General features: G+C 64.7%; 126 protein-coding genes, 1 tRNA gene and 1 pseudogene (2 of these 128 cut by a window edge). 61 read left to right on the top strand and 67 right to left on the bottom strand.

Annotated features, from left to right (window positions below; translation table 11 throughout):
- Together rnhB and MU558_RS09805 are read left to right on the top strand one after the other, a co-directional pair.
- A protein-coding gene (gene rnhB, locus MU558_RS09810; protein ID WP_246966013.1) for a ribonuclease HII crosses the window boundary here: on the top strand, positions 1-520 show its 3' portion. Its footprint begins 134 nt before the window's first position; only the last 520 of its 654 coding nucleotides appear in the window; its start codon lies beyond the left edge, outside the window; the stop codon is at positions 518-520.
- Between the two features lie 53 nt (positions 521-573).
- Complete coding sequence (locus tag MU558_RS09805) at positions 574-1,578, top strand: sodium:calcium antiporter (RefSeq protein ID WP_246966011.1); 1,005 nt, start codon at positions 574-576, stop codon at positions 1,576-1,578.
- A gap of 55 nt (positions 1,579-1,633) precedes the next feature.
- On the opposite strand, the gene MU558_RS09800 is transcribed toward MU558_RS09805, so the two are convergent.
- Complete coding sequence (locus MU558_RS09800; RefSeq protein ID WP_322987015.1) at positions 1,634-3,262, bottom strand: preprotein translocase subunit SecD; 1,629 nt, start codon at positions 3,260-3,262, stop codon at positions 1,634-1,636.
- Complete coding sequence (gene secF, locus MU558_RS09795) at positions 3,259-4,140, bottom strand: protein translocase subunit SecF (protein ID WP_246966009.1); 882 nt, start codon at positions 4,138-4,140, stop codon at positions 3,259-3,261. Before secF ends, MU558_RS09800 begins: the two co-directional genes overlap by 4 nt.
- 120 nt (positions 4,141-4,260) lie before the next feature.
- On the opposite strand from secF, the gene MU558_RS09790 reads away from it, so the two are divergent.
- Complete coding sequence (locus MU558_RS09790; RefSeq protein WP_246966007.1) at positions 4,261-4,602, top strand: DUF7968 family protein; 342 nt, start codon at positions 4,261-4,263, stop codon at positions 4,600-4,602.
- 116 nt (positions 4,603-4,718) lie between these two features.
- Here the strand turns inward: MU558_RS09790 and MU558_RS09785 are convergent, their stop codons facing one another.
- Together MU558_RS09785 and MU558_RS09780 are read right to left on the bottom strand one after the other, a co-directional pair.
- Positions 4,719-5,192, bottom strand: coding sequence for a DUF5812 family protein (locus MU558_RS09785; RefSeq protein WP_246966005.1), 474 nt, complete (start codon positions 5,190-5,192; stop codon positions 4,719-4,721).
- A gap of 50 nt (positions 5,193-5,242) precedes the next feature.
- A complete protein-coding gene (locus MU558_RS09780) occupies positions 5,243-5,764 on the bottom strand; it encodes a DUF8056 family protein (protein WP_246966003.1) in 522 nt (173 codons plus the stop codon).
- A 102-nt stretch (positions 5,765-5,866) separates the two neighbouring features.
- On the opposite strand from MU558_RS09780, the gene MU558_RS09775 reads away from it, so the two are divergent.
- Both MU558_RS09775 and MU558_RS09770 read left to right on the top strand, forming a co-directional pair.
- A complete protein-coding gene (locus tag MU558_RS09775) occupies positions 5,867-7,162 on the top strand; it encodes a glucose-6-phosphate isomerase (RefSeq protein ID WP_246966001.1) in 1,296 nt (431 codons plus the stop codon).
- A 58-nt stretch (positions 7,163-7,220) separates the two neighbouring features.
- Positions 7,221-8,342 carry a CPBP family intramembrane glutamic endopeptidase gene (locus MU558_RS09770; RefSeq protein ID WP_246965999.1) on the top strand — a complete coding sequence of 374 codons (1,122 nt, stop codon included), beginning with the start codon at positions 7,221-7,223 and terminating at the stop codon, positions 8,340-8,342.
- 60 nt (positions 8,343-8,402) lie between these two features.
- Here the strand turns inward: MU558_RS09770 and MU558_RS09765 are convergent, their stop codons facing one another.
- Both MU558_RS09765 and MU558_RS09760 read right to left on the bottom strand, forming a co-directional pair.
- The gene (locus MU558_RS09765) at positions 8,403-8,861 is read right to left on the bottom strand and encodes an NOB1 family endonuclease (RefSeq protein ID WP_246965997.1); all 459 of its coding nucleotides are present in this window, start codon (positions 8,859-8,861) and stop codon (positions 8,403-8,405) included.
- Positions 8,862-8,865: 4 nt separating this feature from the next.
- Positions 8,866-9,111 carry a PRC-barrel domain-containing protein gene (locus MU558_RS09760; RefSeq protein WP_246965995.1) on the bottom strand — a complete coding sequence of 82 codons (246 nt, stop codon included), beginning with the start codon at positions 9,109-9,111 and terminating at the stop codon, positions 8,866-8,868.
- 176 nt (positions 9,112-9,287) lie between these two features.
- On the opposite strand from MU558_RS09760, the gene infB reads away from it, so the two are divergent.
- Positions 9,288-11,087 carry a translation initiation factor IF-2 gene (gene infB, locus MU558_RS09755; protein ID WP_246965993.1) on the top strand — a complete coding sequence of 600 codons (1,800 nt, stop codon included), beginning with the start codon at positions 9,288-9,290 and terminating at the stop codon, positions 11,085-11,087.
- A gap of 162 nt (positions 11,088-11,249) precedes the next feature.
- Here the strand turns inward: infB and MU558_RS09750 are convergent, their stop codons facing one another.
- From MU558_RS09750 to MU558_RS09740, 3 genes are all read right to left on the bottom strand, one after another.
- The gene (locus MU558_RS09750) at positions 11,250-11,648 is read right to left on the bottom strand and encodes a DUF5811 family protein (RefSeq protein ID WP_246965991.1); all 399 of its coding nucleotides are present in this window, start codon (positions 11,646-11,648) and stop codon (positions 11,250-11,252) included.
- Positions 11,649-11,717: 69 nt separating this feature from the next.
- Positions 11,718-12,197, bottom strand: coding sequence for a pyruvoyl-dependent arginine decarboxylase (locus tag MU558_RS09745; protein WP_246965990.1), 480 nt, complete (start codon positions 12,195-12,197; stop codon positions 11,718-11,720).
- A gap of 198 nt (positions 12,198-12,395) precedes the next feature.
- Positions 12,396-13,133: a SagB/ThcOx family dehydrogenase gene (locus MU558_RS09740; protein ID WP_246965988.1), complete on the bottom strand. Its 738-nt coding sequence runs from the start codon at positions 13,131-13,133 to the stop codon at positions 12,396-12,398.
- Positions 13,134-13,636: 503 nt separating this feature from the next.
- Here MU558_RS09740 and MU558_RS09735 point away from each other — a divergent pair.
- A complete protein-coding gene (locus MU558_RS09735) occupies positions 13,637-13,798 on the top strand; it encodes a hypothetical protein (protein WP_246965986.1) in 162 nt (53 codons plus the stop codon).
- 353 nt (positions 13,799-14,151) lie between these two features.
- Complete coding sequence (locus MU558_RS09730) at positions 14,152-14,328, top strand: hypothetical protein (protein WP_246965984.1); 177 nt, start codon at positions 14,152-14,154, stop codon at positions 14,326-14,328.
- A gap of 276 nt (positions 14,329-14,604) precedes the next feature.
- Here MU558_RS09730 and MU558_RS23530 read toward each other — a convergent pair whose 3' ends face one another.
- The 3 genes from MU558_RS23530 to pan2 form a co-directional block, all read right to left on the bottom strand.
- Complete coding sequence (locus MU558_RS23530; RefSeq protein WP_486641998.1) at positions 14,605-14,805, bottom strand: DUF6199 family natural product biosynthesis protein; 201 nt, start codon at positions 14,803-14,805, stop codon at positions 14,605-14,607.
- A 47-nt stretch (positions 14,806-14,852) separates the two neighbouring features.
- Positions 14,853-15,233, bottom strand: a complete 381-nt coding sequence (locus tag MU558_RS09725; protein WP_246965982.1) for a hypothetical protein — start codon at positions 15,231-15,233, stop codon at positions 14,853-14,855.
- Positions 15,234-15,341: 108 nt separating this feature from the next.
- A complete protein-coding gene (pan2, locus tag MU558_RS09720) occupies positions 15,342-16,571 on the bottom strand; it encodes a proteasome-activating nucleotidase Pan2 (protein WP_246965981.1) in 1,230 nt (409 codons plus the stop codon).
- 215 nt (positions 16,572-16,786) lie between these two features.
- Between pan2 and MU558_RS09715 the strand changes: the two genes are divergently transcribed.
- The gene (locus MU558_RS09715; RefSeq protein WP_246965979.1) at positions 16,787-18,151 is read left to right on the top strand and encodes a hypothetical protein; all 1,365 of its coding nucleotides are present in this window, start codon (positions 16,787-16,789) and stop codon (positions 18,149-18,151) included.
- Between the two features lie 160 nt (positions 18,152-18,311).
- Here MU558_RS09715 and pepF read toward each other — a convergent pair whose 3' ends face one another.
- Positions 18,312-20,102, bottom strand: coding sequence for an oligoendopeptidase F (gene pepF, locus MU558_RS09710; protein ID WP_246965978.1), 1,791 nt, complete (start codon positions 20,100-20,102; stop codon positions 18,312-18,314).
- Between the two features lie 89 nt (positions 20,103-20,191).
- Between pepF and MU558_RS09705 the strand changes: the two genes are divergently transcribed.
- Positions 20,192-21,568, top strand: coding sequence for a M28 family metallopeptidase (locus tag MU558_RS09705; RefSeq protein WP_246965973.1), 1,377 nt, complete (start codon positions 20,192-20,194; stop codon positions 21,566-21,568).
- Between the two features lie 11 nt (positions 21,569-21,579).
- Here the strand turns inward: MU558_RS09705 and MU558_RS09700 are convergent, their stop codons facing one another.
- From MU558_RS09700 to MU558_RS09690, 3 genes are all read right to left on the bottom strand, one after another.
- The gene (locus MU558_RS09700) at positions 21,580-21,816 is read right to left on the bottom strand and encodes a hypothetical protein (protein ID WP_246965972.1); all 237 of its coding nucleotides are present in this window, start codon (positions 21,814-21,816) and stop codon (positions 21,580-21,582) included.
- 34 nt (positions 21,817-21,850) lie between these two features.
- Positions 21,851-22,687 (bottom strand): tRNA pseudouridine(38-40) synthase TruA, encoded by an 837-nt coding sequence (gene truA, locus MU558_RS09695; RefSeq protein WP_246965970.1) that lies wholly within the window; start codon positions 22,685-22,687, stop codon positions 21,851-21,853.
- A 78-nt stretch (positions 22,688-22,765) separates the two neighbouring features.
- Complete coding sequence (locus MU558_RS09690) at positions 22,766-23,173, bottom strand: hypothetical protein (protein WP_246965969.1); 408 nt, start codon at positions 23,171-23,173, stop codon at positions 22,766-22,768.
- 197 nt (positions 23,174-23,370) lie between these two features.
- Here MU558_RS09690 and MU558_RS09685 point away from each other — a divergent pair, with 197 nt between their 5' ends.
- Positions 23,371-24,909 carry a sulfatase gene (locus tag MU558_RS09685; RefSeq protein ID WP_246965967.1) on the top strand — a complete coding sequence of 513 codons (1,539 nt, stop codon included), beginning with the start codon at positions 23,371-23,373 and terminating at the stop codon, positions 24,907-24,909.
- 29 nt (positions 24,910-24,938) lie between these two features.
- On the opposite strand, the gene MU558_RS09680 is transcribed toward MU558_RS09685, so the two are convergent.
- From MU558_RS09680 to MU558_RS09650, 7 genes are all read right to left on the bottom strand, one after another.
- Positions 24,939-26,423: a sulfatase family protein gene (locus tag MU558_RS09680; protein WP_246965965.1), complete on the bottom strand. Its 1,485-nt coding sequence runs from the start codon at positions 26,421-26,423 to the stop codon at positions 24,939-24,941.
- A gap of 52 nt (positions 26,424-26,475) precedes the next feature.
- Complete coding sequence (locus tag MU558_RS09675; RefSeq protein ID WP_246965963.1) at positions 26,476-26,802, bottom strand: HalOD1 output domain-containing protein; 327 nt, start codon at positions 26,800-26,802, stop codon at positions 26,476-26,478.
- Positions 26,803-26,943: 141 nt separating this feature from the next.
- The gene (locus MU558_RS09670; RefSeq protein ID WP_246965962.1) at positions 26,944-27,603 is read right to left on the bottom strand and encodes a helix-turn-helix domain-containing protein; all 660 of its coding nucleotides are present in this window, start codon (positions 27,601-27,603) and stop codon (positions 26,944-26,946) included.
- An 89-nt stretch (positions 27,604-27,692) separates the two neighbouring features.
- Positions 27,693-28,994, bottom strand: a complete 1,302-nt coding sequence (hisS, locus tag MU558_RS09665; RefSeq protein WP_246965960.1) for a histidine--tRNA ligase — start codon at positions 28,992-28,994, stop codon at positions 27,693-27,695.
- Positions 28,995-29,060: 66 nt separating this feature from the next.
- Positions 29,061-29,651, bottom strand: coding sequence for a DUF7411 family protein (locus MU558_RS09660; protein WP_246965959.1), 591 nt, complete (start codon positions 29,649-29,651; stop codon positions 29,061-29,063).
- Entirely contained in the window at positions 29,651-30,001 is a 351-nt protein-coding gene (locus MU558_RS09655; RefSeq protein WP_246965957.1) for a DNA-binding protein, read from the bottom strand. Before MU558_RS09655 ends, MU558_RS09660 begins: the two co-directional genes overlap by 1 nt.
- 176 nt (positions 30,002-30,177) lie before the next feature.
- A complete protein-coding gene (locus MU558_RS09650; protein WP_246965956.1) occupies positions 30,178-30,633 on the bottom strand; it encodes a 30S ribosomal protein S19e in 456 nt (151 codons plus the stop codon).
- A gap of 154 nt (positions 30,634-30,787) precedes the next feature.
- Here MU558_RS09650 and thiL point away from each other — a divergent pair, with 154 nt between their 5' ends.
- On the top strand, positions 30,788-31,660 hold the full coding sequence (gene thiL / locus MU558_RS09645; RefSeq protein ID WP_246965955.1) for a thiamine-phosphate kinase: 873 nt from the start codon (positions 30,788-30,790) through the stop codon (positions 31,658-31,660).
- A gap of 41 nt (positions 31,661-31,701) precedes the next feature.
- Here the strand turns inward: thiL and MU558_RS09640 are convergent, their stop codons facing one another.
- The 3 genes from MU558_RS09640 to MU558_RS09630 form a co-directional block, all read right to left on the bottom strand.
- Complete coding sequence (locus tag MU558_RS09640) at positions 31,702-32,826, bottom strand: site-2 protease family protein (RefSeq protein WP_246965953.1); 1,125 nt, start codon at positions 32,824-32,826, stop codon at positions 31,702-31,704.
- 127 nt (positions 32,827-32,953) lie between these two features.
- Positions 32,954-33,193 (bottom strand): DUF7123 family protein, encoded by a 240-nt coding sequence (locus tag MU558_RS09635; RefSeq protein WP_246965951.1) that lies wholly within the window; start codon positions 33,191-33,193, stop codon positions 32,954-32,956.
- Between the two features lie 249 nt (positions 33,194-33,442).
- Complete coding sequence (locus MU558_RS09630; protein ID WP_246965950.1) at positions 33,443-34,276, bottom strand: molybdopterin synthase; 834 nt, start codon at positions 34,274-34,276, stop codon at positions 33,443-33,445.
- A gap of 87 nt (positions 34,277-34,363) precedes the next feature.
- On the opposite strand from MU558_RS09630, the gene pyrH reads away from it, so the two are divergent.
- The 3 genes from pyrH to MU558_RS09615 all read left to right on the top strand — a co-directional run bounded on the left by pyrH (position 34,364) and on the right by MU558_RS09615 (position 38,686).
- Complete coding sequence (gene pyrH, locus MU558_RS09625; protein ID WP_246965949.1) at positions 34,364-35,086, top strand: UMP kinase; 723 nt, start codon at positions 34,364-34,366, stop codon at positions 35,084-35,086.
- A complete protein-coding gene (gene lysS / locus MU558_RS09620) occupies positions 35,079-36,761 on the top strand; it encodes a lysine--tRNA ligase (RefSeq protein WP_246965947.1) in 1,683 nt (560 codons plus the stop codon). Before pyrH ends, lysS begins: the two co-directional genes overlap by 8 nt.
- A gap of 83 nt (positions 36,762-36,844) precedes the next feature.
- Positions 36,845-38,686, top strand: a complete 1,842-nt coding sequence (locus MU558_RS09615; RefSeq protein ID WP_246965946.1) for a site-2 protease family protein — start codon at positions 36,845-36,847, stop codon at positions 38,684-38,686.
- 37 nt (positions 38,687-38,723) lie between these two features.
- Here the strand turns inward: MU558_RS09615 and MU558_RS09610 are convergent, their stop codons facing one another.
- Positions 38,724-39,248, bottom strand: a complete 525-nt coding sequence (locus tag MU558_RS09610; RefSeq protein ID WP_246965945.1) for a PadR family transcriptional regulator — start codon at positions 39,246-39,248, stop codon at positions 38,724-38,726.
- Positions 39,249-39,398: 150 nt separating this feature from the next.
- Here MU558_RS09610 and MU558_RS09605 point away from each other — a divergent pair, with 150 nt between their 5' ends.
- Positions 39,399-40,859, top strand: coding sequence for a heme-binding protein (locus MU558_RS09605; protein ID WP_246965944.1), 1,461 nt, complete (start codon positions 39,399-39,401; stop codon positions 40,857-40,859).
- Positions 40,860-41,174: 315 nt separating this feature from the next.
- On the opposite strand, the gene MU558_RS09600 is transcribed toward MU558_RS09605, so the two are convergent.
- Positions 41,175-41,342: a hypothetical protein gene (locus tag MU558_RS09600; RefSeq protein WP_246965942.1), complete on the bottom strand. Its 168-nt coding sequence runs from the start codon at positions 41,340-41,342 to the stop codon at positions 41,175-41,177.
- Between the two features lie 278 nt (positions 41,343-41,620).
- Between MU558_RS09600 and MU558_RS09595 the strand changes: the two genes are divergently transcribed.
- Both MU558_RS09595 and MU558_RS09590 read left to right on the top strand, forming a co-directional pair.
- On the top strand, positions 41,621-42,160 hold the full coding sequence (locus MU558_RS09595; protein ID WP_246965941.1) for an NUDIX hydrolase: 540 nt from the start codon (positions 41,621-41,623) through the stop codon (positions 42,158-42,160).
- Between the two features lie 91 nt (positions 42,161-42,251).
- Positions 42,252-42,728: a hypothetical protein gene (locus tag MU558_RS09590; RefSeq protein ID WP_246965939.1), complete on the top strand. Its 477-nt coding sequence runs from the start codon at positions 42,252-42,254 to the stop codon at positions 42,726-42,728.
- A 334-nt stretch (positions 42,729-43,062) separates the two neighbouring features.
- Here the strand turns inward: MU558_RS09590 and MU558_RS09585 are convergent, their stop codons facing one another.
- Both MU558_RS09585 and MU558_RS09580 read right to left on the bottom strand, forming a co-directional pair.
- A complete protein-coding gene (locus MU558_RS09585) occupies positions 43,063-43,446 on the bottom strand; it encodes a DUF5611 family protein (protein ID WP_246965938.1) in 384 nt (127 codons plus the stop codon).
- Between the two features lie 144 nt (positions 43,447-43,590).
- Positions 43,591-44,415, bottom strand: coding sequence for a DUF7093 family protein (locus MU558_RS09580; protein ID WP_246965937.1), 825 nt, complete (start codon positions 44,413-44,415; stop codon positions 43,591-43,593).
- 105 nt (positions 44,416-44,520) lie between these two features.
- On the opposite strand from MU558_RS09580, the gene MU558_RS09575 reads away from it, so the two are divergent.
- The 3 genes from MU558_RS09575 to MU558_RS09565 all read left to right on the top strand — a co-directional run bounded on the left by MU558_RS09575 (position 44,521) and on the right by MU558_RS09565 (position 46,611).
- The gene (locus MU558_RS09575) at positions 44,521-44,814 is read left to right on the top strand and encodes a DUF6432 family protein (protein WP_246965935.1); all 294 of its coding nucleotides are present in this window, start codon (positions 44,521-44,523) and stop codon (positions 44,812-44,814) included.
- A 78-nt stretch (positions 44,815-44,892) separates the two neighbouring features.
- Positions 44,893-45,981 (top strand): CAF17-like 4Fe-4S cluster assembly/insertion protein YgfZ, encoded by a 1,089-nt coding sequence (gene ygfZ, locus MU558_RS09570; RefSeq protein ID WP_246965933.1) that lies wholly within the window; start codon positions 44,893-44,895, stop codon positions 45,979-45,981.
- Positions 45,982-46,044: 63 nt separating this feature from the next.
- Complete coding sequence (locus MU558_RS09565) at positions 46,045-46,611, top strand: DUF8173 domain-containing protein (RefSeq protein WP_246965931.1); 567 nt, start codon at positions 46,045-46,047, stop codon at positions 46,609-46,611.
- 33 nt (positions 46,612-46,644) lie between these two features.
- Here MU558_RS09565 and MU558_RS09560 read toward each other — a convergent pair whose 3' ends face one another.
- From MU558_RS09560 to MU558_RS09530, 7 genes are read right to left on the bottom strand one after another with little or no spacing between them, the layout of a single operon-like run.
- The gene (locus tag MU558_RS09560; RefSeq protein WP_246965930.1) at positions 46,645-47,733 is read right to left on the bottom strand and encodes a geranylgeranyl reductase family protein; all 1,089 of its coding nucleotides are present in this window, start codon (positions 47,731-47,733) and stop codon (positions 46,645-46,647) included.
- Positions 47,734-47,785: 52 nt separating this feature from the next.
- Positions 47,786-48,226 carry a DUF2391 family protein gene (locus tag MU558_RS09555; protein ID WP_246965928.1) on the bottom strand — a complete coding sequence of 147 codons (441 nt, stop codon included), beginning with the start codon at positions 48,224-48,226 and terminating at the stop codon, positions 47,786-47,788.
- Between the two features lie 6 nt (positions 48,227-48,232).
- Entirely contained in the window at positions 48,233-48,805 is a 573-nt protein-coding gene (locus MU558_RS09550) for a GTP-dependent dephospho-CoA kinase family protein (protein ID WP_246965927.1), read from the bottom strand.
- A gap of 1 nt (position 48,806) precedes the next feature.
- The gene (gene spt4 / locus MU558_RS09545; RefSeq protein ID WP_246965926.1) at positions 48,807-49,004 is read right to left on the bottom strand and encodes a transcription elongation factor subunit Spt4; all 198 of its coding nucleotides are present in this window, start codon (positions 49,002-49,004) and stop codon (positions 48,807-48,809) included.
- A gap of 2 nt (positions 49,005-49,006) precedes the next feature.
- Complete coding sequence (locus MU558_RS09540) at positions 49,007-49,576, bottom strand: DNA-directed RNA polymerase (RefSeq protein ID WP_246965925.1); 570 nt, start codon at positions 49,574-49,576, stop codon at positions 49,007-49,009.
- Positions 49,577-49,963: a type II toxin-antitoxin system VapC family toxin gene (locus tag MU558_RS09535; protein WP_246965923.1), complete on the bottom strand. Its 387-nt coding sequence runs from the start codon at positions 49,961-49,963 to the stop codon at positions 49,577-49,579.
- Positions 49,964-49,969: 6 nt separating this feature from the next.
- Positions 49,970-51,202 carry a translation initiation factor IF-2 subunit gamma gene (locus MU558_RS09530; RefSeq protein WP_246965921.1) on the bottom strand — a complete coding sequence of 411 codons (1,233 nt, stop codon included), beginning with the start codon at positions 51,200-51,202 and terminating at the stop codon, positions 49,970-49,972.
- Positions 51,203-51,479: 277 nt separating this feature from the next.
- Between MU558_RS09530 and MU558_RS09525 the strand changes: the two genes are divergently transcribed.
- The 3 genes from MU558_RS09525 to MU558_RS09515 all read left to right on the top strand — a co-directional run bounded on the left by MU558_RS09525 (position 51,480) and on the right by MU558_RS09515 (position 54,052).
- A complete protein-coding gene (locus MU558_RS09525) occupies positions 51,480-52,385 on the top strand; it encodes a winged helix-turn-helix domain-containing protein (RefSeq protein WP_246965920.1) in 906 nt (301 codons plus the stop codon).
- A 165-nt stretch (positions 52,386-52,550) separates the two neighbouring features.
- The gene (locus MU558_RS09520) at positions 52,551-52,886 is read left to right on the top strand and encodes a hypothetical protein (protein WP_246965919.1); all 336 of its coding nucleotides are present in this window, start codon (positions 52,551-52,553) and stop codon (positions 52,884-52,886) included.
- A 182-nt stretch (positions 52,887-53,068) separates the two neighbouring features.
- Positions 53,069-54,052 carry a DUF5787 family protein gene (locus MU558_RS09515; RefSeq protein WP_246965918.1) on the top strand — a complete coding sequence of 328 codons (984 nt, stop codon included), beginning with the start codon at positions 53,069-53,071 and terminating at the stop codon, positions 54,050-54,052.
- Here MU558_RS09515 and MU558_RS09510 read toward each other — a convergent pair.
- Both MU558_RS09510 and MU558_RS09505 read right to left on the bottom strand, forming a co-directional pair.
- On the bottom strand, positions 54,049-54,873 hold the full coding sequence (locus MU558_RS09510; RefSeq protein WP_246974923.1) for an MBL fold metallo-hydrolase: 825 nt from the start codon (positions 54,871-54,873) through the stop codon (positions 54,049-54,051). The two genes, MU558_RS09515 and MU558_RS09510, sit on opposite strands and share 4 nt — an antisense overlap.
- 192 nt (positions 54,874-55,065) lie before the next feature.
- A complete protein-coding gene (locus MU558_RS09505; protein ID WP_246965917.1) occupies positions 55,066-56,505 on the bottom strand; it encodes an ATP-binding protein in 1,440 nt (479 codons plus the stop codon).
- A 173-nt stretch (positions 56,506-56,678) separates the two neighbouring features.
- Here MU558_RS09505 and MU558_RS09500 point away from each other — a divergent pair, with 173 nt between their 5' ends.
- Together MU558_RS09500 and MU558_RS09495 are read left to right on the top strand one after the other, a co-directional pair.
- The gene (locus MU558_RS09500; RefSeq protein WP_246965915.1) at positions 56,679-57,047 is read left to right on the top strand and encodes a universal stress protein; all 369 of its coding nucleotides are present in this window, start codon (positions 56,679-56,681) and stop codon (positions 57,045-57,047) included.
- A 2-nt stretch (positions 57,048-57,049) separates the two neighbouring features.
- Positions 57,050-57,619 (top strand): GNAT family N-acetyltransferase, encoded by a 570-nt coding sequence (locus tag MU558_RS09495; protein WP_246974920.1) that lies wholly within the window; start codon positions 57,050-57,052, stop codon positions 57,617-57,619.
- Positions 57,620-57,633: 14 nt separating this feature from the next.
- Here the strand turns inward: MU558_RS09495 and MU558_RS09490 are convergent, their stop codons facing one another.
- Positions 57,634-58,092, bottom strand: coding sequence for a universal stress protein (locus MU558_RS09490; protein WP_246965913.1), 459 nt, complete (start codon positions 58,090-58,092; stop codon positions 57,634-57,636).
- Between the two features lie 97 nt (positions 58,093-58,189).
- Here MU558_RS09490 and MU558_RS09485 point away from each other — a divergent pair, with 97 nt between their 5' ends.
- Positions 58,190-58,642, top strand: coding sequence for a universal stress protein (locus tag MU558_RS09485; RefSeq protein ID WP_246965911.1), 453 nt, complete (start codon positions 58,190-58,192; stop codon positions 58,640-58,642).
- A gap of 44 nt (positions 58,643-58,686) precedes the next feature.
- Complete coding sequence (locus tag MU558_RS09480) at positions 58,687-59,889, top strand: DHH family phosphoesterase (RefSeq protein ID WP_246965910.1); 1,203 nt, start codon at positions 58,687-58,689, stop codon at positions 59,887-59,889.
- Between the two features lie 112 nt (positions 59,890-60,001).
- Here MU558_RS09480 and MU558_RS09475 read toward each other — a convergent pair whose 3' ends face one another.
- From MU558_RS09475 to MU558_RS09460, 4 genes are all read right to left on the bottom strand, one after another.
- Positions 60,002-60,160, bottom strand: coding sequence for a hypothetical protein (locus MU558_RS09475; RefSeq protein ID WP_246965909.1), 159 nt, complete (start codon positions 60,158-60,160; stop codon positions 60,002-60,004).
- Between the two features lie 135 nt (positions 60,161-60,295).
- A complete protein-coding gene (locus MU558_RS09470; protein WP_246965908.1) occupies positions 60,296-60,481 on the bottom strand; it encodes a hypothetical protein in 186 nt (61 codons plus the stop codon).
- Complete coding sequence (locus MU558_RS09465) at positions 60,471-60,830, bottom strand: HalOD1 output domain-containing protein (RefSeq protein ID WP_246965907.1); 360 nt, start codon at positions 60,828-60,830, stop codon at positions 60,471-60,473. The genes MU558_RS09470 and MU558_RS09465 overlap by 11 nt, the downstream gene beginning before the upstream one ends.
- A gap of 84 nt (positions 60,831-60,914) precedes the next feature.
- Positions 60,915-61,559, bottom strand: coding sequence for a helix-turn-helix domain-containing protein (locus MU558_RS09460; RefSeq protein ID WP_246965906.1), 645 nt, complete (start codon positions 61,557-61,559; stop codon positions 60,915-60,917).
- A gap of 194 nt (positions 61,560-61,753) precedes the next feature.
- On the opposite strand from MU558_RS09460, the gene MU558_RS09455 reads away from it, so the two are divergent.
- On the top strand, positions 61,754-62,410 hold the full coding sequence (locus MU558_RS09455; protein ID WP_246974917.1) for a helix-turn-helix domain-containing protein: 657 nt from the start codon (positions 61,754-61,756) through the stop codon (positions 62,408-62,410).
- 68 nt (positions 62,411-62,478) lie between these two features.
- A complete protein-coding gene (locus MU558_RS09450) occupies positions 62,479-62,886 on the top strand; it encodes a DUF7344 domain-containing protein (protein WP_246965904.1) in 408 nt (135 codons plus the stop codon).
- Positions 62,887-63,315: 429 nt separating this feature from the next.
- Here the strand turns inward: MU558_RS09450 and MU558_RS09445 are convergent, their stop codons facing one another.
- The 5 genes from MU558_RS09445 to MU558_RS09425 form a co-directional block, all read right to left on the bottom strand.
- Complete coding sequence (locus MU558_RS09445; RefSeq protein WP_246965903.1) at positions 63,316-63,645, bottom strand: DUF3784 domain-containing protein; 330 nt, start codon at positions 63,643-63,645, stop codon at positions 63,316-63,318.
- Between the two features lie 80 nt (positions 63,646-63,725).
- On the bottom strand, positions 63,726-64,418 hold the full coding sequence (locus MU558_RS09440; RefSeq protein WP_246965902.1) for a hypothetical protein: 693 nt from the start codon (positions 64,416-64,418) through the stop codon (positions 63,726-63,728).
- Positions 64,419-64,514: 96 nt separating this feature from the next.
- Positions 64,515-64,964 carry a DUF5807 family protein gene (locus tag MU558_RS09435; RefSeq protein ID WP_246965901.1) on the bottom strand — a complete coding sequence of 150 codons (450 nt, stop codon included), beginning with the start codon at positions 64,962-64,964 and terminating at the stop codon, positions 64,515-64,517.
- 65 nt (positions 64,965-65,029) lie between these two features.
- A complete protein-coding gene (locus MU558_RS09430) occupies positions 65,030-65,467 on the bottom strand; it encodes a DUF7112 family protein (RefSeq protein ID WP_246965900.1) in 438 nt (145 codons plus the stop codon).
- 13 nt (positions 65,468-65,480) lie between these two features.
- Positions 65,481-65,876, bottom strand: a complete 396-nt coding sequence (locus tag MU558_RS09425) for a 30S ribosomal protein S6e (protein WP_246965899.1) — start codon at positions 65,874-65,876, stop codon at positions 65,481-65,483.
- 159 nt (positions 65,877-66,035) lie between these two features.
- On the opposite strand from MU558_RS09425, the gene MU558_RS09420 reads away from it, so the two are divergent.
- The 4 genes from MU558_RS09420 to MU558_RS09405 all read left to right on the top strand — a co-directional run bounded on the left by MU558_RS09420 (position 66,036) and on the right by MU558_RS09405 (position 71,855).
- A complete protein-coding gene (locus MU558_RS09420; protein WP_246965898.1) occupies positions 66,036-66,314 on the top strand; it encodes a WNWW family protein in 279 nt (92 codons plus the stop codon).
- A 107-nt stretch (positions 66,315-66,421) separates the two neighbouring features.
- Positions 66,422-67,660, top strand: a complete 1,239-nt coding sequence (locus MU558_RS09415) for an MBL fold metallo-hydrolase (protein WP_246965897.1) — start codon at positions 66,422-66,424, stop codon at positions 67,658-67,660.
- 150 nt (positions 67,661-67,810) lie between these two features.
- The gene (locus MU558_RS09410) at positions 67,811-69,226 is read left to right on the top strand and encodes an SRPBCC family protein (RefSeq protein ID WP_246965896.1); all 1,416 of its coding nucleotides are present in this window, start codon (positions 67,811-67,813) and stop codon (positions 69,224-69,226) included.
- Between the two features lie 220 nt (positions 69,227-69,446).
- Positions 69,447-71,855, top strand: coding sequence for a cation:proton antiporter domain-containing protein (locus MU558_RS09405; protein WP_246965895.1), 2,409 nt, complete (start codon positions 69,447-69,449; stop codon positions 71,853-71,855).
- Positions 71,856-71,927: 72 nt separating this feature from the next.
- Here the strand turns inward: MU558_RS09405 and MU558_RS09400 are convergent, their stop codons facing one another.
- The 6 genes from MU558_RS09400 to MU558_RS09380 form a co-directional block, all read right to left on the bottom strand.
- Positions 71,928-73,307, bottom strand: a complete 1,380-nt coding sequence (locus tag MU558_RS09400) for a DUF5305 domain-containing protein (RefSeq protein WP_246965894.1) — start codon at positions 73,305-73,307, stop codon at positions 71,928-71,930.
- Between the two features lie 7 nt (positions 73,308-73,314).
- A complete protein-coding gene (locus tag MU558_RS09395) occupies positions 73,315-74,475 on the bottom strand; it encodes a signal peptidase I (RefSeq protein ID WP_246965893.1) in 1,161 nt (386 codons plus the stop codon).
- Between the two features lie 234 nt (positions 74,476-74,709).
- Positions 74,710-75,132, bottom strand: a complete 423-nt coding sequence (locus tag MU558_RS09390; RefSeq protein WP_246965892.1) for a DUF5658 family protein — start codon at positions 75,130-75,132, stop codon at positions 74,710-74,712.
- 431 nt (positions 75,133-75,563) lie between these two features.
- Positions 75,564-75,689: a hypothetical protein gene (locus MU558_RS23175; RefSeq protein ID WP_265781212.1), complete on the bottom strand. Its 126-nt coding sequence runs from the start codon at positions 75,687-75,689 to the stop codon at positions 75,564-75,566.
- Between the two features lies 1 nt (position 75,690).
- Positions 75,691-76,290 (bottom strand): hypothetical protein, encoded by a 600-nt coding sequence (locus tag MU558_RS09385; RefSeq protein ID WP_246965891.1) that lies wholly within the window; start codon positions 76,288-76,290, stop codon positions 75,691-75,693.
- A 15-nt stretch (positions 76,291-76,305) separates the two neighbouring features.
- Complete coding sequence (locus MU558_RS09380; protein ID WP_246965890.1) at positions 76,306-76,854, bottom strand: DUF1102 domain-containing protein; 549 nt, start codon at positions 76,852-76,854, stop codon at positions 76,306-76,308.
- Positions 76,855-77,357: 503 nt separating this feature from the next.
- On the opposite strand from MU558_RS09380, the gene MU558_RS09375 reads away from it, so the two are divergent.
- Positions 77,358-78,014: a DUF7344 domain-containing protein gene (locus tag MU558_RS09375; protein WP_246974775.1), complete on the top strand. Its 657-nt coding sequence runs from the start codon at positions 77,358-77,360 to the stop codon at positions 78,012-78,014.
- A 64-nt stretch (positions 78,015-78,078) separates the two neighbouring features.
- Positions 78,079-79,005, top strand: a complete 927-nt coding sequence (locus MU558_RS09370) for a hypothetical protein (RefSeq protein WP_246974772.1) — start codon at positions 78,079-78,081, stop codon at positions 79,003-79,005.
- Positions 79,006-79,129: 124 nt separating this feature from the next.
- Here the strand turns inward: MU558_RS09370 and MU558_RS09365 are convergent, their stop codons facing one another.
- Positions 79,130-81,103 carry an aconitate hydratase gene (locus MU558_RS09365; RefSeq protein ID WP_246974769.1) on the bottom strand — a complete coding sequence of 658 codons (1,974 nt, stop codon included), beginning with the start codon at positions 81,101-81,103 and terminating at the stop codon, positions 79,130-79,132.
- Between the two features lie 252 nt (positions 81,104-81,355).
- Here MU558_RS09365 and MU558_RS09360 point away from each other — a divergent pair, with 252 nt between their 5' ends.
- From MU558_RS09360 to MU558_RS09305, 13 genes are all read left to right on the top strand, one after another.
- Complete coding sequence (locus tag MU558_RS09360) at positions 81,356-81,835, top strand: deoxyuridine 5'-triphosphate nucleotidohydrolase (RefSeq protein ID WP_246974766.1); 480 nt, start codon at positions 81,356-81,358, stop codon at positions 81,833-81,835.
- A gap of 51 nt (positions 81,836-81,886) precedes the next feature.
- Complete coding sequence (locus MU558_RS09355) at positions 81,887-82,441, top strand: metal-dependent hydrolase (protein ID WP_246974763.1); 555 nt, start codon at positions 81,887-81,889, stop codon at positions 82,439-82,441.
- 131 nt (positions 82,442-82,572) lie between these two features.
- Complete coding sequence (locus MU558_RS09350; RefSeq protein ID WP_246974760.1) at positions 82,573-83,052, top strand: copper resistance protein CopD; 480 nt, start codon at positions 82,573-82,575, stop codon at positions 83,050-83,052.
- Between the two features lie 66 nt (positions 83,053-83,118).
- A complete protein-coding gene (locus tag MU558_RS09345; RefSeq protein WP_246974757.1) occupies positions 83,119-83,556 on the top strand; it encodes a hypothetical protein in 438 nt (145 codons plus the stop codon).
- A gap of 144 nt (positions 83,557-83,700) precedes the next feature.
- Positions 83,701-84,600: a phosphogluconate dehydrogenase (NAD(+)-dependent, decarboxylating) gene (gene gnd / locus MU558_RS09340; RefSeq protein ID WP_246974755.1), complete on the top strand. Its 900-nt coding sequence runs from the start codon at positions 83,701-83,703 to the stop codon at positions 84,598-84,600.
- A 115-nt stretch (positions 84,601-84,715) separates the two neighbouring features.
- The gene (locus tag MU558_RS09335; RefSeq protein WP_246974752.1) at positions 84,716-85,300 is read left to right on the top strand and encodes a 2Fe-2S iron-sulfur cluster-binding protein; all 585 of its coding nucleotides are present in this window, start codon (positions 84,716-84,718) and stop codon (positions 85,298-85,300) included.
- A 195-nt stretch (positions 85,301-85,495) separates the two neighbouring features.
- Positions 85,496-87,115, top strand: coding sequence for an MATE family efflux transporter (locus MU558_RS09330; RefSeq protein ID WP_345781511.1), 1,620 nt, complete (start codon positions 85,496-85,498; stop codon positions 87,113-87,115).
- A 41-nt stretch (positions 87,116-87,156) separates the two neighbouring features.
- Positions 87,157-87,229, top strand: a tRNA-Arg gene (locus MU558_RS09325).
- A 165-nt stretch (positions 87,230-87,394) separates the two neighbouring features.
- Positions 87,395-87,634: a DUF7563 family protein gene (locus MU558_RS09320; RefSeq protein ID WP_246974749.1), complete on the top strand. Its 240-nt coding sequence runs from the start codon at positions 87,395-87,397 to the stop codon at positions 87,632-87,634.
- Entirely contained in the window at positions 87,627-87,758 is a 132-nt protein-coding gene (locus tag MU558_RS23170) for a hypothetical protein (protein ID WP_265781581.1), read from the top strand. Before MU558_RS09320 ends, MU558_RS23170 begins: the two co-directional genes overlap by 8 nt.
- Positions 87,755-88,123 (top strand): hypothetical protein, encoded by a 369-nt coding sequence (locus MU558_RS09315; RefSeq protein ID WP_246974746.1) that lies wholly within the window; start codon positions 87,755-87,757, stop codon positions 88,121-88,123. The genes MU558_RS23170 and MU558_RS09315 overlap by 4 nt, the downstream gene beginning before the upstream one ends.
- Positions 88,113-88,313, top strand: a complete 201-nt coding sequence (locus MU558_RS09310; RefSeq protein WP_246974743.1) for a sigma factor-like helix-turn-helix DNA-binding protein — start codon at positions 88,113-88,115, stop codon at positions 88,311-88,313. The genes MU558_RS09315 and MU558_RS09310 overlap by 11 nt, the downstream gene beginning before the upstream one ends.
- 112 nt (positions 88,314-88,425) lie before the next feature.
- Complete coding sequence (locus MU558_RS09305) at positions 88,426-90,090, top strand: winged helix-turn-helix domain-containing protein (RefSeq protein ID WP_246974740.1); 1,665 nt, start codon at positions 88,426-88,428, stop codon at positions 90,088-90,090.
- Between the two features lie 1,471 nt (positions 90,091-91,561).
- Here the strand turns inward: MU558_RS09305 and MU558_RS09300 are convergent.
- The 7 genes from MU558_RS09300 to MU558_RS09270 all read right to left on the bottom strand — a co-directional run bounded on the left by MU558_RS09300 (position 91,562) and on the right by MU558_RS09270 (position 98,756).
- Positions 91,562-91,957, bottom strand: a complete 396-nt coding sequence (locus MU558_RS09300; RefSeq protein WP_486641997.1) for a PD-(D/E)XK family putative nuclease — start codon at positions 91,955-91,957, stop codon at positions 91,562-91,564.
- A 163-nt stretch (positions 91,958-92,120) separates the two neighbouring features.
- Positions 92,121-93,293 (bottom strand): P-loop NTPase family protein, encoded by a 1,173-nt coding sequence (locus MU558_RS09295; RefSeq protein ID WP_246974737.1) that lies wholly within the window; start codon positions 93,291-93,293, stop codon positions 92,121-92,123.
- Positions 93,290-94,096 (bottom strand): hypothetical protein, encoded by an 807-nt coding sequence (locus tag MU558_RS09290; RefSeq protein WP_246974736.1) that lies wholly within the window; start codon positions 94,094-94,096, stop codon positions 93,290-93,292. The genes MU558_RS09295 and MU558_RS09290 overlap by 4 nt, the downstream gene beginning before the upstream one ends.
- The gene (locus MU558_RS09285; RefSeq protein ID WP_246974734.1) at positions 94,093-94,707 is read right to left on the bottom strand and encodes a DUF8063 family protein; all 615 of its coding nucleotides are present in this window, start codon (positions 94,705-94,707) and stop codon (positions 94,093-94,095) included. Before MU558_RS09285 ends, MU558_RS09290 begins: the two co-directional genes overlap by 4 nt.
- A 1-nt stretch (position 94,708) precedes the next feature.
- The gene (locus MU558_RS09280) at positions 94,709-97,492 is read right to left on the bottom strand and encodes a PQQ-binding-like beta-propeller repeat protein (RefSeq protein ID WP_246974731.1); all 2,784 of its coding nucleotides are present in this window, start codon (positions 97,490-97,492) and stop codon (positions 94,709-94,711) included.
- 92 nt (positions 97,493-97,584) lie between these two features.
- The gene (locus MU558_RS09275) at positions 97,585-98,322 is read right to left on the bottom strand and encodes a hypothetical protein (protein ID WP_246974728.1); all 738 of its coding nucleotides are present in this window, start codon (positions 98,320-98,322) and stop codon (positions 97,585-97,587) included.
- Positions 98,323-98,333: 11 nt separating this feature from the next.
- Positions 98,334-98,756: a DUF8023 family protein gene (locus MU558_RS09270; protein ID WP_246974725.1), complete on the bottom strand. Its 423-nt coding sequence runs from the start codon at positions 98,754-98,756 to the stop codon at positions 98,334-98,336.
- A 96-nt stretch (positions 98,757-98,852) separates the two neighbouring features.
- On the opposite strand from MU558_RS09270, the gene MU558_RS09265 reads away from it, so the two are divergent.
- From MU558_RS09265 to MU558_RS09245, 6 genes are all read left to right on the top strand, one after another.
- The gene (locus MU558_RS09265; RefSeq protein WP_246974721.1) at positions 98,853-99,038 is read left to right on the top strand and encodes a DUF8053 family protein; all 186 of its coding nucleotides are present in this window, start codon (positions 98,853-98,855) and stop codon (positions 99,036-99,038) included.
- On the top strand, positions 99,035-99,253 hold the full coding sequence (locus MU558_RS09260; protein WP_246974718.1) for a hypothetical protein: 219 nt from the start codon (positions 99,035-99,037) through the stop codon (positions 99,251-99,253). The genes MU558_RS09265 and MU558_RS09260 overlap by 4 nt, the downstream gene beginning before the upstream one ends.
- On the top strand, positions 99,250-99,423 hold the full coding sequence (locus MU558_RS09255; RefSeq protein WP_246974715.1) for a hypothetical protein: 174 nt from the start codon (positions 99,250-99,252) through the stop codon (positions 99,421-99,423). The genes MU558_RS09260 and MU558_RS09255 overlap by 4 nt, the downstream gene beginning before the upstream one ends.
- A gap of 3 nt (positions 99,424-99,426) precedes the next feature.
- Positions 99,427-99,558 carry a hypothetical protein gene (locus MU558_RS23165; protein WP_265781580.1) on the top strand — a complete coding sequence of 44 codons (132 nt, stop codon included), beginning with the start codon at positions 99,427-99,429 and terminating at the stop codon, positions 99,556-99,558.
- Positions 99,555-99,833 (top strand): hypothetical protein, encoded by a 279-nt coding sequence (locus tag MU558_RS09250; RefSeq protein WP_246974711.1) that lies wholly within the window; start codon positions 99,555-99,557, stop codon positions 99,831-99,833. The genes MU558_RS23165 and MU558_RS09250 overlap by 4 nt, the downstream gene beginning before the upstream one ends.
- Positions 99,834-100,077: 244 nt before the next feature.
- The gene (locus MU558_RS09245) at positions 100,078-100,338 is read left to right on the top strand and encodes a DUF7386 family protein (RefSeq protein ID WP_246974709.1); all 261 of its coding nucleotides are present in this window, start codon (positions 100,078-100,080) and stop codon (positions 100,336-100,338) included.
- Between the two features lie 25 nt (positions 100,339-100,363).
- On the opposite strand, the gene MU558_RS09240 is transcribed toward MU558_RS09245, so the two are convergent.
- A complete protein-coding gene (locus tag MU558_RS09240) occupies positions 100,364-100,615 on the bottom strand; it encodes a hypothetical protein (protein WP_246974706.1) in 252 nt (83 codons plus the stop codon).
- Positions 100,616-100,989: 374 nt separating this feature from the next.
- Here MU558_RS09240 and MU558_RS23320 point away from each other — a divergent pair.
- Positions 100,990-101,241: pseudogene (locus MU558_RS23320) on the top strand (DUF7386 family protein).
- Positions 101,242-101,327: 86 nt separating this feature from the next.
- On the opposite strand, the gene MU558_RS09235 reads toward MU558_RS23320, so the two are convergent.
- The gene (locus MU558_RS09235; protein WP_246974703.1) at positions 101,328-101,897 is read right to left on the bottom strand and encodes a type IV pilin domain-containing protein; all 570 of its coding nucleotides are present in this window, start codon (positions 101,895-101,897) and stop codon (positions 101,328-101,330) included.
- Positions 101,898-102,217: 320 nt separating this feature from the next.
- On the opposite strand from MU558_RS09235, the gene MU558_RS09230 reads away from it, so the two are divergent.
- Positions 102,218-103,051, top strand: coding sequence for a hypothetical protein (locus MU558_RS09230; protein ID WP_246974700.1), 834 nt, complete (start codon positions 102,218-102,220; stop codon positions 103,049-103,051).
- A gap of 15 nt (positions 103,052-103,066) precedes the next feature.
- On the opposite strand, the gene MU558_RS09225 is transcribed toward MU558_RS09230, so the two are convergent.
- A complete protein-coding gene (locus MU558_RS09225) occupies positions 103,067-103,480 on the bottom strand; it encodes a hypothetical protein (RefSeq protein WP_246974699.1) in 414 nt (137 codons plus the stop codon).
- A 102-nt stretch (positions 103,481-103,582) separates the two neighbouring features.
- Positions 103,583-103,822: a helix-turn-helix domain-containing protein gene (locus MU558_RS09220; RefSeq protein ID WP_246974696.1), complete on the bottom strand. Its 240-nt coding sequence runs from the start codon at positions 103,820-103,822 to the stop codon at positions 103,583-103,585.
- Between the two features lie 491 nt (positions 103,823-104,313).
- Here MU558_RS09220 and MU558_RS09215 point away from each other — a divergent pair, with 491 nt between their 5' ends.
- From MU558_RS09215 to MU558_RS09200, 4 genes are all read left to right on the top strand, one after another.
- Positions 104,314-104,568: a hypothetical protein gene (locus MU558_RS09215; RefSeq protein ID WP_246974694.1), complete on the top strand. Its 255-nt coding sequence runs from the start codon at positions 104,314-104,316 to the stop codon at positions 104,566-104,568.
- Positions 104,565-104,855, top strand: a complete 291-nt coding sequence (locus MU558_RS09210; protein WP_246974691.1) for a hypothetical protein — start codon at positions 104,565-104,567, stop codon at positions 104,853-104,855. Before MU558_RS09215 ends, MU558_RS09210 begins: the two co-directional genes overlap by 4 nt.
- Positions 104,852-105,892, top strand: a complete 1,041-nt coding sequence (locus tag MU558_RS09205; RefSeq protein ID WP_246974688.1) for a tyrosine-type recombinase/integrase — start codon at positions 104,852-104,854, stop codon at positions 105,890-105,892. Before MU558_RS09210 ends, MU558_RS09205 begins: the two co-directional genes overlap by 4 nt.
- A 427-nt stretch (positions 105,893-106,319) precedes the next feature.
- Positions 106,320-107,602: the 5' portion of a heavy metal translocating P-type ATPase gene (locus tag MU558_RS09200; protein ID WP_246974685.1), read on the top strand. The gene runs 1,231 nt beyond the window's last position; 1,283 of the gene's 2,514 nt are visible here — the first part of the coding sequence; the start codon lies at positions 106,320-106,322; its stop codon lies beyond the right edge, outside the window.

Raw genomic sequence — 107,602 nt, 5'->3', positions numbered from 1 at the left:
CCGCGAGGAACTCGCCGCGACGATCCGTGCGGACGATCGCATCCGGATCGGCGTCGCCGAGGTCCCGACGGCCCGGATCGACGACCCGGCGACGGACATGAACGCGCTGACGGTCGACGCACACGCACGGGCGATCGACGACGCCGTCGACGGCTGCGCGGAGACGATCCGTGGACTCTGTGACGCCTGCGACACCGACGCCGATCGGTTCGCCCGACGGGTCGCCGACGCCTGCCGGACGGACGTCGACATCGAGGCGCGCCACGGTGCCGACGACGACTCGAAACTCGTCGGGGCGGCGAGCATCGTCGCCAAGGTCGAACGCGACGCCCACGTCGCCGCCATCGCTGCGGAGTACGGCGACGTCGGTAGCGGCTACCCCGGCGACCGGACCACCCGCGAGTTCCTCGAGCAGTACGTCGCCGATCACGGCGAGTTACCACCCTTCGCCCGCCGGTCGTGGTCGACCTGCGACGACGTCCTCGCGACGGCCGAGCAGACCGGCCTCGATCAGTTCTAGAATCGCCGGCGTACGGCGACTCTTTTATGTCCCGTCCGAAACGACGGGACGTCATGATCGAGGTCCTCGCGCTCCTCGGGTTGGCAGTCGTCGGAACCGGCGTCGTCTGGAAGGGCAGCGTCTGGCTCGAGGATGCCGCCGACCGCATCGCGACGGGTTACGGCGTCCCGGGCGTCGTCCAGGGGGCGATCATCGCCGCCGTCGGCTCGAGTATGCCCGAACTGGTGAGCGTCCTGCTCGCCACGTTGCTCCACGGCGAGTTCGAACTCGGCATCGGGGCCATCGTCGGCTCTGCGGTGTTCAACCTCCTCGTCATCCCGGGTGTCGTGGTACTGGTCGGCGGCCAGATGGAGACGAGCCGGAGCCTGGTGTACAAGGAGGCGCTGTTCTACATGCTCGCGGTCGCCGTCCTCTTGCTTACGTTCTCGCTCGCGGTCATCTACAACCCCACCGAGAACGGTCTCCTCCAGGGAACGATGACGCGCCCGCTGGCGCTATTCCCGCTCGCGCTGTACGGCCTCTACGTGTTCACGCAGTACCTGGACACCACGGAAGACGAGGATCGGTCGATCGACGGCGTCGGCGTTCGGACCTGGCTGTGGTTCGGGGTCGGTCTCGTCGTCATCGTCGTCGGCGTCGAAGCGCTCGTGCGCTCTGCGATCGGCCTCGGCGAGGCGTTCGACACGCCGACGTTCCTGTGGGGGATGGTCGTCGTCGCCGCCGGCTCGAGCGTCCCGGACGCGTTCGTCAGCATCGCGGCGGCCAGAGCCGACCGGCCCGGCGTCAGCCTCGCGAACGTCCTCGGAAGCAACGTCTTCGACCTGCTCGTGGCCGTTCCACTCGGCGTCATCGCGGCTGGCGCGCTGCCGATCACGTTCGAACACGTCGTCCCGATGATGGGGTTTCTGGTCCTCTCGACGGTCGTCTTCTTCACCGCCATGCGCACGGAGATGCTACTCTCGCGACCCGAAGCACTGCTATTGCTGGTGCTGTACGGCCTGTTCGTGGTGTGGATCTTCGCGGAGAGCATCGGCGCGACGACCGTCATTCCGACGTGAGCGTCGGCTCGCCACTCGAGCGAGGTGAAAACCAGGAGATGAAATCGGCCGGCAGCTACTTCTCGCCGGTCAGCAGGTACCGCAGGATGTCACCGTAGGCGGGGCGGGTGACGAGCACGCCGACCAGCACGCCGAGGATGGTGATGATCGCGAATCCGCGAAGGTCGCCCAGGCTCAACACGGCCAGCGGCGAGAGGGCGATGATGGTCGTCGCCGCGGCCGCACCGATGACCCAGAACGCCTTCCGGAACCGCGACTGGAAGACCCGTCTCGAGTTGACGTCGCCTTCGGACATCACCTCGTCGGCGATGATGATGAGGTCGTCGACCCCCGTCCCGATGACGGCGACGAACCCGGCGATGTGCGAGAGGTCGAGTGGCATCCGGATGGCGGCGGCGAAGCCGAGCAGGATGACGACCTCCGACAGCGCGGTGACGATCATCGGCGAGGCGACGCGGACGTCCGTGTATCGCAGGTAGACGACGCCGCTGACGGTGAGCACTGCGAGCACGCCGATGAAAAGCGAGTAGAGCTTGAAGTCGTCGGCGAGCGCGGGCTGGATCGAGTACGTCTGGGAGCTCTCGAAGTCGAGCGGCGCGCGGAGGCTGCCGGCCTGCAGGTTGACCGAGAGCGACTGTGCCTCCTGCTGGGTGGGCGTGATCATCTGGAACTGCGGGCTGTTCTCCCACTCCCCGCGGTCCATGCTCTGGCCGAGGTCGCGACTCATGCTGTGTGCATCGACGACCTCGTCGTCGACGACCGTCGTGAGACAGTAGTTGGGCTGTGCCTGCTCGAAGTCGATCTCGCCGGTTTCGGGATCCTTGATGCCACAGTTTTGCATCCCCTCTGCGCTCGTGAACCCGAACTCTTTCATCTGCTGTTGGTACTCCGGTGCTTTCTGGTCCGACACCGTGACGGGCACGTAGTGGTAGCCCTCGCGCTGGTTGTACGACGCCGCGCCGATCGTATCGAAGTCGTCGCGAACGAGAACGGTCTCGTTGACCTGCGTCCCGTTTTCGGGATAGTGTGCGACGACCTCGACGACGCCACGCTCGGAGAGCAGCGTCCGAAGCTCCTGGGACGTCATGTCGGGTACCTGGACGACGATGAAGTATTCGCCACCGAGCGTCTCTTCGGTCGTCACCCGACCGCCGGAGAGACCGGCCTCGTTTACCTTCGTCTCGATCGTCCGGACGATCTCCTCTCGAGTCGTCTTCGTGACGCCGTCTCGGACGTCGTCTTCGGTCGCGTCGACGTCTGCTTCCTGAAGGGCGGCGGCGAACTCCGCGTGCGTGACGTTGTCGGAGTCGACGAACACCTCGGCAGTGTAGCTTCCACTCTCCTCGTCGTAGCGGACGATGGCGTCTTCCGGATCGACGCCGAGTTCGTCGTACAGCGTCCGTTCGACGGTCGCCGTCTGGCCGGAGTCGATCTCGAGGTCCTCCGCGGTCATGCCGACGACGGGCGCGCTGAGACGCGTCCCGCCGTCGAGGCCGAGACCGTACTGGAGGTTGGTCAGTCCGGCCGCGTCGGTCTCGTTCGTTGTAGTGTCGTTCGCGGCGGCAGCGATGCTGTCGTCGGCGAAGATGCCGCCCGGGATGAACAGCGCGACGAGCGCAGCGCCGACGAAGACGACGAGCAAGAGCACGCGCCAGTAGTTCTTGACGAACGCGATCGGGTTCATCGGTTCACCCCCTCGAACTTGTACCAGCGAAGCAGGCTAAGGTTCAACATGTACGTGTTCATCAGGTCGGCAGCGAGACCGACGAAGAGGATGACGCCGATCGACGCGAGCAGGTCGATACCGAACGCGTACGCCGAGATTGCCATGACCAGCATCGCGGCCATCGACGTCAGCGTCATCGTGACGCCAGTCTGCATCGCACGGTAGGTGCTCTCGTAGAAGTCACCGCCCCGTCGCAGGACGTGGTTGTTCAACAGGATGTCCGAGTCGACCGAGTATCCGATCAGCATCAACAGCGCGGCGACAGTGCCAAGCGAGAGCGGGATGCCCGCGACGTTCATGAACGCGAGCGGAATGACGAGGTCCGAGAACGCCGAGATGACGATGGCGATCGACGGGACGAACGTCCGAAAGAGCAAGAACGCGATGAGGCTCATCCCGACGAACGCGACCGCGATCCCGAGCAGCGCCGTCTGGCGGGCCTGCGAGCCGAAACTCGCCGAGGTTGAGGAGACCGACTGGACGACCCCGTCGCTTCCCGCCGCTGGCTCGAGTTTCGACTCGGCCTGGTCGCGCAGCGTTTCCTGGTCGGTCGAGGTGAACTGGACGATGTACTGGTCGTCCGCCGCCTGGACCGCCTGGATGGACGCTGGCTCCTCGTCGAACGCGGCCGCAATGTCCGCTCTATCCGTCGACGTCTCGATCGTCAACTCGGTACCGCCAGTGAAGTCGATCCCGGCGTCGACTGGCGTCCCAAACGCCACGAACCAGCCGGCCAGGATGAGCAACGCGACGGCGAGAACCGCGAGCGGGACCGCCGCGAGCTGGCGATTTGTGTACCGGGTGTAGTCGATCTCCGGTACGTCGAAGTACCCCATATACGCGAGCACTTGCGGGCGGATCAAGTAAGCCTTCTCAATTCGTGGCGTTTCAGGACGAACGCAACGAACGAACCGAGCCGCACTATCCCTTTAGTTCTCGAGTGCGTACCCCCGCGTATGGAATCCGCACCCGAACGAACGGCTGGCGACGTCGCGACGCGCGTCGTCCTCTCCTACCCCGAAGACCTCTCGAGGTGGGGCCGGTTCCAGGTCGAGAAACCGTCGTTTCAGGCGTTCTTGCGAAAGACACGAGACGAGGCCCGCGAGGGTGACGTCTGGGAGGAATTCGTCGGCGTCGGCTGCTGTGGGAACACGTTAGACGTGCCGCTGCGCGTCGAGCGCGTCGAGGGCGGGCCGCGAGTCGGCGGGGAGACGGCGATCGAGTACGACGTCCGTGAAGCCTGCGACCTGCAGGGGAGCTGGCGCGTCCAGAGCGAGGGCGGGCCGAGCCGCGCCTGATCAGATCGTACTACCGGACAACAGTCGGTACATACTCGATCGCGTCTCGACGGCTGTCGCCGCTGGCGAGAGCGTCTCGAGTGCGATCGACGGCTGAACCGTATTGTCCGGCAGTATCAGTCCGGCAGGTAGCGGACGCTCAACACGCCATCCCCACATGAGCGGCGCACCTCCACGCGAACGACGTCGAGCCTGGCCGCCCGCGCGACCGTCTCGAGGTCCTCGAGGACGTCCGCTGCGGCGTCGTCGACTTCCTCGGATGGCACCGACAGGACGTGGATCTCGCCGGTGCCGGCCCGCTCGGTGCGGACGAGGTCGCCGACCTCGGCGTCGGCTGCGGCGTCTTTCGACGCGACCGTCGGCTCCAGGTCGCTGTCGACCACCTCGACCTGCCGCCGCGAGGCCACCTCGATCACCTGCCAGGTGACCTCGAGCGGCGGGTCGGGCGCGACAGTCGCCTCGAGGACGTCGCGGACCTCGAGACCGGGGTTCGACGAGAGCGTGTGGATCTGTGCGGTGTCGACGTCGCGGACGACAGCGGAGTCGTCCTCCGCGTGCGTGACGACGAACGTGCCCGTCTTCTCGGTCATACACGAACGAAGGCCGTCGACGGCTTTCGGGGTTTCGTCTCGAGTCGGCGTCACCGGGAGAGACGATGGACGGCGTAGATCGACAGCGCGGCGAGGACGGGTGGAACGAGGCCGACGAGCGACGGCAGCCCGTACAGGGCCTCGACGACTGGTGTGAGCGGGCCCGTGACCTCGACTTGCTGTGCTGGCGGTGTCGAAACGATGAGTCCGACGTAGATCGAACAGATGAACGCGAAGCCAGCGAGCGCGAGGCGGCGGTCGTACCGGGTGTCGTGGCCGACGTCTCGCCGGTGTCGGCGTGCGACGAACAGGATCGGGGCGAGAATCGGCATGACGGTCAACAGTCCGACGACGACGACGAACGACCGCGAGAGCGACAGCGTCGCCGACGTGTCGACGGTCTGTCCGATGAAGACGACGAGCGAGAGCAGAAAGACGAGCGAGAGCAAGAGCGCGAGCACCGCGCCGACGACGGCGTACAGCTTGAACAGCCGCGAGTCGCTTCGCCGAAACGCGTACGGGACCGCACCGAAGACTCCCCTGTAGGCGTCGGTGTCGACTGCCTCGCTCATTGCCCGACGTTGGCAGTCGGCCCGAATAAGCGATGCGATACCGTCCGCCGTCGACGAGTGCGTGACGGAACGTCTTTACTCCCAGCAGTCGGCCACTGGCACATGGACGTCGACATCGGAAACGCACTCTCGCCGGTCGCGACGCCGGGCGTCTCGCGCGAGTCGCTCGAGCGACTTGACGAACGGGTCGCGTCGGCACACGAACGTATCGAGTCAGGCCGTGCCGACGGCGAACACGGCTACGCCGCGTTGAACCTCCCAGAACGGACCGACCCGGACGAAATCCGGGCGGCCGTCGACCCCGTCGGTGACGCCGACGCGCTGATCACCGTCGGCATCGGCGGCAGCGCCCTCGGCGCGGCGACGATCACCGACGCCCTGGGGTCGGACACCGAGACCGTCTTCCTCGACAACGTCGACCCCGAGTGGGTCTCGACGCGTCTCGAGGCGCTCCCGCTCGAGTCGACGGCGGTAAACGTCGTCTCCCGGTCGGGGACGACCGCCGAGACGCTCGCGAACTTCCTCGTCGTCCGCGAGGCGTTCGAAGACGCGGGCGTCGACTGGACCGAGCGGGCGATCGTCACGACCGGCGAGTCCGGTCCGCTGGCGGACCTCTCCGAGCGCCACGACCTGCCCCGGCTCGCGGTCCCCGACGGCGTCCCCGGCCGGTTCTCGGCACTCTCGGCGGTCGGCATGGTCGCCGCCGCTGTCTGCGGGGCCGACCTCGAGGCGCTGCTCGACGGTGCACGCGCAGAATCGGAGACGCTCGCGGGATCGCTGTTCGAGTGTCCAGCCTACGCCTACGGCGCGACGACGTACGCGCTCGACCAGCGCGGCGCGTCCGCGAACGCGATGATGCCCTACGCGGAGTCGCTCGAGACCTACGCCGAGTGGTTCGCCCAGCTGTGGGCCGAGAGTCTCGGCAAGGACGACCTCGGGCAGACGCCGATCCGGGCGCTCGGCGCGACCGACCAGCACTCCCAGCTCCAGCTCTACCGGGCCGGTCCGCGGGACAAACTCGTCACCTTCGTCACGCCCCGCGAGCGCGAGGATCGCGCGATTCCCCACACCGACGTCGACGAACTCGCCTACCTCGGCGACTCGACGCTCGGCGAACTGCTCGAGGCGGAGTTCGAGGCGACCGAGGCGAGCCTCGCCGCCACCGGCCTGCCGAACGTCCGGGTCGAACTCGAGCGCGTCGACGAGTACGAACTCGGCGGCCTGCTGTACGGCATGGAGGCGGCCTGCGTGCTGGCGGGCGAACTCTACGGCGTGAACGCCTTCGACCAGCCCGCCGTCGAGTGGGCGAAGAAGGCCACGCGGGGGCTGCTCGGCGGCGGCGAGTTCGAGGAGGCCGACGCCGTCTCGGAAAAGCGGATGCTTCGCGTCGAGCGCTGACGACGACGACGCGTTCCGCATGCGATGACGCTTTGGGGCTACAGTCGAAAGGTCACGTATGGGTGAGACAGCACAGGTCGACGACGGCAGCCAACTCGAGTTCGACGCCGTCTCCGCGGTCGGGACCGCCCTCTCCGGGATCGCGATGGCCGGACTCCTCGTCCCGGTTCGACAGGGCATCGACGATCCCGTCGTGTTGGCCGCGCTCGCGCTCGCCGTCGTCGCTCTCGGCGTCTTCCTCGGCCGTCGACACGGCAGCCTCGAGCGGTCGACCGGCGCGCCGATCGCCGCCGTCGCCAGCCTCACCGTCCTCCTCCTCTCGGGGTACGCGCTGAACCAGGGCGTGACCGGGAGCGTCGGGCTGCCGGCCGTCTCGGGCTCGTTCCCGCTGGTTCTCGCGGCGTTTCTCGCGGCCGGCGGTGCCGTCGGAATGGCGGTCGCCGACTACACCGGCATCTCGAGTGGCGGGCTGAAACGGCGGACGGCCGCGACGGCCAGTCTGGCACTTCTCGGCGTCGTGGGGTTGCTCTCGACGTACCTGGTCATGTTCGCGGTGGCGGCTCCCGTCTACCTGTTCGTCGACGAACTCTCACAGGTACTGCTCACTGCGTTGAGTCAGATCAGCATGGCGATCAGCACGGCGATCGTCGCCGTTGGCTACCTCCGCCTGTCGGGGAAAGACCTCTCGTTTATCGACCTGCGGATGCCGACAAAACGGGACGTCGGCTGGGTCGTCGGTGGCATCGTCGTCCTGTTTGGAACGCTGTACGGGATCAGTTTGTTCCTGCAACTCGTCGGCGTCGAGAACGCAGACCACGGCACGACCGAACAGGCCGCACAGAATCCCGAAATTCTACTCGTGCTCGTGCCGGCGGCGATCCTGATCATCGGTCCGTTCGAGGAACTGCTCTACCGGAACGTGATCCAGAAGTCGCTGTACGACGTCTTCTCGCGCGGTGGCGCGATCGTCGTCGGGAGCGTCATCTTCGCGTCCGTCCACACCCTCGCCTACGGCACCGCCGGCATCGGTGCCGTCGTCGCCAGCCTCGGCGTCATCTTCGGGCTCTCGCTCGTGCTCGCGACCATCTACGAGCGGACCGAGAACCTCCTCGTGCCGGCGGCCGTCCACGGCGTCTACAACGCGCTGTTGTTCGCGAACCTCTACGTCACGTCCGTCTGATCAGTGGTCGCTCGAGAGAAGACGACCCGGCTTGGCCGGGCCGATTACGTCACTGCACCGTCACTGCGGATTCTTGCGCGCGAGGTCGGAACCGCAGATTGGACACCGATCTTTTTCCTCGTCGAACTCCCGGCCACAGCCCTGACACTGGAACCGCCAGTCGCGCTGTTCGGTGATCCCCTCGCGGGCGATGAACTCGACGTCGACGTCGAGTTTCTCCGCGACGTTTTGCATCGCGTAGTCGTCCGTGACGAGGACGCCGTCGAGTTCGAACGCCGTGGCGATCAGGCGAACGTCGGTGTCCGAGAGCACCTCGAGGTCGCCGGACTCCCGTGCCGCCCGGCGGACCTTCTCGGTGGCGTCGTCGTTCGGGATGTGGATGTGCATGCCCGATCCCTCCATCGCGTCGTAGCGATAGGCGCTCTCGTCTTCGAGTTCTTCGCGGACGAGTGGAATCGTCGCAGTCTGTTCTGTCGTGTGATAGTCGTGGATAAAAGCCGACGAGTCGAGAACGTACATACCGTTACCGTTGAACGACGATGTAATCTTTCACCGCCTGCACGTGTCTGACAGGAACGAGAAAGCGGCCGGTCTCGTCGCGGTCGAAGTCGACCGATCGAGCCGGTAGTTCCTCGTCCGGTTCGACGACGAGGTCGTGGAGTTTGCCGGATTTGAGATCCATCGTGATGTTGTAGAGCAGTCCGAGCTCGGTGCCGTCGGACCCCATGACGGCCTTACCCGAGAGGTTCTCGGCGAGTATGTCACTCATGCGTTTTCGTACTTACTAATCAGTATTAAACGCCACGGGCTGTCTGACGCGGGACCGACGCTGTCGTGGGCGGCCCGTAGTGTAGACTCGATCGGGGACGGAGTACAGGGGCGTGACGATGGGTTTAACTGCTGGCCAACAGACAGTCCAACAAAGACCTTCTCGGGTGGTTCATCATGTCGGACACGGACACGCGCGACCCCACATCTCTCAGAACGCCGATCGTCGCCGTCCTCGGACACGTCGATCACGGTAAGACGAGTCTCCTCGACAAGATCCGCGGCTCCGCGGTCATCGAGGGCGAAGCAGGCGCCATCACCCAGCACATTGGCGCTACCGCAGTCCCACTCGAGGTGATCTCGGGGATCGCGGGCGAACTGGTCGATCCCGACGACTTCGACCTGCCCGGCCTGCTCTTTATCGACACGCCAGGGCACCACTCCTTTACGACGCTTCGCTCTCGAGGTGGCGCACTCGCCGACATCGCCATCCTGGTCGTCGACGTCAACGACGGCTTCCAGCCACAGACGATCGAGGCGCTGGACATCCTCCGGCGCACCCAGACGCCGTTTATCGTCGCGGCGAACAAGATCGACACGGTCCCCGGCTGGAATCCGAACGAGGATACCCCGATCAAACCGACCTACGAGTCACAGTCCGACCGCGTCCGGTCCGACGTCGACACGAACCTCTACGAGATTATCGGCAACTTGAGCGACGAGGGCTTCTCCGCCGACCTCTACTGGCGCGTCCAGAACTTCCAGCGCAACGTCGGCGTCGTCCCGGTGTCGGCGATGACCGGCGAGGGCGTCCCGGACCTGCTTGCCGTCATGATGGGACTGTCCCAGCGGTACATGAAAGAGGAGATGGAGATCGACGTGTCGGGTCCCGGCGTCGGGACCGTCCTCGAGGTCAAAGAGGAGAAAGGCTTCGGGACGACGATCGACACGGTGCTGTACGACGGCACGATCCGCGCCGACGACACGATCGTCGTCGGTGGCATGAACGAACCGATCGTCACCGACGTCCGCGCACTGCTCCAGCCCCGCCCGCTCGCCGAGATCCGCACCGAGAGTCGCTTCGAGAAAGTCGACGAGGTCTCCGCCGCCGCAGGGATCAAGGTCGCCGCCCCGGATCTGGCGGACGCGATGGCCGGCGCACCCGTCCGCGTCGTCCGCGACCGCGACCTCGAGGACGTCATCATGGAGGTCGAGGCAGAACTCGCAGACATTGCCGTCGATACCGACGAGGAAGGCGTCGTCGTCAAAGCCGACACGCTGGGCAGCCTCGAGGCGATGGCCGACGCCCTGGAGGAGGCAGAGGTGCCGATCGTCCGCGCCGAGGTCGGCGACGTCGCCCCGCGTGACGTCTCCGTGGCCTCGACCGCCGACGACCACAAACAGCGCGCCATCCTGGGGTTCAACGTCGACGTTCTCGCCGACGCGAAACAGCGAGCCGAAATCGACGACGTCCGCCTCTTTACCGACGACGTCATCTACCAGCTCATCGAGGAGTACGAGGAGTTCGTCGAGGAAATCGAGCGCGCACAGCAGGACACCATCCTCGAGAACATCACCCGGCCCGCACGCTTCCGGATCCTGCCGGATCACGTCTTCCGCCAGAACGACCCCGCCGTCGTCGGCGTCGAGGTCAACTCCGGGACGCTCCAGAACAACACGTTCGTCGTCAAGTGGGAGGGCAACGAACCCGAACGCGTCGGCCAGGTCAAGGGCATCCAGGAACAGGGCGAAGACGTCGACGAGGCCCGCGCGGGCGAGCGCGTCTCCGTCGCCATCGACGGCCCCACCGTCGGCCGCCAGATCGAGGAAGGGGAAGAACTCTGGACCGAGATTCCCGAAAAACACGCGAAGATCCTAGAGCAGGAACTGACCGAGGAGATCCCCGGCGACGAACTCGAGGCGCTGAACATGTACCTCGAGAAACAGCGCAAGCGCGACCCCTTCTGGGGGAAGTGAGACCTCGCCTCGATAGTTACGACGTTCTCGCCGTCTCGTCTCGCGTTCGCCTCGAGTCGTGACGCCATCGGTCGGACCGCAGTGTGACGATCACGGTCGAACGCGTCACAACTCGCGGTGCTGTCTCCCGGTCGAGAGAGGTCGCTGAAAATCGTCGTTTCGTTACCGTGCCGTCGGCGTCACGCCCTGGTTGATCGCCTGTTTGACCTGCAACGCCGCGCTGGCAGCTAGCCCACGGGCGACCTCGTCGCGCTCGTCGGCCGTGATGATCTCCTCGGGAGTCTCGCCGACCTCGAGTTCGGGCGAGAAGCCGGCACTGACCGGGTGGCCGATCGGCGGCTGGACGGCGACCGTCACCTGCGGTCCAGAGACGCCCTGCGAGATTTCGGAGTCGACGACGTACTCGCTGGGCAGGAACTCTCGCGTGCGGGCGGCGATACGCGAGACGTCACGATGGAGCGTTCGTTTCTGGTCGCGAGAGAGGTCCGGAATATCCGCCGCGGTCCGGTGACCAGCCTGCGTCACACCCGGCAGCCCTGCGTACGGCGTGTTCCCGTTCATGAGAATTCGTTATCCTGGATAGTGGATGCGCTCGTAAAAAGGGTTCGGCTCGTGGTACTCGGTAGACAATCACATAATCGGCTCGCTCTCGCCGTAGACCGCCAGGACGACGGCCGTCGTGTACGTACCGGGTTCGGCCTCGGCGGTCTCGACGCGCACTCGAGGCTCGCCAAGCGGCCAGTCCCGGAGGTCGCCGCCGGCGGCGAGTCCCTCGCGAACGCGCGTCTCGACGTCCGCGGCGTCGATCTCGCCGGCAGCCTCGTAGAACAGTCCCGGCCCGCCGTCGGTCGACTGCACCCAGCCGAGGGCCGCGCTCACGCTGCTCGGGCCGGCGGCCGTCGCTCGAGCCTCGACGACCGTCAGCCGTTCCCCGGCGGGGCCGAGGTCGGGCGCGGTGCCGACGGCCTCGACGTCGGTCTCGGCGGGAACGACGGACGAGACGGCGACGAGATTGTAGTTCTCGACGCCCGCGTCGGCGAGTGCGGCGTCGTAGGAGGCCATCTTCGTCGGCGCGGACGCCGACCCCCAGACGACTCGAATCGTGCTCATGTCCGTCCGTCGGGGACCGCCGGCGTAAGGCCTTGCGATTCGCTCTCTCGTTCGTTTCCTCGCTGCTGGCGACAGTCGCCGAGACGCGATCGAGTCGTCCAGACTATCGTCCGATAGTATCGTACGAACCGCCGTACGGCCGTCCCGCAGCGACCGCCCGAACGTGGTCGCTGCGGACAAGCGGGACAGCAGACCGTATCAGGCCCTCGCTCCGACCGGATAGATGTAAAGCGGTCGGCAGTCGGGCGAAGCGTCGACGAGGGTCCGCACCCGACGGTCGCGGAACGAACCGATCGCGACCGTCGAGAGGTCCAGTGCCTCCGCCTGCAGGTACAGGTTCTCCCCAACGTGTCCGGCCTCCATCGGGACGTATCGAAGCCGGCCACGTTCACCGTACTCGCGAGTGGTGCGCTCGTCGACGGCGCAGATCACGACATCGATGGCCGCTCGTCCGACCGGCTCCTGACCGACTGCAGCCGCTCGCAACTCGGCTTGCACGTTCCCTCGAGCGGACAGCGCGAGGTCGTGTGGCTCGGGTCGATACCGATACACACCGGCGTCGAGACCGTCGACGCCGGGGTCCCCCACGACGACGTACACCTCGAGCGGATACCGGGCTCCCGCACTCGGCGCTGCCCGATACCCGCTCTCGGGATCGGTGATACCCTGCACCGCCCAGAGCAACTGTGAGAGTTCTCGTCGCGTGATCGGGGTGGCAGCGTACTCGCGTCTCGAGCGGCGGTTCGCGATCGCCCGTTCGACAGCGACGTCGCCGTCGGTCTCGGGCGGGGGCAAAGACACGGTTTCGATACCCTCCCGGACTTGGAGTGGACTGTCGTCGCGGGCGCTGGCGTTCCCCCGGCCGAGCAGCAGTGACACGATACCGGCCGCGAGCCCGGACACCGTGGTCCGCCTCAACAGTCGTCTGAGAGTCATACGATAGCATACGGCAAATCAACTGAAAGCCTTTGGCCGACGGCACTTCGGCTGCGTTCCGGCGGACGACCGACGGCCCGGTCTTCGTCTCGTGTTTCGATCGTGTCGAGAAATCGTGTCGTCACTCGAGAGGTCGAACGGCGACACTCGAGGCGGCGACGATAGCGCCAGCAGCAACGACGTCTGGGTCGGGCGGTGACCGTGATCGATCCGCGATGGTACCGACGGTGACGACCGCCGAGCGGTGAAATCGACCGCCGAGCAGTATCTTCTCTCGCAACTGGACAGTAGATTTATCTCCCTACAGGTCAACGATCAGAACGGAAATCGCGCTCCGGGAGGCACGCGAACCGACGCGTGCCGGACGGGTGTACGTCCGAGATGCGGCAGTCGCTGAAGCCGCGTCCGGAGTCGTCTCGACGAGAAGAACCGTCTCGAACGACCGACGATCACTACCGAACCACGATGTCAAACGCGAGCACGTTCAGCGCTGGAGGGCCTCGATGAACGAGTCGACCGACTCGGAGTCGGTTTCGTCGTCCCTGCCAGAGTGTCCACGCTGTGGCACACCCGTCGCAAACGTGACGATCACGGGACCGATGGACCAGTACGCCAGTCCCTGTGGCTGTCGAATCCATCTGGGCGAACTCGAGTCGGACGACTGACCGCCTCGAGCGGGACTCGTACGGAGACTGCTACTCGAGCAGGCGCGAATCGATCACCTCGACTCGAGCCCCCGGGCCCACCGTCGAACGTACCGCACAGCAATAGCTTCCCGCGCCGGGACAGTAGATTTATCTCCCTACAGGTCAACGACTAGAACGGAAGCCACGCGCTACAGGACACGAAACGAAGTGTCCCGGGTGCTGTGACACCCGAGACGTGGCTTCCAAACCCATGCAGGGGTTTCGAAAGCCATGCTCGGATTCGTCCTGACGGGACATAAACGTCTCGCACGGCCGACGTATCGCAGTCACGCACCGACACTGACGGGTCGATCTCGAGTTGGAGGGCGTCGATGAGCGGGTCGATCGATTCCGAGTCGGTCGACTCGGAGTCGAGCCCGGAATCGTTCCCGCCGTGTCCACGCTGTGACACGCCGGTCGCGGACGTGACGACCGTCGGTCCGACAGCGCAGTACGCCCGTTCCTGTGGCTGTCGAATCCCCGTGGGTGCGCTCGAATCGAGCGACTGACCACTCGAGGGCGGTCACGACCACCACCATCCACCATTCGAGGCCTCGCTCCTCGAGTTTTCGTTCTAGACGAGGGCATCATAGAAGGCTTCCCACGGCGTTGGGTACACTCACTTCCATGGTGAAATAGCCGATATGTACGTATGCGTATTGACCGCCAGCGGTTCTGGCAATTCTGAGAGATGTTCTAAGCGCCGTGCAAGATGTACAGCGCATATCTTGCTACGGAACTTCACGGTCGAGAGTAAATCTGCTGGAGTCGTATTGGTGATTAAGTCAATAAAACGGTGACGTGATGATAAACAGAATACCAACAGCCATAAGAAAGATTCCACGGATTCGATATGGGGTCTTTCCGGCTTCAGTCAGTCCATTGTCACCCGACGTAAACGGAAAATTGTGTATTTGGAATCCAGATTGCGGATCTTGATAAAAAACCCACCCGAAAAACGTGAGTACAATCCCGATGAATAACATCACAAAATTGATCATACCTGATTAGATACTTTGAGGACTAATCAGAGCTACGGTTGGTTATTTAGTCTACTGCAGACATCCTCTACACCTTGCACTACACTTCTGATGGGATTCAGAGAGGTTAGTAGCTGTCCCGCCATGTGATTGACCTGTATTGATCGAATTAGGGTCCGACAGCGTCGGTGCGAGAGCCGTTCGATGGCAGCTTCTCTAGACGGAACGCGAGTGAACAGCGGGTACTCGCCGACGGCCTCCTCGACGATTTCGATCTCCTCGTCGATCAGACAGTCCAGTTCGGAGATGATCTCGTCGATAAGCGCGTCGGTTGCCTCGATCTCTTCTTCGAGTTCGTCGGCCCGTGCCATGGTCTCGAGGCCGTCCCGGACGTCCTCGACGGCGGGTGGGGTGAGGTTTCGGAGTCGGTCCACGAGCGGGCTGATCTTGGCGGGATTGTGTCGTCCGGCAGGTAGCGGTCAGCCGAGCGTCAGAAACCACGCACCCTCGAGAAAACGGAGTCGAAGTCCAGAGGAGAGAGGTTACTGGTAGAAGTACCCCGCCGAGGAGATCACGTCGCTGCCGTCGTCGTCCTCGATCTTCTCGAGTGCGTTCTCGAAGTCCTCCGTGCGGACGTCGGTGCGGCCGTCGCGGATCGCGAACATGCCGGCTTCGGTGGCGACGCTCTCGATCTCGGCCCCGCTGTAGCCGTCGGTCTCCTCGGCGAGTGCGCCGAAGTCGACGGTCTCGTCGACGTTCATGCCCCGGGTGTGGATCCCGAAGATCTGCTCGCGGCCCTCCCTGTTGGGTTCGGGCACTTCGATGAGGCGATCGAATCGACCCGGACGCAGGATGGCGCGGTCGAGCATGTCGAAGCGGTTGGTCGCGGCGATGATGCGGACCTCGCCGCGGGCCTCGAAGCCGTCCATCTCGGAGAGCAGTTGCATCATCGTCCGCTGGACCTCGGCGTCGCCGGAGGTTTTCGAGTCGGTCCGACGGGAGGCGATGGCGTCGATCTCGTCGATGAAGATGATGGCGGGCTCGCGTTCGCGGGCCAACTCGAAGAGGTCGCGGACGAGTCGCGACCCTTCGCCGATGAACTTGCGGACGAGTTCCGAGCCGGCCATCTTGATGAACGTGGCGTCGGTCTGGTTGGCGACGGCCTTCGCGAGCATCGTCTTCCCGGTGCCCGGCGGGCCGTAGAGCAAGACGCCACTCGGCGGTTCGATACCGACCTCCTCGAACAGTTCGGGCTGGGAAAGTGGCTGTTCGACGGCCTCGCGCACCTCGCGGATCTGCTGGTCGATCCCGCCGATGTCCTCGTAGCCGACCGACGGGCTCTCGTCGATCTCCATCGACTGCGCGCGGGCGTCGGTCTCGGCGCTGAGGATCGTCTGAATGCCAAAGGAGTCGTTGACCGCGACGCGGTCGCCGGCCTCGAGTCGGTCGCGCATCCGCGGAGCGACCTCGGTCAGCACCTCCTGGTTGTTGCCGTGTTGTTTGACGACGACCTCGTCGTCGACGACGTCTTCGACCGTCGCGATGTACAGCGAGGAGCTCTTCAGCGCCTCGTTCTCGCGTTCGATTCGGTCGACCTTCTCGTGGAGGGAGCGGCGTCGCTGTTCGGCGGCTTCGAGCTGTTCGGACAGCTGATCGTGGACGTCCACGATGTCGTAAAAGTGAGCGCGAAGCGCCTCGAGCCGCTCGTCGTCCGGCATGTCCGGATCGATCTCGCGGCTGGGACGGTCGGGGAGAGACGGACTTCGAGACATCCTGATATAGGCGCTAAGTCGCGGATCATAAATGTGCCTTTGGGTCCCGGACGGATTGTAGGTCACGAAGGCGATACGTCGGCCGAGAGATCGGTCAGACGAACGTACGAGGCGGACGCCACGCCGATCGCAACGGGGAACGCCGCCACCGCCAGTGACACGCCCCCACCGTCAGTGTAGAAAAAGTACATGTTGGTGCGTCGTGACGACGGTGTATGGTCACGCGTCGCCGCTGCGTCGTCCTCGCCTGTCTCGTCGTCGTCGCCCTGTTCGGTGCGGTCGCACCGGGCGACGCCATGCCACCGCCGCGGCCGCTCTGTGACGCGTGTGGCGAGACCTTCGAGGCGACCGCCCAGGCCTACGGCGTCGACCTCGCCGTCGAGCGAAGCACCGCGACGGTGTCCATCCAGGAGAACGGGAGCGCGACCTGGGTCGTCCGCAACCACCTCGAGGACGCACGCGGCGTCGAGGTCGAGCGGCTTCGCTCGAACGCCACCCTCCGGATGCGGATCGCCGACAGGGCGATGTGGGATACAGACGCCGTCGACGCGACGGTCTCCCCGGCGGGGGTCCTGACGATGCGCTATCGCGAGGTCGACTTCGCCGAGCCGTCGATCGGCGGGACGCTCAGATCGGGCGAGTTCACCAGGGAGTACGGCTATCGAAATCTCGACGGGCTCGGTGCGGACCGACTCGTTGTCGTCGCACCGAACGGGAGTCGCGTCGGACGAACCGTCCCCGGTGCGACGGTGTCGGACGATGGCCGACGGATGACGCTCACGCGACTCGAGACGGGCAGGTTCGTCACGTTCGTCCCGCGTGACGCCACACTTGGCCCCCTGTGGAGCGCACTCGCCGTCGGGTCGGTCGTCGCCCCGGTGGTCGCGCTGAACGCGCTCGTCTCGATCGTCCTCCCGACGGCGGTGGTCACGCTCCTGGTCGCCGTCGGTAGCGGCGTGCTCTCGCGACTCGAGCGGGACTGGATCGCCGAACTCGAACCCGGACGCGTTCGGGACGCGCTGGGAGCGAGACCGGAACCGAAAGTCGCTCTGGCCGGCGTGGGTGCGCTCGCGCTGCTCGCGGGTGTTGGACTGTTACTGTTCGGTGGGTACGCTGCGCCGCTGTTCGGCATCGGCGTCGCCGTCGCGGTGCTCGGGGCGGCGCTTGGCCGGCCGTCCGTTCGCGAGCGCGTGACATATCGAGCGCTCGTCGCCGGGGCGGCGTTCGGGGCGGCCCTCGCCGTCGGCGTGACGATCGCCATCGCCGTCGGGATCACCCAGAAACGGCTCCACTACGCGCTGCTCTCGAGTCTGCCGGCGCTCGTTCCCATCTTCGTGCTGCTCCCCGCGGGCTACGCGGCCGGCCGGGGGAACCGCCTGCTCACTGCGGGGACGGTCGCCGTCGGATTCGTGCTCGCGGTCGCACCGCTCGCGTCGTTTACGTCGCCGATGGTCGGGGGTGGGTTCGTCTCCGCCCCCGTTCTCGTCCTCGGCGCTGCGATCTACGCGATCGGAATCGTCGTCGTCGGCACGCCGCTTCTCGTCGCGGGGGCGTCGCTCGCACCCGCGGACGCCCACTGATACGGACCCCCGTTCGTCCGTGCTGCAGCGACCGCGTCCCGTCGGGCGGGCGCTGCGGAAAAGCGGGACAGCAGACCGTACGAGAGACGGGTCCGTTACGGCCGAACGGGCGGTTCGGGTCTCCGCTTTCCGGCGGTCGACGGCCGACGAAAACGCCGGATCAAACCAGCGACGCCAGCTGCTCGAGGCGCTGCCCGTAGGTGTCGAGCGCGCGCTCGATCGGGTCGGACGTGCTCATGTCGACGCCGGCGATCCGGAGGAGGTCGAGCGGGTACTCCCGCGAACCGCGCTGGAGGAACTCGCGGTAATCCGCGGCGGCCTCCTCGCCCTCCTCGAGAACGTCGTCGACGATAGCGAGCGCGGCAGAGATGCCCGTCGAGTACTGGTAGACGTAGAACGCCCGGTAGAAGTGGGGGATGCGCATCCACTCGCGGGCGATGCGGTCGTCGACGTCAGCGGGCTCGTAGTAGCGTTCCTTGAGGCCCTGGTAGAGGTCGTCGAGTCGGTCGGCGGTGAGCGGTTCGCCCGCCTCTTCGAGTTCGTGTGCCTCGTGTTCGAACTCCGCGAAGAGCGTCTGCCGGTAGAGCGTCGAGCGCACGCGCTCGAGGAACTCGTTCAGGACGTGACGGCGGAACTGCTCGTCGTCGACGGTCTCGAGCAGGTGGTCGGTCAGCAGCGCCTCGTTGACGGTGCTCGCGACCTCGGCGACGAAGATCTCGTAACTCGAGTAGACGAAAGGCTGTTCGTCTTTCGTCAACTCGGAGTGCATCGAGTGGCCGAGTTCGTGGGCCAGCGTGTACATCGAGGAGATGTCGTCCTGGTAGTTCATCAGGATAAAGGGCTGGGTGTCGTAGGTGCCACCGGAGTAGGCACCGGACTGCTTGCCGTCGTTCTCGTAGACGTCGACCCACCGGGATTCGAGGCCGTCGGCGACGCGAGACTGGTACTCCTCGCCGAGGGGGGCGAGCGCGTCGACGATGTGCTGGCGGGCGTCGTCGTAGGGGACGTCCGGCCCTTCGTCGCCGGTCAGCGGCATGTAGAGGTCCCACATCCGGAGTTCGTCGACGTCCAGTGCCTCGCGTTTGAGTTCGGCGTGGCGGTGAAGTTTGTCCAGGTTGTCGTCGACGGTCTCGACGAGCGTGTCGTAGACCTCGACGGGAACGTTGGGGCCGTCGAGTGCGGCCTCGCGGGCGGTGTCGTAGTTTCGCGCGCGGGCGAGTTTCACGTCGGCTTTGACGCTGTTCTTGTAGGAGGCGGCGACGGTGTTGCGGACCGACTCCCACTCGTCGAAGTAGGCCTCGTAGACGTGCTGGCGGAAGTCGCGGTCGGGGCGTTTGAGCAGGTTGACGAAGTTGCTCTGGGAGATCTCGACTGCCTCGCCGTCGGGGTCCTCGACCGTCGGGAACTCCATGTCGGCGTTCGAGAGCATGTTGTACACCTCGCCCGTCGCACCCGTGACCTCGCTCAAGTCAGCGAGCAGTGACTCGACTTCCGTCGACCGGGTGTGGGGTTTCATCCGCAACACGTCGTCGACGTAGTGGTCGTAGGTCTCGAGGTCCGATTCCGCCTCGAGCATCTCCTCGAACTCCTCGCGGGTCAGCGACTGGATCTCCGGTTCGACGAAGGAGGCGGCCGACTGGGCCTCGGCGGCCAGCGACTGGGCGCGGGCGGACATCGCCTGGTATTCCTGGTTCGTCGTGTCCTCGTCGCTTCGCATGCGGGCGTAGGAGGCGACCGTCGAGACCTCGCGCATGAGGTCGTCGCGAAGCTCGAGCACCTCGAGTAACGTCTCGGCGTCGTCGGTCGCCTGCCCCTCGTAGGCGGCGAGGTCCTCGATGCGCTCGGCGACCTCTTCGTAGGCCGCTTCCCAGTCCTCGTCGGTCGCGTAGATGCTCTCGAGATCCCACTTGTACTCCGCGTCGATCTCGGAACGGTCCGGTACGGAACTCATACTCGTGTTTCGAAACGCAACTGCTAAAGATTGCCGAACCCGGAATCGGGGAGACGGAGATTTTTGTCGGTTCCCGTCCGATACCGGCCATGAACCGCGACGACGACAGACCCGCCACGCTCGAGCGCGCGCTGGGGCGGGCGTGGTCGGACGACCGGGCGTGGAGGGTGCTAACGAGATTGACCGAACTCGAGAATCGGATGGGTGGCTCACCCGGCGAACGGCACGCGGCGGAGATCGTCGGCGACGCACTCGAGGCCGCTGGCGTCACCGACGTGCGAACGGACGAGTTCGCGATGCGCTACTGGGAGCGGGCGACGACCGAGTTCGCCGTCGTCGACCACGAGACCGAGGGCGGTGGTCGCGAGAGCGTCGAACGGTCGTTCGAGGCCATCGCGTTGCCGTACTCCGCGGCGGGTGACGTCGAGGGACCACTGGTCGACGTCGGCTACGGCACGCCCGAGGAGATCGAGGCAGCCGACGTGCGGGGGGCGATCGCGGTCGCGAGCACGACGACGCCGCCGGGGCAGCGGTTCGTCCACCGGATGGAGAAGTTCGGCCACGCCGCGGCGGCCGGCGCGGAGGCGTTCGTCTTCGGCAACCACGTCCCCGGCCAGCTTCCCCCGACCGGCGCGGTGCGCTTCGGTGACGAGGCCGCGATGCCCGGCGTCGGCGTGAGCGCGGAGACCCACGACTGGCTCTGTGAGTACGCCGACCGGGGCAGTCGCGCCCGCCTTCGGGTCGACGCGACGACGGCAGACGGCTCGAGCCAGAACGTCCACGGGACGGTCGGGCCAGACACGACCGACGAGATCCTCCTGCTCGCCCACTACGACGCCCACGACGTCGCCGAGGGCGCACTCGACAACGGCTGTGGCGTCGCCACGGTCGTCGCCGCCGCGTCGATCCTCGCCGCCCTCGAGGACGACCTCGCGTGTCGCGTCCGGATCGCCGGCGTCGGCTGCGAGGAGATCGGGCTGCTCGGTGCCGAGGCGCTGGCGGCGGCGGTCGACGAAGCGGACGTTCGCGCCGTCGTCAACGTCGACGGCGCGGGCCGGTTCCGGAATCTGCAGGCGTACAGCCACACCTCGGAGCCGCTCGCGGAGGCGGCCGAACGCGTGGGACGCGAGTACGGCCAGCCGGTCGTCCACGAGCCGGATCCACACCCGTTCAGCGACCACTGGCCGTTCCTCCGTACCGGCGTCCCGTCGCTGCAACTCCACAGCGAACCACCAGCAGGCGGCGAACGCGGCCGCGGCTGGGGACACACGGCGGCCGACACGCGGGACAAGGTCGATCCGCGAAATCTCCGCGAGCACGCGATGCTGACGGCGCTGCTGGTGTGGGAACTGGGTCGACTCGAGGTCCCCCGGATCGACGAGGACACGCTGCGAGCGGCGCTGCAAGAACAGGAGTACGAACCGGGAATGCGGGCGGCGGGGATCTGGCCCGAGTCGTGGGACTAGGCCGAGCGTCGCTACGTCTCGACGGCGACGGCCGTCCTGACGACTCGAGCGACCCCGAGGACGGCGACGAACGTGCCCGCGAGGACGAACCCCACGAAGAGGACGACGCCGAGGACGGTCGCACCGAACGCCGAGTGGGAGAGCAGCGGGTCGACGAATCGACTGCCGACGAAGACGACGAGCACCCCGGCGGCGATGCGGATCGCACCGCGCCAGTAGGCACCGTACTCCTCGGGTGACAGGTCCATGTCCCGACGTGTGTCGCGCGTCGGCAAAACGGTTTCACTCGGCGATGCCCTCGCGGATCTCTCGCGAGACGCGCGCGCCGGTCGCCCGGTCGATCCGTCGCCGTTCGAATATCTCGCGGGCGCTCGCGGCCGCCTCCGGGTCGGTGTCGAACTCGAGGTCGGGATACGCGACGCGTGTCAACACGAGCGGTTCGGCCGGGGCCGGCGGAATCCCCTCGTGACCGGGAAGTTGCGTCGGCGAGAGCGCGCGATCGATCTTCTCGAATGGGGCGTCGCCGGTCCCGACGGCGTGAGCGAGCGAGACCAGTCGACGAACGAGTTCGCGGGCGAACCCGTCCGCACGGACCGTCACGACGAGGTAGTCGCCGTCGCGGCTCGCCTCGAGGTCGGGCGATCGCTCGGTGTTCGCGTCGTCCGGCGTGAGGTTGTGAAAGTCGTGGGAGCCGGAGAGGGCCTCGAGTGCGGCGTCGAAGCGGTCGTCGTCGACCGTCGCGGCGAGTGTGCGGTCGGCGTCGGTGGCGGGAGCGTAGAGGTGGTAGACGTACTCGCGTCGGGCGGCATGGTGGGTCGCGTGAAAGTCGGCGGGCGCGTCGGCCGACGCCCACGCGCGGATCTTCGCCGGGAGTTCGGCGTTGAACGCCCGCGGCATGAGCCAGTCGGGGGCCTCGAAGGCGACCGTCTGGGCGACGGCGGAGACGCCCGCGTCGGTTCGCCCGGCGGCGGCGTACCCTGCCGGCTTGTCGCCGGTGAAGACCTCGAGATCACGGAGCGCGTCGAAGAGTGTGTCCTCGACGGTCGGAACGTCCGGCTGGCGTTGAAATCCGTAGTACGGCGTGCCGTCGTAGGCGATTCGGAATGCCCGCATCGACATCGATTCGACCCAGGGCGTCGGGGCGGTTATACTCTCGGACGTCGCTATCGACGATCGACAGAAGTGGGACGTCGCTCGTCAGTCCGCGGAACTGCTCTGGCTCCGGCGTTCTCGCTCGAGTCGCCGGCAGCCGGAGACTAGCTGGTCGGGGAGGGAAGTCGCGTTCTCGTGTAACGCCTCGAAGATCACCGCGACTTCGTCGAACCGCGGGCCGCGAGACGCGACCAGCGGGTCGGTGTCCCACTCGACGAACCCCGCGTCTGCGAGCATCGGAAGGTGGGTGTGGCGCAGTTCGCGTCGAAGCGTCTCGAGATCGCGCGGATCGTTCGGGTTCATCGCGCTCCCCGGTAGCAGGACGGTATCGTCGGCTGGAGCGTCCAGGAGGGCGACGATCAACTGGCGGCGTGGTTCGGTCGAGACTGCACTGAACGCGCGATTCCATCTGCGAATGACGCGCTTACCATCTCGGAACGGAGCCGTCGTCATCGAACTCGTCTTGCGTCCCGTCCTCGTTAAGCTGTTGGCCTAACGATAGGATGGTTGATTAGTATCGTTCGGTTGTATCTCCCGCCATCACCGAGCGACGGGGAGAGCAAACCCCATGCCGTGACGGGGTGATATCGTCAATCACCTGCATACTCCGGGAAGGTGGCCTTCCCTGCAGGGGCTGGAGTAGGTGTACTATGGGCGAGTCCAATGGACGTGAGAGTGAGTCACACGAGAACGTCCACAACGTCGTTCTCGTCGTCCTCGATACGGCGCGAGCGACGAGCGTCGACGAGGTGAACGCGCCGGGCGAGCGAAACGCGACGGGGTGTGGAACCGCGGAGAGTCGAACGATGCCGACACTCGCCTCGCTCGCGGCCGAGGGGACCTCCTTCGAGCGCGCGTTCGCGACCGCGCCGTGGACGGTCCCCTCACACGCCTCGCTGTTCACCGGAACGTACCCCTCGGAACACGGTACACACGGTGGCCACACCTATCTCGGCCCAGATCACCGGACGCTCGCGGAGTCGTTTTCCGACGCCGGCTACGAGACCGTCGGCGTCTCGAACAACACCTGGATCACCGAGGAGTTCGGCTTCGACCGCGGGTTCGAGACGCTGCGCCGTGGCTGGCAGTACGTCCAGTCCGACGTGGACATGGGAACCGTCGTCCGGGCCGAACACCTCGAGGCGAAACTCGAGGCCGCCCGCGATCGGCTCTTCGAGGGCAACCCCGTGGTCAACGCGGCGAACCTGCTCTACAGCGAGGTGATAAAGCCCCAGGGCGACGACGGTGCCGACCGGACGACGACCTGGATCGCAGACTGGCTACAGAACCGCGAGCGCGACCGACCGTTCTTTCTGTTCTGTAACTACATCGAACCCCACGTCGAGTACGATCCGCCGCAGGCACACGCCGAACGGTTCCTCCCGCCGGACGCGAGTTACGAGGAGGCGACTGCGATCAGACAGGATCCCCGCGCCTACGATGTCGGCGACTACGAGCTCGGCGAGCGCGAGTTTCGACTGCTCCGTGCGCTCTACAGGGGCGAACTCGCCTACGTCGACGAACAACTCGGCCGCCTCCGGGACGCACTCGAGTCCGCGGGCGAGTGGGAGGACACCCTGCTTGTCGTCTGTGGCGACCACGGCGAGAACGTCGGTGAACACGGTTTCTTCGGCCATCAGTACAACCTCTACGAGACGCTGTTGCACGTCCCGCTCGTCGTCCGTGGCGGCCCGTTCACCGACGGCGGACGCCGGAGCGAACTCGTGTCGCTGCTCGACCTCCCGGACACGCTCCTCGATACGGCGGCCGTCGACGATCGAGCGTTTCGCGAACAAAGCTGGGGACGGTCGTTGCACCCGGACGCGAGGAACGATCCTCGAGACGCGGTCTTCGCCGAGTACGTCGCGCCCCAGCCGTCGATCGACCGCCTCGAGGCTCGCTTCGGCGATCTGCCCGAGCGCATCTACGAGTTCGACAGGCAACTCCGGGCGATCCGCACGGCCGAGTACAAGTACGTCGTCGGCGACGGCGAGTTCGAACGACTCCACCGGATGACGACCGATCCACTCGAGACGACCGACGTCGCCGACGACGAACCGACGGTGCGGGCCGACCTCCGGGAGCGACTCGAGCGTCGCTTCGACGGCCTCGAGAGCGCGGCGACTGAGGGAAGCGTCTCGATGAGCGAGTCGACGGAAGACCGACTCGCGGACCTCGGCTACCTCTAAAAGCCACGGGTCACCCGACCCGTGGTCGTTTACTCGGTCGACGCGTCGTCGAACGTCGTCGGAACCCACTTCCGGATCGAATCGTCGGTTTCGTCCATCCACGCGACGAGTCGTTCCTCCAGATCTCGTTGCACCTCGGCGTAGCCAGGGTGGTCGATCAGGTTCTGGAGTTCCGCCGGATCGGCCTCGAGGTCGTACAGTTCGTTTCGATCGGGGCCGTTGTAGACGTACTTGTACTCGTCCGTGCGGACCATCCGCTGGCTGTAGAGGCCGAACTCGTCGCCGTGGTACTCCGCGTAGATGGAATCGCGCCAGTCGTCCGGTCGCTCGCCCTCGAGCAGCGGGACGAAACTTCGGGCGTCGATATCGTCGAGAGGCTCCGCCTCGCCGATCTCGAGGAACGTCGGCGCGAGGTCCTGGAGGAGAACCGGTGCGTCGCAGGTCGTACCTTCCTCCGTGATGCCGGGCCAGCGCACCTGCAAGGGAACGTGATACGTCTCGTCGTACATCAGTGGGCCCTTGTTGAACTGGCGGTGGTTGCCGACGAAGTTGCCGTGATCCGAAGCGTGGACGACGACGGTGTCCTCGGCGAGTCCGTGTTCCTCGAGGGCCTCGAGGATTCGACGTACCTGGTCGTCGATCATCGTCACGAAGCCCCAGTACTTCGCGATTTTCTCAGCCCACGTCTCCCAGTCGAAGTCCTCGACGCCGCGGTAGCGAACGTACTGTTCGTGGACGGCCGGCTTCCCCTCGAACGTCTCGGCGTAGGTGTCCCAGGGCTCGATCTCGTCGGGGTCGTACATCGAGGCGTACGGCTCCGGGACGACGTACGGATGGTGTGGCCCGTAGAAGTCCGTCCGATGGAAGAACGGGCCGTCGTCCTCGGCGTGGCGTTCGATCGCCTCGATCGTTAGCTCGGCGAGAAAGTACGCTCGAGTTGCTTCTACCGAAGCAGACGTTTCCGCCGCGACTAACATGCCAGTGCTGGTGTAATTCTCGTCCGTGAGGTCCTCGTCGGCGATCGGCTCGCCGATCTCTTTGCGATACTCGCCGAACCTGGTGTCGATGTCGTCGTGGTGGACGTCGCTGCCACCGAGATACTTGAAGCCGAAGTCTTCCGGAGGTGGACCATCGTCGTCGTTCCCGGACTGGCCCTCGCCGTCTTCGTTCGGAGTCTTGCCGACGTGCCACTTGCCGACGTACGTGAGATCGTAGCCGGCGTCGTCGAGGCGCTCGGAGAACGTCGGCAAGTCCGCCGGGAGGTGATCCCGGATCGCGTCCGCCTCGTGGCTGTTGTTCAACATCCCGTGATTGTGGGGATACAGCCCGGTCAACAGCGACGCACGGGCGCTGGTGCAAATGCTGATCGGCGTGAACGTCCGTTCGAAACGCATCCCCTCCGCCGAGAGTCGATCGAACGTCGGGGTATCGACCGGCGGTCCGTCGGGTGTGGTGCACTCGTACCGTTCCTGGTCGGTGAGCAGAAGCAATACGTTTGGGCGGCTGTCGACCATCAGGCGTCGTACATCATCCCAACGGATAATGCTACTCCCGACTATCGTCGCGCTACGGCGCCTCGACGCTGATCGACTCGCCGTCGACGATCGTCACCGTGTGCTCGTACACGGTAAACGACACCGTCCCGCGTCGACGTTCACCCGTCGACCGGCGTGCGAAAAGCGCCTCGAGGGCGTCCAGGTCGACCCAGGTGTAAAGCGGTTCGACCTCGAGCGGTTCGTATCCCGTCATCGTCGCGATCGCGTCGGCGAGGACTGTGACGAGTGAATCGTCGGTCGCCGGGTCGTAGGACGTACGATAGACGCTCGCGTTGCTGTCCGCGTCGAGCGCGTCGACGGTCGCCGGTTCGGCCTCCTCGCTCACGTCGTCCGTCACGCGTTTTCCCACCTCGGATCCGGGAGTGCAAACGGCGTCTGAGTTCGTCCCATCGTAGACGACGATACCAAAGCTACCGGCGAAAGTTACGTTAGTGCGTCTAGGTAGAACCCGTTTATCAGCGAAGGTGTGTCGGCGGTGTCACGACGGGCCGTCCTCGAGTGCGACCGTGTTTCCGACCAGCCGCGAGAGTGCACGCCTGAGACGCCGGGAGACCGCTCGCTGGCTCACGTCGAACTCGTCGGCCAGTTCCGACTGCGTGACCCCCCTCGGCTCCTCGAAGTATCCCCGTTCGTACGCGGTGTGGAGCGTCTCGCGCTGGTCGTCTGTCAGCCCGTACCGCTCGCCGCTTCGGGCGTCGCGAACGGTGTAGACGCGCTGGAGTGTGATCGGAACGTCGTTTTGCTCGCAGTATCGCTGGAACCGTCGGATCCCGGCGCGGTCCGTAAACCGGAGTTCGAACCGCCAGCCGTCGGCGGTCCCGCGTCCATCGAGGATTGTCGCCCCGCTCGCGGCGATCCCGTGAACGAACCCCTCGACCGACGGGTTCCACCGCGCCCTGTACAGTCGCATCGAATCGACTCGAGACAGTTTCTCGAGCGAGCGAACGGCCTGCGTCTCGAGGAGCGTTCGTTCGAACGCGTCGAAGTCGTTCGCGTCCCAGACGCAGAAAAACGGGACGATCCCCTCATCCGCAGGGATGATTCGCTCGAATTCGATTCGGATGGCCGGGTCGGCCTCGATCGTCGCCCCGAGCGGGAAGCCGTCGGCCGGAAGCCAAAACTCCGCAATCGTCGCCATACCGCAACTAGATCGACGGCAGAAAAGTATTCAGGGGTGTCCGATGGTGTCGACCAGCGTCGAGCACCACGATCAGTGCGTTGTCGCGATCACGCCGCGAAGTCGTCGAACGTCGGCCGATCGCGATCGCCGGGGAACTCGTCGACGGGAACCTGGACCTGGTCGCCCGCGTCCATGTCCTTGACCGTCACCTCGTCGTTCTCGAGGTCGCGCTCGCCGACGATCACCGTCGTCTCGGCGTTGATCGAGTCGGCGTAGTCGAGTTGCGCGCCGAACGAGCGACCCGCGACGTCGGTCTCGACGACGTGGCCGCGGTCGCGCAGTTCTCGAGTGATTCGAGCCGCCGTTTCCCGCGTGTCACCGACCTGGAGGACGTAGTAGTCGGTGGCGATCTCCTCGTCGGGCCAGACGCCCGCGCGCTGGCACAGAAGCGACAGTGTGGCGTGTCCCGGCGCGACGCCGACCGCCGGCGTCGGCTGGCCGCCGAACTGCTCGATCAGGTCGTCGTAGCGCCCGCCGCCGAAGACCGAACGGGAGACGTCGCCCGCGGAGTCGAAACACTCGAAGACGACGCCCGTGTAGTAATCGAGTCCGCGGGCCGTCTCGAGCGAGATCGTACAGTACTCGCGAGCGCCGAAGTCCTCCGCGGCGGCGAGGACGTTCCGGAGGTTCTCGACCGCGTCGGTCACGCGTTCGCTGTCCGCGAACTCGACGACTGCGTCGAGATCACCCGTGGCGATGAGGTCGTCGAACTGGGCTGCCTGGTCGACCGAGAGGCCGGCGTCGACGAGCAGATCGTGGTACTCAACTCGCTCGATCTTGGCGGACTTGTCGACGGCGCGGATCGCCGCCTCGGTGTCGACGTCGGCGTCGAACGTCTCGAGGACGCCGCCGAGGATGTCCCGGTGGGAGACGCGGAACTCGAAGTCCTCGCCGGTCAGCCCGAGTCCCGTGAGGGCGTCGGCCGCCCAGGCGAGGACCTCGGCGTCGGCTTCGGGTTCTGCAGAGCCGAAGATGTCGACGTTCGTCTGGTAGAACTCGCGCTGACGGCCCTGCTGGACCTGTTCGTACCGCCAGAACGGCCGGGTCGAGAACCACTTGATCGGCTTCGAGAGCTCCTGTTGCTTGGCGACGACCATCCGGGCGACGGTCGGCGTCAGCTCCGGCGTCATCGTCACGTGACGGCCGCCCTGGTCCTCGAAGTCGTACAGTTCGTCGACGATCTCGTCCCCGCTCTTGTCGGTCCACATCTCGGCGCGCTCGAGTGCGGGCGTGGCGATCTCGCGGAAGCCGTATCGGCGGGCCGTCTCCTCCAAGACGTCGGTCGTGGCCCGCCGAGCGACCATCTCGTCGGGATAGAAGTCACGGAACCCCTTGATGCGGTCGTACATGGCCGTCCGTTCGAGCACGGCACACTTCTATGTGTCCGTTCGGTCGGACGACGACGCTCGCGTTCGCTACCGGACGCCGGTCACGTACGTCTGCTCGTGGTCGGGGAACAACTCGGTGATTGCGTCCCGGCCGTCCTTCTCGGCGATGATCGCGCGCAGTTCGGCCTCGTAGTCCGCCCGCGTGATCTCCTCGCTCGGACCGACGGTCACGTCGAGCGTCGCGTCGACGAGTCGGTCGACGGCGCTGCGACCGAAGCCCGACAGCGGCGCGATGTAGTCGACGTCGTGTCGATCCTCGAGGCTCTGGGCCTGCGCCCGCGAGACGGTCGGGACGCGGTCGTCGCGACGGGTGCCGTCGGCGACCGCGTCGAAGCCCGCCTGGGCGACGCGCTCCAGGGCGTGCTGGTGGACGAGCTGGATGCCGTTTCGCGGGAAGCCGTCCTCACGAATTCGATCGGCGGCCTCCGCAGCGACGTCCGGATCGAGCTCGAGAAGTTCGAAGTCGAAGCCGGTCGCAGCCGCCGTTTCGCGGGCGTGTTTCCAGTCGTCGGTGACGCCGAAGTGGGCCGTCGTCAGGGTGACGTCGTAGAACTCGTCTAACAGTAACGCCGCGAGCGTCGAGTCTTTCCCGCCGCTGTATAACAGCCCGAGTCGCATCAGCGCCGCCGGATGTCGAAGCTCTTCTTCTCGGGCTTCAACTCGTTGAGCAACTGTTTCATCTTCTCGTCGTCGATCTTGCCCTGGAGGCGACCGCTCTGGGCCAGCGCGACCACCTGGCGCTCGACCTGCTCGCCGAACTGTGGCTTGCTCATCTTGACGGTGTTGAGCCGTTTCCGGGCGTCGTCGGTGAGGTACTGGCGCAACAGCGCCTGCTTCTGGGCTTCGGCCTGTTGCTGTGCCGCCTCCTGGGCCTCGCCGCTCTCTTGTTGCTGGGCCTGCTCCTGGAGCTGTTCCATCTTCTTTCGACGGAGTTCCTCGAGATCGTCGTCGTCGGGACGTCCACTCATGGTTCCGTGTTGTCTATCGCAGGGGAAAATGATTACGGACGACCGATCGAACGCACCGCTGATACCGTCGGTCGTCGCTGGTTCTCGGCGTACCCGCGAGATGGTCGTGGATGCGCCGGGAACGGATCACAACCGTCGTCGTGACGCTACCCTCGCGTCGAGACGAGAAAAATCCGCTACGCGTAGCGTTCGAGTTCCGGGCGGTCGAGCTCCTCGAGGACGTCGCCAGCGGTGTCGTCGAGCAGGCTCTGTCCCTCGGCGGTGACGCGACGACCCTCACCCTCTGCAGTCTCGACGAGGTCTTCTTCCTCGAGCTGCTGGAGGATGGTTCGGATGACGTTTCGCGAACCGTCGGCGCGACGGTCGGGGGCGACGCGGTACCGGTTCGAACCGCCTTTCGAACCGCCGTACTCGGTGGCGAGACGCTCGACACCGACGGGGCTGTTGTCTGCGACCTTGCGCAGGAGGCTGGCGGCACGAACGGCCCAGAAGTCGTCCTGTTCGGGAGGGAGTTCACGGTCGGCACCAGTCGTCGCGAACTGGGCCCACTCCGGTTCGTCGAGTCGATCCTCGAGTTCCTCGGCGAGCGCCTCGATGAGCGCATCCGCCGGAACGTCGTACATCGTAGCCATTGGCGTTTCGTTCCCTTCCGCGGCATTTAAGAGCATCGTTGTCCGCTCGAGCGGCCCGCTCGCGCCCGTCACTCGTCCACACGCGTCGCCGCTCGCTGACGTCGCGTCGACGGCGTTCCGGTTCGTTTTTCGCACTGGCTCCGGAACGTCGGGTATGGACGAACGCGCCGCGCTGGCGCTCCTCGAGCGCGAACTCGACCCGGTCGGTGACGACGCCGCCGTCGTCGACGGGCAGGTGATGACGACGGACATGCTCCACGAGCGGACGGACTTCCCGGCGGGAACGACGCGATACACGGCCGGGTGGCGAGCCGTCGGTGCGTCGCTGTCGGACGTGGCGGCGATGGGTGCCGAAGCGACGGCTGCGGTCGCCGTCTACGGTGCCCCGACGTTCGACGACGAGGAGTTACTCGCGTTCGTTCGCGGCGCACACGACGTCTGCGAGCACGTCTCGGCATCGTACGTCGGCGGCGACCTGGACGACCACGACGAGTTCACCGTCGCGACGACGGCACTCGGCGACGCGACCGACCCCGTCCTCAGAAGCGGCGCACGGGTGGGGGACACCGTCTGCGTCACCGGCACCCTCGGTCGAAGCGCCGCCGCCGTCGACCTGTTCGACCGCGGCGAGGTGGAGCGGGCGAACGACCTCTTCCGGTTCGAACCCCGCGTCGACACCGGGCTGGCGATCGCCCCCCACGCGACGGCGATGATGGACTCGAGCGACGGACTCGCCCGGTCGCTCCACCAGCTCGCCGAGGCCTCCGGCTGTGGGTTCGCCGTCGACGCCGACCGGGTGCCGATCGACGAGACCGTCCACGAGATCGCGACCGACGACGCCGAGGCGTTCGACCGTGCGACGACGTTCGGCGAGGACTTCGAACTCGTGTTCACGGTTCCGGAGACGGACCTCGAGAAGATTCGCGCGGGCGCGGACGTCCCGATCACGGTCCTCGGTTCGGCCGTCGAAGAGGGCGTGACGATCGACGGCGAACCGCTGGCCGATCGCGGGTACACGCACGGGTGAGACTCGCCGTCGCCGTTCGGATCGGCAGCCGGTGAGAGTTGTCAGCCGACGATCTCGATCGGCACCGGCATGAAACAGAGGACGCCGAACGCGAACGTGACGACTCCGAGGACGATTCGACCCGTGTCGAGGTGGTCGTCTTCGACCGGTCTCGCCGGTCCCGCCGCGGCGATGAGCGCGGCGAACAGTCCCCAGAACACCCAGACGAACACCGAGTTGCCGCTGTAGTCAGCGACGTAGTAGAGGTAGCCGGCGAGTCCGAGCAGGACGCCGGGGACGAGTGCGGCGACCGTCTCCTGGAGGTCGCCGACCATCGCCCGCAAGATGTGGCCGCCGTCGAGCTGTCCCACCGGGATCAGGTTGAGGAACGTAACGAACATGCCGACCCAGCCGCCGATGACGACCGGGTTGACCGCCTTCGCCGGATCGTCACGGTACAGCGACTGGTCGAACGCCGACGCGAGCAACTCGAGCAGGGGCGGATACCCCAGTCGGATCTGGATGGAGTTCGGGTCGTTGACGACCGACTGTGGGGCAGTCACCGGATCGAGGTGCAGTCCGACGACCGTGACGAGGACGGTCGCGACCAGCCCGGCGATCGGACCGGCGACGCCGATGTCGAAAAGCGCCTTCCGGTCGGGCATCCGGCCTTTCATCTTGATGACCGCACCCATCGTCCCGATGAGCGTCGGCACCGGGAGGAAGTACGGCAGCGAGGCGTCGACCCGGTGGTACCGGCTCATCACGTAGTGGCCCATCTCGTGGACGCCGAGGACGCCCAGGATCGCGACGGTGAAAGGCCAGGCCTCGAGCGCCGCTCCGACCGGGTCCTCGAGCGGATTGACGTAGTACCACTGCGCACCGGCGAACAGCGTCGAGAACACCGTCGCGACGAACAATACGACGTTCGTCCACGGGATACCGTCGATGCCGACGTCGGTGGGTTCGGCGACGAGGACGAACTCGCCGTGGCGTCTCGTGAGCTGGACCTCGTAGCCCGCATCGCGAAACGTTGGCCAGAGCTCCTCCATCGCCGACTCGGGGGCCAACAGCGGATCGCCGTAGTAGAGAAGCTGCTCGCCGTCGGTTCTGGTCTCGTAGACGGCGAACACCGACTCGATCGTCTCGAGTGGAGGGCCGGAGTCGGGCGCGTCGGCGTCGTCCATCGTCAGTGATTACTCGTCGCGAGGTATAAATCGACTGCCGTAGCGAGTGTCGCGGTACCAGCTGTCAGTCCGATCGGCACGAAAAGAACGAGGAGAACGAGGACGAGGGTGGACGAAACGACAGTTCTCAGGCGGGTTCGACGCGCCACGTGGTCGCACTCGTGTACGACCACTTCTCGATCTCGAGGTCGGTCGCGGAGTCCGACAGCTTCACCATGAGCGCACCGATCTCCTTCGGGGACAGGCCGACGTCGTCGGCGATGAACTTGCCCTTGAAGTAGAGCTCTCCGTCTTCGACGCGTTCGCGAAGGTAGCGTTTCAGGCGGCGTTCCTTGCTTTCCGTGGAGGGGGAGGCTGTCGTGCTCATCGACGGTATCACCTCGTCGCCACGATCTGTTATAAAGGAAGGATGGTTAGTCACGTTTCGATTGCATTCAGGAAAACGGAGGGAAACAAACCGTTCGACACCTCCCGAACGACGACGTTTTAATACCGCCCCAGATAGCTCGAGACGTTTTAGAACCGATGCTAATCGATTATCTCTGTCTGTCGATGCGAGCCGGAATCGACTCGAGTTTGTCGCCGACTGACTGAAGACCGTTCCGAACCTCGCCGATCAGGCTCGTTCGTGAACCCAGAACTCGTCGTCGACCGTGACCTCCTTTTTGAACAGCGGCACCTCGTCTTTCAGGCGATTGATACCGTCCTCGACGGTTCGAAACGCCTCGCCCCGGTGTCCGGCGAGGACGACGACGAAGACGATGTCCTCGCCGTCGCGAACGACGCCGGTCCGGTGGAACAGTTCAACTGCGTACACCCCGTCGCGGTCCTCGAGGTCCGTCCGCAACGACTCGAGTCGTTCGTCGGCGACCCCCTCGTACTTTTCGAACTCGAGATACTCGGTTCGGGCGTCGTCGGCCGAGTCCTTCGCGCGGACGCGACCGGTAAACGTCGCGATCGCGCCCGCACGGTCGGCGTCGGGCGAGCGCTTGATCCGGGCGACGAGCGACTCGAGCGTCTCGTGTGGTTCGGCGTCCTCGAGCGCCTCGACGATCGTCTCGAGGTCGAGGTCGGCGGGCGTCGGGACGGTCGCGACGGTCGACTGCGGAACGTCGTCGCCCTCGCCGACGAGGACCGTCGGGTACCGCAACGACTCGACGCCCACGACGACGGCGTACGCGCAGTCGCCTGCGAGCGTGTCGAGCGCGTCGGATACCGACAGGTCGGTGCCGGTGGCGGTCCAGTCGCCGTCGGCACCGAGGTCGTAGGTGACGTCGCCGCCGGGGGTGATCGACGGATCCCGTAGCTCCGGCGTCCCGTCGGCGATGGTGGCGTCGTACCAGATCACGCCGACGCGACCCTCCCGGGAGAGGTGGTCGACGATTCGGTCGGCGGTCCGCTCGAGTGCGTCGTCGGCCACGTTGCGGCCACAGATGCCGAGTACCTTCATGTGCGAAACGTGAACGGCTCACGGCTTGTAGCTGTCGCCGCCGAGTTGGCAACCCTTAAGATTGCAACCCGGTTAGACCGCGGTAGTATGAAAGTGGTCGTCTCCATCGGCGGGAGCGTACTCGTGCCAGAACCCGGTGCAGGCCGGGTCGCCGAACACGCTGCCGTCGTCGAAGACCTCGTCGCGGATGGCTGTCGGGTCGGTGCCGTCGTCGGGGGCGGCGGCGTCGCCCGCGAGTACATCGGTGCCGCCCGCGACCTCGGTGCGAACGAGATCGAACTCGACCAGCTCGGGATCGACGTGACCAGACTCAACGCCCGCCTGCTCATCGCCGCACTCGGCGAGGAGTCGGTGACGGCCCCGGCGCTGGACTACGAGGAGGCCGGCGAGGCGCTCCGACGGGGGAACGTCTGCGTCATGGGGGGCGTCGCTCCCGCCCAGACGACCGACGCGGTCGGTGCCGCACTCGCGGAGTACGTCGACGCCGACCTCCTCGTCTACGCCACGAGCGTTCCCGGCGTCTACAGCGACGATCCCAACGAGACCGACGACGCAACGAAGTACGAGCAACTCTCCGCCAGCGACCTCGTCGACGTCATCGCCGGCCTCGAGATGAACGCCGGCTCCTCGGCCCCGGTCGACCTGCTGGCGGCGAAGATCATCCAGCGGTCGGGCATGCGGACGATCGTCTTGGACGGCACTGACCCCGAGCGGATCGCCCGCGCGGTCCGGTACGGCGAACACGACGGCACCGACGTCATCCCCGAAGGCGTCGGCGAGGAACCGACCTACTGGGCAGACGATGAGTAACGACGCGAACGGCGACGATCGGTCCGACACCGGGAGTCCGTACACGCTCCAGCGCGAGGGCAGCGACGCCCACCACGCCTTCTGGGCCGACGACGTCGCCGACCGGGTCGAGAAGCGGGCGACAGACGACGAACCGATCGTCATCAAAGGCGGCATCTCGCCGTCCGGCGTTCCACACCTCGGCAACGTCAACGAGATCATGCGCGGCTACTTCGTCGCCGAAGTGCTGCGCGACCGGGGATACGAGGTCCGGCAGGTGTTCACCGCCGACGACCGCGATCCGCTCCGAAAGCTCCCGCGGACGCTCTGTGACCTCGAGGGGAACCTCGTCGACCTCGGCGACGTGGACGCGGGCGCGCTCGGCCGGAACCTTGGTGCACCCTACACCGACATTCCGGACCCGTTCGGCTGCTGTGACTCTTACGGCGACCACTTCTCGACGATCATCCAGCAAAGCGCCGACGCACTCGAGGTCCCGATCGACCTCGTCTCGAACACCGACCTCTACGAGTCTGGCGACTTCGAGGATCTCACCCGCTTTATCCTCGAGCATCGCGAGCGCGCACGCGAGGTTCTCGCCGCCTACCAGGACAAGGTCGACGAGGACTACGTCCCGTTCAACCCGATCTGTGCGGAGTGTGGAAAGGTCACCGAGACGGTGACGGACGTCGACCTCGAGGCGGGGACCGTCGACTACCGCTGTACGGACATGGAGGCCGGCGACCGGACGATCGAGGGCTGTGGCCACGAGGGCACCGCCACGTTGCGCGAGGGCAAGCTGCCCTGGCGGTTCGAGTGGCCCGCCCAGTGGCAGGTGCTGGGCGTGGACTTCGAGCCGTTCGGCAAAGATCACGCCGAGGGCTCCTGGCCAAGCGGCGAGGACGTCGCACGAAACGTCCTCGAGATCGAACCGCCGGTGCCGATGGTCTACGAGTGGTTCACCCTCGACGGCGAGCCGTTTTCCTCCTCTGCGGGCAACGTGATCCTCGTCTCGGACGTCCTCGACCTCGTCGAACCCGAGGTCCTTCGGTACTTCTTCGCGAAAGACCCCGCGAAGGCCAGGGACTTCAGCGTCGAACGCCTCGACCAGCTCGTCGACGAGTTCGACCGCTTCGAGGCGATCTACTTCGGCGAAGTCGAGGCGAGCGACGACGAGGAGGCGTTCGCAGAGCGCGTCTACCCGTTCGTGGTCGAAGAGCCCAGAGAAGAACGGATCCGCCTGTCGTACACCTTCGCCGCGGTACTGGGAATGACCGACGACCCCGACCTGCGCGAGGAGATCGCCCGACGCGAGGGCCACATTCCCGACGACGCGCCGGAGTGGGCCGTCGAGGCAGCCCTGGCGCGAGTCGAACGCGCACGCAACTGGGCGCGACGCACCGAAAACGAGTTCGACTACGAACTCAAGCGCAGCGAGATACCCGACCACGACTTCGACGCGACGACGGAGGACGCACTCGAGGAACTCGCCGCGTTCATCGAGGAAGGACACGACCCCGACGAGATCCAGGGCGAGATCTACGAGACGGCGAAACGTCACGACGTCCCCGTCGGCGAGTTCTTCGCGGCGGGATACCGGCTCTTTTTCGACGAAGAGCAGGGACCGAAACTCGGACCGTTTCTCGCGAAAGTCGACCGGGAGTTCGTCGTCGACAGGTTGCGCAGAGAGCGCTAGTGTTTCGTCGAGCCTGATCGACGGTTGACGGGATAGTAACGGCAACAAAAGCCCTTTGAGAACTCCCCCCGGATGTAGGAGTAATGGACTACGGTTCCTCCCCGTTTGCCTTCTTTGCGTTCGTCGACGCGGTCACGTCGGGTCCGCTCGCGTGGGTTCTCGTCGGGATCGGTATCTACTGGCTCGCGATCCTCGTTCTGAAACAGCGAGACCTCCTCCCGAGCTACGTCGGGACGCAGGGCCCGATCCTGACGATCCACACGAAACGCGGTCGCGCGTTCCTCGACTGGCTCGCCCGCCCGAAGCGGTTCTGGCGTGCGTGGGCGAACGTCGGCGTCGGCATCGCACTGGTCGTGATGGTCGGCATGTTCGTCTTCCTGCTGACTGCGGCGATCTCGTCGCTTCAGACGACCGAGCCGACGAGCGTCCAGCAGCCGCGAAACATCCTCGTGATTCCCGGCGTCAACGACTTCCTGCCGCTGTCGGCCACGCCCGGGATCGTCTTCGGCCTGCTCGTCGGCCTCGTCGTCCACGAAGGCGGCCACGGCCTGCTCTGTCGCGTCGAGGACATCAACATCAAGTCGATGGGCGTCGCGATGCTCGCGATCCTCCCCGTCGGCGCGTTCGTCGAACCCGACGAGAAAGAACAGTACGAGGCGAGTCGCGGCGGCCAGACGCGAATGTTCGCCGCGGGCGTCACCAACAACTTCGCAGTCACGATCGTCGCGTTCGCGTTGCTCTTTGGCCCCGTCGTCGGCTCCATCGGCGTCGCGCCGGGCGCGGCCGTCGGCGGCGTTGCTCCGGGTTCACCCGCGGAAGACGCCGGAATCACTCCGAACGACCGCATCACCGCGATCGACGGCACGCAGGTCGAAGACAACGACGACCTCGAGACTGCCCTCGAGGCGACAGAGGGCGACGAGGTGACGGTCGAACTCGACGGCGAGAAGACGGTCCCCGTCGAGCGGTCGGTGCTCGTGACCGCGGCGGTCGACGACGGGCCGACCGGCATCCAGACGGGTGATCGAATCGTCGCCGTCGACGACGAACCCGTCGCGACCGAGTCGGGCTTCTTCGACGCCGTCGGCGACAGCGAGCGCGTCACGCTGACGATCGAACGCTCCGACGGCGAGCGCGTCGAGCGCGAGGTCCCGATCGGTGCCGCCACGCAGGTCGCCGCGGACGGCCCGCTCGAGCGCGCCGGCGCGCCAGCCGAGGAGACGCTGGTGATCACGACGTTCGACGGCCAGCGGGTGACCACGTACGACGACCTGAGCCGGCTGCTCTCGGAGACGAGCCCGAACGACGAGGTGGTCGTCGCGGGATACCTCGACGGGGAACGCGTCGAGTACACCGTCACGCTCGACGAGCATCCCCAGTCGGGCAGTGGCTTCCTCGGGATCGTGGGAGCCCAGGGGGTCTCCGGCTTCTCGGTGAACGACGTGGGGATCCAGCTCTATCCCGCCCAGGAGTACCTGGTCGTCCTCGGTGGCGAAGGAGAGAGCAACGGCACTACGGTCACGAACTCCTTCCTCGGTAAGATCGTGCTCGTGTTGATGTTGCCGATCGCCGGCATCCTTCCTGGCTTCCTCCCGTTTAACTTTGCCGGGTTCACTGGCGGTATCGAGAACTTCTACGAAGTGCAGGGACTCCTCTCGCCGCTCGGAGACGGGACGGTCTTTGCGATCGCGAACATGCTCTTCTGGACCGGCTGGATCAACATCCAGCTCGGCTTCTTCAACTGCATCCCCGCGTTCCCGCTGGACGGCGGCCACATCCTGCGGACCAGCACCGAGGCGGTCCTCTCGCGGCTCCCGATCAACGCGACCCGCGGGATGGTCCGGACCGTGACCACGACCGTCGGACTGACGATGCTCGTCAGCTTCCTTTTGATGGTGTTCGGCCCGACCCTGTTTGCCGGCTAAGAGCCGCAGGCGTCCGAACGAAAGGAGACGGCCGACCTCACTCTTCGTCGTCGATTCCGTGGCGCTCGTAGAACTCCTCTGGCGTGTCGGGAACGCGCTCGAAGTCGGTGTCGAAGTAGTGTTCGTGGTGGCGGACGACCTGTTCGACGATCCAGGCGCTGAACTCCTCGTCGAAGCGCCACGCTCCCTCGAGTGGGGGAATATCGAACCGTTCGTCGGTCGAAAACGCAGCGTAGACGTGAAAGAACCCGAGGATGACGTCGGCGAAGTCCTTCGCGTTCTCGCCGCTCGTCTCGCGGCGGTGCTCGAGTTCCTCGTGGCCCGCGTCGGTGAGTTCGAAGTACTTCCGGTCGGGTTCGTCCTCGCGTTCGATTCGCTCGGCCCAGCCTTTCTCCTCGAACTTGTAGAGAATCGGGTAGACAGAGCCGTACGACGGCTCCCAGTGACCGCCGCTTATCTCACGGATTTCTTTGAGTATCTCGTAGCCGTAGCGTGGCTTCTCCTCGAGCAACTCGAGGACGAGATAGGCGATCAACCCCTTTGGCGGCCCACTTTTCCGCATGTGCCCGACGCTTTAAACGGGGATACGTAAAGGGTTTCGGTCGTCCGCAAATCCCACCCGCCGTGGCGGGCGGTAACCGGGACGAGTGGGCCGAACGTCGTCGAATCCACAAAAGCAATCCCTTTACTTCCTGGCTCCTAACCCGCGGTTATGGAGCGACGTAGACGCGAACCGCCGCAGACCGAAGAAGGATGGTACATCCTACACGAGTTCCTGACGGTCGACTGGGACGCCTGGCGGGCGGCCCCCGGCCGCAGTCGGCGACAGGCCATCGAGGAAGGCGTCGACTTTCTCGCCGCCTGCGAACGCGTCGAGGACGCCGACGAAGGGAGTTCGGCGACGTTCTCGATGGTGGGCCACGAGGCCGACCTCATGCTCGTGCACATCCGGCCGTCGATGGCGGACCTCGACGTGCTCGAGCGCCGCTTCGAGCAGACCGCGCTGGCCGACTTCACCGAGCGGTCCGACTCGTACGTCTCCGTGACCGAAGTCTCGGGGTACGTCTCGAGCGAGTACTTCGAGGAAGACGGCGAGGTCGAGGATACGGGCATCGCCCGCTACATCCAGATGCGCCTCCACCCGGAGATTCCCGACGCCGAGTACGTCAACTTCTACCCGATGGACAAGCGTCGCGATCCGGAGTACAACTGGTACGACCTGCCGTTCGACGAGCGCGCAGAGCACATGGAGGCACACGGCGAGATCGGCAAGAAGTACGCCGGCAAGGTCACGCAGGTCATCTCGAGCAGTGTCGGCTTCGACGACTACGAGTGGGGCGTGACGCTGTTTGCCAACGATCCGACGGACATCAAGAGCCTGCTCTACGAGATGCGATTCGACCCCTCGACGTCGCGCTACGCCGAGTTCGGCCCGTTCTTCGTCGGCCGCCGGTTCGCCCCCGAGAACCTCGAGGCCTACCTCGCCGGCGAACCCGTCTCGCAGGAGGTCGCCGAGAGCCACGACGGCGAGGGCGTCCATCCCCACGGCGACGCCGACGCGGGTGGGCACCCACACGGCAGCGAGGGTGAGGAAGTCCGGAGCGAACTCGAGGAGGTGGGCGTCTACGCCGGGCAGCCACACGGCGAGGACGTCCACGCGGTCGTCCTCTACTCCGAGGCAGACGCCGACGAGCTGTTCGAAGAGGTCGACGGCCTGCGTACGAACTTCGACCACTACGACACGCACGTCAAGACCGCAGTCTACGAGTCGGACGCCGACGAGAGCGCCGTCGTCAGCCTCTGGGAGACCGAGAGTGCCGCGGACACGGCCGCGGGATTTCTCGCCGACCTCCCCGGCATCGTGCGCCAGGCGGGCGACGACGAGGAAGACTCGTGGGGAACGATGGGCATGTTCTACACGGTCAAGCCCGACTACCGCGAGGAGTTCGTCGAGACGTTCGAGGAGGTTGGCGGCCTGCTCGCGGATATGGACGGCCACCGCAAGTCCAACCTGCTGGCCAACCGCGAGGACGAAAACGACATGTTCATCGCCAGCCGCTGGGACTCCCGCGAGGACGCGATGGCGTTCTTCCGCAGCGACGCCTTCTCCGAGACCGTCGAGTACGGACGAGACGTTCTCGAAGACCGACCGCGACACGTCTTCCTCGCCTAGGAACGACTGCTGGCCGTCGGTTCCGGAGAACCGCCAGCCGTCGGCGGGCACTCGTATACAGGACAGCAGACAGTATCGGGACACACCAGAGCAGAGCGCGCTCGAGACGGCGACAGCGACTCGAGTTCGAGTGCGGCCGAGGGCTGCACCGCGTCGTCCGGCAGCGTAGGGCCACTCGAGTTCGAGTGCGGCCGAGGGCTGCACCGCGTCGTCCGGCAGCGTAGGGCCACTCGAGTTCGAGTGCGGCCGAGGGCTGCACCGCGTCGTCCGGCAGCGTAGGGCCACTCGAGCGTCGTCGACCGGCGTGGAGAGATGCTACCGGTTTCCGAGGACGTAGCCGGCGACGCCGAACAGCCCGAACGCCAGCGTCAGGTAGGGCCAGTTGCCGGCGTCGCGGTCGGTCACACGGGCGTGAGCGGCCACGCCGACGGCGAGGATCAGGTGTGCGACGAGCGTCGTCAGCCAGAACGTCGTGCGTTTCATCGGCCGACTGGTTCGACCTGACGGACATATCGGTTTCGAACTCGTTTTCGGGACAGTACCGGCTGCTCTTGCAATCAGCTATCGGCAATAACGACGGACGTATTGTCGATGTTTCACGAAGAACTTTTGTCAATTACCGAGAGAACTAGCTACGGCGTTCGTACCGCCGTCGATCAGCGCAAGTGCCCACGATTTTCGTACACGACGTCAACCGACGGGGACACAGCACGGAAACGACCAGCGGACCAGTGCCGAAACCGAGTTCGACCAGCCAATCGATGACGAGTCACCATCCCGGGGACGAATCCCCATCGACCATCACCGAACCGATCGTCGACTACGAATCGCTGCGCACCCGCGACGACGTCGCGTTTCACGAGCAGACGGACGTAGTCGACGAGGAAATCGTCGACGAGGTAGCAGCGCTCGCCGATCTCGCCGGAGTGGGTATCACGAACCACGACGGCGACCTGCTGTTCCGACGGCTCACCGACACCTGCTCGTGGAAAATTCCCGTCGCACCGGTCGATCCCGAGGCTGACTTCGCCACGGCAATCGCGGAACACGTTCGGGAGACCATCGGGTTCGCCGTCGAACTCGACGGGATCGAAGGCGTCTGGGACGTCCGCGTCCAGACGGCGGACGGGGAGAAGACGGCATCCCGAGGATTCGTCACCTTCAGCGCCTCGACAGTTTCCGGCAGTTACGACCTGACGGCGGCGACCCCCCAGGGCGATCCTGTCGAGGATGCTGCCTGGTTCGACGAACTCCCCGCCGGGGCGGACGAGATCCCTGGCACAGAGCTGTTCGTCGACTGAACGGATATCCGGTACCCAGCACGCCTCGTCGTGGCGGATTTCGATAGAGTCAGGGAAAAGTACTCTTGAGTCGGTTACCAACCGTCCGGCAGTGAATCGACGTGCCGTCCTCGCCGCCGTCTCGAGTGTGGCACTCGCCGGCTGTACCACTAGATTCGGATACACTAACCGCGTCGAGGTCGTCCAGAAGTTCGTCCGGGTCACCGACCACCGCGAGGACGGCCGCTATATTTTCGACGTCGCCGACAGACAGTACTGGAGTGCGGTGGACGGTCCGTGGTACAGCGGCGAGGTCCACGACCTCCTCGCGGACGAGGTCGGCGACGGGAAACCGCTCGTCGTCACCGACGCGACGGCTCGAGCACTCGAGCGGCGGTTCGCCGAGGTTCGGTACGGCGTCCGTACCTGTACGGTGGTCAGAACGGACGAGAGTCGGCACTGTCGAGCGGCGTGGATCGCCCGCGACGACTTCAACGAAATCGAAGTCGGAGACGTCGTCACCGTCCAGTTCGACGACGAGCGCGCACGCGTCACGTCCGTCGTCCAGCGACGACGCTATCGGGACTGATAACGATAGCTGTGATAACGATGGCTGTGAGTCTGTACCGCCGCAACCGCGAACCATCGTGCGGTTGCGTCGGCACCCAGTCACAGCCATCATTATGATACATCGGCGAGTCACGCGATCGAATCGCCGATCGTCATCCGACATGACGGCGGGTCGTCGATCAGTATCCGCCACGTCGACGTCGGAACACAGACTCGAGGAGACGAACCCGTCGCCGAGCGGGTTATACTACCGGACAACAGTCAGTGACGACTCGATCGCGTCTCGACGGCTGTCGTCAGCGACGACAGCGTCTCGAGTGCGATCGATGGCTGAACCGTGTTGTCCGGCAGTATTAGAAGTCGTGATCCGGGTCGTCCTCGACGGAGCGTTTCATCGAGTCGCGGCGAGCCTTCGCGTCCCGGCCCGTCGCCTCGAGCAGGAAGTCGTTTTTGGCGTCGACGGCGTCGGCTGCGGCCTCGAGTTCGTCGGGGCCGAGTTCGGTCGGGTCACGTTCGTGGAACTCGACGGCGAGTTTGTCTTTCTTTCCGGAGTACTCGACGGTACCGACGACGATGCGTTCGAAGACGGGGTTGTCCGGCTCTGCGACGACGAAGAGTTCGCTGCCCTTGAACTCCTCGGTGTCGGTGATGGGACCGAAGTAATCCTCGACTGTGGCTTCCATGTCGGGAATCCGCTCCTCGAGATACTCACCGCGACGCATCTTGTACTCCTTCATGGATTGGAGATACACGGGGGAGCGTTTACCTCTTTTCATAGCACACGTGCGTGTCTCGCCGTCTCGAGTGAGGCGACGCCACACCTCGGCAACGAGACATCTCGGTCGTAGCGAGAGTCGGTGTGTGGAGAACGTGGCCGCCGTCTACCGTTCGCGTTCGCCGAGGTAGCCCTTCCGACACTCGGGGCAGATGTCGCCCGCGCGCAGCGAACCGCGATCGCCGGGGGCGACGAACGAACACTGCGGACAGAAGAACTCGGTCGCGACGCCCTCGGGAGGGGTTCCTTCGCCGGGCGTGGGCGCTTCCTGGGCGCTGGCGATTCCAGTTCCAGTTCCGGCACCGGTTTCGGTGCCGGCAGGTCCGTGGTCGGCAACCGCCGTGTCGGCGGCCGATGGGTCGCTCTCGACGTCGGCGTCGACGAAGACGGCGTCGTCGTCTGTCTCGGGCCAGGACGTCGGTTCGTTCTCCGCGCCGACGGGCGAGTCGACGTCGTCGGAGTCGAGGACGGTCGTGGAATCGTCGACGGCGTCTGCGTCGTCGTCCGTCTCGGGCCAGGCCGCCGGTTCGTTCTCCGCGCCGACGGGCGGACCGACGTCGTCGGAGTCGGGCCACTCGCCGCGTTCGCGTTCGCGGTCGGGTTCGATTGCCTCGTCGTCGAGGATTTCGGCGTCGTCGGTGATCGGCTCGCCGTGTTCGTCGGTCGGCACGTCGAGCTCGTCGTCCGGTTCGGCGTCGTCGACGCTCTCGTCGACGCCGGTCTCGTCTTCGTCGCGGCTCGAGTCGTCTGTCGTCTCGGCGGCGAGACTCGTCACTTCGGTGTTCTCGCTGATGACGCGTCGTTCGCCACAGCGGGTACACTCCTCGTACTCCCGGACGATCACGACGACCTCGCTGCCACGCTCTTCGCGCTCGCGCTCGACGTCGGCGTCGCCGTACTCGTGCCCGAGCAGCGAACATCGCAGGACCATTGTTCATTCATACCGATTCAGGACATAAAAAACGTACTGCAAGACGGAATCTCACCTTCCGGGAACGGCAAACGTCAAATCCCGGGTCGTCGAATGTGTGTACAGATGAAAGCAAAGCGGGAGTATCGGGACCGGGAGTCGACGGAGGTGGCGGTCCTCGACGCGCTCGTCAACCGCGTCGACGACGGGATGACCGTCTTCGAACTCCGGGCGGCGGTCTCCGTGGAGATCGACGACCTCGAAACCGCTCTCGCGACGCTGAAAGAAGACGACCTCATCGTCGTCGAGTCCCGGGAGGGACGGACGGTAATCAAACCCGACGAGAAGGTCGTTCCCGACGAACCGGCCGACGACGAGGGATCGTTCGCCGACTGGATTCGGGAACGAATGCCCTTCTAACCACTCGGCAGCGGTCGCAGCGTCGTCCCGTCGCGAACATCGACAATCCTGATACCGTTGAAGCACCTCGAGTCGAGCATGAGCGTCATCGAAGCCATCCACGCCGACCACGGTGCGACGTTCGGCGAGCGCGATGGGCGACGAGTCGTCGAACACTACGGGCGACCGGAGCGGGCCCACCGCGCGGTCAGAAACGGCGTCGGACTGTTCGAACCCGCCTACGGCGTGGTCGTCGTCGAGGGTGACGACCGCCTCGAGTACGTCGACAACGTCGTCTCGAACCGCGTCCCCGCCGAAGACGGCGAGGGCTGTTACGCACTCGTACTCGATCCACAGGGACGGATCGAGACCGACCTCTACGTCTACAACGCGGGCGAACGACTGTTGCTCGTTACGCCGCCGAATCTGGCCGCAGACCTGGCCGACGAGTGGTCCGAGAAGGTGTTCATCCAGGACGTCGAGGTCCGCGACGCCACCGACGAGTTCGCGATCTTCGGCGTTCACGGGCCGACCGCGACGGAGAAGATCGCGAGCGTCCTGAACGGGGCCGCCTCGCCCGATCGACGTTACTCGTTCGTCCGCGGATCGATGGGCGAGGCGGGCGTGACCGTCGTCCGAACGGACGCCTTAGCCGGCGAGGAGAGCTACGACGTCGTCTGTGCGGCCGACGACGCCGAGGCAGTCTACGACACGCTCGAGACCCAGGGGATGAACGCCGCACCGTTTGGCTACCGGACCTGGGACACGCTCACGCTCGAGGCCGGGTCGCCGCTTTTCGCGACCGAACTCGAGGGGACAGTGCCGAACGTCCTCGGGCTCCGGAACGCACTCGACTTCGAGAAGGGCTGTTACGTCGGCCAGGAAGTCGTCTCCCGCGTGGAGAATCGCGGCCAGCCCAGTCGACGACTGATCGGGCTCGAACTCGAGGGCGACGCCGTGCCGACCGCCGGCGCGGCGGTCTTCGCCGGCGACGCGGCCGTCGGCGAGGTGACTCGCGCCGAGACGAGTCCGATTCGCGAAGCGTCGATCGCGCTCGCGCTCGTCGAGTGGGGCCTCGAGGTGGACGAGGTGACGGTGCGCCTCGAGGGCACAGAAGTCCCCGCAAGCCGGACGGAACTCCCGTTCGTGGCAGGCTCGGAGCAGTCCGATCGGCTACCGACGTACTGATTTGTTGTCAGACCCCTGTTGTTTGTCTGTACGTTTATCAGGATAGACGAGAATCGTCCGTCCATGTCCAGGTTCTCCGCCCGCTTCGCCCTCGTCTCGTCGATCACGACGGTGACGCTTGCGGTCTCCTCCTCGAGCGCCCTCGCACAGGACGTTCCCGGCCCCGGCCCAGGGCCAGGCCCCGAGGCGGTCCCGCGCTTCCCGTGGTTTCTCGAGGGGATCGGCGCCGCCGTCCTGACGCTCATCGTCGGCGGACTGTTGATCGCGTTCGTCCCCGACTACACGCGACGAGTGACGGACCGGGCGCTCGAAGAGCCCGGGCGAGTGTTCCTCTGGGGGGCCGGCATCTCGATCGCCGTGATCGTCGTCGCCGTCGTGCTCGCGATCACCGTCGTCGGTATCATCGTCGCGATCCCGCTGCTCATCGCGTTCGCGCTGTTCGCACTCGTCGCCGGGGAGTTCGGCTACCTCGCGGCGGGACGACTGGTGAGCGACGACTGGCTGCCGGCGCTGGGCGTCGCAGCACTCGTCGCCGCCGTCGTCGGATCCGTCCCTCTGCTGGGCGGGCTGGTCGCGTTCGGCATCAGCAGCGTCGGCATCGGGTCGGTCGTCGTCGACTACCGGGCATGACGCGAACGCGATCGACGAGGAGCGACGGTCGACTCACTTCGAGCGCGAGAGCATCGCCTTCAGGTGAGTCATCGAGAACAGTGAGGTCGGCCGGTCCATGTGAACGCCGATCTCGCCGGAGAGCGCGCCGAGGCCGATCCGCTGGACGGGTTCCGGAAGCGAGTAGGCCCGCCGGAGCCAGTGGCCGAGTTCGATCTCGCGCTCTAGATCGTCACGCCAGGCGCGTTCGTAGGCGGCGAGCGTGGTCGGCCGGTCGGGATCGATCTCGCGGGCCGCGTGATCGGCGCTCGTCATGCCGTAGAGGATGCCGCCGCCGGTGAACGGCTTCGTCTGTGCGGCGGCGTCCCCGATCAGGAAGCCGCGTCGACTCGTCACCCGCTCTGGCGGGCCGACCGGGATCGCCCCCGAGCAGCGGTGGGAGACGTCGACCTCGTAGCCGTCGATCAGGTCCTCGAAGTGTTTGTTGACGTGGGCACCCGGCGGCGCGGCCAGGCCGTACTCGACGCCCGCCTCGCCTCTGGGGATCCGCCACGCGAAAAACCGCGGCGCGGTGAGGTGAACGTCGACGAAGTCGCCGGCATCCGACTCCTCGGAAAAGGCCAGCACGCCGTGGAGCAGTTCGTCGGGGTCGGCGAGCGAGAGCGCGTCCCGAACCCTCGAGCGTGGCCCGTCGCAGCCGGCGACCATCTTCGCCTCGTACGTGTCGGTACCCGTCGGCCCCTTCGCCGTCACCTCGACGCGGTCGTCGTCCTCACAGACGTCGGTGACGGTGTGTTCCTCGCGGACGTCCGCGCCAGCCTGGCGTGCGAGGTCGGCGAGATGGCGATCCAGGCCGACGCGGTCGATCACGTTCGAGACGACCTCGCGCTTGTAGAACGGGTACGAGCCGCTGTTGGGGCCGCCGACGTGGAACCGCGCGCCGTAGACCTCGTTCTGGAGTAACTCCTCGCGTGCGCCCTCGCCGGTGTAGTCCCAGACGTCCGAACTGACGTGGCCCGAACACGCGAGCGGTTCGCCGATCCGACCCTGTTCCAGCGCGAGGACGTCGTAGCCCGCCTCGGCGGCCCGCCGGGCGAACCGCGCACCGGCCGGACCGACGCCGCCGACGACGAAATCGTACATGTTCGTCAGGATTCTCTCGGTCGGTAAATAGTTTCTCGAGTTCGACGGCGGTCTAGAAGAGACTGTCGGCCGTCGCAGCGCCGACGACGCTGAACATCGACCCGACGCTGACGGCCTTGAACGTGACGAGGGCGAGTTCGCGTCGCGTCTCGACCGAGTCGAGGAACGTGTCGGGAGCGTCGAACAACAGTGCGAGGATCGTCACCGATCCGAAGGCGACGACCATCAGTGAGAGAAAGCGAATCGGGACGCCGACGAGGTCCTGTTCGTCGTCCGGATCGCGCTCCGTGTCGGCCTTGTAGAGCGTGCCGTACCCGATACCGACGACGACGAGGACGGTCGCGAACGCCTGGTAGAGGTTCATACTCGCGGCGAGCAGCCAGACCTCCTCGGTGACGACGAACGGACCGGCAAGCAGGAAGCCGCCGACGATCTGCTGGGCGGAGTCGGCCGGCTGGAAGTGACGGGGTCGTCGCGGGCGTCGAATGCGCATCTCGAATCAGAAGAGCAGCGACCACAGCCGGTCGTGGTCGCCGTCGAAGCGCTCGAGGAGCGCCCGGATCTCGTCTCGAGTCGACTCGTCGACGCGAACGAGGACCATCCCCTCGTCGGGCTGGCCGTAGACGACGCTCGCGCCGTCTGGTGCGGCGACGATCGCAGGCAGCGTGGCGAGGTCTTCTTCGCCATCGACGAGGATCGTCGTCGGCTCCGGCTGCTCGAGCGCGTCGACGAGCGCGCGGACGAGGTCTTCGGTGAGTGCGGCAGGCGGGTTCGTCACCTCGACGCTCGCGCCGGTGGTCACCGCCTCGCGGATCTCGGCGTCGACCTCGCTGCGTTTGGTTCGGCCGTCGACGAGGGCGACGTCGGGGGCGCGGCCGGCGCACAACAGGTGGTAGGTGACGACGTCGCCGACGGCGACGATCGGGGAGCCGGCACGTTCGAGTAACGCCTCGGCGTCGGTCTCGATCGGACCCATCGGCGCTTTGAGTTCGGAGCGGAGGTCGTCGGGGAGAGAAAGCAGTGGCTCGGGATCGCCGTCGGCCGGCGCGCCGGAATCTGCGTCGCGACTCACGTCAGCGGACTTTGAGCGCGTACGCGCCCGGTTCGTCGACCTGCATCTCGCGGGCGATCTCGCTCTCCTCGGGGTGGGAGATGACGACGTAGCCGGCCCAGTCCTCGGTCAGCGACGAGGAGCCACAGGCCTCACAGGTTTCGGCGTCGGCGTCGTTTACCCGGTGGCACTCTCGACAGACGAGACGGTTCGAGGCCATGCTCACTCACCCGCCGTTGCTTCGCGTTTCTCCCGGTCTTCTTTCAGCCAGCCGTGCTTGCCGAGGCCGGGCTGTTTCGCCGTGAGACCGATCTTCGAGTCGCGGGGGTTGCGTTCGTCGATGCTCTTGGTGACGATCCGCGCCCGGACGGCGTCGTCGACGCCGAGCGTGCGGTTCGACTCGTTCGAGGCGAGCTGCTGGTTTTCGCCGTCGAACGCGAGGTACTCGTCGGAGATCTGCGAGACGTGGAGCAGCCCGTCGACGGGGCCGATGCCGACGAAGGCACCGAACTCCACGACCTCAACGACGGTCCCGTCGACGACCTCCTGCATCTTGGGATCGAACGTCACCGCGTCGAACTCGGCCTCGTAGTAGACGCCGGGCCGATTCGGCAGGACTGTCCCCTCACCGATCTCGTGGACCTCAGTGACGGAGACGACGCTTCCCACCTCCTCGTCCATGCGTCCCTCGAGTTTGTCCTGTAGCAGTCGCTTGACGAGCTGTGGCGAGACGTCGCCCAGCTCTTTCGGCGGTACTTCCACCGTGTCTTTCAGTCTAACCCGTTTGTACATCTATGGTCGAGTGATTGCAAGTTTGTTTCTCCCGCGTAATGCAATTACCGGTACGTTCTCTGCGAGCACACGGTCGCGAAGCGGCAGATCGTTCGTGACGACGTAGTCGACGACGTCCTCGCGAGCGAGTTCGACGAGTGCGTCGTCCGCATACGGTTCTTCGGTGTCGACGACGAGACAGCGTTCGACCGCGAGGTCGTGGCCGACGTTCGCCGCCGTGCCCTCGGTGCCGCCTTTCTCCGACAGCCGTCGCAGTTCTTCGACGACCGGCTGTGGGGTGACGGGCTCGAAGGTCTCGAGGAGGCGCTCGAGTTCGTCGAACAGCCGCACGTCGAGTTCGACGGGCATCATGAGCGCGCTCGTGTCGAGGGCGGCCCGTTCGGTCATCTATCTTTATTCCTGGAGCGTTCCGACGCCGATCAGCCGCCAGCGTGCACCGATGCGACGGTTGATCGCGATCTTCGACCCCGGCTCGGCACAGACGGGGCGTTTGAGGCTGACTTCACACTCGTCTGCGCGCGCGCTGGTCACTGCACCGACCGTCGTCGCCGTACCGATCGTCATCATCAGCGGTTCGCCGGTGGAGATTTCGTCGACCGTCTCGCCGCCGTCGGCACCGACGACGCGCTCGAGCAGGTCGACGTCCATCGTGAACTGCTCCCAGGTCGGCGGGAGCGTCCCCGGCGGCCCAGCCACGCGGCCGGCGAGGGCGTCGCCTTTGGTAAGCGAGGGGTCGAGACCGGTCCCGACGCCGAGCAGTCCGCCGGGGGTGGCGACGTCGACGCCGGTGCCACCGGCCTGCAGCGAGCGGACGGTCGTCTGGATCGGCTGGTACTCGGTCTGGCCGCCCTCTTCGATCTCGCGGCCGGGGCGGATCTCGATCTCGTCGTCGACCTCGAGTTGCCCCTCGACCAGGCTCCCGCCGAGGACGCCGCCGGTGAGGTTCTCCCACGTGGTACCCGGCTTGTTGATGTCGAAGCTGCGGGCGACGTGCATCCGTGGATCGGCCTCCGGATCACGCTCGGGCGTCGGGATGTGCTCTTCGATCGCGTCGATGAGCAGGTCGATGTTGACGTTCTGCCCAGCGCTAATCGGGACGACGGGCGCGTCTTCAGCGACGGTCCCCTCGACGAACTCCTGGATCTGTTCGTAGTTCTCCCGAGCCCGCTGGCCGTCGACCAGGTCGACTTTGTTCTGGGCGATGACGATGTTCTCGATGCCGATGATGTCGAGCGCCATCAGGTGCTCTTCGGTCTGGGGCTGGGGAACGGGCTCGTTCGCGCTGACGACCAGCACGGCCCCGTCCATGATTGCAGCACCCGAGAGCATCGTCGCCATCAGGGTCTCGTGACCCGGGGCGTCGACGAACGAGACGGTCCGCAACGGCTCGCTCTCGGAGCCGTCTGGACACTCCTCCTCGACGGTGTAACACTCGGGCTCGTCCACGTCGGGACACTGGCGCAACGTCGCGTCTGCGTAGCCAAGACGGATAGAGATACCGCGTTTCATCTCCTCCGAGTGCTGGTCAGTCCACGAACCGCTGAGTGCCTGGACCAGCGTCGTCTTGCCGTGGTCGACGTGACCGACGAGTCCGATGTTCACCTCCGGTTGTCGATTTCCTGCCATAAGACGGTGAGTAATCTTGGATAAAGCTTCCGCGGTGCGCTTGATAAACCTACTGTTCTGTGGGCGTTTTATCGGCCGAAAACCCCCACGAGTGCGAACACCTCACTCGAGTTGACCGGTACGTGGCCGTGATGCTCGAGGGACGGCGAGCGACCGGGCGCGGAAACCTGCGTCGCCGACCGGGTCGTCGGCGGGCCGGGAGCCCCAGAACTGTAACGTCGCATACAAAACTGCAGTTTGGCGAACGCTTTACCCGCGCGACGTGGTGCATTCGACCATGAGCAGGTCAGACGTCTCGAGCGAGTCCGCAAAACTCCTCGAGTGTACGGACTGTCTCGCACCGGCCGACGCGTTCGCGCTGATCGGCAACGAGACGCGGCTGTCGATCCTCGAGGCGCTGTGGGTGGCCGACGAGCGGCCGGTCTCGTTTTCCGAACTGCGCCGGGAGGTCGGAATGCGCGATTCGGCACAGTTCAACTACCACCTCCAGAAGCTGACCGGACACTTCGTCCGGCAGGTCGAGGACGGCTACGAGTTCAAACACGCCGGCGAGAAGGTCGTCCGGTCGGTGATCGCGGGCTCGTTCAACGAGCATCCGACGCTCGAGCCGTTCGCCGTCGAGGGGTCGTGTGTCGCCTGCGATGGGCCGTTGCAGGCCGTCTACGAGGACGAACGGCTCGCGATCGAGTGTCCCGACTGCGGCCAGCGCCACGGCGAGTACTCGTTTCCGCCGGGTGGCCTGAACGGTCGCACGCGAGAAGAGATCGCCGACGCGTTCGACCAGCGGGTGCGCCACCTCCACTGTCTCGCCGCCGACGGCGTCTGCCCGGAGTGTAGCGGTCGAATGGAAACGCACATCGTCGAGGACGGCGTGTGCTGTCTCGGCGTCGGAGTGCGAGTCGACCACGAGTGCGCCCAGTGTGGCCACACCCTCTGCTCGGCCGCCGGCCTGCGCCTGCTCGACCACTCCGAGGTCGTGAGTTTCCACCGTGAACGCGGCGTTCGCCTCGACGAACGCCCCTACTGGACGCTCCCGTGGTGCGTCAGCGACGAGTACACCCGCGTCCTCGAGTGTGATCCATGCCGACTCGAGGTCCGGTTGCCCGTCGACGGCGACGAGCTCCGCGTGGTCATGGACGGCGACCTCGAGGTGCTCGAGACGACGGTCGAGTCGTCGGGTTGAACGTTCCCCGGTTTCTCGCCAGGTCGCGTCGCGTCGACCGGCTGGTCTCGTTCTCCCGGCAGTCCGTCGTGGCGAATACTGAAACGAGTTTCAGTTCGACTGGTTACAGAAATGTATTTCAGCTTATACTTATGCGGACGGCGCGCCTACGAACGAGTGCAGACTATGACCCGAGTTCACCCCTTCGTCGCGGGCGAGCGCAACGTCGACGACCGGTCTGTCACCTCGCTGCTCGTCGGCGACGTGCTGGCGATCGTGACGTTCGCCGCCGTACTCGCCAGCGCGGACACCGTCTACACGGCGCTACAATCCGTCCCGCCGCTCGCGATGCTCGCCGCGTTCGTCGCCGCGGTGGCGACGCTGCTCGCCGTTCCCGCCGCCGCGAGCTGGACGTGGCGGACGATCGTGACGTTCGCCGCCGTCGAGCGACGCCGCGCTCGTCGCCGCGACCCCGAGCCCGAATCGCCGTCGAACCGTTCCACCCGTCTCCACTGGCGCTGATACCGTCTGCTGATACGACTGGACAACAGTCAGTACACACCCGAGCGCGACTCGAGTGTGTCGCCGCTGGTGACAGCGTCTCGAGTGCGACCGAGGGATGAACCGTGTTGTCCGGCAGTATGACGTCCAGTCGACGGGACGAGACCCGCGCGCTTTTTTCGACGCGGCCCCTCCTTCCGTCCGTGACCGAGTTCGCGTTCGAACTCGAGCTGTGTGCCACCCTCGAGGAGCGACGCGACGGGATCGTCGCTCGCCAGCTCGGCGGGAGCGTCGCCGACCCCGGCGGCCGCGTGCTGGACGTCGTCTGCGTCGAACCCGGACCGGCGTTCGACGAGCGCGTCGCGATCACGCCGGCGTCGATCCCCGACGCAGCGATCGAGAGCGACGTCGGCCCCGGCCGGGCACGCTACTGGAAAGACGCCTTCGACTGCCACCCCGAGACCGCGCGCCGGGCCACCGAGCGCGCCGTCGATATCGGCTTCTTCGAGCGCGAACGACACAACGGCCGCGACTACGTCAGGCAGGTCGCCCGCTACCCCGACTGGTTCGACCGACTCGTCGGCATCGAGAACAAGCCGGACCTCGGACGGCCGGGCGACCTCGAGTCGCAGTTGCGGACGGACGTCAGCCTGGGACTCGTCGACGAGGTGATCCTCGCGACCGAGAGCTACGTGACTCGAGCACACTTAAATCGCATCCCCGAGGAGGTCGGCGTCTGGCGAGTCCGGCGTCGCCGGGACGACCGGCCGGCGATCGAGGTCGTTCGCGAGCCGACGTCGCTGCCCGCCGACGACTGGGGCGTCGAACTCCTCGAGGAGCGGCCGGGCCGGACGGACGTCGAGGTGGTCTCCCCCGCGGCGAAGGCACGTGCCCGTCGACGGCTGGCCGAACGCGCCTACGGGAAGGGGTGGCGGACCTTCGACCTGCCTGCCTGTCGGACGTGTCGTCCCGACGAGTCGTCGGGAGCGACGCTGCCGTACTGCGAGTGGGCGGGACGCGTCGTCGACGCCGCGACGGTGTGTGGTCCCGCCTGCGGCGGCTACGACCCCGGCGACGAACCCGCGGTCGACCTCGAGGCCGAACGCGAACGCCGCACGCCGTGGGAGGGCGATCCGGCGGGGAAACGTCGCCGACAGGCCGGGCTCGATCGGTTCGGAGAGCCTTAGAGCGTGTACTCCTCGCCGTCGACGGCGAGCGGTTCCTCGAAGGCCTCCTCGACGGGGTAAAAGTGGGCGACGTGGACCAGTCGCGTCTCCGTGGCGTTCAGCTCGTCTGCGAGCGCCAGCGCCCCCTCTCGAGTCATGTGTTTCGTCCCGAAGGTCCGGGGGACGCCGTTTGCGTCCTCGTGGCGACCGCCGAGTGGATGGTACTCACAGAGGCTCGCGGGGACGATGGCGTCGGCGAGCAGCAGGTCGGGGTCGGCCAGCACCGCACGCGAGTCGTCCGGGAGGGCGTAACTCGTGTCGCCCGTGATCGACAGCTTCGCGCCGGTCTCGGGGTCCTCGACGGCGAGGCCGTAACAGACCAGCGGCGGGTGATCGACGGGGACGAGCGTCACGTCGAACCCGCAGATGCGGACGGGTTCGAACGGCGTCGTCGGTCGAACCGTCACCGCCTCGAGGTAGTGGTAGTCGTCGGCGACGGTCTCGGCGACGCTCTCGTCCGTCTGCGGGTCGGTCTCGTCGGCGGCGTAGACGTCCAGCGAGTCGACGACGCGGAAGACGTTGCCCAGTCCGTCGAGGTGGTCGAAGTGGATGTGCGTGATGACGGCAGCGTCGGGGAGGGACACTCCGTCACGCAGGAACTGGTACCGAAAGTCGGGACTGGCGTCGACCAGCAGCGACTCGCCGGTGCGCTCGTTCTCGACGTGGACCGAAAACCGGGTCCGTTCGACGCCGCGGGCTCGAGCCTCCTGGCAGGTGTCGCAGTCGCAACCGACGGTGGGCGTTCCCGTCGTGTCACCGGTGCCGAGCAGCGTGATACGCATCGTCACGCGTCGGCGTACTCGCGTCGGGCGTCAGCTGAACCGTCACGGAGGAGTCCGGTCGGCGGGTCGGTACTGTAACGCTCGAGTGAGGTCCCGACGGCGGTCCAGTCGGTGGGCATACGCTCGACATCGGTCGGCGGGCGTAAAAAGCGTGGTGACCCTGGCGACCCCGTCGTGTGGCGACTCGAGCAGTCAGTGGCTGTGATTGTGATCGTGGTCGTGGTCGTGGCCGTGACTGTGACCGTGATCGTGATCGTGGCTGCTCGACGTCCCGCCGTCGCTCGCCTTCCCGATGTCGCCGCCCGCGACGAGTGCGTCGTGGTCGCCCTCGATCATGTCCATGTTCTTCAGGTTGTCTCGCTCCTCGAAGTCGGCGACGGCCTCGAGGAGGTCCTCCTGGGTGAGCGTCGTCCGGTTCTCGGTCAGCGCGTCGAGGACGGCCTCCCGGAGGACCATCCGGAGGTCGCTGCCGGTGAGCCCCTCGGTGGCGTCGGCGACGACCTGGGGATCGAACTCCTCGATGTCCATCGCGCGGGTGATGACCCGGAGGATGTCCGCCCGCATCGCACCATCCGGCTTGGGGAAGTTGACGATCTCGTCGAAGCGACGCCAGGCGGCGGCGTCGAGCTGGTCGGGGTGGTTCGTCGCGCCGATCAGCAGGACGTCGTCCTGGATCAGCGAGACGTCGTCGATGCTCTTGAGTAAGGTGTTGACGGCGCGTTTGAGCGCGGCGTGTTCGTCGCTCCGGCGGGTCTTGGCGACGAAGTCGAACTCGTCGATAAAGAGGATACACGGCGACAGCCGCTTTGCGACCTCGAAGGTCTTGTCGACGTTTTTCGCCGTCTCGCCTAAGTACTGGGAGGTGATCATCGACAGTTTGACCTCGACGAACGGGAGATCCATGTCGCGCGCGAGTGCCCTCGCAGTCGAGGTCTTGCCGGTTCCCGGCGGTCCGACGAACAGCAGTTTGCCGATCTCGCGCAGGCCGATCTCCGCGAGGTAGTCGCGGTGCTCGATCGCCTTCGAGATCTTCTCGATTTCGCCCTCCTGGTCCGGCGTGAGGACGATGTCGTCGAGCGAGACGTCCACCTCCTCGGGCGCGCGGACCTCGACGAGGTCGAGCATGTCCTCGTCGTCCTCGTCGTCGAAGTACTCCTCGAGCAGGCCGTCGATCCAGACCCGGTCGGCCTGGATCGGGCGATTCATCTCGCGGGCTTGCTCGTAGTCGAGGTCGAGGTCGTCGCGATCCCCGAAGTGCTTCGCGAGCGTCGGGTTTTTCATCAGCCGTTCCTCGTCGACGCGCTCGAGGAACCAGCGTTCGGCCATCTCCGTCTCGGTGATCGTGATACTTCCCGAGAAGTCGTCTCGGTCAGTGAACATGAGATCGGAGACTACCTCCCAGGGCCGGTCGATGCCCGTCGCCGCGCGTGCGGTACTGTTCGTCACCGACAGCGGTCGTTGAATTCCTCCACGCTGGCCCGTCGAATCGCCACCGTCGTCGTCACTCGAGCCGCCGGTCCAGAAGACACGACGGAACTCCGGTGGCAGGTCGTTTTCGTCTAGCGATCGATCGTCCGAATAGGCGCTCGTCGTGAGCAGGAACTCGACGACATCGAGTGCCGCGTCACTCATTCTTCGGTTCTACTCACCACGTGGCCTTAACGTCGTCGTCCGACACAACGTATGCGCCGAACGCACACGGCCGGGCTGGTTGCGTTCGCGCCGTCGTGACCGTTTCGAGCAGTGACGAGTACGTCACTCGGCGCGGCGCAATTATTTTCGTCCGTCGGTCCACACAGGGGAGTATGAACGTGTTACTGGGGATCGTCGGCAGCGACGAGTCGATGCGAGCCCTCCGGGCGACGGTCGAACGAACCCGCGAGGTCGGCGACGACCTCACCATCGCGGTCGTCGAGAAACCCGAATCGGACCGCACGAAAGAGGACGTGTACGCCCAGACGGAGGAACTCGTCGAAGAGGCAGGCATCGACGCGGAGATCCGGACGCTCGAGGGCGATCCCGGGAGTGCGCTGGTCGAGTTGGCCGAACGCGGCGAGTTCGACCAGCTCGTGATCGGCGGCGGCACCCAGAGCCCGATGGGCAAGATCCGTCTCGGCCCGATCACGGAGTTCGTCCTGTTGAACGCGACGACGACGGTGAAACTGATCCGATGACGATGAGAGGCTCACGCGTCTATCCCGACGAACGGGCCGGACCGTTCCCGGCACCACCAGATACGTTCGAAGACGGCGAAGGACGGTCGATCGAGATCCGAGCGCTCGAGGAAGACGACGACAGTCAGGTCGACGACCTCGTCGCGATGTACCTCGAGTTCGATCCCGTCGACCGCGCACAGGGCATCCCGCCGACCGGCGAACAGCGCATCCGGGAGTGGCTCGACCCCATCCTCGAGGGCAGCGTCAACGTCGTCGCCTGGCACGACGAACAGGTCGTCGGTCACGCCACCCTCGTTCCCGACACCGACGACCCCGCGGTGGCGACCGACCAGCCGGACAGTATCGAGTGGGAACTCGCCATCTTCGTCCTCCAGGCCTACCAGCAAGCCGGGATCGGGACGCAGTTGCTCGAGCACTTGCTCGGCTACGCCAGCGAGGTGGGCATCGAGAACGTGTGGCTCACCGTCGAGCGGTGGAACGGACCGGCGATCTCGCTGTACGAGGCAGTCGGCTTCGAGGTCTGTAGCGCAGAGAGCTTCGAACAGGAGATGGCGATCCGCCTCGAGTAGCGCTCTCTGCCGTTCTAGACCGAGAGGACCGGCTGGCTCGCGTACGCGAGGACGTACTCCGCGGCCCGTTCCAGGACGTCCGGCGACGTGTCGGTCACCGACTCGCGCGGGATGACGATGAAGTCGGCACCGACGGCGTCGGCGGCGTCGAGCACGACGCTTCCCGGGTGGCGCGTCTTGCGCGTCGACGAGAAGCCGTGGATCATCGAGGTCGACACCGCGACGCCGTACTCGCCGGCGACGCTCTCGACGTCACCGAGGAACTCACGGGCGTTGTCGGCGACGTCTTCCTCGTCGACGGCCCCCGCGTCCATTCCCTTGACGACGCCGCGTCCGATGACGTAGAGTGCGTGGACGGACGCGCCGTAGCGATCGGCGACGGCGACGGCGTATTCGGCTGCAGTGGCGGACTCCTCACTTCCGTCGACGGGGGCGAGGACGGTGTCGACCGTAAACGGCTCGCTTGCGTCCATGCCCGGTGGTGTGCGGGCAGTGGTGAAAAAGTCTCGGCAACGTCCCGACGACCGAGTTCCGGGGGTATTTATACCGTCTCGAGCGAAACCACCGGTTATGTTCGATACGGTCGTCGTCGCAACTGACGGCTCGACGAGCGTCACCCGGGCCGTCGACGTCGGACTCGACCTCGCCGGACGGTTCGACGCCGACGTGCACGCGCTCTCGGTGATCGACGCGGGCGAGGTCGACGCCTCGCCGGAACAGCTCCGTGACGAACTCGAGACCGCACTCGAGACCCACGCCGAAGCCGCGCTCGCGACCGTCCACGAGCGTGCCGGAAACGGACTCACGACCGAGATTCGAGAGGGCCACCCGGCACCGGAGATCTGTGCCTACGCCAGAGAGATCGACGCCGACCTGGTCGTCACCGGCACGCGCGGTCGCCACGGCGAAAACCGGTTTTTGCTCGGTAGCGTCGCCGAGAAGGTCGTCCGCTCCTCGCCCGTCCCCGTGTTGACGGTCCGCCAGCTCGAGACCGCGACCGACGAGCCGGCCGCCGAGGCCTGATCCGGACCGGCGGTTTCTTCCCGCTCGCCCGCCGAGAGGTCTGCATGCACGACGAACTCATCTCGGACGACGAGCTTCCGCTCGCCCGCAAGTCCGTCCTCCCCGGGACCGGCTTCTTTCTTCCCGACTCGCTCGAGGACGACCTCGAGGACGAACAGGCGAAAGCCGCACTCGAGGGGACGGAGGTCGCCGTCGTCGCCGACCCGGACGCCGACGGCCTCGCCTGCGTCGCCTTGCTCCGGGAGGCCTACGACGACGTCCGGAACGTCCCCGATCCGGAAGAACTGACCGGCGACGAGACGGACGCAGACGACGCCGACGACGAGACACCGGACCCACTCGAGGAGCCCGAACCGACGCCCCACCGCGTCGCGCTCCTCCCGGCCAGCCCGCACGACCTCGAAGACCAGCTCGAACGCGTCGGCGAACACGCCGACGAGGGGATCGACGTCTACATCTGTGACCTCTGTCCGGACCGCTACGAGTACGTCGAGGAGGAGCTCGAGGCCGCCCTCGAGGTCGCAGACCGCGTCGCCTGGTACGACCACCACCAGTGGGGCGACGACGTGGCGGCCGCAGTACGCGAGGCCGGCGTCGACCTCGTCGTTGGCGACAGCGAAGAAGAGTGTAGCGCGGACGTCGTCTACCGCTCGCTCGAGTACGACTTCGACCCGACGTACGAGGACCTCGCCGCGGTGACCCGCGACCACGACCTCTGGCTGCGAGAAGATCCCCGTAGCGACGACCTCGCGGACTACGCCTACTGGACCGGCCCCGAAGAGTACGTGGAGGTCGTCCGCGAGTACGGTGCGGACCTGCCGGAGTGGGTCGAGGCGTACCTGGCCGAGAAACGCGTCGAGAAGGAGGCGCTCATCGACCGCGCCGTCTCCCGCGCGGAGTTTCGCGAGATCGGCGACTACACCGTCGGCGTCACCTACGGCCGCTGCTCGCAAAACGAGGTCGCCGAGGCGATGCGCGAGCAGGGTGCCGACGCCTCCGTCGTCGTCAAACCGGCCGGTTCGGCGTCGATCCGCGGCACCGACGCGTTCGACCGCTGTCACGAGGTCGCCGGGCGAGTAAACGGCGGCGGCCACCCCAAGGCAGCCGGCTGTAAACCCGACATCTACGACGACATGCTCGACTACGCCCACCACTGGACCTCTCGTGGCGCGGTGACGAAACAGGTCATCCTCGACGCGTTCCGTGCCGTCGTCGACGGGGAGGCCACGGAGGACGAGACGTCGTAGCCTCGAGCGGAGTGTATCAGAGACGTCTTCTCACGGAGTTGGGTTCACTCACTTCGATGGTGAATTAACCGATAAGTAGGTGTTCGAACGGATCACAGACAGATCTATCAAATCACGTTCCTCGCCTTATCTCGTCTTCGAATCTGCCGAACTCGACGAGTCTCATCTCCGCTAACTCGGGAAGCAGGACGTGATGGAGTTCATAACAGACTGTGAGGTGCTTCTCGGAGTCAAGCGTTTCTCTCTCACCGAGTATCGGATCTGCAGGCATCACACTCTCATCCAGGAGCGCACGTAATACTCACCACTGTTGCGCTGAGAGTACACGTTCGAGTTGATCACCGTTACAGCGTTTGTCACTCACGAGCCTGTAATCTGCTATTGACTCTGTCTTCCGCGGCGGAGGTCACTCCGAACGGTCGTTCTTTTCGACTTCCGTGACGATCACGTCCCAGTCAGGATGGTCCATCCCATTTCGACACTCGAATCCACCCTCCACATCGATTCCATTCTCGTAGGCCCGGAGAAGGAGCGCACGTAGCTCCGCGTTCAATTTTTCCTTCGACGTGAGCGGTGTCTCCTCAGAAGTCATTTTCCCGCGCCTTGCTCGGATCGCTCTGCTGGTGGTTCGTGGCCTGGGGCATGATTGTGATCACGCCGTAGCTATGCACGCGGATCTCGTGGCCCTCGTGCACGAATGTAATGTGAGTATCTCCGGTCGTCCAGTTTCGAACCTGAACGAGCGCATCTAACGCCTCTGGGTCAACAGTGGAATGGAGCGGGCTCAGCTCAACCGGATCAGTGTCCATAACTTCCGCCAGCGTTGCGATAACAGCCATGCTCGCAGGTGTCTTCGCCTGATCAAACTGGGTGCGAACAGTCCCAGGTTCCCGGGAGTACTCGACTTCTGCTACGCCGACTCCCGATACCGTTGCGTCCATCTCGACCGATTCTAGCCGTCTGAGTCGGTTTAACAGGGGTACTGATTATACAGAGGGTTTAAGTGTGAGTGCCTGTCCGAACGATCACGACGAACTGCTAAGCGTTGCTCCAATGAGGCGTCGATGCCCGCGTCGGAGGCGTGACGAGAGTGACTGCTGTGTGATGCCGAGTTCGTCAGCGATCTCTTCGAGCGAGGTCTCGCGTGGGGTGTCGAAGTAGCCCCGCTCGTAGGCTAACACCAGCGCCTCGCGTTGCGTCTCGGTCAATTCGTAGCCCTCCCCTTGAATCGGAAGCATTGCGTGGATAGCGGTGATCGCTATCGGAATATCGTTTTCCTGGCAGTACTCTCGAAATTCAGCGATTGCCTCCTGACCCTCGCTGCGCACCTCGAATCGCCACCCGTCTTTCGTACCGATCCCAGCGAGCACGACAACGCTGGCCTTGGCAAGCGCACTCAGGACGCCGAAGTACTCTGGTTTCCACTCAGCACGCATGAGATACTCGTCTTCGATGCTATCGACAGATCGGATATTGGTCACGCCAGCGTGTGGTTCGAACGCAGCTTCGATGTCCTCCGCTTCTACACCGCGTACCCAGAAGTACGGAATAATCAGCGTCTCGTGTGGAATCAGCCGCTCCAGTTCGACCGTCACACCCGGCAAACTCTCGAACACACTACCCAACGGAAATTCCTCTGCCGGACTCGTAAACTCCATCACGGTCGCCATGCGGAAACGTTCGTCTAACAGGCAGATAACCGGCGTGGGTGGTGTACCATGGCGTCGAGAAGAGCCAAAACACGGTTGTTGACCGGTATACTGTATTCGAAGACCAGGTTGCCGTTGCCGGATCTCGGCCCTCCATGGTGCACCATGTCATCCCCTTTTGTACGACCCGGAGCAATCTAGTCTCGCAAACGAGCATGAGTGTGATAACGGAGGTTCGAATCCCACCCGACGATTTCGAACTTGGCCAAATCCTCAATATCGAGGAGGCGTCGGCCATCGAACTCGAAACGCTCGTTCCGACCAGGGACACTACCGTGCCGCTCTTCTGGGTCTACGAACCGGTCGGAGACGGATTTCTCGACACCGTCGAACGCTATCCAACCGTCAACAGCGTCACAGAGGTTGACGTATTCGAAGACCGGACGCTGTTCAGGCTCGACTGGGATGCGAGCCAGGATCACCACTTTCAGTGCGTCCTAGACCACGAGGGGCAAATACTGAGTGCCACTGGAACGCCCGAAGGATGGGATTTCGAGATGCGATTCACAGGCCGCGAAGCATTGAGTCAGTATCAGGACTGTTGTGAGGACGCGCACATCTCGCTGGATATTATCCGTATATACAATCCAGCGGATCCCGAGGCCGATTCGTGGTACGGCTTGAGTGAGCCACAACGAGAAGCGCTTGCACTTGCAGTTCGAATGGGATACTACGACATTCCACGAGGCTGTACGACCGCGGAACTCGCTGACGAGCTCGGGATTTCCGATCAAGCAGTGACAGAGCGTCTGCGTCGCGCCATCGGTGCGTTCGGTAGGCACGCGCTTCTCACTCCCGAGCCAGAGGCGTAAGTGGCCTGGTCGTTTCCATTATACACCATGGGACAGGACCAGGCAGTTGGGGCTCCACTATTGTGAATATGAAAGAGAATAAAGAGCGAGGGGCACGTAATATACAGTCAATTGATGGGCTTTCCGGTTCTTCGGGGCGTAAGAGACCGATTCTCCCCGATACGATTCTGTCGGTAGTAGCGAACGAACACCGACGCGCTATCCTCAACGTTCTGGACAATGCACCCGATAAGACACTGGAGTACGATGCGCTCGTAGACCACGTTGCAGACCGGATTCGAGACGAAAACACGGAATATCTGTCCGACGAACACCGACAACGTGTCCGGATCGCACTTCATCATACTCATCTCCCAAAACTCGATGAGGCTCAGATAATCGACTACGAGGCTGAAACGGGCCATGTCCAGTTTGTTGGCGGTGAACTGGCACAGAAGATCCTGACGCTGGTCGAGCCGTACGACACTCGCGAGTGAAGGACGGGTATCATCGAGAATGATTAACTCCAGTTTCGAATTCATCCTCTCCGTCCCACGTGGTCAGGTACCCACCGCTAAAGCGCTGTCTCTTACCCACACATTGCGCCACCAGTCTGCGAGCGATCCACCGGAGAGTGGCTCTCGGGATACCAGTTTTCAGCGTCTTTCGCCGGGTGAAATCCGTGATTTTGGATCCAAAAGCAGTCGCCTCGAGTACCACTCTCCGTGACCAGGCGTCGATCTCGTCTCTCTTCCCGGTGGATCTCAGTTCGTTCTCGCCTGCCTCGAGAGTCTCCGAAACGCCGCTTTCGCGAGACTCCGACGTATGGGTAAGAGACAGGGCTAAAGACGTGGGTTTCCGCGCTGCCTCTGTATGAGCCGTTCTATGATACCCCCTCGAGCGCGCGACAGTCGAACGACCGACGGTCACCGCGCGTCGTCTCGAGGCCGTTCGTACCGCCGGGAGCCGACGATCATTCGGCCGGTCAGTGCGAAGACGACGAACACGAAGACGAGCCAGTGCGCGTCCTGCCCGCCGAACGGTTCCACGTAGTCGACGACCCCGACGAGGATCGTGAGCGCGGCGACGTAGAGGGTGTTCGTCCCGACGAACTTCGCCAGGGCGTCGTCGTCGACGACTCGTTCCGGATCGTACCCCGCGATCAACTCGACCCGCCCGAAGTACCTGATCGCGACGCCGAGGAGGCCGACGAACACGCCGCTTGTGACCGTGAGGATAACCCGCTCGAGACTCATGTTTCAAATTCATCACTACTGCCGAATGAAACTACCGGCGTGACGGGTTCCCTCGAGGCGAACTGTCGACGACGAGGCGATCACCGTCGCGCCAGCGCGCGCATCACGAGCTGCAGGACGTGGACGAAGACGCCGGCGACGGCGACGTAGACGCCGATAGTTTGTAGCGCGACCGACTCGGACCGACGGTCGCGCACGCGCCAGATCTCCCAGCCCAGGCGAAACAGGAAGCCGAGAAAGACGAGCACGAAGCCGACGACCAGCACAGCCGAGACGAACGTCCCGATCGCGATCGCCACGATCCCGCCGATAAACGAGACGTTGGCGTACGTTCCCCAGTTCTCGAACGTCTTCGAGCGCGCGTAGACGTACGTCGCGATCAGCGCGGTCACGAGCGCCACGACGACTGCGGTCACGACGAGCACGGTGAGCTGGCTCTGCCGGGGCGCAAACGAGAGCACGCCCGCGCCGAAGATCCCGAACGCGAGTTGCAAGACGACCGTGCCGACGAACGCGATTCCGGCGTCGCCGCCCTCGACGCCGCGTTCTGCGATCAGTTCACCGCCGACGATCGCCGCGCCGTAGACGACCACGCCAAGGATCGGAACCGAGAACAGGTAGTCGTTGACGGCCGCGAGCGGCGTCGCCGCGATAACGTACATCAGGACGACGTTGATCGCCATCAGCGCGCTTGCCCCGCCGACGACCGTCCACTCTCGGACCGAGATGAGAAAACCGCGTCCGGTCTCGGCCGGCGTCTCGTAGGAGCTCATCACTCGTCTCTAGCCGGACCAGCGAGGTAAGCTTTCACACGGCAGAGCAAGGGGATGGAACTCGAGTTGTGCCCGTTTCGCGTGACTCTGGCTCCGTTACTCCTGGACGGCCCACCGATCCGAGTACGCCGTCCCGCAGCGACACTGGGCGTAGGCGTGGATCACGTCGCCCTCGGCGTAGAGGCCGCCGACCTCCTCGTTTTGCTCCTCGGCGAAGGCGAAGACGAACTGCACCTCGTGGTCGTCGTCGGTCGCCTCGCTCGAGTCGCCTTCCGGCGGTTCGTCCGGGCAGGTGCCACCGGCGAGGTCGCCATCGATGATCCCCTCGACTTGCATCGCAGAGCCGGCGAACTGCATCGCTTCGGTCCCCGTCGCTGCCTGGAAAGCGTTGCGTCCGCGCTCGCCGTCGACGACGATCACGACGCCGCCGTCGACCCGGTCGCCGAACTCCGCGAGCCGGTCGTCGTCGACGAACGACTCAGCGAGAAAGAGCGCGACGTCGTCCGGCCGGTCGCCAGCGAGAAACTCCTCGCGTGGGTCACTCATGCGACGTGGTTGCCACTCGAGGGGGAAAAAGGGCGCGACACCGTCGCGCCGGGGTCGCGGGACCGCTACTGATCTTCGACGTCCTCGGCGATCGACGCGAGGCTGTCGCTTGGGGGTTCGCGGGCCTCGTAGACCGCGGTCTCGCCCGGTGCCCGGAGCCCGTAGAGGAACTCGGGTTCGACGACGTCGACGTGTACGGATCCACCGGTGCGAACGTCGTGGTCGTCGACCCACGCCGAGAGTCGGTCCTCGCCCTCGCGGGGATCGCGAGCGAACCGCGGCGCGTCGTAGACGCCCGGGATCGAGACGTCGTCGCCGGTCAGCGCCCGCTCGACGCGCGCGAACAGTTCGTCGCCGTCGAGGACGAGTCGGACGACCTCGTCGACCGGAAACGCCTCGCGGTCGTCGGCGGGAATCTCCAGTCGAACGCCGGTCGCCGTCTCCGTGAGCGTCGCACGTACCGTCTGCACCGACGGGTGATCGCTCGAGACGCGGTCTGCCATAGAAGTGGAGAGATTACTCGTCGTCGCCCTCGCCGAGCAGTTCCTCGACGTCGGTGCTGCCGCGCTCGACGATCGAGGCGTTGATCTGGGCGACGGCGTCGGAGATTTCGCGGCCGCGGACCGTGATCCGTCGTCGCTCACCGTCACGCCGGGGCTTGTAGCCCGTCTGGCGCTCGTTCATCAGCACTTCCTCCAGGTTCGGGCCGGCGACGGTCTCGTTCAGCGGACGGCCCGCGTCGTCGGAGCCGCCGGTGATCTCGAGCGTGTAGCCGTCGAGGCCGACGGCGCTTCCGTCGACTTCCTCGCCGATCTCCTTGCCCATGAATCGGTTCGCGTCCTGCTCGTCCGCCTCGAGCTGGTAGGCCATCCCCGAGTCGGGGTCGCCCACGACGACAGTGAAACTTGCCATGCCCGACGGAAATCGTCCTGCAGTCAAAAATACGTCGATAGACGGCCGCCCGTTCGCGTCGGCGCGGACGCGCCGCGAGCGCGTCGGGATCGGCTGTCTCCGCCGTCTCGTTCTCCGGCGTCGAACACACTCAAGTACGATCGCGGGCTACGAACGGTCGTGTCCCTCGATCCCGACGACCTCGAGTCTCGCCTCCGCCGCGAGTTCGGCGGCAGCCGCGGCGAGTCCCACGTGGTGGCCAGGCAGGCGGTCGACCTCGCCGACGCCGGCCAGTACGAGGCCGACGTCGGCACCGAACTCACGGCCGCCGTCGTCTGCGAGGAACTCGCGGACGCCCCCGACGGAACCCCGTCAGACCGGTGGAACTGGTGGATCGGCTCGCTCGAACTCGCCTTCGGCGGCTACGAGCAGTTCGGCGTTCGACGGTATCGCGAGTGAATTACTACAAAATCTGTAGCAAATTGGTACAGAAACGATAGCAAGACGAGCGCGGCGTCGTCGCGGAACCGATGGAAGAAAACCGCTCGAGGCGCGAGTAGGCGGTGATGGACCTCGAGTTTCTTGGCGGGGCCGGCGAGATCGGCCGGAGCGCGATCCTGATCGACGACACCCTGTTGCTCGACTACGGCATGGACTCGGGCAACCCGCCGTCGTTTCCCGTCGGCGACGTCGACCCCGAGTCGGTGGTGGTGAGCCACGGCCACCTCGACCACGTCGGATCGCTCCCGTCGCTGCTCTCGGGGGACGCACGCCCGGAGATCCACTGGACCCCGCCGACGGCCGACCTCGCGATGCTCCTGGCACGAGACACTCTCAAACTGCACGGCGGGAGCTACGACTGCCCGTTCACCGAGGCCGAACTCGCCCGCGTCAGCGAAGTGTCGCGGACCCACGGCTACCGCGAGCCGTTCGAGGCCGGGGGCTACGAGGTGACGTTCTTCGACGCCGGGCACGTCCCCGGCAGCACCCACGTCCTCGTCTCCGACGGCGAGACGCGGCTGCTGTACACCGGCGACTTCAACACCGAATCTCAGAACCTTCTCCCGGGAACGACCGCGCGACCAGACGCCGACGTCGTGATCTGCGAAAGTACCTACTCCGATACGACCCGGCCGCCGCGGGCGCGACTCGAGCGGGAGTTCGCCGAGAGCCTGCGGACGACGATCTGGGAGGGCGGTACGGTCGTCGTCCCGGCGTTCGCCATCGGCCGCACCCAGGAGGCGCTCTGCATCTGCGAGGAACACGACCTCGAGTGTTACGTCGACGGGATGGGAAAGCGGGTGACGGAACTGTTCTTGCGGCCGCGAAACCGGGAGTTCCTGCGCGATCCGGCCCTGCTACGGCGAGCGAAAGGAAACGCCCGGTTCGTCGACGGCCGCGACGGACAACGACGGCGAATCGCCGACCAGAACACGATCATCGTCACGACCAGCGGGATGCTCCACGGAGGTCCGGCGATGACCTACGTCCCCGAAATCCGGTCGCATCCGGCCAACAAGATCGCGCTGACCGGCTACCAGGTCGAGGGGACGCCCGGCCGAGACTTGCTCGAGACCGGCAGCGCCGAGATCGACGGCCGCGTGATGCGGGTCAGCGCACAGGTCGAACAGTACGACTTCTCGGCCCACGCCGACCGTAACGGACTGCTCGAGTTCCTCGAGTCGTACCGGGACGCGGAGATCGCGGTCGTACACGGGGACCGCTGTGAGGCGTTCGCCACGGAACTCCGGGCAGACGGATACGACGCGACGGCACCGGGTCTCGGCGACACAGTGGCGTACTGACTGGCGCGGTCGGATCGAGTTCGCGTTCGCGACCCGGTTCACGTGGACGGACACCGGCGACGGCCGTCGGTCGCCGTCGAGACGGAATCCTACTCGAGCGGAAGGGCCGTACGCTGTTCTATTAGCGTGGAAGACGTACCCGTCGTAACCATGCTGGGACCGTTCGAAAACGGCAAGAGGGGACGATCGGAGACCGTCGCGTCGGACGGCCCGGACTCGTCGATGCTGCTCGACCGCCACCTGCCCGCGTACGACGTCACGCAGATTCGCCACGCGGTCGTCGACGCCGAGCCGGCGACGACCTACGAGGCGATGCTGACGGCCGACATGGCGGACACGGGCCCGGTCGTCCGCACGCTGGGGTGGCTCCGGGACGTGCCCGCTCGACTCGGCCACCGGCTTCGCGGGACCGAGCGGGAGTCGCTGCCAGAGCGACTGTCGATCGACGAACTCGAGGAGACGAGCGAGTGGGTTCGCATCGACGAATCGCCGGGCGAGGAAGTCGTCTTCGGTGCGGTCGGGAAGTTCTGGCAGCCGAACATCGAGTGGCGCGAGATCGACCCCGACGAGTTCGCCGACTTCGACGAACCGGGGTACGCGAAACTCGCGGCGAACCTGTCGGTTCGGCCCTACGGCGAGGGGCGGACGCTGCTCACCTACGAGGCGCGAACGGCGACGACCGACGAAGAGTCGCGACGGCGATTTCGGCGGTACTGGCGACTCGTCGGCCCGTTCGCCGGCTACCTGATGGGACGGGCCACGGAGCGGATCGCGGCCGACGCCGAGGCGCTTTCGAGGCGAGCGTCGGCGTCGACGGTCGTCGACGATGGCACCGACGCGACTCGAGCGAAACCGGACGACAGCGACACTGTCAGCGAGACACGAACGGGGCCGCCGACGGAGTCGACGTCCTCGAGAGCGCGACTCGCGGTCGTCGCGCTCGCGGTGATACTCGTGGCGTATCACGCCGTCGTCCGACCGTGGCACCGTCGGTGGGGCGCGACCGACGAGGAAGCGACGGGACGGCTGCCGGGCGACGGCCTCTGCCCGAGCGCCGAGAGCCAGGTGACACACGCGGTCGAGATCGACGCGCCGCCGGAAGACGTCTGGCCGTGGCTCGTCCAGATCGGACAGGACCGCGGCGGGTTCTACAGCTACGACTGGCTCGAGAACCTGATCGGCGCCGATATCCACACCGCCGAGTACGTCGTTCCGGAGTACCAGGCGCTGTCGGAAGGCGACGTCGTCCGACTCGCACCCGAGGACTACCCTATCTCGACGCCCCAGAGCGCACCCGAGGTCGCACTCGTCGAGCCCGAACGGGCGCTGGTCCTCCGACCGCCGGGCGAGCCGCCAGCGTGGACCTGGGCGTTCGTCCTCACGTCGTCCGATCGTCGGACGACGCGCCTGCTCGCCCGGAAGCGGTCGGGAGCGTTGTCGCCGCTCGAGACGCTCCTCGAGTACCTGTTCTGGGATCCGTCCCACTTCGTCATGGAGCGAAAGATGCTGCTGGGGATCAAGCGCCGCGCGGAGGAGTCGACGAGACTCGAGCCGCTCGAGGAGTGATCGAACTCGCGAGATTTCCATCGGGTTTTCGTGGATCGTCACCGCTTATCATATCGACGAAGATAGTCTCGACCAGTGAGAGGTGTTTCGTCGCCAGCGACCCGATCGAAGCCGAAAACGGCCGGATAGGCTGTCAAGCTTTTCACCTCGCCTGCCGTACTGGGATCCGAGACACGAGCGTGTCGCGTGTCACGGCCACCGCCACTGCACCTCCACTCTGATGATTCCACAGCCATCGGCCGCGGTCGTTCGACCGGCGGCCATCGGTCACGCCTCGTCCGTTCTGCAGACGGCCGACGTTCCGGAGCCGATCGCGACCGGTGAGTTGCTCTGGCTCTTTCTGATGCTCACCCTGTTGCTCGCGACTGCTCGAGTGCTCGGCGAACTCACGAAGCGATTCGGAATGCCGGCGGTCGTGGGCGAACTCACGGCGGGGATCGTCCTCGGCCCGACGGTGATCGACAGCGTCCTGCTCGTCACGCGGACGGTCGAGTGGGTCGAAGGCGAGGCGGTTGGCCAGCAACTCGCCGCCGTCGAGGTCGTCTCCTGGCTCGGGCTGTTGATGCTCATCGTCCTCACCGGCCTCGAGACCGACCTCGAGCTCATCGTCAGCAAGGCCAGAGCGGCGACGCTCGTCGCGCTCGCGAGCATCGTCGCGCCGTTTGCGGCCGGGTTCGCGTTCGCGTGGTACCTCCCCGATCGGTTCGTCGCGACCGGCGGCTCCCGCCTCGAGTTCGCACTGTTCATGGCGGTCGCGATGAGCATCTCGGCCATCCCGGTCATCGCGAAGATCCTGATGGACATGGGCCACGTCAGGCGCGACTTCGGCCAGCTCACGCTCGCAGCGGGGATGATAAACGACACCGTCGGCTGGATCATGCTGGCGCTGGTCGCGGGACTGGTTCGGACCGGCGAGGTCCAGTTCGCCGCGACCGTCGGGACGCTGCTGTGGCTCGTTGCCTTCCTCGGCGTCGGATTCACCGTCGGTCGCCGTGCGGTCAGGTGGCTGTTCGTCTGGATCGACAACACCGTCGGCGGCGAGGTCGCGAAGCTCACCACGCTGATGGTGCTCACGCTCGGCGTCGGGTCGTTCACCCACGCGCTCCACCTCGAGGCCGTCCTCGGCGCGTTCGTCGTCGGCATCCTCGTCGGACAGGTCGACCGCTTCGACTACGAGACCGAACACACGCTCGAGGTGGTCACGATGGGTGTGTTCGCACCGATCTTCTTCGCAACGGCGGGGCTTCGTGTCGACCTCCGGGCGCTCGCCGACCCCGTCGTCTTCGGGGTCGCGGTCGGTGCGCTCGCGATCGCCGTCGTCGGCAAGTTCGCCGGCTCGTACGTCGGGGCGAGGGCGGCCGGCCTCTCGAGCTGGGAGGGCGTGACGATCGGTGCCGGGCTGAACGCCCGCGGTGCGATGGAGATCGTCGTCGCCACGATCGGGCTCGCGGTCGACGTGCTGACGATCGAGATGTACAGCATCATCGTGATGATCGCCATCGTGACGTCGCTTATGGCCCCGCCGATGCTCCGCTGGACGCTCCCACACGTCACGATGAGCGCCAGCGAACGCAGGCGCATCGAACGGGAAGAACGCATGCGCGAGAGTTTCGTCGGACAGATTCGCCGCATCCTGCTACCGACCCGCGGCGGTGCCGACACCCAGTACGCCGCTCGCTTGCTCGGCCCGCTCGTCCGCGATGCGGAGATCGAACTGACCGCGCTGTACGTCACCGAAGACGGACGCCGGCGGGGGCGGTGGATCGAGCGCGCACTCGAGCGACTGCCCGGACCCGACCCAGTCTCACGGGAAGCGCGCTCCGGGTCGGCCACCGACCGTCGCACTCGCGCGACAAACGGGAGTTCCGGGGGCGGGAGCGAGCGAGACCACCCTCCCGGCTCGAGCGACGAGGAGATCGCGGCTGCGTTCGAGGTGATCGAGCGACGACTGGAACTCGACGACGGTGATCTCCGTCTCCGAAAGCGGGTTCGTGACGCCACCGGGAGCGTCGCGGAGACGATCCTCGACGAGGCCGCCGAAGGGTACGGAATGCTCGTCCTCGGCGAGTCCGGCCGTACTCGGGATCCGGACGAGCCGCTGTTCAGCGAAACCGTCGACCACGTCGTCCGGGACGCTCCCTGTCCGACGATGGTCGTCAGCACGCCTGGAACGGGAGAGGCCGCCCTCGAGAGCCTGGAAGCGAACATGCGGCGGATCCTCCTTCCGACGGTCGGAACGGAGTACAACCGTCACGCGGCGGAGATCGCGTTCACCATCGCCAGACGGGAGAACGCGATCGTCGAGATCGTCCACGTCGTCGCCGAACCGCGGCCCGCCGACCGCTTCGTCGAGCAGCCGGACCTCTCGAAGGCGATGGCCATCGGAGAGGGGATCGTCGACCGCGAGGCCGAACTCGGTCGCGAGATGGGCACGAAGGTGCTGACGACGGTCGAAGTCGGCGACGAGCCGGAGGCGACTATCGTCGACCTCGCGAACCGAGACGGCGTGGACCTCATCGTCATGGGTAGCGACATCCGGGCGATCTCCCAGCGCGCATTCTTCGGCCACCGGGTCGAACGCGTCGTCGAGGACGCGCCCTGTCCCGTCGCCGTCATCAGCTCGGTGTGATCGGGCCTCGAGTCGACCGACCTCGAAGGCGCTACGCGACTGCCAGTCTACGGGTGAAGCGATCGAATCCGATCAGTCGCCACCGTTGGTATCGTCCGCGTCACCCTCGTCCGGGCCCGACTCGTCCAACTGTGCGTGCCAGCCGCTCGAGTCGGACTCGGCGGTTTCGTCCGCTGCCGTCTCGAGTCCGGCGAACGTAAACGGGTCGTCGTCGCTCGCGGCCGAGGGGTCGGCGTCCGATTTCGACGTGGGCTCGCCAGTCGTCGTCCCCTCGCTCGCCGACGCCGAGTCGGACGCCTCGACGAACGAAATCCGCCCGTCGTCGCCGGAACTCGCGTCGTCGCGGCCGTCGGCTACCGACGCGGGCGTCGGTGGCTCGAAGACGGACACTATCCCGTCGTGGCGGACGACGTACAGTTCTCGCTGCGGATCGAAGACGATCGCAGCGTCGGCGTCGATCCCGAACTCGGCCAGCGCCGCCAGCGTCTCCGGCTTCGCTCGCGGCCCCTCGAGTGCCGCGTCGGGCAGCGCCATGGTCGTGATCACCTCCTCGAATCGGGCGCGGTCGTCGCGGTACACGAGCCACTCGCGTTCGGCGGCCGTCGGTTCCGGGAGCCGTCGGGAGGCGTACGCGAGTCCCCCGAGACCGCCGACGCCCACCAGCAGGAGCACCGGCCCGCCGACCGTCCGCACCGGACCGGCCGAGGCGGTGACGACCTCGGTCTCGTACTCCTCGTACGGCTCGTCGTAGGAGTCCTGGCCCTCGAGCCGGTACGTCCCGCCCTCGGTGACGATTGGAACCCGGTAGCTGTCCGTGGCCGACCGCTGCTCGCCGTCGATCGTTCCCTCGATCACCCGGCCAAACTCGAGGACAACCTCGGTCTCGCCCGGACTGGCTCCGAGGTCGGACTCGATCTCGTCGATCCGCGTCGCGACGTCGCTGACGTCGACGGCGAACGTGGCGGTGACGTTCTCGCCCGGGTCGACGTCTTCGCCGGTCGTCGACGCGAGCCGTTCTCGCTCGCTCCAGTAGACGGTCCCGTCGTCGGGATCGACCGCACGATAGGACAGGTCGACCGTGAGCGCGACGTCGACGCCGTCGCCGGTCCGTGACTCGTACCCCCCGACGAACTCGCCGTCGACCGTCGGGCTGATCGCCGTGTAGTACAGCGGCCGGTTCTCGAGTCGGGTCCCGGTGGGATAGACCGAGTTCGGCTCCGTGACCGTGGCGTCGTGCGAGACGTCGCCCGTGGCGGTCCAGGTGGACTCACGTTGCCGTGTCGTCTCCTCGCCCGGATTCGCGTACGCACCGTAGCTCAGCCACCCCCCAAGGACTACCAGGACGACGAACGCGACGATCAGTACCGTTCGATACTCCTCGAGCAGGACGCGAAGTCGCAGCCGTCGCTCCTCGTCCGCCGCCTCGCCAGTCTCCGTCGATAGGAATGTCATGTCGATCTCAGTTTCGCCTCCGAACGATCGATCGCGTCTCTCTGCAGCGGTTTCGGATCGCCGTCCGTCTCGAGCGGACGTCGCCTGGCCCCGAGAGGACTCGCCCGATCGCGTAGGTGCCACCGCCCAGCAGCGACAGGATCGCCGTCGACGGTGCCCACGGGTGGACCGCGTAGAGAGCGTCGACGACCGGGGCCGGGAGCACGTACAGGTAGCGGTACTCGGTGACGTACATCGGATAGTGGCCCGTCTCCTCTGGGGCCGTGATCGAGACCGTCGCCGTCGTCTCGTCGCGTGGCCCGACGATCGCCCGTCCGGGATCGACGGTCACGTCCTCGCTGCCGGGTTCGACGTAGGAGATCACGGGAACGAACCCGCCGTTGGAAACCGGGTACGGGATCTCGCCGGTCGTTTCCCGCTCGATCACGAGCGGTCGCTCCGAGTCGAACTCCGCGCTGACGACGGCGTAGGACTGCGTGCCAGCCGGTACGATCATCGCCGCCGCCGCCGCGACGACGACCAGCAGCGCGAAGCCGGCCGAGAGCAGCCGGGGATCGAGCCAGTCGTCCGCCTCGTCGCCGGTGCGCGACTCGAGCGACGGCTCCCGTCGTTCGCGGATCGTCTCGGCGACGTAGAGGACGATCGAGACGCCGAGAATCGGAACCGCAAGTCCCGACGCACCCGGAAGATTCCGGACGCCGAGTGCGACGGCCAGCCGCGTCTGGACGGACTCGAGTGCGCCGCTCGCGGTCATGACGGCCGTCCCGAACGCCGGGATCGTCACGATCTCGCCGTTTACCTGCCACGCCTCGGCGACGATCTGGGCGTCCTGGACGTACGGCTCGTCGCCGTCCTGGTCGGTAAACGGGTTCGCGTCGCCGCGGGTCACGTACCCTCGATCGGTCTCCTCGACGATACGGTGGGTCGTCAGCCCGCCGCCCTGGATCTCCTCGGCCTCGAAGACGACGACGTCACCGGGCTCCGGGTCGCCGGTCACCTCGCTCGGGATCGCGACGAAGCCGTCGCCGGTGTCGATCGTCGGCTCCATGCTCCCCGTCTCGACGAACCCGAGCAGGATCGGCTGGCCGAGCACCTGTCCCGCCACGAGCGAGACGAGGACGACGAACGCCACCCCCTGTAGCCCCCGTTCGACCCCCCGTCGGATCATTCGTCACCTAGTTACATTATGTTTATTCATTTGTAATTTGTGGCAGTCAACCAGTTTGCGGTGGTGGTCACGACGATCGAGCGGCGGTCGTCCGTCGCCATTGTAAGACGGCCGTTGACCCACCCTCTCGGGACGGTCAACGGAGGATTTCGAACTCGAGTGGACGGTATCGTCCTCGTTGACCCCTCGAGAGCGAAGAAACGAGGACGGCGAGAGCGAGAGAGCGATGGGCCGTCACGCACCGACCAGGACGATCGCCAGCAGGTACGCGTTCCACGTCGCGGCGAGCAGCCACACGCTCGCGAGCGCGGCCGGGACGACGAGCACGACGGAGTCCGGGGCGATCCGATCCGGCGCTCGCAGGACGGCAGCCGTGATCACGAGCCCGAACCCGACGGCCATCGCTTTCACCCCGAGGAGTCCGAGGACGCCCGCGCTCTCGAGTACGAGCACTCCCGCGGGGTTCGACTCCTCGAGGCCGAGCTCGAGGCCGCCGACGGTAGTCCCGAGATCCGCGGCGGTCGCGACCACGACGGCGAGCCAGAGTCGCCGGTCGAGCGGCGTTCTGTCGACGATTCCCGTTCGCTCGTCCGTCTGGCGGTCGTCGATCGCGGCGACCAGTGCTCGAAGGTAGCGTCGTATCGTCGATCCATCCATGGCTCGAGTTCCCCTCCCTGTTCCCTGCGTGGCCGTTCCGGGCGGCACACGGCGGCTCGAGGGTACTCGAGGGGGCGATACGACGACCCATTGTAATACGGCCGTTGAGGCGTCTCACGGTTGGTGAACTGGAAGTTAACGTGAGACTGTGGGCTCGAGCGGGTACAGCAGCGTCCGAAAACGAGCGAATGCCGACATGTGGTCCAGAACGGCCGGCGTGACGACCGCCGAGAACTGTCGCTCGAGATCACCGACGAGATATAGAGATTGTGTGGGGAATCGATCGTGACTGTATGGAGATTGTGTGGGGAATCGATCGTGACTGTATGGAGATTGTGTGGGGAATCGATCGTGACTGTATGGAGATTGTGTGGGGAATCGATCGTGACTGGATGAGTGACGCCGGCGGTCGAAAAAGCCTGTGTCAGCCGCTAGCTGGAGAAGAGCCGCTCCAGTTCCGCATTGATCGTCTCGCGGTCGATCTCTTCGTCGCTCAGGTCGAATTCGACGTCGGCGGTCTCCTCGTAATCGCTGAGTGTTGGTGTGTCGTCTGCCATGTTAGATCGCCTCCGCAGTGAGTTCGATTTCGTCGTCGACAGCCACCGAGTCGACTGCGCTTTCGGGCAGTGCGAACGCCACCAGGCTGAACTCGATCTCGTCGCCGGGCGACAGCGTCGAGATGGAGATGAAGTTGACCGATGGTGGGATCCCCCACTCGATTTCGACGTCGATACTCCCAGCATGTGGAACCAGAAGTACGCCCAGTACGCCGTCGAAGTTCTGCCAGCTCACGTCGCCGAACGCCAGTGGCGTCACCTGGAGTTCGATCTCCTGGGTGCCCTGGTTCTGGACCTGGAAGATGTCTGCGATCCCCGTGATGGCGTTCGCGTTCAGTCCCTCCCCACCGGCGAGTCCGTCGCCGATGTTGTCGTTGTCGCCGGTGAGGTTGATCGCGAGCGCGTTGCTGGCCGTCGTGTCGACGTAGTTGCCGTTCGGTCCATCGCCGGGTTGAATCCCAAGATACGCGCTGGCGTCGTCGGCGACGTTGACGGCGACGTCGCGCTCGGCTTCGACGCTGCTGAACGCGCCGGTGCCGAGCGTGAGGCTGCCACCGGCGGCGAGCGCGCCGACACTCAGGACGAATTTTCGTCGTTCCATGACGTTCCAACCCGGTTAGCTGCTCGGCGTCGCGACCGCGTTGAAGGTCACCGAGTCAAGCAGCTGGTCGCCGCTGCCGAGGTTACTGTCCGTCGTGTCGACTTTGATGCTGACTACCGTGCTTTCACCGGGTCCAAGGGTGGTGGCACTACTCGAGAGCGGACTGCCGCTGTAGTCTCCGTTACTGGGATAGAACTCGACGAGACCCGAATTGTTTCCGGACTTGGAAATATCCACGTTGACCTCCTGAGTACCCTGATTTTCGACGGTAAACACGTTGTCGATTTCCGTGACTGCGTCGGGGTTGACGCCATCACCGCCCGCGCTAGTTGAGTTGCCCGAATCGAGGTTGATCATCAGCGTGCCGCCGTCCCCGTCGTCGGTGACGTACTCCGAGTTGTTGCCGCCAGTTCCCTGCAGTCGCAGGTAGGCGGACGCGTCGTCGGCGACCTCGACGTCGACGTTTCGTGTCGCGGTCACGCTCGAGAACGCGCCGGTACCGACGACCGCAGCTGCTCCCGATGCCAGTGCTCCCATTCCGATGACGAATTTGCGTCGTTGCATGGTTGGATTCTCCGTGTCGTTGTCGCTCGAGGGCGACCACACCTCGTCGGCTCCACGTCGGCTCGTCGTCGCCCCGATCCCCACCGCGGGGATCACAGATCAGCCGTGTCCAGCAAGGGGTATTGTAATACAGTCGTGGAGTCGATCGCAGAGTCTGGTGTCCATCAGTCAACGCCCGCCCGACTGGACCGGCACGGGCGTATGGAACGGGTTGACTCGAGTCGACCACCACTCGGGGCAGCCGAACCTGCGGTCCAGCCGTCGTTGACTCGCCCCTCGAGTCGGTATCGACGCGGTTGACCGTCGGTCAAGCCGGGTCCGACCGGGCCTCGAGAGTCGGTATACCACCGGTTGACCGGCCGTCTGGATGGTATCGATGGCGTTGACCGACTGACTCGAGTCCGGCGAGAATCCCGATTTTGGCGGTTTCAGAACTGGTTGGATTCAAACAGTTATTTACAGACCAACATTTTTGGCCCATGCCGTACTAGCGTGTATCCGAAATGGGGGCAACTCACGCAGAAGCGTCCGGGGGAACCGAGACGTCGGAACTGGAGACGGACGACGGAGGAGACGCCGCGGCGGGGACAGCTGACGACGTCCTCACCGAAGACGAGCTCTTCACGCTCCTGTCAAACCAGCGGCGACGGCACATCCTGCACACGCTCATGCGAGAAGACCGGAGGGTCGACATCGGCGACCTCTCACAGGAGATCGCCGCCTGGGAGGACGGCCTCGCGTTCGAGGAGGTCTCGAGTAGCGATCGAAAGCGAGTCTACACGGCACTCCAGCAGTCACACCTCCCGAAGATGGACGCCGCTGGCGTCGTCGAGTTCGATCGCGACCGGGGCACGGTCGAACCGACGCCGGCGCTCGAGAACGTCGAGATCTACATGGACGTCGTCCGCGGACGGGAGATTCCCTGGGGCGCGTACTACCTCGGACTGACGACGCTGGCCGGCGCACTGTACGTGGTAGCGACGAACGACCTGACGCCGCTTGGCCAGCTCACGCCGTCTACCTGGGGCGTGTTCGTCGTCGTCACGTTCGCCGTCTCCGCGATCGCACACCGGTACTGCGAGCGGCAAAACCGGCTCGGGATCGCAGACGAGCCGCCGGGCGTGGAACTCGAGTACCACGACCGCTCGGGAGACGACTGATGGATCGACGACTGAACACGCGATACTCGAGATCAGAACGGACCAGCGACGGCACGCGATAGTCATGAAACGGACCCGACGCGCGACGCTGGCGATGATCGTCGGCTCGAGTGGCGTCCTCGCGGTCGACACCACCGGTTTCTCGACCGCGAGGACCGATCGTGACGTTCGCGTCGCAGTCGTCGACGACGCGGACGCCTACCTCGGGCTGACCGAAGACGGGGTCGAGGACGGCGGCCTGCTGTTCGGGGGCGAGCCTCGTCGGCCACCGGTCTCGTTCGACGTGATCAACCAGCTTCCGGAACCGATCACCGTCACGCTCGCAGTCGATACGTTCCGGTTCGACTCGGCCGACGGCGTCGACGTATCCGACGACCGGGTCGTCGTCGGCGCGGACGGCGACCGACTCGGTCCCGGCGAGCGACTCGAGAACGTCACCGTGAACCAGGATCCGGGCGGCGAGAGGCCGCCCGGCTCCACGGTGATGGGAACGATCGAGATCGACGCCAGCAGCGACGGAACCCGGATCGAGGCCGAGCGCGACCTCGTACTCGAGTGGCCAGAGATCGACGTCGACGCGGCGACGGTCGACGTCCGCCAGACCGGCGGGGGCGTCTTCGAACACGAGTGGAGACTTCGGACCGTCGACGTCGATGGGACCGCACTCGAGCGGCTTCGGTTCGACTACAGCGACGTCGAAACCGCACCAGCGCTCGATTTCACCGACGCCGACGAGGTGTCAGTCTCGGTGGCAGTCGACGGCGACGAGCGCGTGACCACGGGATCGATCGACCGGCGAGACGCGACTGCACTCGACGTCGCCCTCGAGCCGCCGCTCGAGCCCGACGCGGCGACGATCGAGATCGTGCTCACCGACACTGGCCCACCGGCGTCGCCGGGCGGCGGGAACGGCGACCGGGCAGGGGCGACGGTCGAACTCGACGGCGGCACGGTGACCGAGCGCGTCGAGGCGAGCTGGCGGCAGGGCTGAACTCGAGTACCGATCGTGCCCATCAGCGCTCGTCGGATCGATTCCCGTCGCTCACGGTTCTCGGCCACTCGCAGGAGAAAATCGAAGGAAAGAGACGGAGACGGTCGGCCGTCGATCGCGTCGATCAGTCGTCGGCAGGTGCCGCGCCTGCGCCCTCTTCGGCCTGTTGTTTCGTCCAGGCGAGTTTGCCACCGGCGGCGAGGATGTCGCGTTCGCGCTCGGAGGCGTCGAGTTCGGCGGTGAACTCCCAGTCGTCGTTGACGCGGACGGTGAACTCCTCGGAGCCGCTCTCGACGCCCTCGCGGACGTCGTCGACGATCTCCAGGTCGTCGCCCTGCTCGAGCTGGTCGTAGGTCTCCTCGTCGATGGTCAGCGGAATGAGACCGAAGTTAAAGAGGTTCGCGCGGTGAATGCGCGCGAAGCTCTGTGCGAAGACGCCCTGGATACCGAGGTACATCGGACAGAGCGCGGCGTGTTCGCGCGAGGAGCCCTGGCCGTAGTTCTCGCCGGCGACGAGGAAGCCGCCGTCGGACTCGAGTGCGCGGTCGGCGAAGGTCTCGTCGATGCGCGAGAGGGTGAACTCGGAGAGTTTGGGGACGTTCGACCGGTACATCAGGATGTCCTGGGTCGCGGGGATGATGTGGTCGGTCGTGATGTTGTCCTCCATCTTCAGGAGCGCCTCGCCCTCGAGGTCCGAATCGAGGGGATCTTTCAGCGGGACGTCGCCGATGTTCGGACCCTTGATGAGTTCGTCGTCGACGGCCTCGTCGGGTGCGATGAGGTCCGTCTTCGAGCCGGTGTACTCCTCTGGGAGTTCGACGCCGGGGGCCTCGAGGTCGCCGAGTTCGTCGGCGAGGTCCCGGGGGTCGACGATCTCGCCGGCAATCGCCGCGGCGGCGGCGACCTCAGGCGAGCAGAGGAAGACGTTGTCGTCTTCGATGCCCGAGCGGCCCTCGAAGTTGCGGTTGAACGTCCGCAGCGAGACGGAGTCGGAGGCGGGGACGTGGCCGATGCCGATACAGGCACCACACGTCGCCTCGGAGAAGTTGACGCCGGCGGCCATCATCTCCGCGACCCAGCCCTCGCGAGCGAGCATCTCGGAGGCCTGCTTGGAGCCGGGAGCGACGATCGTCTCGGTCTCCGTGGCGACCTCGCGGTCCTCGAGCATCTTCGCGACGGGGAGGATGTCCTCGTAGCCGCCGTTGGTACAGGAGCCGACGATGACCTGCTGGACGTCAGTGCCGGCGACCTCGCTGACGGGCACGACCTTGTCCGGCATCGACGGCTGGGCGATCAGCGGTTCGAGATCCGAGAGGTCGACGACGATCTCGTCGTCGTACTCGGCGTCGTCGTCGGGCTGGAGTTCGACGTACTCGTCTTCGCGGCCGACGCGCTCGAGGTAGTCGCGAGTCTGCTCGTCGGTCGGGAAGATCGACGTCGTCGCGCCGAGTTCCGTACCCATGTTGGTGATCGTCATCCGCTCGGGAGCGGTGAGCGACTCGACACCGGGGCCGGTGTACTCGAGGATCTTGCCGACGCCGCCTTTCACGGTGAGCCGACGCAGCATCTCGAGAATGACGTCTTTCGCCGTGGCCCACTCGGGGAGTTCGCCCTCGAGGCGGACGTTGACGACTTCGGGCATCTCGATGTAGTAGGGTGCGCCGCCCATGGCGACGGTGACGTCGATCCCGCCAGCGCCGATGGCGAGTTCACCGAGTCCGCCGGGGGTCGGCGTGTGGCTGTCCGAGCCCAGCAGCGTCTTGCCGGGAGCCGCGAAGTTCTCGCGGTGGACGTTGTGACAGATGCCGTTGCCGGGGCGAGAGAAGTAAGCGCCGAATTTGCCGGCAGCGGAGCGAAGGAAGCGGTGGTCGTCCGTGTTCTTGAAGTCGAACTGGTAGGTCTGGTGGTCGCAGTACTGGGCTGCGATCTCGGTCTGGACCTCGTCCAGTCCCATCGCTTCGAACTGGAGCCAGACCATCGTCCCAGTCGTGTCCTGGGTGAGAACCTGGTCGATCTCGATACCGATCTCCTCGCCGGTTTCGAGGTCGCCCTCGACGAGGTGGTCGTCGAGAATTTTCTCGGTAAGGGTTTGTCCCATAGCGTCCGGACATCGGCTTTCCGGATTGATAAAACCAGCGTGTTTCTGTCGTGGATGAACATGTAAGATCCGGCGATTTAGACGGTCACGCTGCAAATATTGCGCCAGCAGTGACCAAACGTTCAGTCGATAGTTCTCTCGAGACGATCCGAACTGGCGGCGACCGGTCGGCAACGATGCACGTCGCGACCGCACCGCAAACCGACCCGAACGCGACACGCTTTTGCCCGTAGCGGGCGCGAACTCGAGTGAATGTATCGCTCCGGCACCTTCGTCGCCGACCACGTCTCGCCGGTGATCGACGAGCAGGTCCAGCCCAACGGCGTCGACCTCACGCTCGACGTCGTCTTCGAACAGCGCGAACCCGGCCGTATCACCACCGACGGGAAGGAAATCGGTGACCGGGTGGCACGTCCGCTCGAGGAACTCGAGCAGAAGACGCCCGAGACGTACTACCTGCCGACGGGCGGGTACGTCGTCCGCTACTGCGAACGGATCGAGATCCCCGAGGGACACGTCGGGTTCGTCTATCCGCGGTCGTCGCTCATGCGCAACTCCTGTATGCTCAACACCGCGGTGTGGGACGCCGGCTACGAGGGCCGTGGTGAGGGTCTCCTGCAGGTCCACCACGACGTCGAACTCGAGCGTGGCGCACGGATCGCCCAGCTCGTGTTCGCCGAGGCCGACCACGACGACGTCTACGACGGCAGCTACCAGGGCGAGAACCTGTAGCAGTCGGCCGATTCGCATACCGTTTTCACCTTCCGTTCCGTACGTCGTCTCATGATGGCGACGACGCACGTGTTCGCGGGACTCGCGATCGTCGCACCACTGGTACACGTCGCACCCGAGTTCGCGGTTCCCCTCGCAGCCGGTGCGATCGCGGGCGGGCTGTTCCCCGACTTCGATCTCGCGTTCGAACACCGGCGGACGCTGCACTTTCCCGTCTACGGCAGCGTACTCGCCGTTCCGTCGGCGATCGGTGCCGCGCTCGTTCCCTCGGGTCTCACCGTCGGGTTCGCGGCGTTCGCCGTCGCCGCCTGGCTCCACGCCGCGAGCGACGCCCTCGGGAACGGTCCGGAGTTCGATCCCTGGACGGACGCCCGTGAGAACGCGGTCTACAACCACTTCGCCGGGCGGTGGATGCAGGCCAGACGGTACGTCCGCTACGACGGAGCGCCCGAAGACTTCGCGCTCGGACTCGCACTCGCGGTGCCCCCGCTGGTCGTCTTCGACGGGCGGGTCAGAGTCGTCGTCGCCGCCGCCCTCGTTCCGGCCTTCGCATACACGCTATTTCGCCGACAGATCGCTAACCTTGCGCCGGCGTGGCTCGAGTGACATCGACCGGCTGCCATCCGTTTCGGCTCCGAATTGTACGGAACGAGAAGCTATTCGTCTCGAGATAGCAATCGGCCGATCGATCGAGACGAGTCGCAACGCTCATACGACCCGTCTTCGAGCCTTCGAGTATGGTCGATATCGTCGTTGCCCGAATCACCCACCTGGTGTTCGCCGCCATCTGGGCCGGGAGCGTCTTCTACGTCGCGCTCGTCGTCTTGCCGCTGGCCCGGGATGGTGTGTTCAACTCGACGAAGCCACTCGAGGTCGTCTCCAGCAAACTCACCACCATTTCGCGGGTGAGCGCCGCCGTCCTCTTTCTCACTGGCGGCCATCTCGCGGGGAGGCTGTACACGATCGGCGGCGAGGGACAGGGACTGTTCACGTCGATCAACGGCCAGCTCGTGCTCCTGATGGTCGTCCTCTGGCTCGCGCTTGCCGGCCTCGTCGAGATCGGCGCGAAGCGCTTCGAGTCCGGCCTCAACGGGAAAAAGCTCCGGGAGCCGGCTCGAGACGCACTTCCGGTGTTCCGCGTCGCGGCGGTCGTCGCGGTCGGGCTGCTCGTCGTCGGCGGCCTGATTACGACGGGTGCGTTCGTTCAGTTTCTCTGAGCGAAACGATTCTGGCGCGTGAACGGTCTACGAAAGATACTTAGTCGATTGCTGTAACGTCAATGCATGATGATCAGGGGCAAAGGCATGGCCCTGTCACTGCTCGCAGTGGGAACGGCTGCGGCCGCAGGCTACGTTCTCCGTGCTGGCCGCACGCGAGCACGCGACGGGCAGACCAGAGCCGACGTCGGCGCGCGGATCGTCGAGGAGAAGGAGATCCCCGACAACGCGACTGTCGTGGACGTCTCCTCCCGGCGACTACAGGACCTCCCAGCCGCCGGCGAAGCGATCGAGCGGGCCGTCAGAAACGACGCTCGAGACGAGTGGGAACACGTCACGCTCGAGTGCGACGACGCCTGGCGCGTCGTCGACGCACTCCGGGCGTCGTTGCCGTATCACGACGCAGACGGCACGGAGTACAATGGCGTCTACGTCCACTGTGACGGCCGCGTCGTCGTCCTCGACGCGTTCGGCTGGGTCCGCCTCGAGGAACCGATCCCGTGAGCCGGCCGGCTCGGGTTCCGTCGGCACGGGCTCGATAGCGTGCGGATTTTCGATCGCCGGCTCGCTCGTCGAGCCATCGGCGCGTGATCGTGTCGACGGATCCGAATCGCAACCCCTACCACGGCCGCGAGCGCACGCCAGCATATGCAACTGGGCGTAATCGGACTCGGTCGAATGGGACAGATCGTCACGCGCCGCGTTCTCGAGGCGGGCCACGACGTCGTCGCGTTCGACCTCGACGAGGAGGCCGTCGCCGACGCCGCGGAGGCCGGCGCGGAACCCGCAGAGTCGGTGACCGACCTCGCAGACCGACTCGGCGAACAGAAACGAATCTGGCTGATGGTTCCTGCCGGTGAACCGGTCGACGCCGCACTCGACGATCTCGAGGATCACCTCTCGGCCGACGACGTCGTCGTCGACGGTGGCAACTCCTACTTCCAGGACTCGATCCGACGCGCCGAGTCCTGTCCCGCCAGGTACCTCGATTGCGGAACGTCGGGCGGCCCCGCCGGCGCGGAACTCGGCTTCTCGCTGATGATCGGCGGCCCCGAATCGGCCTACGACGAACTCGAGCCGATCTTCGACGCCGTCGCCACCGGCTCAGACGGCCACGGTCATATGGGTCCCGCGGGCTCGGGCCACTACGTCAAGATGGTCCACAACGGCGTCGAGTACGCCCTGATGCAGGCCTACGGCGAGGGATTCGAACTGCTCCACGAGGGCCGGTACGACCTCGACCTCGAGTCGGTCGCGACGGTATGGAACAACGGCGCGGTGATCCGCTCGTGGCTGCTGGAACTCTGCGAGGAGGCCTTCCGCGAGGAGGGGACGGATCTGGGGACGGTCGCGGACCGCGTCGAGGGCGGCTCGACGGGGACGTGGACGGTCCAGGAGGGCCTCGAACAGGAGGTTCCGGTGCCGCTGATCTACACCGCACTGGCCGAGCGATTCGGCTCGCGGGCCGACGACGGTCGGTTCTCGCGACGCCTCGCGAACCGACTGCGCTACGGGTTCGGCCGCCACGAGGTTCCCCGGCGGGACTGACGACGGCGACGACGCTCGCGCCAGGCCCTCGGGGACGAGATCACGGGCGTCGACGGCGTCCTGACGGCAGACAAAAGGCAATACAATTAAATCACCGCACCCAAATGCCACGCATATGGACTACAGTCAGATGGGGCTCATTATCGGACTCGTGATGACCGTGGGTGCTGTGGCCCTGCATTTCATCAAGGGCACACCGTGGACAGCCGGCGAAGACATCACCCAGGACGTCCTCGAGCGTCGTGCCGAGACCGTCCCCGAAACGGACTTCCCCGAACCGATGAACCGCGCCATCGGCGGTGGCGGCGTCGCGGCAGGTGCAGTCGCCGGCGGCGAAGCGGGTGGCGAACTCGAAGAAGGTGAGGAGGGCGCAGAAGAGACCTCGGGCCCCGGCGACATCCCCGAAGACGAGATCGAGTACTTCGAGATCGAGTACGTCAAGGAAGGCGAGACGATCGAAGTCGCGAACAACGAGACGCTGCTCGAGGCCGGCGAAGACCAGGGCTGGGACCTCCCCTACGCCTGCCGCCAGGGCCAGTGTGTCTCCTGTGGCGGACAGATCTCCGGCGACTCCAACGAACTCGTCGAACACGACGACCAGCAGATGCTCGACGAAAACGAGATGGGCGAGGGCTACGTCCTCACCTGCGTCGCCTACCCCCGCGGCGAGTTCTCCCTCGAAACCAGCGAAACGCCCTGAGTCGGACCACCCGGTCGATTTTCCCGTCCGACTTCTCGCTTCGATTCTCACGTTTGCTACTCGAGTGACCGAGCACCACGGTCTTCGACCGACGTCCCCTCCCCGCTCTCTCGCAGTCGTGTCCACCGTCCGTCGCCGACGACTCGTCGACACACATCACAACGTTGATTTTCTCGTGTTTCGTTTCGAATCACAGTGAGCGACGAGCGTCTCGACTCGAGCGACGACACGGTCGACCAGCCCGAGGCCGAGCCAGCAGGCGGGGGTGATCGTCCCGAATCGATCACCGAGGGAAGCCTCGTCCGTCCGCTCTTTCACCTCGCCTGGCCCATCGTCGTCATCCAGCTGCTCCAGGTCACGTACAACGTCGTCGACACGCTCTACCTGGGTCGGCTCTCGGCCGAAGCCGTCGGTGCGATCAGCCTGGCGTTTCCGCTCATCTTCCTGCTGATCGCCGTCGCCGGCGGCTTCACGACCGCGGGCGCGATTCTCGTCGCCCAGTACACCGGCGCGAGAGGCGACCGCTCTGCGGGACTAGTTGCTGGCCAGACCATCACCACGGTCTTCAGCCTCGCTATCGTCATCGGCATCGCCGGCTACTTCTACACCCGACCCGCGCTCGATCTCCTCCCGAGCGATCCCGAGACGGCAGCGACCGTCATCCCCCTGGCGGCCGACTACATGGAGGTCATCTTCCTCGGGATCCCGCTGATGTTCGGCTTCTTCGTCTTCTCCGCGCTAATGCGTGGCTACGGCGACACCCGCACGCCGATGCTCGTGATGGTCGTCTCCGTGGGACTCAACGTCGTCCTCGACCCGTTTTTCATCTTCGGCTTCGCCGACAATCCGATCATCGGCTGGCTCGACGCGGCGCCGCTGCTCGGCGTCGTCGACTTCGCCGGCCTCGAGGCCACGCTGTACGCCGCCACCGGCTTCACCGGATTCGGCATTCAGGGTGCTGCGCTCGCGACCATCCTCTCCCGTGGCGTCGCGACGGTTCTCGGCCTCTGGCTCCTGCTCGGGACCGGCCTCGGGCCGGCGACCCGGATCGAACATCTCAAGCCCGACCTCGAGATCGTCGAGGACATCGTTCGGCTCGGGTTACCGAGCACCGTCGAGCAGACCACGAGCGCGCTGGCGATGATCACGCTGACGGCGATGGTCGTTACCTTCGCGCCGCCGATCGTCGCCGCCTACGGACTCGGGAATCGGCTCATCTCGCTCGTCTTCCTCCCCGCGATGGGCCTTGGACGGGCGATCGACACGATGGTCGGCCAGAACCTCGGTGCCGAACGGAGCGACCGGGCCGAACGCGCGGTGTGGCTCGCGGCGTCGACCGGTGCCGGCGTCATGCTCGTCGTCGCCGTGATCGCCGCGGTCTTTACCGAACCGATCGTGAGCGCGTTCCTCGGCGACGTTCCCGACGCGCCCGCCACGATCGCCTACGGCGTCGAATACGTCCGCATCCGCGCCGTCGAGTTCGCCTTCATCGGCGTCTCGCAGGTAATCCTCGGTGCCTTCCGTGGTGCCGGCAACACCAAGATCGCGATGACCATCTCGATCCTGACGCTGTGGGTCGGTCGCGTCGCGAGCGTCTTCGTCCTGGCGTTTGGCTGGTCCGTCACCGTCCCCGTCGTGGGGGTGACGATCGCCGCACTCGAGTTGGGCGAGACGGGTATCTGGATCGGGATGGCGCTTGGTAACGTCCTCGGTGCGATCGTCGGCGTGGCGTGGTTCCTCCGTGGTTCCTGGAAACAGCGTTACATCGAGGAGCCCGAACCCGCCGCTGGCGTGGTCGGCGGTGCCGAGGACTAGGTCAGAAGTGTTATAGGGAAGTGGGATCTTTCCTCTCACGAGGGCGCGTAGCTCAGTGGACAGAGTTCTTGGTTCCGGACCAAGATGTCGCGGGTTCAAATCCCGTCGCGCCCGTCAGCAGACGTCACGTTCTACGACTAAACCGAACTCCCGAGTAGAGAGTTCGAACCCGTTGTTTTCGGAGCTTCCGACGCCTCGAAAGTCGGGTCTGGAAACTGATATCGAGAGGAATCATGTTGCGGGTCCACGCCGTACGTCGATTTTCTTCTCAAATCGGGGGTGGTCGGCGTGACGGTCTCGCCGTGGCCGTCGACGGATCACTCGACTTGCCTCCACTGTGGAGCCCACGTCACCGACCGGTTCCGTCGCGTCTTCGGTGATGATCGCGATCGCGCCCACCGCTGTGGCGAGTGCGATAGCTACGCCCGGTTGAACCGCGGGTCCGCTGCTGGCGTCGACGTCGCGATCCCGGACCCGGAGACGTCGCCCGGCCGTCACGGAGGTGAGCCAGATGCGTGAGGCGTTCGTCCCCGCGAGTCGCCTCTACGACGTCCGGAGCGGAAACCGGATCGCTCACCCTGCCCGCCAGGCGAGCGACGACGACGTCCGGCGTGCGCTCGAGAACGGAGGTGAACTAGCGTGAGAACGCCGACGGGACTCGAGCGGTTCGGTGTCGTCGCGCCGACGATCGTCCGTGAACCCGCTCGAGACGACCAGGACATCCCGATCTGTGCCGAGTGTGGCTACCCCGTCGCGAAATCGAAGGGACCTCACCGCGTCGAGAAGCCCCAGCTCGTCGATGACAATCTCGCCGACGCCCTCGAGTATCTCGTCACCTACGGGTGGCGGTGCGATCGTCACGCCGCCGACGTCGTGATGCCGAGTCACGCGAGCGGTCCCGACGCACCGGGCATGATCGACGGGTGGATCGGTGTGCAACTCCGGTTCGCCGACGAGCACGTTCGGTACGTTCCGATCCCGGAGCGGGAGGTGGCCGATGTCGAGTGAACAGGCGACGCTCGTCGACTTTGGGCCGGATCTGTCCACCCTCACCGAGGCAGAACGCGAGGCGTACGTCGCCTGCCGAGAGAACGACGTCGGCGTTCGCGAGTTCGCCCGTCGAACCGACCGCCGTCCTGGTACCGTCGGGAACCTGCTTCGGCGAGCGGAAGACAAGCTCGAGGAGGGATCGACGTGAGCCGACACGTCGAAACCAGCGAGTGTGAGCGCTGCGGCGAGTCCGTCGACGGGCTTCGCCGTCTCTGTGTCGAGTGTACGCGCGACGTCCGAAACGCGCGGGAGGGACCGCTATGAGTGTCGACGCGACGGACGACCCGGTGCAGTTCGACGACGTCACCGAGTCGGAAGCCGACACCTTCCCTCGGCCACGCGCTCACGGCGCCGCGGTGATGAACCACTTCGCCGACGTCGACGATCCCGACGCCGATCGGAGTGCCGACCGCGGGACGTTGTACGACCGAGCGTTGGGCTACTGGCGTGAGCACGTCGGCGATCGCGACGCCGAACCGTACGTCGCCGTCGACGACTTCGAGGCAGACTGGTTGCCTTCAGGAGACTACGCGCTCGTGCTCACGTCGTCGCGATGGAAGGCCGGTACCGGTCGCGGTGACGACTATCGAGCGTACTACGAGCACCACCTGAAGCTTCGCGAATGGGGGCCAGAAGACGACGACGGAGAACGGCCGTTACACAAGCCAGCACTCGCGTTGCACGTCGAAATCATGCCCCAGTTCACGGACATGGTTTACGAGAGCGGTGACTCCCTCGAGTGTCCCTACGGCGAGGGAACGCGGTTGCTCGCCTGGACGACCTGGGCGGAAGGTCCCTTCGAGATCGAACGCCGGTTGTACGATGCCCTCCGGGCTGTCTACGGACGCGACGCGGTCGACCTCGACGATCGCGTCGACGACGCCCGCCGGATTCCGAAAGCCGAGGCACACATCCGGTTCTCGATCGGGAAGAAAGCAGCTGCGATCGAAACCCTCGAGCAATCGAAACAGCTCATCGACTGGGGTGGCGAATCGGAGATCGATGCTCACCAGCGACGGCAGAAAGAGGGCTGGCTCGAGGCGCTCGTCGAGAGCGACCGGTGGCACCTCCTCGGGTTCGATCCACAACGCTACAGCACCGAGGTGAAGATCTACCAGGCGAACCAGTGGCACCGGAAGCCACCGAGCGATCCGTTCCACCATCCGAAACTCGAGGCATCGTACGCCGGAGTCGACCGCGGCGAACTCCCCCACGTCTCTGAATGGGACGACGTCCTCGAGCACCTCCGGGCGGTCGTCGCGACGCACGCACGATGGGCCGGGATCGGTCGATCGGACCTCGTCTCTGACGGGTTCTTCGATGGGCCGCAGGCACCGCCGTGGGAGTTCGAGCGGCCGACAGGCCGCCGGCAGATGCTGAAGCGCCGGTACGAGGATCTGGCGACGGACATCTACCGCGAAGCGCTCAAGGAGTCGACGACGGCCGTCTACGACATCCTGCGCGTCATCGCCGAGCACGACGGTGCGAACTACGACACGCTCGTCGAGCGCACGGGACTCGCGAGATCGACGGTTCGCTACCACGTCCGTCGACTAGCTGAAGAAGGCGTCGTCACGCGCGAAGGGAATCCCGTGATGGTGTTCTTCGTCTCGCGAGTCGTCCTGGAGCGAGCGCGCGAGATTCTTCGCGAGGTCCGACCGGAAGACACGCCGGAAGACATGGACGATCGTGCCGAGGAACGCCGCGAGCGCCGCGAGGAACGGCAGGAAGACGGTGACGACCAGACGGACACCGACGACGACAAACGCGACGAGAGCACGGACGATGCGAACGAAATCGGCTTCGAGTACCTGGCCCGACTGAGCGCGTCGATCCACGACGTGGCGTACCTCTACGAGCGCGACCAGCTCGACGATCGCGACGTCCGGGTGCGCGTCGACGAGGTGCCGCCGCCACTCCGGTAACGTCACCTCCGGGTTCGCCCCTCGAGTAGCTACAGCATTCGCGATCGGCACTTCTTTTCGCGGCTTCCTCTCGGTGATCCTTACATTCTTCGCAGACACATTCATTTTCAGGTGTGTATTTCACTTTCACCTGGGTGTAAGCGGAGCGATCCCGTGGGCGTTGGGCCAGTTTCGCTGGTTCGCTCGAGGAAACGAACCGGCAGAATCACGGTGTGTGCATCGCGAAATCGGCCGTTTCAGACGTTGGCCTTCGCACCGGGGTTGCCGGGTCCCCCTACGGTAGGTGCCCCTAAGGGGGTAGGGCAATTGCGCGGCGCGCAGAGCGCGCGCCGCGCTAGTCGAAAGACGAATCGGCCGAAACCGGACGGGAGAACGGACGAAACGAGGTGGTGGGAGGGGCCGGTACCTCGACAACCGGCGTTGTCACGTAGAGTTAGGAGGGGTTAGAAAACGGGCAAAATAGCAACATTTGCCTGGTTGGTCTCATGGTGATTAGCCGCTATTGGATCGACGATCGTCGGTTCCAGCTGCCCGCGTGACTAAGGCCAAATATCCAAATTAACCGCTCCGTCTTCGTACTACACCACAGTCTTATTATGGCTCAGCATGTATCTGTAATTGTTGGCGGTCAGACCGGCTATAGCCACGTCGCAATTCGGTTTGACGGCCAACAGCTAGGTGAAATAGAATCTGACCTAATGAAGAAGGTCACCCAGAACGCCTAGGGCGACTAGCCATCGCCTGTAAAGGGGTCTGGTGACTCGGCTCCTAGCGAACATTTCCTTTCAATAAGTAAGTGATCAGAACTTGAGGCCGACTAAGAAAAATCGGTGTTAGGGGTGTATGACGTGTGCCTTGGGGGTCTTAATCTGCAGTGAGTTTGCTGACGTACACCCACGCCAGCAGAGAGGCGAGCGAAATGGTCAGGCCAGCTACAACCGCGAGGCCGATACCCGACCAAACACCGCAGATCCCGAACATTGCGCCACAGTAGACGCCGATTTCGGGGGTAGACTCGGCAGAGATTGTCGCGAACATTCCCTGGCTACTTGCCCCCGAGGCCATCGGAGGACTTTGCGCCTAAGGCGCTAGCGCGTAAAGCGCTACTATAAGGTGAGTGATGCTGATATTTATGTTTGGTCCGGAAAGATATTTAATAGGATTTTCTTCCACTAGATATTCATTGCAGATCTAATATCTGATTGGTTTCTTTTACTTCCCCACAGGGTTGCACGCTGGCAGAATTCGATCACCGAATATGCACACGAACCTCCACTCGCCGTGTGCATATCTCAAATCGAGCCGTCGTTTGAGCCGCCGTTCTTCTCTGACTAACAGACACGTTTCATCGATTTTGCCGACATAGACCGGTCAGTGAGTCGAAAAACTAGAATTTCGGGGTCGTGTGTACGAGTATACGGAGGGCTGACGGCGAGTATAAATATGATACTGAGACCGCCGTCGATGCTGATTAGAAAATCGAGTCGATCGAGATCTTCGCCTGCTCGGTTCCGCGGTGATCGCCGCCACCATGCCACCGGAGCAGCGGGAGGTCGCTCGAGCGAACCATCTTATCGCGAAGAATCGTCAGCCCCGATCGTCCATGCGGTCGGTAGACGACGAAACAGTACCAGCCGTCGTGACGGCGTAGCTTCTCGTGGTACTTCCGGTAGACCTTCCAGTTACCGGGCTGGCCGTCGGCGTGCTCGAGCATCGTGCTCTTGATCTCGACGGGCGTGCCGTTGCCGAACTTTGCGTCGTGCCACGAGCTGCGCTCGAGGTCGAACCGACGCTTCTCAGCCATGCGCTTCTCGACGATCGTGCCGAAGTGGTTCGCTCGCTTCGACCGCGATCGGGTTCGACTCACGCACACCACGCGCGTCGCGCGCCGATATATATACTCCTCCGCTGCTGGGAACGCCGCTCGCCCATCGGTCGCTTCGGTCCCGATAGGGAGCGAAGTGCGCTGTGGGCTGCAACCTTTCTAAAGGGAGGGTGCTTGAAACTGGAACGTTGGAATCCCGACGCCGTCATGCGATCACCTGCTCGACGGTTTCAACCCACTGGCGCTTCTCACGGTCGCCCTCGTCGTAGTCTTCCAACCAGTTGTAGACGGTCGTGTTGCTGAACGGGACGTACTTCGACGCCTGGTTGGGCGTCATCCCCTCGTCGACGCACGCCTTGATCGTCCACATGGCTACCTGCTTGACGTCGTCTTTCTCGAGTGGTTCCTCGTCGACGTCTTCGCCCTCGGGTGCCCGCCAGGACCAGTCGCTCGCCTCCTCGGTGGCCATCGACCAGTCGGTCGGTGGAATGCCCTCGAGCGGCCGGGGATCGACGTCGACGAGTTTCCCACCCGAGATGCGATCGGCGACGACCGCCCGCTTCTTGCTGACCTTCTTGATGATCGTGCCGACGCGCCACAGCATCGGGTGGATCGAACTCTCGTCGTGGCCGATGTAGATCAACGCTCCGCCGTACTTGCGGATCTTGAACACGAGTGGTCCCATCAACTTCCGGACGAGGTGACCGTCTTCGCCGGTCCCGCTGGCGGCACTCGAGAACTCGTCGCCGATGAAGAGCTTTGGGCGTTGGGCGTTCTCGACCGGGTCGCCGTCCTGGGCTACCCACTCCTCGAGGAGCGGGTAGTGTGGAATCCAGCCGTCTTCGACGTCGCCGTTGTCTCGCACCCAGTCGTCGTTTCGCTCGAGCGTTCGGATGTTCGATCCGACGAGGAGATCGCCGTCGACCCATCGCTCGCGCAGCTGTCCCAGGAGACCGGCGAAGTCCGACTTGCCGGCACCCATCTCCCCGAGCACGACGATCACCGGAGCCGGACCCGCGACGATCTCCTGGAGGCGAGTGACGGCCTTGATGCCCGCGAGGTCGGCCTGCTGACTCGGGTCGCCGATGTAGTGTTTCAGCGTCACCGTGTCGCCGTTCTCGAGTGCCTGGCGTGCCGTGTGGCCACCCTCGGCCTTGAGGATGTCCCGGTTCTTCTGGACCGAGAGGTAGTCCGCTGCTGGCTTCGAGTTCCATCGGTCAGGGTCGTGGTGGATCGCTCGGACCGCCAGCTGCCGATCGATCTGTTCGTCGCGAACGAACCCCGAGTGCGGAAGTACCTCGTCGGGATCGCGCTCGTGGTTGTTGTCCTGGTACTCGCGAAAGCCACCGACCGTGTAGTTGTCTTGCTCGTCGCTCATCGGTTCGTCCCTCCATCGGTTGCCGTCTGGGTGGTCGTCGATCCCTCAGCCGGTTCCGGCGTTCGTGGTCCGTGCTCGTCGGTGTACTCCTCGACGTACTGGGTGACGTCCTTGATCTCGTCGACGTCCCGCTGCTCGACGTCTTCTTTCGCCGCCTCGAAGCGATCCTTCACTGCCGTCCGTGGGTTCATCAACCCGCGTTCGTCGGCTTCGGCTTCCTCGTTGACGACGTCGCGTTGAATCTGGAGCCCCATCTTCGAGATCCGGCCACGGAGTCGGTTGAACTCGAGGAAGGCGTCGACGAGGTCGCCGTGGACGTCCTCGAGCATGGCCTTGGTGGTGACGAGTTTCGAGTCGGCCAGCTGGGACATGTAGCACCCACGAACGACGAGTCGGCCGGTGTCCTCGTGGTAGGTAAACTCGCGAACCTCGTAGGCGTCGCCGTCGTTGCACACGTACGGTGACGGTCCCTCGACGACCTTCTCGTTCCACACCTCGGGTGCGACGTAGAGCTTCCGGCGGGTGTCGTCGACGCCGTTGATGTGGTAGACGTCGACCATGTTCCGGTTTCTGAGCTTGCGAGCACCGGTCACGAACAGCCCGAGGAGTGGCGGCCCGAGGAGGAGCATCGCGGCGAAGATGCCCTTCGCGATCGGTGGCACGCCGGGGATCGCCGGACGGAACCAGATGAGCGCCGCGCCGAGCGAAACGGCGAGCCCGAAGACGAGGAACTGGCCTTCAGCTGCGACGTACGTCAGCCGGTCGGCCCAGCCGCCGAACGTCCCGCTCGTCTTGTCGCTCACGCCTCGATCACCCCGTTGTCTTCCGAACGGATCACGTAGGCTGCGCCGAGCGCTGCCGAGACGATCGTCATGATCACGCCCGTGAACAGGCCGCTTTCACCGCCGAAGTGACGGAACGGGTTCTTCTCGACCTGGCCGACCGAGACGAACGCGCCACTTCCCTGCTCGAGGCTGGCGCGCGTCGCGATCGCGACGCCGGCCCCTTCCCGATCGGTGACCGGCATCGTGACCGTGTTGGTTCCCTCCTGGAGGCCGGTCTCTTTGTAGTTGAACGTGCCCGTCCCTTCCTCGAAGTCACCGGCTTCGGTCATCGAGATCTGCGTCGCCGAGTCGGCTTCGATCTCGATCGTGAACATGCCAGGCCGGTACTCCCAGTCGACGATTCGCGTCTCGTTGTCGATCTGCTGCAGGTAGTCTTCGGATGGGGCGACGGTCGGTTCGTCCGTCGCGTTCTCCTGGACGTCGGGACTCACCGGTCCCTGATCGCCAGGGTACACCTCGTCGCTCGAGTTCTCCTGTGCCTGTGCTGCCACCGGTTGCGTCGCGATCGCGCCCATGCTCATCGCCAGCGTCACCGCTACCACCGTCGCAAAGATACTGAGTCGCTTCATCTCACCTACCTCCGAACGGGAGTAGATCGGTCACGATCCCGACGATTGCCATGATGACGGCACCGATAATCGCCAGGCCGACGAGACCACCCCCTCCGTCGAACCAGTCGCCACCGCCGAACAGTGGCGTTCCACTGGTGTCGTCTTCTGCCTCGAGCTGCTCGAGATACGTCTCGAGTTCGTCGAGATAGTTCGCGAACTCCGTCGAGTCGTACGTGTCGTACTCCGGGCGTTGATAATCCGGGTCGTTGACGGTCACGTCGTCAGAATCGGACTCACCGACGGTCGCCTCGACGCCGTAGAACTCGAGGATGTCGTAGACGTGCGTCGTGTACTTGATGTCGTCGACGCTATCGAACTGGTCCATCTCAGAGACGATCGTCTCGATCGAGTCCGGCGTACCAGCCAGCGCCTCGAGGTCGGCGATCGTCTGGTCGTCGACGTGCGTGATCGTCGCGCCGTCAGCGTCGCGCATCTCCACGACCTCGAGCACGCCCGTCGCCATCGTGATTTCAGACCCGGACGGTTCGTCGAACATCAACGCCCGACCGGCGATCCCATCAACGGGATCTGTAGTCCGGGTTATCGCGTGGTACACCGTGTTGTTCACGTCACCGAGGGGATTGAACAGCCACTTCTGACTCCCATCGGACGTGTCGAGGGCGTACATCTCGGCGTTGCCGTTCGAGACGTACACCTCGCTTCCGTCCGAAGACACACTGATCGACCGAGGCATGATATCCGCGGTGTTCGTGTTCCAGACGACAGACCAATCCGACGGATCGAGTGCGTAGTCTCCGTTATCGTTCGAGACGTAGACCGTTCCATCGGGACCGGTCGTCAGTACACGCGCATAGTCGGTCAGACCGGTATAGGTCGACAGTTCAGACCCGTCCGACGGATCGAGCGCAGCGACGACACCGTCGTCGCCGATGTAGACAGCACTTCCGTCGGGTGCCGCCGCAGCGCCGTATACGTTCGAGACCGGCGACGACGTGTTGAGCCACAACTCGGTACCATCGGTCGCGTCGATTCCAGCCACGTCCGGCGTATTCGTGCCGACGACGACGGTCGACCCGTCGGGCGTGACCGTGATCGAATAGCCGTAGTTCGACGGGGTGTGGCTCCACTCGGTCGACCCGTCCGAAACGGAGAGCGCGAGCGTATCGCCGTATCCGGTCACGTACAGCGTGCTCTCGTCGGGCGAGAGCGTCATCGCTTCGACGCCACTGCTCGAGCCGGTCGCGTAGTCGATCGACCACAGCTCGGACCCGTTCGTCGCATCGACTGCTGCAACCGAGTCAGCCATTCCGATGAACAGCGTTTCGCCGAGGCTATCGGCAGCCACCGCGGCAATCTGCTGTCCGGTCGAATACCGCCACTGTTCTTCTTGCGTGACTAGATCGATCGCACGCACCTCGTTGTCGTTCTCGTAGGCGAGGAATCCGACGGGACCGACGTGATAGGAGCCGCCAGATTTGAAGCCATCAGGCGGCAGATCACTACCGAACAGCACGCCCGTATACGATGTGTCCGCGACGAACTCGTCGGGGTGGACGTGTCGATCCGAGATCGACGGGTCCGGATCGACCCATCGACCCGTTGCACCCGACCACGAGACGTCCATCTCCGAGACGAGCGAAAAGTCGGGTTGCTCCATTCCGAGTTGCTGGAGCATAGCGACCCTGAAACGAGCATTCGTCGGGTCGTCCGTCCCCGAGAGGAAGTGAGTCATGCCTTCCGGGGAGCGGACCTGCTGTGGCGTGATGTTGCCAGCGTCCAGCTCCGCGTAGACGTCCTCGACGAACGCCTGGCTGTAGTTGCCGGTGACGGTGTCACTCTGTGAGTGAATTTCGTCGAGGAGCCGGAACGTCTCGAACGGGTTCCACACGACCGCAGACGAGAGGTCGGAACCGACGTTCGGGATCGAGAATTTGCTGTCCAGCGTCACCGTCGTCGAATCGCTCAGTGTGTACGTCAGCGTCTCGTTCGCCGAATCCCACGAATCGACGACGTCCTGCGAGATCACCGGCACCGTCTCGAGGTCGGTTCCGTTCGTGGTGTCCCGAAGGTGTACTTCGGGAACCTCGAGCACCGCCGACTCGAGATCACCGAGCACGTCGTCAGCCTCGTCGGGGTTGACGTTCGAGATCGCCGTGCCGTCGTGCAACGTGAGGTCGATCTCCTGGGTGGTTCCACGGAATCGGAACTGGACTGTGTTACCCGAGCCGTCTGTCCCGGTCGCCGCGATCCACGCGTCGTCGCCGGTATCTTGCGCCGCACCAGCAGCGAACCCCAGTTGCAGCAACGACTTGGCCGTGACGTGCCAGTGGTTGAACTCGGGGAGTTCGTAATACTGCCGAATCCGCTGCATAGCGCGGTCGTAGGCCGTGCTCGCGGATTTGCCGTCTTCCCACGCACTCGCGATCCCGTGGCGACCCTCGAGGTTCGCTACTGGTGGCGCGTCTTTCAGCCGGTTGCCGAAGACGATTTCGTGCGTAGTGAGACTCTCCGCTTCGGACGTGCACAGGTTGTGCAGGATTGCCTGATCTGCCGACGGACTCTCGTTTATCGAATCGCGAAGCGATCGGACGGCGACCAACCCGACGACGCCACCGACACCCCATGCAGCAGTGTCGACGGCATACTGGACACCAGGCGTCGACGCCGCGCCCGTGATCGCCGAGACGACGCCGTCAACGAGACCCTCTGCCGCGGTCGCGGATTCGGAGCCAAACGTTACCCCCGTAGCGGAGGCTCCGGCTGCGATCGCGAGCGTTTTCATCGCCTCTCGTCGAGTCAGCCATCCCGACTCGAACCTGTGGGCTGTGGGCTGTGGGCCGCCGTTCCGATCTGGAGCGTCAGCCGCGGACGACACTACGACCGACCTCCGTTATCACGCGAGAGCCAGGCACCTCCCGCGACCAGGCCGACGATCACGACCAGGCCGACAAGTGCCGACCCCGATCCGTCCGACCCGCCGATGATGCCGCCGAACGTGCCGTCGTCGATCGTGACGCTGTCCGCCTCGAGGTCGTCGGCCGTGACGAGCACGCGGTATTCGTCGCCGTCGACGAGACCGTTCGATTCGTCGAACGTGACCGACGTCGTGTTACCCGGATCGGCCGAGAGTACGTTCTGGGCCACCAGATCAGCCGATGCGGTCACCGACAGAATCTCGTCGTCGGTCGTGATGGTTCCGTAATTCGAGAGGTCAACCGTCCCGTCGTCGGCAATGTCGGCAGACGGGACGTCGACCGTTCCGGCCGTCGACGCGTTCAGATCGACGGTGTAGGTCGTGTTCGCCGTCACGTTCGCACTGTCGAACTCTGCGATCGTCCCGTTCAGAGTGGTGGCGTTGAGTGCCGAGTTCGTCACGTCGTCGCCGTCGACCAGGAAGGCGTCTTCGCCGTAGACGTCGACGTCGGCCGTCGCGTTCGCAGGATCGGTGATCGACTCGTTCCACGTCACGTCGACTGTGAGATTGCTCTCGTTGTCGAAGGTGACCGTCTCGTTGGCCATCTCCGTGGTCGCCGCGGTCGCACCGATCGATGCGAGCGCGATCGCGACGAGCGCGAAGACTACAACCGTCGTTGTGGCGTTTGAAAAATTCATTGTGAACCTCGTCAGTAGTACGCGATCAGGTAGTAGCCCGCCCCGTTCAGGAACAGCAGGAACACACCCGCGAACCAGTAGGACTCGAGGGCGCTCGAGACGGCCGGGACGATCGCCGAGAACAGGTTGAGGATCACCATCGCGCCGACAATCGCCGCCTGTTCCTGCGAGAAGTCCGAGAAGTCGCGAGCCTCGTTACTGAACCAGGCCGCCCCGAGGGCGATCATCGAGAAGACGAAGCCCCAGGTGATTTCCGTTCCCGACGCGCTGTAGAGCACGTCGCTCAGGTAGAACGTGATCGGGTTGTCCAGGCCGATCGTCCCGAGTCCGGACAGACTCAACGTCGCAGCCACGAACAGTGGTGCGAGTACGGCGTCGATGAAGTCGACGCCCTTGTGTTTCTTCATTCCAGCGAATAGGTTTGCGGTTGCCATGTGCAACGCTCGAGCGGTCGACCCGCCCGCTCCAAAAGGTCAGCAAAAAATAGGCTCAGCAAACTTTATACCAAGGCGGGTTGCCCGCCTGGCTGCATGGCGTTGAACAAACTCCGACAGTTAGACAAGAACTCGGCAGGCGTCACCCTGCCGAAAGACGATCTTCGCCTCGAGGGACTCCTCGACGAGAACGGCGAGATCGACGGCGAACACCACATCCACATTCGCCACGTCGACGACGGCCAGTGGACGCTCGAGTTAGTCGAGGGGATCGACGCGTGATCGACGACGTCCTCCAGGAAGCCAGACGGGAGCGACGTCGCGAACTCGAGCGGGAAGCGATGCGTGCGATCGAACTCCGCACTCGGCTGCCGGCGATCGTCCAGGAGGCGATCGCCCAGCTCCTCGAGGAAGCCGACGACCTCGAGCACGCTCGAGAACTCGCCCGACTCGACTCGAGCGAGAGCGTCAGGGTGTCGGACGGTGGTGAGCCATGACGGTGACCTGTGACGAGTGTGGCGACGACGCCGATCCCGAGAAGGTGAAGATGCTCATGCGTCCCGGAACGGACGACGATGAGACGTATCTGCTCTGTGTGTGGTGCCAGACGGGGTATCCTCGAGACCGACAGTACGCGCCACACCCGGCCGATTTGGAGGGTGAATGAGACATGGTCGACGTCTGCGAGACGTGCGGACTCGAGAAAATCGGTGGCCGCTGTCTCACCCGCTGGTGTGACGATCGTCACGAGTCGGTCGACCGACTCGAGGTGACCGAGAAGGGGGACGAATCGGACCGATGATAGAGACCATTGTCGACAAACTTGTGATTCGAGGCGACGATCCCCGTGAACCGCACGCGAGCCGATCGGGAATGAAGCTTCGAGCGGTGGCTGTCGCGATCACTCCGGCGGTCGCGCTACTCGCAATCGCGATCGCGCTCGAGGTCCCGTCGGTGATCGCGACGGTCGGCCCGATCGTTCTACTCGTCGTGGGCGTGAAACTCGTCGCCTGTCGGATCAACGAGCGAATCCAAGAACTCGAGATGTCCGATACTAGGGGTGAATCGGAAGCGTGATCGAGAGTCGTGGAACGGGGTTCTCAGATCGGACCCCCTGGGGTTGCGCTCAGATGTATACGCGATCCTCGATGTATGCACCCTGCCGTGGGCAATGGGCCGCTCGAGTGCATAGAATCGAACTCGATCCGACCGGCACCCGCGCCGATCACGCCACACCCCGACCCCCACACTTAAAGAACAGACCGGTCGGTCACCCACGACCGACGCGAATCGACCCCCCGTGCATACACTCGTTTAAACCATGACCAAGCGAACCAGCCTGAAGCTCACCGACGAACGACAGCGAAAGCTCGAGCAGGCGAGCTCGATCGTCGCCGCAGATGAGTACGACGACCCGCCGATGTCCGTCGTGATCGACGCCGCCTTGACGCATCTACTCGAGAGTGAACAGAACATCCAGGACGCTCGAGGCGAGGTCGATCCCGAGACGATTCAAAAGGTAGCAAACACCTCGGTAATCGGTCTTCGCTACCGGACTTCCGTTGTGAGTAAGTGGAGATAGGAAAATGGTATTTGAAATCAGAACGTTAGGCTGACACTGTTTTGACGTGCTCCTCGTCTGGCGTATGAGTGTTGCTTGCAGCCTTTGAGACGGCCTCAGCAAATTCCATAGAATCCTCATTCAGTTGTAGTGATTCGACAACCTCTCCCTCTGGAGTCCGCAATTGGATAGATATCTGATCATCTTCAGTATCAAAGACATATACGAGTGCAATTACACCGATGAGAACCCCAGCAACACCAATCAAGAGGAACATTTCAGAGAGTCCTCCTGGCATCAGTCCTTGAAGAGCTAAGGTGACAACACCGGTCAAGAGTGAAATCAATCCGACTGCTAGACTGTCGGTATTGAAATTGTTTCCCTCTTCTTTTCGGATACGTACCCCACCCAAATTATCCAAAAACTGAGATGTAACTGAGATTGTTCTGTCGTCGTCCTCACGATACGTGATAAATCTTCGATCAGTTAGAAGGTATGTGACTGATCCCTCGGTAGACGCAGTGATCGCCGACTCTCCATTGGCGAGATAGGATGCAAGTGTTTTCTGTTGCGCTTGTAATAACGTCATAGTTACATTCCCAGATATAAGTGATAGAATTTGTCTTTTTCTATGACTATCTGAACTGGGGATTAGCTACTTACAAGGACGTCATAGAAGGCACCAGTCTGAAGCTCACCGACGAACGACAGCGTAAAATCGAGCAGGCGAGCGCGATCGTCGCCGCCGACTAGTACGACGACTCGCCGGTGAGTGTGGTAATCGACGCGGCGTTAACTCATTTGCTCGAGAGCGAAGAGGATATTCAGGACACTCGAGGAGAGTACGATCCAAAAACGATCCAAGGAATTTCGAATACATCAGTGATTAAACTTCGATATTGCACAACGATTGAAAGTAGATGACGGTAGAGAAATATCTAATACGATAGATTTGTGTAGATACCTCTGGTTGATTATTAAAATAACAAATGAGGGATGGGTATCAGCTTCTAGGGGTCAGTCTCGAAGGTTGCTGTGGTGACTGTAGTATCAGATGCAGAATCAACCAATTGGACCTCTACTTCGCCATCAAGATCCGAGTAGAGGTTTACCCCGTCACCCGAGCCGGTGTGACTAACACTCACGGTAAGGGTAGCACCTGCACCGAAATCATCATTTAGTTCGGTTTCAATCGTCGTTTCGTCAGAACTAGCTGAGCCACCCACGGTATCAGAATCGGTAGCATCTAATGACGCAATTTCACCACCATCACTATCACGAAGAATGACTTTCACGTTGCCATTAGCAATAGAGTCCCCTGATGAATGACTCAGATAGAATAGCTCAGCGTCGGGAGTTGTGCCAGAAGAGTCTGGCTGCCAATCAGAGTTCATATCTATTTCAGCTGCAGTAGTGGGCGCTGGTTCACCCATATTGTTACCAATATCAAGAACGAACGCCGCAATTACAGCCGCAAGAATCACCGTGATCGCGACCATCAGAATCACGCCGATCACGGGTGAGACTGCTCGTTCCTCTTTACTTCCGATCAACTTCGATCTGTATTTCTTTAGATCCATATTTACCATAGCACCCTGCGAACGGCGGAAAGATTATGAACGGTGGTGTGGAACCACCGAACGCGCGTAGGGGGATTGGGTAGCAATACCATCCCAGCGCGCTTTCCGACGTCCGGCTTGGCGCTGGTAGTTCCCACGTAACTACGGCCATATATAGTTAAAGGTAGCTGACAGTCAATTGAATTGATAGGACTTTCAGATGTGATAATCAGCGAACGCTATCTACCCTACAGCGGCCCCTTGAACCTACGCCGTCTTGCGATTTTGCTCTAACTTCGCCAAAGCGATAGGTGTTTGACCAATCACTCTCACCTCCACCTATGGATCGAGACGAGTCGTTACTCGAGGAACGCGACCTCGCGCGCACCTACGACGGCGGGGCCTACGACGACGCCTGGACGGCTGTCAAGCAGTACCGTCGCGTGGCAGCCTATCGCATCGACAACCCGGACGAGGGGTACACGGCAATCGCGAACGCGCTCGAGTTACCCGTCGGTCGCGTTCGGTCGTGGGTGGACTACGAGAAGACGCCCAACGTCGTCGCGGGGCTCCGGGCGGCACGCGAGCACGGCTGGCTCGAGGTCACCTACGACGACGACACCTTCACCGCGTTGAACGCGCTCGTCGCGAACGTCTATTCCGGCGGGTCGATCAATCAGCAGAACTGGCAACCGCTGTTCGTCCTGAACGAGCGCGGGTTCAACTCGCACGTGATCGACGCGCTCGAGCTGGCCGACGTCGGATACACGGTGCACGACGAGGCCGACGACGATCGCGGTCCGGTTATCCGACCCGGCGAAGACGGGGCGATCCTTGGGCGGGTGTTGTACGTGCTCGGTGCACCGCTCGGGAAGAAGTCGAAACTCGAGGAGTTCTCGTTACCCTGGTATCTCGACGAGGCACCTCGAGACGTCCGAGAGCTATTCGTTCACTGTTATCTGTCGAACCGTGCCTATCCCGATCCGGCGAGCGCGTCGATACAGATTATCGAAGAACGGCCGCGTTCCTACCGCGAAGAACTCGCGGCGTTGATTCGATCTGTCGCCGATGGGCCGGTGACGGTCGGTGAGGAGTCGGTGACGATCTCGGCAGACGCGTCTCGGTCGCTCGGGCACCTTCCAGAACACCGAATCGCAGCTGAAGAATCTGAGTGAGTTCTATCATCCGATTTAAAACAAATCTCGGATACGGCCAAGAATGGAACGCGAAGATGGAAGACGTTCTGGAACACGTCTCAGACGTTCGTGGACATCCTGTCGAATATCTGGATGTTCTTTGAGAAACTCATCTAATTCCCAGATTGATCCAGTGTGACTATATTTGAATACTGCATCGACGTTCTCGTTGTCTGCAATGTACTTTCCTCTGGCTAGTGCCTCCGTCTGTGACGGTTCAGTGCCACCGTTGTATTCGCTGTCTGGGGCTGTCACAAGGATCTGATACCCATCTTGTTCATCAGACTGCTCAATCACAACACCGTTAGCCTCAATCGCTGCGAACCGATCTAAGCATACGTCACAATAGTTGTACTGGCCAGATGGTTTGTTATCCGTGAAGTCTCCACAGCGGGCACATTCTGGCATGTGATATTGTTAGAATGTAGGTACAAAAAAGTACCAGTGTGATTAAAATGGAATGCGATACGAACGTTCTTTTGTACTTATCGTGGTGGATTCAATAAACCGCTAAATGCTGTTCTCTAAGACCTCTGCCTCGAGGTCGCCCTCGAGATACGCCCTTCCTCGATCGGTGATCTGATAGAGGCCTTCGTCGACGCGATCGACGAGTTCGGCATCGCGAAGCTTCCCGAGTCGCGTGCTCAGATAGTGTCTCGAATAGTCCGTATTAGCCGACAAAACGCGCGGAGAGAGTATAAGACCGCTATCGGCGAGGGTCTCGAGGATTCGGTCGTCTGCTTGTGTCATCCACGATACCCTCGGTCGTCGCATACTGGTACGTGCTGTGCTGGCATTTTAGCAATACTGGTTGGATTAACTGGTAGCAACATACGATACTCTGTAGATTAACGTACGGTCGGTTAAGTATAAGTGAGTGGGATGTTTCGGTCACAGTGACGGAAGTCAGACGGACCCGCCGCTACCCGGCCGGGTCCTCAGTAGGAATGCGGACCCGGTGTTAGGGGCACCGGCCCGCCTGGCTCCCGTATCCAGGTTACGGAAGCATGCAAGCGCACGATTCCGCGGGAGATAAACCTCCCGCTCGATTGCACCGATCGGCCCACGGCTCACAGCCCACGGCCCGGACTACTTTCACCTGTCGCGACAGTCACCGAAATTCGACTAGTGCGGCTGACACTCTCGAGAACAGGCGCGAGAGCGATTCCGTCGTCCACTTTCACTTTCACCGACCACCCAAGGATTCGTCCTTTTACGGACAACTCCGTCAGCAACGACCGATGGTGACGACGATCGACTTGGATGATGAGACAGATCGATGGAAGTGGGTTTGCCCCCGCGGCCATCGCAGCTGGGAAGCGACGAACAACCACTTCTGGTGTGCCGAGTGCGCGCGCACCTACGCTGGTGACGACTACGATCCCGAGTTCGACCACTTGCACAACCTCGCGTCCGGTGAAACCGTTCACCGTGACGACCTCCGGTTGCTGACGCGTGCCGGCCCCTACGACTCCCTCCGGGGTGGTTCTGCGTGAGCGACGAGTTCCACGCACTCGAGCGACAGGCCGACGCCCTCGAGGCGATCGCGACGGAACTGCGCTACCAGAACGCGGTTCTGTGCGAACTCCTCGTCTCGATGGACGACCTCGCTGCTCGCGTCGACGACTACCACTGTCCGGAGTCCGAACCACGGCAGCGCTCCGGGCGAGCGATCCAGACGGCGATCGCCGATCAGCTGTACGAGCGCGACGACGCCGAGGAGAAAGCGTCCGTGGGCTTTGGGCCGAAAGGTCACGCGTCGAACTGGGGGGAGAATAGGTGAGCGGCCTCGAGCCGATCACACCCGAGCAGGCCGTCAAGCTCCACCTGGACGCGATGCGTGACAGCAACGCGGAGTGGACGCGCGTTTCACACCGGAGTCACCTGCGCGCGTTCGTCGAGTGGTGTCGCGAAGAGGCCGGAATCGACAACATGAACGAGTTGTCGGGCCGGGATCTCTACCACTTCCGCGTGTGGCGACGCGAAGGCGGGTATTCGAAGGGGCAAGACGAGGAGATCGCCCCGAAGACGCTCCACTCGGTGTTGACGACTGTTCGGTCGTTCCTGAAGTTCTGCGGGGAGATCGAAGCGGTTCACGAGGATCTGTATCTGAAGGTTCCGCTCCCAAGTCTCTCACCGGGCCAGGAGGTGAGCGACAGCACGATGGTCCCCGAGCGAATCCCGCCGATCCTCGAGTACCTGGACCGGTACGAGTACGCGAGCCGGGACCACGTGGTGTTCTTGCTCATCTGGCATACGGGTGCCCGCCTCGGTGGTATCCGCGCGCTCGACGTCGGTGACTGCGAACTCGATGGACGGAAACCGACGGTCGAGTTCGTTCACCGACCGGAGACGGGAACGCCGTTGAAGAACGACGAGGGCGGCGAACGGGTCAACCGAATCAGCGACCGGGTGGCACAGACGCTACGCGATTACATTTCCGGTCCTCGAAAGACGGTGACCGACGACGAGGGTCGACGACCGCTCGTTTCGACCGCCCAGGGACGCGTCGCGCCCTCGACGCTCCGGAACATCGTCTACAGGTGGACCAAGCCGTGCCAGATCGGCGACGAGTGTCCCCACGACGAAGATCCGGAGACGTGCGAGTGGACGTCGTACAACACGGCGTGCAAGTGCCCCTCGACCCGGTCACCTCACGATCTCCGGAAAGCTCGAGTCACGAAGTACCGTAACGAGGGGGTCGCTCGAGGGATCGTTTCCGATCGACTCGATGCCTCGAACCAGATTCTCGACAAGCACTACGACCGCGCATCGAAGCGCGAGAAAGCAGACCGCCGATGGAGAGAAATCCAGCAGTGATCATGAATCTCGAAACCCCAAAAGTGGCAGCAAGCGCGGTGGTGAAGACCCGTCGCGCCCGTCAGCAGACGTCACGTTCTACGACTAAACCGAACTCCCGAGTAGAGAGTTCGAACCCGTTGTTTTCGGGGCTTCCGACGCGTCGACGGCTCCAAGCTACGACCAGGAGGAACGTACCGAAGAGATGAACGTGGTGAAAGGCATTCTCGACGACGGCGGCGGCGGCGACCATGACAAACTACCCCAGCGGGAAGCAAGCCGCACTCGAGACGTGTGACGACCGCCTCGAAGCGGTTTGACGAGTTACTCGTCTCCTTTTCTGACGATGTCGACGAACGTCCCGACGTCGAACGTGCCGGGCGGTCACCGCCGTTCGCTGCACGTTCTGACGCCACTGTTATTGCCCTCGAGCGTGCACTGTTCGCGTGTGAGTGATCGACGAGAGGGGAGTGACCGTTGCACACTGTGTGGGACGGCACCCTCCGGGTCGGCCGTCGAAGCCGAGTCCGGCGAGCAGTTCTGTTCGTCCGGCTGTCGAGACGTGTACGAGACGCTCGGGACAGTCGAAGCCGGAGACGAAAGCGCCGTCGAACCTTCTCACGGCGAGGAAACGCACGGTCGGACGCAGCGATCCGACGTCGAGTACGCAAACGACGCACTGGCCCGCACGTTCTTTCGGGTCGACGGGATGCACTCGGCGATGTGCGAGTCGTTTCTCGAGTCGGTCGCCGAGGCTCGCGACGGCGTCGAGAGCGCGGCGGCGAGTTACGTCACGGAGGTCGTGCGAGTCGACCACGACCCCGATCGCGTGTCGAAACGCGAACTCAGGGACGCGCTGAGTACGGTCGGCTACACGGCGTACCTTCGCGAGGAAGCGAGTGGCACAGACGAAGAGGGCGGAACACAGCGGTCGCGGGAGATGCACGGCCTCCGGAAGCGCCGGACGGACGACGTACTCGAGTTTCGGTACATCGTCGGCGTCGTCTTCGGGATGTTCATGCTGGTCCCCTACGTCGCGGTCCTGTATCCGGTGTATCTCGCGTCGTTCTCCGACGCGGGGATGCTGGCGCTGTTCCGTGACAGCTTCGGCGGCTTCGACGGACTGGCGTTCGTGCGGCTGTTCTCCGTGCTGACGGGAGCGATCCTCTACTTCACGGGGATGCCGCTCCTGCGCGGTGCGTACGTCAGCCTGAAGATGCGACGTCCGAGCACCGACCTGCTGGCGACGCTGACGATCGTGAGCGCCTACCTCTACGGGACGGTCGCCGGCCTCACGGGACGGATCGACGTCTACTACGATCTGACAATCGTGGTCGCCGCCGTGGTGATGGCAGCGTCGTTCTACGAGGAGACGGCCAAACGGCGCGCGATGAATCGGCTCACGGACCTGACGGTCTCGCAGGTCGACGAGGCACGGCGGTACGAACCGGGTGGGACGACGAGCGACGTCCCGGTGGGGGACCTCGAGCCCGGCGACCGGGTTCTCGTCCGGCAGGGCGAGCGAATTCCGGTCGACGGGACGCTCGTCGACGGCGGCTGTACGGTCGACGAGGCCGTCGTCACCGGGGAGTCGCTCCCGGTCTCGAAACGAGCCGGCGACGACGTCGTCGGTGGCTCGGTCGTCACGGGCGACGCGGCGGTCGTCGAAGTGGGCACGGAGACGACGAGCAGCATCGACCGACTCACGCGCGACGTCTGGGACCTCCAGTC

The organism is Natribaculum luteum (assembly GCF_023008545.1).
GTDB lineage: Archaea > Halobacteriota > Halobacteria > Halobacteriales > Natrialbaceae > Natribaculum > Natribaculum luteum.
Note: the sequence above shows the minus strand (reverse complement) of the source record. Positions and strands in the feature narration are given on the sequence as shown.

What these genes read in the sequence shown, in the direction of transcription:
- MU558_RS09805 (WP_246966011.1), top strand. Translation starts at nt 574, where the DNA reads ATGATCGAGGTCCTCGCGCTCCTCGGGTTGGCAGTCGTCGGAACCGGC.
- MU558_RS09800 (WP_322987015.1), bottom strand. Translation starts at nt 3,262, where the DNA reads ATGAACCCGATCGCGTTCGTCAAGAACTACTGGCGCGTGCTCTTGCTC.
- secF (WP_246966009.1), bottom strand. Translation starts at nt 4,140, where the DNA reads ATGGGGTACTTCGACGTACCGGAGATCGACTACACCCGGTACACAAAT.
- MU558_RS09790 (WP_246966007.1), top strand. Translation starts at nt 4,261, where the DNA reads ATGGAATCCGCACCCGAACGAACGGCTGGCGACGTCGCGACGCGCGTC.
- MU558_RS09785 (WP_246966005.1), bottom strand. Translation starts at nt 5,192, where the DNA reads ATGACCGAGAAGACGGGCACGTTCGTCGTCACGCACGCGGAGGACGAC.
- MU558_RS09780 (WP_246966003.1), bottom strand. Translation starts at nt 5,764, where the DNA reads ATGAGCGAGGCAGTCGACACCGACGCCTACAGGGGAGTCTTCGGTGCG.
- MU558_RS09775 (WP_246966001.1), top strand. Translation starts at nt 5,867, where the DNA reads ATGGACGTCGACATCGGAAACGCACTCTCGCCGGTCGCGACGCCGGGC.
- MU558_RS09770 (WP_246965999.1), top strand. Translation starts at nt 7,221, where the DNA reads ATGGGTGAGACAGCACAGGTCGACGACGGCAGCCAACTCGAGTTCGAC.
- MU558_RS09765 (WP_246965997.1), bottom strand. Translation starts at nt 8,861, where the DNA reads ATGTACGTTCTCGACTCGTCGGCTTTTATCCACGACTATCACACGACA.
- MU558_RS09760 (WP_246965995.1), bottom strand. Translation starts at nt 9,111, where the DNA reads ATGAGTGACATACTCGCCGAGAACCTCTCGGGTAAGGCCGTCATGGGG.
- infB (WP_246965993.1), top strand. Translation starts at nt 9,288, where the DNA reads ATGTCGGACACGGACACGCGCGACCCCACATCTCTCAGAACGCCGATC.
- MU558_RS09750 (WP_246965991.1), bottom strand. Translation starts at nt 11,648, where the DNA reads ATGAACGGGAACACGCCGTACGCAGGGCTGCCGGGTGTGACGCAGGCT.
- MU558_RS09745 (WP_246965990.1), bottom strand. Translation starts at nt 12,197, where the DNA reads ATGAGCACGATTCGAGTCGTCTGGGGGTCGGCGTCCGCGCCGACGAAG.
- MU558_RS09740 (WP_246965988.1), bottom strand. Translation starts at nt 13,133, where the DNA reads ATGACTCTCAGACGACTGTTGAGGCGGACCACGGTGTCCGGGCTCGCG.
- MU558_RS09735 (WP_246965986.1), top strand. Translation starts at nt 13,637, where the DNA reads ATGAACGAGTCGACCGACTCGGAGTCGGTTTCGTCGTCCCTGCCAGAG.
- MU558_RS09730 (WP_246965984.1), top strand. Translation starts at nt 14,152, where the DNA reads ATGAGCGGGTCGATCGATTCCGAGTCGGTCGACTCGGAGTCGAGCCCG.
- MU558_RS23530 (WP_486641998.1), bottom strand. Translation starts at nt 14,805, where the DNA reads ATGTTATTCATCGGGATTGTACTCACGTTTTTCGGGTGGGTTTTTTAT.
- pan2 (WP_246965981.1), bottom strand. Translation starts at nt 16,571, where the DNA reads ATGTCTCGAAGTCCGTCTCTCCCCGACCGTCCCAGCCGCGAGATCGAT.
- MU558_RS09715 (WP_246965979.1), top strand. Translation starts at nt 16,787, where the DNA reads ATGGTCACGCGTCGCCGCTGCGTCGTCCTCGCCTGTCTCGTCGTCGTC.
- pepF (WP_246965978.1), bottom strand. Translation starts at nt 20,102, where the DNA reads ATGAGTTCCGTACCGGACCGTTCCGAGATCGACGCGGAGTACAAGTGG.
- MU558_RS09705 (WP_246965973.1), top strand. Translation starts at nt 20,192, where the DNA reads ATGAACCGCGACGACGACAGACCCGCCACGCTCGAGCGCGCGCTGGGG.
- MU558_RS09700 (WP_246965972.1), bottom strand. Translation starts at nt 21,816, where the DNA reads ATGGACCTGTCACCCGAGGAGTACGGTGCCTACTGGCGCGGTGCGATC.
- truA (WP_246965970.1), bottom strand. Translation starts at nt 22,687, where the DNA reads ATGTCGATGCGGGCATTCCGAATCGCCTACGACGGCACGCCGTACTAC.
- MU558_RS09690 (WP_246965969.1), bottom strand. Translation starts at nt 23,173, where the DNA reads ATGACGACGGCTCCGTTCCGAGATGGTAAGCGCGTCATTCGCAGATGG.
- MU558_RS09685 (WP_246965967.1), top strand. Translation starts at nt 23,371, where the DNA reads ATGGGCGAGTCCAATGGACGTGAGAGTGAGTCACACGAGAACGTCCAC.
- MU558_RS09680 (WP_246965965.1), bottom strand. Translation starts at nt 26,423, where the DNA reads ATGGTCGACAGCCGCCCAAACGTATTGCTTCTGCTCACCGACCAGGAA.
- MU558_RS09670 (WP_246965962.1), bottom strand. Translation starts at nt 27,603, where the DNA reads ATGGCGACGATTGCGGAGTTTTGGCTTCCGGCCGACGGCTTCCCGCTC.
- hisS (WP_246965960.1), bottom strand. Translation starts at nt 28,994, where the DNA reads ATGTACGACCGCATCAAGGGGTTCCGTGACTTCTATCCCGACGAGATG.
- MU558_RS09660 (WP_246965959.1), bottom strand. Translation starts at nt 29,651, where the DNA reads ATGCGACTCGGGCTGTTATACAGCGGCGGGAAAGACTCGACGCTCGCG.
- MU558_RS09655 (WP_246965957.1), bottom strand. Translation starts at nt 30,001, where the DNA reads ATGAGTGGACGTCCCGACGACGACGATCTCGAGGAACTCCGTCGAAAG.
- MU558_RS09650 (WP_246965956.1), bottom strand. Translation starts at nt 30,633, where the DNA reads ATGGCTACGATGTACGACGTTCCGGCGGATGCGCTCATCGAGGCGCTC.
- thiL (WP_246965955.1), top strand. Translation starts at nt 30,788, where the DNA reads ATGGACGAACGCGCCGCGCTGGCGCTCCTCGAGCGCGAACTCGACCCG.
- MU558_RS09640 (WP_246965953.1), bottom strand. Translation starts at nt 32,826, where the DNA reads ATGGACGACGCCGACGCGCCCGACTCCGGCCCTCCACTCGAGACGATC.
- MU558_RS09635 (WP_246965951.1), bottom strand. Translation starts at nt 33,193, where the DNA reads ATGAGCACGACAGCCTCCCCCTCCACGGAAAGCAAGGAACGCCGCCTG.
- MU558_RS09630 (WP_246965950.1), bottom strand. Translation starts at nt 34,276, where the DNA reads ATGAAGGTACTCGGCATCTGTGGCCGCAACGTGGCCGACGACGCACTC.
- pyrH (WP_246965949.1), top strand. Translation starts at nt 34,364, where the DNA reads ATGAAAGTGGTCGTCTCCATCGGCGGGAGCGTACTCGTGCCAGAACCC.
- lysS (WP_246965947.1), top strand. Translation starts at nt 35,079, where the DNA reads ATGAGTAACGACGCGAACGGCGACGATCGGTCCGACACCGGGAGTCCG.
- MU558_RS09615 (WP_246965946.1), top strand. Translation starts at nt 36,845, where the DNA reads ATGGACTACGGTTCCTCCCCGTTTGCCTTCTTTGCGTTCGTCGACGCG.
- MU558_RS09610 (WP_246965945.1), bottom strand. Translation starts at nt 39,248, where the DNA reads ATGCGGAAAAGTGGGCCGCCAAAGGGGTTGATCGCCTATCTCGTCCTC.
- MU558_RS09605 (WP_246965944.1), top strand. Translation starts at nt 39,399, where the DNA reads ATGGAGCGACGTAGACGCGAACCGCCGCAGACCGAAGAAGGATGGTAC.
- MU558_RS09600 (WP_246965942.1), bottom strand. Translation starts at nt 41,342, where the DNA reads ATGAAACGCACGACGTTCTGGCTGACGACGCTCGTCGCACACCTGATC.
- MU558_RS09595 (WP_246965941.1), top strand. Translation starts at nt 41,621, where the DNA reads ATGACGAGTCACCATCCCGGGGACGAATCCCCATCGACCATCACCGAA.
- MU558_RS09585 (WP_246965938.1), bottom strand. Translation starts at nt 43,446, where the DNA reads ATGAAGGAGTACAAGATGCGTCGCGGTGAGTATCTCGAGGAGCGGATT.
- MU558_RS09580 (WP_246965937.1), bottom strand. Translation starts at nt 44,415, where the DNA reads ATGGTCCTGCGATGTTCGCTGCTCGGGCACGAGTACGGCGACGCCGAC.
- MU558_RS09575 (WP_246965935.1), top strand. Translation starts at nt 44,521, where the DNA reads ATGAAAGCAAAGCGGGAGTATCGGGACCGGGAGTCGACGGAGGTGGCG.
- ygfZ (WP_246965933.1), top strand. Translation starts at nt 44,893, where the DNA reads ATGAGCGTCATCGAAGCCATCCACGCCGACCACGGTGCGACGTTCGGC.
- MU558_RS09565 (WP_246965931.1), top strand. Translation starts at nt 46,045, where the DNA reads ATGTCCAGGTTCTCCGCCCGCTTCGCCCTCGTCTCGTCGATCACGACG.
- MU558_RS09560 (WP_246965930.1), bottom strand. Translation starts at nt 47,733, where the DNA reads ATGTACGATTTCGTCGTCGGCGGCGTCGGTCCGGCCGGTGCGCGGTTC.
- MU558_RS09555 (WP_246965928.1), bottom strand. Translation starts at nt 48,226, where the DNA reads ATGCGCATTCGACGCCCGCGACGACCCCGTCACTTCCAGCCGGCCGAC.
- spt4 (WP_246965926.1), bottom strand. Translation starts at nt 49,004, where the DNA reads ATGGCCTCGAACCGTCTCGTCTGTCGAGAGTGCCACCGGGTAAACGAC.
- MU558_RS09540 (WP_246965925.1), bottom strand. Translation starts at nt 49,576, where the DNA reads ATGTACAAACGGGTTAGACTGAAAGACACGGTGGAAGTACCGCCGAAA.
- MU558_RS09535 (WP_246965923.1), bottom strand. Translation starts at nt 49,963, where the DNA reads ATGACCGAACGGGCCGCCCTCGACACGAGCGCGCTCATGATGCCCGTC.
- MU558_RS09530 (WP_246965921.1), bottom strand. Translation starts at nt 51,202, where the DNA reads ATGGCAGGAAATCGACAACCGGAGGTGAACATCGGACTCGTCGGTCAC.
- MU558_RS09525 (WP_246965920.1), top strand. Translation starts at nt 51,480, where the DNA reads ATGAGCAGGTCAGACGTCTCGAGCGAGTCCGCAAAACTCCTCGAGTGT.
- MU558_RS09520 (WP_246965919.1), top strand. Translation starts at nt 52,551, where the DNA reads ATGACCCGAGTTCACCCCTTCGTCGCGGGCGAGCGCAACGTCGACGAC.
- MU558_RS09510 (WP_246974923.1), bottom strand. Translation starts at nt 54,873, where the DNA reads ATGCGTATCACGCTGCTCGGCACCGGTGACACGACGGGAACGCCCACC.
- MU558_RS09505 (WP_246965917.1), bottom strand. Translation starts at nt 56,505, where the DNA reads ATGAGTGACGCGGCACTCGATGTCGTCGAGTTCCTGCTCACGACGAGC.
- MU558_RS09500 (WP_246965915.1), top strand. Translation starts at nt 56,679, where the DNA reads ATGAACGTGTTACTGGGGATCGTCGGCAGCGACGAGTCGATGCGAGCC.
- MU558_RS09495 (WP_246974920.1), top strand. Translation starts at nt 57,050, where the DNA reads ATGAGAGGCTCACGCGTCTATCCCGACGAACGGGCCGGACCGTTCCCG.
- MU558_RS09490 (WP_246965913.1), bottom strand. Translation starts at nt 58,092, where the DNA reads ATGGACGCAAGCGAGCCGTTTACGGTCGACACCGTCCTCGCCCCCGTC.
- MU558_RS09485 (WP_246965911.1), top strand. Translation starts at nt 58,190, where the DNA reads ATGTTCGATACGGTCGTCGTCGCAACTGACGGCTCGACGAGCGTCACC.
- MU558_RS09480 (WP_246965910.1), top strand. Translation starts at nt 58,687, where the DNA reads ATGCACGACGAACTCATCTCGGACGACGAGCTTCCGCTCGCCCGCAAG.
- MU558_RS09475 (WP_246965909.1), bottom strand. Translation starts at nt 60,160, where the DNA reads ATGCCTGCAGATCCGATACTCGGTGAGAGAGAAACGCTTGACTCCGAG.
- MU558_RS09470 (WP_246965908.1), bottom strand. Translation starts at nt 60,481, where the DNA reads ATGACTTCTGAGGAGACACCGCTCACGTCGAAGGAAAAATTGAACGCG.
- MU558_RS09465 (WP_246965907.1), bottom strand. Translation starts at nt 60,830, where the DNA reads ATGGACGCAACGGTATCGGGAGTCGGCGTAGCAGAAGTCGAGTACTCC.
- MU558_RS09460 (WP_246965906.1), bottom strand. Translation starts at nt 61,559, where the DNA reads ATGGCGACCGTGATGGAGTTTACGAGTCCGGCAGAGGAATTTCCGTTG.
- MU558_RS09455 (WP_246974917.1), top strand. Translation starts at nt 61,754, where the DNA reads ATGAGTGTGATAACGGAGGTTCGAATCCCACCCGACGATTTCGAACTT.
- MU558_RS09450 (WP_246965904.1), top strand. Translation starts at nt 62,479, where the DNA reads ATGAAAGAGAATAAAGAGCGAGGGGCACGTAATATACAGTCAATTGAT.
- MU558_RS09445 (WP_246965903.1), bottom strand. Translation starts at nt 63,645, where the DNA reads ATGAGTCTCGAGCGGGTTATCCTCACGGTCACAAGCGGCGTGTTCGTC.
- MU558_RS09440 (WP_246965902.1), bottom strand. Translation starts at nt 64,418, where the DNA reads ATGAGCTCCTACGAGACGCCGGCCGAGACCGGACGCGGTTTTCTCATC.
- MU558_RS09435 (WP_246965901.1), bottom strand. Translation starts at nt 64,964, where the DNA reads ATGAGTGACCCACGCGAGGAGTTTCTCGCTGGCGACCGGCCGGACGAC.
- MU558_RS09430 (WP_246965900.1), bottom strand. Translation starts at nt 65,467, where the DNA reads ATGGCAGACCGCGTCTCGAGCGATCACCCGTCGGTGCAGACGGTACGT.
- MU558_RS09425 (WP_246965899.1), bottom strand. Translation starts at nt 65,876, where the DNA reads ATGGCAAGTTTCACTGTCGTCGTGGGCGACCCCGACTCGGGGATGGCC.
- MU558_RS09415 (WP_246965897.1), top strand. Translation starts at nt 66,422, where the DNA reads ATGGACCTCGAGTTTCTTGGCGGGGCCGGCGAGATCGGCCGGAGCGCG.
- MU558_RS09410 (WP_246965896.1), top strand. Translation starts at nt 67,811, where the DNA reads ATGCTGGGACCGTTCGAAAACGGCAAGAGGGGACGATCGGAGACCGTC.
- MU558_RS09405 (WP_246965895.1), top strand. Translation starts at nt 69,447, where the DNA reads ATGATTCCACAGCCATCGGCCGCGGTCGTTCGACCGGCGGCCATCGGT.
- MU558_RS09400 (WP_246965894.1), bottom strand. Translation starts at nt 73,307, where the DNA reads ATGACATTCCTATCGACGGAGACTGGCGAGGCGGCGGACGAGGAGCGA.
- MU558_RS09395 (WP_246965893.1), bottom strand. Translation starts at nt 74,475, where the DNA reads ATGATCCGACGGGGGGTCGAACGGGGGCTACAGGGGGTGGCGTTCGTC.
- MU558_RS09390 (WP_246965892.1), bottom strand. Translation starts at nt 75,132, where the DNA reads ATGGATGGATCGACGATACGACGCTACCTTCGAGCACTGGTCGCCGCG.
- MU558_RS23175 (WP_265781212.1), bottom strand. Translation starts at nt 75,689, where the DNA reads ATGGCAGACGACACACCAACACTCAGCGATTACGAGGAGACCGCCGAC.
- MU558_RS09385 (WP_246965891.1), bottom strand. Translation starts at nt 76,290, where the DNA reads ATGGAACGACGAAAATTCGTCCTGAGTGTCGGCGCGCTCGCCGCCGGT.
- MU558_RS09380 (WP_246965890.1), bottom strand. Translation starts at nt 76,854, where the DNA reads ATGCAACGACGCAAATTCGTCATCGGAATGGGAGCACTGGCATCGGGA.
- MU558_RS09375 (WP_246974775.1), top strand. Translation starts at nt 77,358, where the DNA reads ATGGGGGCAACTCACGCAGAAGCGTCCGGGGGAACCGAGACGTCGGAA.
- MU558_RS09370 (WP_246974772.1), top strand. Translation starts at nt 78,079, where the DNA reads ATGAAACGGACCCGACGCGCGACGCTGGCGATGATCGTCGGCTCGAGT.
- MU558_RS09365 (WP_246974769.1), bottom strand. Translation starts at nt 81,103, where the DNA reads ATGGGACAAACCCTTACCGAGAAAATTCTCGACGACCACCTCGTCGAG.
- MU558_RS09360 (WP_246974766.1), top strand. Translation starts at nt 81,356, where the DNA reads ATGTATCGCTCCGGCACCTTCGTCGCCGACCACGTCTCGCCGGTGATC.
- MU558_RS09355 (WP_246974763.1), top strand. Translation starts at nt 81,887, where the DNA reads ATGATGGCGACGACGCACGTGTTCGCGGGACTCGCGATCGTCGCACCA.
- MU558_RS09350 (WP_246974760.1), top strand. Translation starts at nt 82,573, where the DNA reads ATGGTCGATATCGTCGTTGCCCGAATCACCCACCTGGTGTTCGCCGCC.
- MU558_RS09345 (WP_246974757.1), top strand. Translation starts at nt 83,119, where the DNA reads ATGATGATCAGGGGCAAAGGCATGGCCCTGTCACTGCTCGCAGTGGGA.
- gnd (WP_246974755.1), top strand. Translation starts at nt 83,701, where the DNA reads ATGCAACTGGGCGTAATCGGACTCGGTCGAATGGGACAGATCGTCACG.
- MU558_RS09335 (WP_246974752.1), top strand. Translation starts at nt 84,716, where the DNA reads ATGGACTACAGTCAGATGGGGCTCATTATCGGACTCGTGATGACCGTG.
- MU558_RS23170 (WP_265781581.1), top strand. Translation starts at nt 87,627, where the DNA reads ATGCGTGAGGCGTTCGTCCCCGCGAGTCGCCTCTACGACGTCCGGAGC.
- MU558_RS09310 (WP_246974743.1), top strand. Translation starts at nt 88,113, where the DNA reads ATGTCGAGTGAACAGGCGACGCTCGTCGACTTTGGGCCGGATCTGTCC.
- MU558_RS09305 (WP_246974740.1), top strand. Translation starts at nt 88,426, where the DNA reads ATGAGTGTCGACGCGACGGACGACCCGGTGCAGTTCGACGACGTCACC.
- MU558_RS09295 (WP_246974737.1), bottom strand. Translation starts at nt 93,293, where the DNA reads ATGAGCGACGAGCAAGACAACTACACGGTCGGTGGCTTTCGCGAGTAC.
- MU558_RS09285 (WP_246974734.1), bottom strand. Translation starts at nt 94,707, where the DNA reads ATGAAGCGACTCAGTATCTTTGCGACGGTGGTAGCGGTGACGCTGGCG.
- MU558_RS09280 (WP_246974731.1), bottom strand. Translation starts at nt 97,492, where the DNA reads ATGAAAACGCTCGCGATCGCAGCCGGAGCCTCCGCTACGGGGGTAACG.
- MU558_RS09275 (WP_246974728.1), bottom strand. Translation starts at nt 98,322, where the DNA reads ATGAATTTTTCAAACGCCACAACGACGGTTGTAGTCTTCGCGCTCGTC.
- MU558_RS09270 (WP_246974725.1), bottom strand. Translation starts at nt 98,756, where the DNA reads ATGGCAACCGCAAACCTATTCGCTGGAATGAAGAAACACAAGGGCGTC.
- MU558_RS09265 (WP_246974721.1), top strand. Translation starts at nt 98,853, where the DNA reads ATGGCGTTGAACAAACTCCGACAGTTAGACAAGAACTCGGCAGGCGTC.
- MU558_RS09255 (WP_246974715.1), top strand. Translation starts at nt 99,250, where the DNA reads ATGACGGTGACCTGTGACGAGTGTGGCGACGACGCCGATCCCGAGAAG.
- MU558_RS23165 (WP_265781580.1), top strand. Translation starts at nt 99,427, where the DNA reads ATGGTCGACGTCTGCGAGACGTGCGGACTCGAGAAAATCGGTGGCCGC.
- MU558_RS09250 (WP_246974711.1), top strand. Translation starts at nt 99,555, where the DNA reads ATGATAGAGACCATTGTCGACAAACTTGTGATTCGAGGCGACGATCCC.
- MU558_RS09245 (WP_246974709.1), top strand. Translation starts at nt 100,078, where the DNA reads ATGACCAAGCGAACCAGCCTGAAGCTCACCGACGAACGACAGCGAAAG.
- MU558_RS09240 (WP_246974706.1), bottom strand. Translation starts at nt 100,615, where the DNA reads ATGCCAGGAGGACTCTCTGAAATGTTCCTCTTGATTGGTGTTGCTGGG.
- MU558_RS09235 (WP_246974703.1), bottom strand. Translation starts at nt 101,897, where the DNA reads ATGGATCTAAAGAAATACAGATCGAAGTTGATCGGAAGTAAAGAGGAA.
- MU558_RS09230 (WP_246974700.1), top strand. Translation starts at nt 102,218, where the DNA reads ATGGATCGAGACGAGTCGTTACTCGAGGAACGCGACCTCGCGCGCACC.
- MU558_RS09225 (WP_246974699.1), bottom strand. Translation starts at nt 103,480, where the DNA reads ATGCCAGAATGTGCCCGCTGTGGAGACTTCACGGATAACAAACCATCT.
- MU558_RS09220 (WP_246974696.1), bottom strand. Translation starts at nt 103,822, where the DNA reads ATGACACAAGCAGACGACCGAATCCTCGAGACCCTCGCCGATAGCGGT.
- MU558_RS09215 (WP_246974694.1), top strand. Translation starts at nt 104,314, where the DNA reads ATGGTGACGACGATCGACTTGGATGATGAGACAGATCGATGGAAGTGG.